Annotated in this window: 104 protein-coding genes, 3 tRNA genes, 7 pseudogenes and 1 riboswitch; of the genes and pseudogenes, 52 read left to right on the forward strand and 62 right to left on the reverse strand. The window is 72.2% G+C overall.

Annotated elements, in window-relative coordinates:
• Nucleotides 1-1,338 (reverse strand): condensation domain-containing protein (locus tag IE142_RS28640; protein ID WP_229830942.1); only part of this gene is annotated, 1,338 nt, incomplete at its 3' end.
• 615 nt (nt 1,339-1,953) lie between these two features.
• Between IE142_RS28640 and IE142_RS28645 the strand changes: the two genes are divergently transcribed.
• From IE142_RS28645 to IE142_RS28665, 5 genes are read left to right on the forward strand one after another with little or no spacing between them, the layout of a single operon-like run.
• Nucleotides 1,954-3,357: a class I adenylate-forming enzyme family protein gene (locus IE142_RS28645; protein WP_191888428.1), complete on the forward strand. Its 1,404-nt coding sequence runs from the start codon at nt 1,954-1,956 to the stop codon at nt 3,355-3,357.
• The gene (locus tag IE142_RS28650; protein WP_191888429.1) at nt 3,354-3,590 is read left to right on the forward strand and encodes an acyl carrier protein; all 237 of its coding nucleotides are present in this window, start codon (nt 3,354-3,356) and stop codon (nt 3,588-3,590) included. Before IE142_RS28645 ends, IE142_RS28650 begins: the two co-directional genes overlap by 4 nt.
• A gap of 45 nt (nt 3,591-3,635) precedes the next feature.
• A complete protein-coding gene (locus IE142_RS28655) occupies nt 3,636-3,836 on the forward strand; it encodes an MbtH family protein (RefSeq protein WP_043382691.1) in 201 nt (66 codons plus the stop codon).
• A 9-nt stretch (nt 3,837-3,845) separates the two neighbouring features.
• Nucleotides 3,846-4,409 (forward strand): hypothetical protein, encoded by a 564-nt coding sequence (locus tag IE142_RS28660; RefSeq protein WP_191888430.1) that lies wholly within the window; start codon nt 3,846-3,848, stop codon nt 4,407-4,409.
• Entirely contained in the window at nt 4,406-5,038 is a 633-nt protein-coding gene (locus tag IE142_RS28665) for a DUF6875 domain-containing protein (RefSeq protein ID WP_191888431.1), read from the forward strand. Before IE142_RS28660 ends, IE142_RS28665 begins: the two co-directional genes overlap by 4 nt.
• Nucleotides 5,039-5,183: 145 nt before the next feature.
• On the opposite strand, the gene IE142_RS28670 is transcribed toward IE142_RS28665, so the two are convergent.
• The 3 genes from IE142_RS28670 to IE142_RS28680 form a co-directional block, all read right to left on the reverse strand.
• Nucleotides 5,184-5,426, reverse strand: coding sequence for a DUF5302 domain-containing protein (locus IE142_RS28670; protein WP_043377480.1), 243 nt, complete (start codon nt 5,424-5,426; stop codon nt 5,184-5,186).
• 98 nt (nt 5,427-5,524) lie between these two features.
• On the reverse strand, nt 5,525-6,946 hold the full coding sequence (locus IE142_RS28675; protein ID WP_191888432.1) for a DEAD/DEAH box helicase: 1,422 nt from the start codon (nt 6,944-6,946) through the stop codon (nt 5,525-5,527).
• Between the two features lie 181 nt (nt 6,947-7,127).
• Entirely contained in the window at nt 7,128-7,706 is a 579-nt protein-coding gene (locus tag IE142_RS28680; RefSeq protein ID WP_191888433.1) for a dihydrofolate reductase family protein, read from the reverse strand.
• Between the two features lie 192 nt (nt 7,707-7,898).
• Between IE142_RS28680 and IE142_RS28685 the strand changes: the two genes are divergently transcribed.
• The gene (locus tag IE142_RS28685; protein ID WP_191888434.1) at nt 7,899-8,594 is read left to right on the forward strand and encodes a GntR family transcriptional regulator; all 696 of its coding nucleotides are present in this window, start codon (nt 7,899-7,901) and stop codon (nt 8,592-8,594) included.
• Nucleotides 8,595-8,603: 9 nt separating this feature from the next.
• Here IE142_RS28685 and IE142_RS28690 read toward each other — a convergent pair whose 3' ends face one another.
• The 5 genes from IE142_RS28690 to IE142_RS28710 are packed head-to-tail and all read right to left on the reverse strand — an operon-like array spanning nt 8,604 to nt 13,352.
• Nucleotides 8,604-9,605: a proline racemase family protein gene (locus IE142_RS28690; RefSeq protein WP_191888435.1), complete on the reverse strand. Its 1,002-nt coding sequence runs from the start codon at nt 9,603-9,605 to the stop codon at nt 8,604-8,606.
• A gap of 2 nt (nt 9,606-9,607) precedes the next feature.
• The gene (locus IE142_RS28695; protein ID WP_191888436.1) at nt 9,608-10,504 is read right to left on the reverse strand and encodes a dihydrodipicolinate synthase family protein; all 897 of its coding nucleotides are present in this window, start codon (nt 10,502-10,504) and stop codon (nt 9,608-9,610) included.
• Complete coding sequence (locus IE142_RS28700) at nt 10,497-11,948, reverse strand: FAD/NAD(P)-dependent oxidoreductase (protein WP_191888437.1); 1,452 nt, start codon at nt 11,946-11,948, stop codon at nt 10,497-10,499. The genes IE142_RS28695 and IE142_RS28700 overlap by 8 nt, the downstream gene beginning before the upstream one ends.
• Entirely contained in the window at nt 11,941-12,195 is a 255-nt protein-coding gene (locus IE142_RS28705) for a (2Fe-2S)-binding protein (protein WP_191888438.1), read from the reverse strand. The genes IE142_RS28700 and IE142_RS28705 overlap by 8 nt, the downstream gene beginning before the upstream one ends.
• Nucleotides 12,192-13,352, reverse strand: coding sequence for an NAD(P)/FAD-dependent oxidoreductase (locus tag IE142_RS28710; RefSeq protein WP_191888517.1), 1,161 nt, complete (start codon nt 13,350-13,352; stop codon nt 12,192-12,194). Before IE142_RS28710 ends, IE142_RS28705 begins: the two co-directional genes overlap by 4 nt.
• Nucleotides 13,353-13,554: 202 nt before the next feature.
• On the opposite strand from IE142_RS28710, the gene dgoD reads away from it, so the two are divergent.
• The 11 genes from dgoD to IE142_RS28765 all read left to right on the forward strand — a co-directional run bounded on the left by dgoD (nt 13,555) and on the right by IE142_RS28765 (nt 26,438).
• A complete protein-coding gene (dgoD, locus tag IE142_RS28715) occupies nt 13,555-14,700 on the forward strand; it encodes a galactonate dehydratase (protein WP_191888439.1) in 1,146 nt (381 codons plus the stop codon).
• A 54-nt stretch (nt 14,701-14,754) separates the two neighbouring features.
• Nucleotides 14,755-15,399, forward strand: a complete 645-nt coding sequence (locus IE142_RS28720) for a bifunctional 4-hydroxy-2-oxoglutarate aldolase/2-dehydro-3-deoxy-phosphogluconate aldolase (RefSeq protein ID WP_191888440.1) — start codon at nt 14,755-14,757, stop codon at nt 15,397-15,399.
• Nucleotides 15,396-16,349 (forward strand): sugar kinase, encoded by a 954-nt coding sequence (locus IE142_RS28725; RefSeq protein WP_191888441.1) that lies wholly within the window; start codon nt 15,396-15,398, stop codon nt 16,347-16,349. Before IE142_RS28720 ends, IE142_RS28725 begins: the two co-directional genes overlap by 4 nt.
• A 58-nt stretch (nt 16,350-16,407) precedes the next feature.
• Nucleotides 16,408-17,121 carry a FadR/GntR family transcriptional regulator gene (locus tag IE142_RS28730; protein ID WP_191888442.1) on the forward strand — a complete coding sequence of 238 codons (714 nt, stop codon included), beginning with the start codon at nt 16,408-16,410 and terminating at the stop codon, nt 17,119-17,121.
• Between the two features lie 184 nt (nt 17,122-17,305).
• A complete protein-coding gene (locus IE142_RS28735) occupies nt 17,306-18,211 on the forward strand; it encodes an endonuclease/exonuclease/phosphatase family protein (RefSeq protein ID WP_229830956.1) in 906 nt (301 codons plus the stop codon).
• Nucleotides 18,212-18,308: 97 nt separating this feature from the next.
• The gene (locus tag IE142_RS28740) at nt 18,309-19,331 is read left to right on the forward strand and encodes a LacI family DNA-binding transcriptional regulator (RefSeq protein WP_191888444.1); all 1,023 of its coding nucleotides are present in this window, start codon (nt 18,309-18,311) and stop codon (nt 19,329-19,331) included.
• A gap of 150 nt (nt 19,332-19,481) precedes the next feature.
• Nucleotides 19,482-20,897, forward strand: coding sequence for an ABC transporter substrate-binding protein (locus tag IE142_RS28745; protein ID WP_191888445.1), 1,416 nt, complete (start codon nt 19,482-19,484; stop codon nt 20,895-20,897).
• Nucleotides 20,898-20,961: 64 nt separating this feature from the next.
• Entirely contained in the window at nt 20,962-21,921 is a 960-nt protein-coding gene (locus IE142_RS28750; protein WP_191888446.1) for a carbohydrate ABC transporter permease, read from the forward strand.
• A gap of 17 nt (nt 21,922-21,938) precedes the next feature.
• Nucleotides 21,939-22,814, forward strand: coding sequence for a carbohydrate ABC transporter permease (locus tag IE142_RS28755; protein ID WP_191888447.1), 876 nt, complete (start codon nt 21,939-21,941; stop codon nt 22,812-22,814).
• Between the two features lie 119 nt (nt 22,815-22,933).
• Nucleotides 22,934-24,538, forward strand: a complete 1,605-nt coding sequence (locus tag IE142_RS28760; RefSeq protein WP_191888448.1) for a glycoside hydrolase family 13 protein — start codon at nt 22,934-22,936, stop codon at nt 24,536-24,538.
• Between the two features lie 112 nt (nt 24,539-24,650).
• On the forward strand, nt 24,651-26,438 hold the full coding sequence (locus IE142_RS28765) for an ATP-binding SpoIIE family protein phosphatase (RefSeq protein ID WP_191888449.1): 1,788 nt from the start codon (nt 24,651-24,653) through the stop codon (nt 26,436-26,438).
• 20 nt (nt 26,439-26,458) lie between these two features.
• On the opposite strand, the gene IE142_RS28770 is transcribed toward IE142_RS28765, so the two are convergent.
• The gene (locus IE142_RS28770; RefSeq protein ID WP_191888518.1) at nt 26,459-28,333 is read right to left on the reverse strand and encodes an ABC transporter ATP-binding protein; all 1,875 of its coding nucleotides are present in this window, start codon (nt 28,331-28,333) and stop codon (nt 26,459-26,461) included.
• 294 nt (nt 28,334-28,627) lie between these two features.
• On the opposite strand from IE142_RS28770, the gene IE142_RS28775 reads away from it, so the two are divergent.
• From IE142_RS28775 to IE142_RS37030, 6 genes and pseudogenes are all read left to right on the forward strand, one after another.
• Nucleotides 28,628-29,527, forward strand: coding sequence for a lysylphosphatidylglycerol synthase transmembrane domain-containing protein (locus tag IE142_RS28775; RefSeq protein WP_191888450.1), 900 nt, complete (start codon nt 28,628-28,630; stop codon nt 29,525-29,527).
• Nucleotides 29,528-29,636: 109 nt separating this feature from the next.
• Entirely contained in the window at nt 29,637-30,122 is a 486-nt protein-coding gene (locus IE142_RS28780; protein WP_229830946.1) for a GNAT family N-acetyltransferase, read from the forward strand.
• 131 nt (nt 30,123-30,253) lie between these two features.
• Nucleotides 30,254-31,315, forward strand: coding sequence for a mechanosensitive ion channel family protein (locus tag IE142_RS28785; RefSeq protein ID WP_370466431.1), 1,062 nt, complete (start codon nt 30,254-30,256; stop codon nt 31,313-31,315).
• A 143-nt stretch (nt 31,316-31,458) separates the two neighbouring features.
• Nucleotides 31,459-33,678 (forward strand): NADP-dependent isocitrate dehydrogenase, encoded by a 2,220-nt coding sequence (locus IE142_RS28790; RefSeq protein WP_191888452.1) that lies wholly within the window; start codon nt 31,459-31,461, stop codon nt 33,676-33,678.
• Between the two features lie 111 nt (nt 33,679-33,789).
• Nucleotides 33,790-34,575 carry an N-formylglutamate amidohydrolase gene (locus IE142_RS28795; RefSeq protein ID WP_191888453.1) on the forward strand — a complete coding sequence of 262 codons (786 nt, stop codon included), beginning with the start codon at nt 33,790-33,792 and terminating at the stop codon, nt 34,573-34,575.
• Nucleotides 34,576-34,738: 163 nt separating this feature from the next.
• Nucleotides 34,739-35,390: pseudogene (locus IE142_RS37030) on the forward strand (cytochrome P450 family protein); the annotation flags it as partial.
• Between the two features lie 13 nt (nt 35,391-35,403).
• Here the strand turns inward: IE142_RS37030 and IE142_RS28800 are convergent.
• Genes IE142_RS28800 through IE142_RS28810 form a run of 3 tightly spaced genes read right to left on the reverse strand, consistent with a single transcriptional unit; the run spans nt 35,404 to nt 37,990 of the window.
• Complete coding sequence (locus tag IE142_RS28800; RefSeq protein ID WP_229830959.1) at nt 35,404-35,901, reverse strand: hypothetical protein; 498 nt, start codon at nt 35,899-35,901, stop codon at nt 35,404-35,406.
• Between the two features lie 5 nt (nt 35,902-35,906).
• Nucleotides 35,907-36,548 (reverse strand): RNA polymerase sigma factor, encoded by a 642-nt coding sequence (locus tag IE142_RS28805; RefSeq protein WP_191888455.1) that lies wholly within the window; start codon nt 36,546-36,548, stop codon nt 35,907-35,909.
• Nucleotides 36,549-36,556: 8 nt separating this feature from the next.
• Nucleotides 36,557-37,990, reverse strand: coding sequence for a S8/S53 family peptidase (locus IE142_RS28810; protein WP_191888456.1), 1,434 nt, complete (start codon nt 37,988-37,990; stop codon nt 36,557-36,559).
• A 180-nt stretch (nt 37,991-38,170) separates the two neighbouring features.
• On the opposite strand from IE142_RS28810, the gene IE142_RS28815 reads away from it, so the two are divergent.
• Nucleotides 38,171-40,864 (forward strand): CHAT domain-containing protein, encoded by a 2,694-nt coding sequence (locus tag IE142_RS28815; protein ID WP_229830962.1) that lies wholly within the window; start codon nt 38,171-38,173, stop codon nt 40,862-40,864.
• 438 nt (nt 40,865-41,302) lie between these two features.
• Here the strand turns inward: IE142_RS28815 and IE142_RS28820 are convergent, their stop codons facing one another.
• Nucleotides 41,303-43,138 carry a LuxR family transcriptional regulator AbsR2 gene (locus tag IE142_RS28820; RefSeq protein ID WP_191888458.1) on the reverse strand — a complete coding sequence of 612 codons (1,836 nt, stop codon included), beginning with the start codon at nt 43,136-43,138 and terminating at the stop codon, nt 41,303-41,305.
• 72 nt (nt 43,139-43,210) lie between these two features.
• On the opposite strand from IE142_RS28820, the gene absR1 reads away from it, so the two are divergent.
• Nucleotides 43,211-44,290 carry a beta-glucuronidase AbsR1 gene (absR1, locus tag IE142_RS28825; protein ID WP_191888459.1) on the forward strand — a complete coding sequence of 360 codons (1,080 nt, stop codon included), beginning with the start codon at nt 43,211-43,213 and terminating at the stop codon, nt 44,288-44,290.
• Between the two features lie 288 nt (nt 44,291-44,578).
• Here the strand turns inward: absR1 and IE142_RS28830 are convergent, their stop codons facing one another.
• Both IE142_RS28830 and IE142_RS28835 read right to left on the reverse strand, forming a co-directional pair.
• The gene (locus IE142_RS28830) at nt 44,579-45,322 is read right to left on the reverse strand and encodes an Hsp70 family protein (RefSeq protein ID WP_268252984.1); all 744 of its coding nucleotides are present in this window, start codon (nt 45,320-45,322) and stop codon (nt 44,579-44,581) included.
• A gap of 221 nt (nt 45,323-45,543) precedes the next feature.
• Nucleotides 45,544-45,617: transfer RNA gene (locus IE142_RS28835), tRNA-Pro, on the reverse strand.
• 215 nt (nt 45,618-45,832) lie between these two features.
• Here IE142_RS28835 and IE142_RS28840 point away from each other — a divergent pair.
• The gene (locus IE142_RS28840; protein WP_191888460.1) at nt 45,833-46,786 is read left to right on the forward strand and encodes a bile acid:sodium symporter family protein; all 954 of its coding nucleotides are present in this window, start codon (nt 45,833-45,835) and stop codon (nt 46,784-46,786) included.
• Between the two features lie 193 nt (nt 46,787-46,979).
• On the opposite strand, the pseudogene IE142_RS28845 reads toward IE142_RS28840, so the two are convergent.
• Nucleotides 46,980-47,235, reverse strand: a pseudogene (locus IE142_RS28845) (RraA family protein); the annotation flags it as partial.
• Nucleotides 47,232-47,597 (reverse strand): annotated as a pseudogene (locus IE142_RS37035) (PIG-L family deacetylase); the annotation flags it as partial. The pseudogenes IE142_RS37035 and IE142_RS28845, both read right to left, overlap by 4 nt.
• Before the next feature lie 138 nt (nt 47,598-47,735).
• Between IE142_RS37035 and IE142_RS28850 the strand changes: the two are divergent.
• The 4 genes from IE142_RS28850 (at nt 47,736) to IE142_RS28865 (ending at nt 52,104) form a co-directional block, all read left to right on the forward strand.
• Nucleotides 47,736-48,899, forward strand: a complete 1,164-nt coding sequence (locus tag IE142_RS28850) for a Gfo/Idh/MocA family protein (RefSeq protein ID WP_191888461.1) — start codon at nt 47,736-47,738, stop codon at nt 48,897-48,899.
• A gap of 107 nt (nt 48,900-49,006) precedes the next feature.
• Nucleotides 49,007-50,170, forward strand: a complete 1,164-nt coding sequence (locus tag IE142_RS28855) for a phytanoyl-CoA dioxygenase family protein (protein WP_191888462.1) — start codon at nt 49,007-49,009, stop codon at nt 50,168-50,170.
• On the forward strand, nt 50,167-50,943 hold the full coding sequence (locus IE142_RS28860) for an SDR family oxidoreductase (RefSeq protein WP_191888463.1): 777 nt from the start codon (nt 50,167-50,169) through the stop codon (nt 50,941-50,943). The genes IE142_RS28855 and IE142_RS28860 overlap by 4 nt, the downstream gene beginning before the upstream one ends.
• A 156-nt stretch (nt 50,944-51,099) precedes the next feature.
• Nucleotides 51,100-52,104 (forward strand): Gfo/Idh/MocA family protein, encoded by a 1,005-nt coding sequence (locus IE142_RS28865; RefSeq protein WP_191888464.1) that lies wholly within the window; start codon nt 51,100-51,102, stop codon nt 52,102-52,104.
• 39 nt (nt 52,105-52,143) lie between these two features.
• Here the strand turns inward: IE142_RS28865 and IE142_RS28870 are convergent, their stop codons facing one another.
• From IE142_RS28870 to IE142_RS28890, 5 genes are all read right to left on the reverse strand, one after another.
• Nucleotides 52,144-52,557 (reverse strand): VOC family protein, encoded by a 414-nt coding sequence (locus tag IE142_RS28870; RefSeq protein WP_191888465.1) that lies wholly within the window; start codon nt 52,555-52,557, stop codon nt 52,144-52,146.
• A 146-nt stretch (nt 52,558-52,703) separates the two neighbouring features.
• A complete protein-coding gene (locus tag IE142_RS28875; protein ID WP_191888466.1) occupies nt 52,704-53,606 on the reverse strand; it encodes a sugar phosphate isomerase/epimerase family protein in 903 nt (300 codons plus the stop codon).
• Between the two features lies 1 nt (nt 53,607).
• A complete protein-coding gene (locus tag IE142_RS28880) occupies nt 53,608-54,576 on the reverse strand; it encodes an ATP-binding cassette domain-containing protein (RefSeq protein WP_191888467.1) in 969 nt (322 codons plus the stop codon).
• A gap of 5 nt (nt 54,577-54,581) precedes the next feature.
• Complete coding sequence (locus IE142_RS28885; protein ID WP_191888468.1) at nt 54,582-55,658, reverse strand: ABC transporter permease; 1,077 nt, start codon at nt 55,656-55,658, stop codon at nt 54,582-54,584.
• Entirely contained in the window at nt 55,658-56,680 is a 1,023-nt protein-coding gene (locus IE142_RS28890) for a sugar ABC transporter substrate-binding protein (RefSeq protein ID WP_191888469.1), read from the reverse strand. The genes IE142_RS28885 and IE142_RS28890 overlap by 1 nt, the downstream gene beginning before the upstream one ends.
• Nucleotides 56,681-56,917: 237 nt before the next feature.
• On the opposite strand from IE142_RS28890, the gene iolC reads away from it, so the two are divergent.
• The 5 genes from iolC to IE142_RS28915 are packed head-to-tail and all read left to right on the forward strand — an operon-like array spanning nt 56,918 to nt 62,424.
• A complete protein-coding gene (gene iolC / locus IE142_RS28895) occupies nt 56,918-57,880 on the forward strand; it encodes a 5-dehydro-2-deoxygluconokinase (protein ID WP_191888470.1) in 963 nt (320 codons plus the stop codon).
• A gap of 13 nt (nt 57,881-57,893) precedes the next feature.
• Nucleotides 57,894-58,781, forward strand: coding sequence for a Cgl0159 family (beta/alpha)8-fold protein (locus IE142_RS28900; protein WP_191888471.1), 888 nt, complete (start codon nt 57,894-57,896; stop codon nt 58,779-58,781).
• 60 nt (nt 58,782-58,841) lie between these two features.
• Nucleotides 58,842-59,735: a 5-deoxy-glucuronate isomerase gene (gene iolB / locus IE142_RS28905; RefSeq protein WP_191888472.1), complete on the forward strand. Its 894-nt coding sequence runs from the start codon at nt 58,842-58,844 to the stop codon at nt 59,733-59,735.
• A complete protein-coding gene (iolD, locus tag IE142_RS28910; RefSeq protein WP_191888473.1) occupies nt 59,732-61,606 on the forward strand; it encodes a 3D-(3,5/4)-trihydroxycyclohexane-1,2-dione acylhydrolase (decyclizing) in 1,875 nt (624 codons plus the stop codon). Before iolB ends, iolD begins: the two co-directional genes overlap by 4 nt.
• Before the next feature lie 32 nt (nt 61,607-61,638).
• Nucleotides 61,639-62,424, forward strand: coding sequence for a GntR family transcriptional regulator (locus tag IE142_RS28915; protein ID WP_191888474.1), 786 nt, complete (start codon nt 61,639-61,641; stop codon nt 62,422-62,424).
• Here IE142_RS28915 and IE142_RS28920 read toward each other — a convergent pair.
• The 4 genes and pseudogenes from IE142_RS28920 to IE142_RS28935 all read right to left on the reverse strand — a co-directional run.
• A complete protein-coding gene (locus IE142_RS28920) occupies nt 62,414-63,043 on the reverse strand; it encodes a class I SAM-dependent methyltransferase (RefSeq protein ID WP_191888475.1) in 630 nt (209 codons plus the stop codon). The genes IE142_RS28915 and IE142_RS28920 overlap by 11 nt on opposite strands.
• Nucleotides 63,044-63,058: 15 nt before the next feature.
• Entirely contained in the window at nt 63,059-63,781 is a 723-nt protein-coding gene (locus IE142_RS28925) for an NUDIX domain-containing protein (RefSeq protein ID WP_191888476.1), read from the reverse strand.
• A 146-nt stretch (nt 63,782-63,927) separates the two neighbouring features.
• Nucleotides 63,928-64,520, reverse strand: a pseudogene (locus tag IE142_RS28930) (sugar phosphate isomerase/epimerase family protein).
• Nucleotides 64,517-64,957: pseudogene (locus IE142_RS28935) on the reverse strand (Gfo/Idh/MocA family oxidoreductase); the annotation flags it as partial. The pseudogenes IE142_RS28930 and IE142_RS28935, both read right to left, overlap by 4 nt.
• A 257-nt stretch (nt 64,958-65,214) precedes the next feature.
• Here IE142_RS28935 and IE142_RS28940 point away from each other — a divergent pair.
• Nucleotides 65,215-67,155: an ATP-binding cassette domain-containing protein gene (locus IE142_RS28940; protein WP_191888478.1), complete on the forward strand. Its 1,941-nt coding sequence runs from the start codon at nt 65,215-65,217 to the stop codon at nt 67,153-67,155.
• A gap of 109 nt (nt 67,156-67,264) precedes the next feature.
• Complete coding sequence (locus tag IE142_RS28945) at nt 67,265-67,504, forward strand: NUDIX hydrolase (RefSeq protein ID WP_229830948.1); 240 nt, start codon at nt 67,265-67,267, stop codon at nt 67,502-67,504.
• Nucleotides 67,505-67,650: 146 nt separating this feature from the next.
• On the opposite strand, the gene IE142_RS28950 is transcribed toward IE142_RS28945, so the two are convergent.
• On the reverse strand, nt 67,651-68,562 hold the full coding sequence (locus IE142_RS28950; protein WP_191888520.1) for an AraC family transcriptional regulator: 912 nt from the start codon (nt 68,560-68,562) through the stop codon (nt 67,651-67,653).
• Between the two features lie 102 nt (nt 68,563-68,664).
• Here IE142_RS28950 and IE142_RS28955 point away from each other — a divergent pair, with 102 nt between their 5' ends.
• The gene (locus IE142_RS28955) at nt 68,665-69,312 is read left to right on the forward strand and encodes a ScbR family autoregulator-binding transcription factor (RefSeq protein ID WP_191888479.1); all 648 of its coding nucleotides are present in this window, start codon (nt 68,665-68,667) and stop codon (nt 69,310-69,312) included.
• Nucleotides 69,313-69,405: 93 nt separating this feature from the next.
• On the opposite strand, the gene IE142_RS28960 is transcribed toward IE142_RS28955, so the two are convergent.
• On the reverse strand, nt 69,406-70,656 hold the full coding sequence (locus IE142_RS28960; RefSeq protein ID WP_191888480.1) for an MFS transporter: 1,251 nt from the start codon (nt 70,654-70,656) through the stop codon (nt 69,406-69,408).
• Nucleotides 70,657-70,768: 112 nt separating this feature from the next.
• Between IE142_RS28960 and IE142_RS28965 the strand changes: the two genes are divergently transcribed.
• A complete protein-coding gene (locus tag IE142_RS28965) occupies nt 70,769-71,146 on the forward strand; it encodes an ArsR/SmtB family transcription factor (protein ID WP_191888481.1) in 378 nt (125 codons plus the stop codon).
• 114 nt (nt 71,147-71,260) lie between these two features.
• On the opposite strand, the gene IE142_RS28970 is transcribed toward IE142_RS28965, so the two are convergent.
• Complete coding sequence (locus IE142_RS28970) at nt 71,261-72,442, reverse strand: ISAs1 family transposase (protein ID WP_440862274.1); 1,182 nt, start codon at nt 72,440-72,442, stop codon at nt 71,261-71,263.
• Nucleotides 72,443-72,551: 109 nt separating this feature from the next.
• Between IE142_RS28970 and IE142_RS28975 the strand changes: the two genes are divergently transcribed.
• Entirely contained in the window at nt 72,552-73,331 is a 780-nt protein-coding gene (locus IE142_RS28975; protein WP_229830952.1) for a nucleotide triphosphate diphosphatase NUDT15, read from the forward strand.
• Between the two features lie 126 nt (nt 73,332-73,457).
• On the opposite strand, the gene IE142_RS28980 is transcribed toward IE142_RS28975, so the two are convergent.
• Nucleotides 73,458-73,531: transfer RNA gene (locus IE142_RS28980), tRNA-Pro, on the reverse strand.
• A 99-nt stretch (nt 73,532-73,630) separates the two neighbouring features.
• On the opposite strand from IE142_RS28980, the gene IE142_RS28985 reads away from it, so the two are divergent.
• The 3 genes from IE142_RS28985 to IE142_RS28995 all read left to right on the forward strand — a co-directional run bounded on the left by IE142_RS28985 (nt 73,631) and on the right by IE142_RS28995 (nt 75,399).
• Nucleotides 73,631-74,185: a DUF309 domain-containing protein gene (locus tag IE142_RS28985; protein WP_191888483.1), complete on the forward strand. Its 555-nt coding sequence runs from the start codon at nt 73,631-73,633 to the stop codon at nt 74,183-74,185.
• Between the two features lie 86 nt (nt 74,186-74,271).
• The gene (gene cobF / locus IE142_RS28990; protein ID WP_191888484.1) at nt 74,272-75,045 is read left to right on the forward strand and encodes a precorrin-6A synthase (deacetylating); all 774 of its coding nucleotides are present in this window, start codon (nt 74,272-74,274) and stop codon (nt 75,043-75,045) included.
• A gap of 111 nt (nt 75,046-75,156) precedes the next feature.
• Nucleotides 75,157-75,399, forward strand: coding sequence for a hypothetical protein (locus IE142_RS28995; protein ID WP_191888522.1), 243 nt, complete (start codon nt 75,157-75,159; stop codon nt 75,397-75,399).
• A 98-nt stretch (nt 75,400-75,497) separates the two neighbouring features.
• Here the strand turns inward: IE142_RS28995 and IE142_RS29000 are convergent, their stop codons facing one another.
• From IE142_RS29000 to IE142_RS29015, 4 genes are all read right to left on the reverse strand, one after another.
• A complete protein-coding gene (locus IE142_RS29000) occupies nt 75,498-76,268 on the reverse strand; it encodes a cobalt-precorrin-6A reductase (RefSeq protein ID WP_191888485.1) in 771 nt (256 codons plus the stop codon).
• 85 nt (nt 76,269-76,353) lie between these two features.
• Nucleotides 76,354-77,145 (reverse strand): sulfite exporter TauE/SafE family protein, encoded by a 792-nt coding sequence (locus IE142_RS29005; RefSeq protein ID WP_191888486.1) that lies wholly within the window; start codon nt 77,143-77,145, stop codon nt 76,354-76,356.
• Nucleotides 77,146-77,206: 61 nt separating this feature from the next.
• Complete coding sequence (locus IE142_RS29010) at nt 77,207-78,718, reverse strand: long-chain-fatty-acid--CoA ligase (protein ID WP_191888487.1); 1,512 nt, start codon at nt 78,716-78,718, stop codon at nt 77,207-77,209.
• Nucleotides 78,719-78,779: 61 nt separating this feature from the next.
• Nucleotides 78,780-79,967, reverse strand: coding sequence for a thiolase family protein (locus IE142_RS29015; RefSeq protein WP_043377529.1), 1,188 nt, complete (start codon nt 79,965-79,967; stop codon nt 78,780-78,782).
• Nucleotides 79,968-80,115: 148 nt separating this feature from the next.
• Here IE142_RS29015 and IE142_RS29020 point away from each other — a divergent pair, with 148 nt between their 5' ends.
• From IE142_RS29020 to IE142_RS29040, 5 genes and pseudogenes are all read left to right on the forward strand, one after another.
• Nucleotides 80,116-80,925 (forward strand): alpha/beta hydrolase, encoded by an 810-nt coding sequence (locus IE142_RS29020; protein WP_191888488.1) that lies wholly within the window; start codon nt 80,116-80,118, stop codon nt 80,923-80,925.
• A 250-nt stretch (nt 80,926-81,175) separates the two neighbouring features.
• On the forward strand, nt 81,176-81,508 hold the full coding sequence (locus IE142_RS29025) for a DUF3140 domain-containing protein (protein ID WP_043377532.1): 333 nt from the start codon (nt 81,176-81,178) through the stop codon (nt 81,506-81,508).
• A gap of 2 nt (nt 81,509-81,510) precedes the next feature.
• Nucleotides 81,511-81,742: pseudogene (locus IE142_RS29030) on the forward strand (endonuclease); the annotation flags it as partial.
• A 573-nt stretch (nt 81,743-82,315) separates the two neighbouring features.
• Nucleotides 82,316-82,534: a hypothetical protein gene (locus IE142_RS29035; protein ID WP_191888489.1), complete on the forward strand. Its 219-nt coding sequence runs from the start codon at nt 82,316-82,318 to the stop codon at nt 82,532-82,534.
• 80 nt (nt 82,535-82,614) lie between these two features.
• On the forward strand, nt 82,615-83,142 hold the full coding sequence (locus IE142_RS29040; RefSeq protein ID WP_179342632.1) for an NUDIX hydrolase family protein: 528 nt from the start codon (nt 82,615-82,617) through the stop codon (nt 83,140-83,142).
• A gap of 32 nt (nt 83,143-83,174) precedes the next feature.
• Here the strand turns inward: IE142_RS29040 and mnhG are convergent, their stop codons facing one another.
• The 20 genes and pseudogenes from mnhG to IE142_RS29140 form a co-directional block, all read right to left on the reverse strand.
• Complete coding sequence (gene mnhG / locus IE142_RS29045) at nt 83,175-83,540, reverse strand: monovalent cation/H(+) antiporter subunit G (RefSeq protein ID WP_191888490.1); 366 nt, start codon at nt 83,538-83,540, stop codon at nt 83,175-83,177.
• Nucleotides 83,537-83,824: an MrpF/PhaF family protein gene (locus tag IE142_RS29050; RefSeq protein ID WP_370466432.1), complete on the reverse strand. Its 288-nt coding sequence runs from the start codon at nt 83,822-83,824 to the stop codon at nt 83,537-83,539. Before IE142_RS29050 ends, mnhG begins: the two co-directional genes overlap by 4 nt.
• A gap of 26 nt (nt 83,825-83,850) precedes the next feature.
• A complete protein-coding gene (locus tag IE142_RS29055; RefSeq protein ID WP_191888492.1) occupies nt 83,851-84,450 on the reverse strand; it encodes a Na+/H+ antiporter subunit E in 600 nt (199 codons plus the stop codon).
• Nucleotides 84,447-86,105 (reverse strand): Na+/H+ antiporter subunit D, encoded by a 1,659-nt coding sequence (locus IE142_RS29060; RefSeq protein ID WP_191888493.1) that lies wholly within the window; start codon nt 86,103-86,105, stop codon nt 84,447-84,449. The genes IE142_RS29055 and IE142_RS29060 overlap by 4 nt, the downstream gene beginning before the upstream one ends.
• A complete protein-coding gene (locus IE142_RS29065; RefSeq protein WP_191888494.1) occupies nt 86,102-86,863 on the reverse strand; it encodes a Na(+)/H(+) antiporter subunit C in 762 nt (253 codons plus the stop codon). Before IE142_RS29065 ends, IE142_RS29060 begins: the two co-directional genes overlap by 4 nt.
• Nucleotides 86,860-89,775, reverse strand: a complete 2,916-nt coding sequence (locus IE142_RS29070) for a Na+/H+ antiporter subunit A (protein ID WP_191888495.1) — start codon at nt 89,773-89,775, stop codon at nt 86,860-86,862. The genes IE142_RS29065 and IE142_RS29070 overlap by 4 nt, the downstream gene beginning before the upstream one ends.
• Before the next feature lie 116 nt (nt 89,776-89,891).
• Nucleotides 89,892-89,965: transfer RNA gene (locus IE142_RS29075), tRNA-Pro, on the reverse strand.
• 131 nt (nt 89,966-90,096) lie between these two features.
• A complete protein-coding gene (locus IE142_RS29080; protein ID WP_191888496.1) occupies nt 90,097-91,422 on the reverse strand; it encodes an MFS transporter in 1,326 nt (441 codons plus the stop codon).
• Nucleotides 91,423-91,584: 162 nt separating this feature from the next.
• Complete coding sequence (locus IE142_RS29085; protein ID WP_191888497.1) at nt 91,585-91,953, reverse strand: MmcQ/YjbR family DNA-binding protein; 369 nt, start codon at nt 91,951-91,953, stop codon at nt 91,585-91,587.
• A gap of 30 nt (nt 91,954-91,983) precedes the next feature.
• Nucleotides 91,984-92,517, reverse strand: a complete 534-nt coding sequence (locus tag IE142_RS29090; RefSeq protein WP_191888498.1) for a GNAT family N-acetyltransferase — start codon at nt 92,515-92,517, stop codon at nt 91,984-91,986.
• Nucleotides 92,514-93,083 (reverse strand): helix-turn-helix domain-containing protein, encoded by a 570-nt coding sequence (locus IE142_RS29095; RefSeq protein ID WP_191888499.1) that lies wholly within the window; start codon nt 93,081-93,083, stop codon nt 92,514-92,516. Before IE142_RS29095 ends, IE142_RS29090 begins: the two co-directional genes overlap by 4 nt.
• A 46-nt stretch (nt 93,084-93,129) precedes the next feature.
• Nucleotides 93,130-94,032, reverse strand: coding sequence for a LysR family transcriptional regulator (locus tag IE142_RS29100; RefSeq protein WP_191888500.1), 903 nt, complete (start codon nt 94,030-94,032; stop codon nt 93,130-93,132).
• 41 nt (nt 94,033-94,073) lie between these two features.
• On the reverse strand, nt 94,074-95,267 hold the full coding sequence (locus IE142_RS29105; protein WP_191888501.1) for a glycine C-acetyltransferase: 1,194 nt from the start codon (nt 95,265-95,267) through the stop codon (nt 94,074-94,076).
• Between the two features lie 53 nt (nt 95,268-95,320).
• Nucleotides 95,321-96,349, reverse strand: a complete 1,029-nt coding sequence (gene tdh / locus IE142_RS29110; RefSeq protein ID WP_191888502.1) for an L-threonine 3-dehydrogenase — start codon at nt 96,347-96,349, stop codon at nt 95,321-95,323.
• Nucleotides 96,350-96,537: 188 nt separating this feature from the next.
• Nucleotides 96,538-97,113 carry a GAF domain-containing protein gene (locus IE142_RS29115; protein WP_191888503.1) on the reverse strand — a complete coding sequence of 192 codons (576 nt, stop codon included), beginning with the start codon at nt 97,111-97,113 and terminating at the stop codon, nt 96,538-96,540.
• Nucleotides 97,110-97,760 (reverse strand): GTP-binding protein, encoded by a 651-nt coding sequence (locus IE142_RS29120; protein ID WP_191888504.1) that lies wholly within the window; start codon nt 97,758-97,760, stop codon nt 97,110-97,112. Before IE142_RS29120 ends, IE142_RS29115 begins: the two co-directional genes overlap by 4 nt.
• A complete protein-coding gene (locus tag IE142_RS29125; protein ID WP_019330485.1) occupies nt 97,738-98,112 on the reverse strand; it encodes a DUF742 domain-containing protein in 375 nt (124 codons plus the stop codon). The genes IE142_RS29120 and IE142_RS29125 overlap by 23 nt, the downstream gene beginning before the upstream one ends.
• A gap of 2 nt (nt 98,113-98,114) precedes the next feature.
• Nucleotides 98,115-98,549, reverse strand: a complete 435-nt coding sequence (locus tag IE142_RS29130; protein ID WP_191888505.1) for a roadblock/LC7 domain-containing protein — start codon at nt 98,547-98,549, stop codon at nt 98,115-98,117.
• 128 nt (nt 98,550-98,677) lie between these two features.
• Nucleotides 98,678-100,636 (reverse strand): sensor histidine kinase, encoded by a 1,959-nt coding sequence (locus IE142_RS29135; RefSeq protein ID WP_191888506.1) that lies wholly within the window; start codon nt 100,634-100,636, stop codon nt 98,678-98,680.
• 406 nt (nt 100,637-101,042) lie between these two features.
• A pseudogene (locus IE142_RS29140) lies at nt 101,043-101,435 on the reverse strand (alpha-galactosidase); the annotation flags it as partial.
• A 15-nt stretch (nt 101,436-101,450) separates the two neighbouring features.
• On the opposite strand from IE142_RS29140, the gene IE142_RS29145 reads away from it, so the two are divergent.
• On the forward strand, nt 101,451-102,269 hold the full coding sequence (locus IE142_RS29145; protein WP_191888507.1) for a hypothetical protein: 819 nt from the start codon (nt 101,451-101,453) through the stop codon (nt 102,267-102,269).
• A 69-nt stretch (nt 102,270-102,338) separates the two neighbouring features.
• Here the strand turns inward: IE142_RS29145 and IE142_RS29150 are convergent, their stop codons facing one another.
• Nucleotides 102,339-103,532, reverse strand: a complete 1,194-nt coding sequence (locus tag IE142_RS29150) for an MBL fold metallo-hydrolase (RefSeq protein WP_191888508.1) — start codon at nt 103,530-103,532, stop codon at nt 102,339-102,341.
• A gap of 176 nt (nt 103,533-103,708) precedes the next feature.
• On the opposite strand from IE142_RS29150, the gene IE142_RS29155 reads away from it, so the two are divergent.
• Together IE142_RS29155 and IE142_RS29160 are read left to right on the forward strand one after the other, a co-directional pair.
• Nucleotides 103,709-104,296, forward strand: a complete 588-nt coding sequence (locus IE142_RS29155; protein WP_191888509.1) for a carboxymuconolactone decarboxylase family protein — start codon at nt 103,709-103,711, stop codon at nt 104,294-104,296.
• Between the two features lie 52 nt (nt 104,297-104,348).
• A complete protein-coding gene (locus IE142_RS29160; protein ID WP_191888510.1) occupies nt 104,349-104,969 on the forward strand; it encodes a TetR/AcrR family transcriptional regulator in 621 nt (206 codons plus the stop codon).
• A gap of 23 nt (nt 104,970-104,992) precedes the next feature.
• Here the strand turns inward: IE142_RS29160 and IE142_RS29165 are convergent, their stop codons facing one another.
• Both IE142_RS29165 and IE142_RS29170 read right to left on the reverse strand, forming a co-directional pair.
• Complete coding sequence (locus IE142_RS29165) at nt 104,993-105,778, reverse strand: SGNH/GDSL hydrolase family protein (protein WP_191888511.1); 786 nt, start codon at nt 105,776-105,778, stop codon at nt 104,993-104,995.
• Between the two features lie 207 nt (nt 105,779-105,985).
• The gene (locus tag IE142_RS29170) at nt 105,986-106,927 is read right to left on the reverse strand and encodes a M23 family metallopeptidase (protein WP_191888512.1); all 942 of its coding nucleotides are present in this window, start codon (nt 106,925-106,927) and stop codon (nt 105,986-105,988) included.
• A 4-nt stretch (nt 106,928-106,931) separates the two neighbouring features.
• Nucleotides 106,932-107,089: riboswitch (cyclic di-AMP (ydaO/yuaA leader) on the reverse strand.
• Nucleotides 107,090-107,512: 423 nt separating this feature from the next.
• On the opposite strand from IE142_RS29170, the gene IE142_RS29175 reads away from it, so the two are divergent.
• The gene (locus IE142_RS29175; protein ID WP_191888513.1) at nt 107,513-108,310 is read left to right on the forward strand and encodes a tyrosine-protein phosphatase; all 798 of its coding nucleotides are present in this window, start codon (nt 107,513-107,515) and stop codon (nt 108,308-108,310) included.
• Nucleotides 108,311-108,319: 9 nt separating this feature from the next.
• Here the strand turns inward: IE142_RS29175 and IE142_RS29180 are convergent, their stop codons facing one another.
• The 4 genes from IE142_RS29180 to dxs form a co-directional block, all read right to left on the reverse strand.
• The gene (locus IE142_RS29180; RefSeq protein ID WP_043377559.1) at nt 108,320-108,442 is read right to left on the reverse strand and encodes a DUF6126 family protein; all 123 of its coding nucleotides are present in this window, start codon (nt 108,440-108,442) and stop codon (nt 108,320-108,322) included.
• Nucleotides 108,439-109,089 (reverse strand): helix-turn-helix domain-containing protein, encoded by a 651-nt coding sequence (locus tag IE142_RS29185; protein WP_191888514.1) that lies wholly within the window; start codon nt 109,087-109,089, stop codon nt 108,439-108,441. Before IE142_RS29185 ends, IE142_RS29180 begins: the two co-directional genes overlap by 4 nt.
• A 93-nt stretch (nt 109,090-109,182) precedes the next feature.
• Entirely contained in the window at nt 109,183-110,568 is a 1,386-nt protein-coding gene (locus IE142_RS29190; protein ID WP_191888515.1) for an aspartate aminotransferase family protein, read from the reverse strand.
• Nucleotides 110,565-112,484 (reverse strand): 1-deoxy-D-xylulose-5-phosphate synthase, encoded by a 1,920-nt coding sequence (dxs, locus tag IE142_RS29195; protein WP_191888516.1) that lies wholly within the window; start codon nt 112,482-112,484, stop codon nt 110,565-110,567. The genes IE142_RS29190 and dxs overlap by 4 nt, the downstream gene beginning before the upstream one ends.
• Nucleotides 112,485-112,616 lie beyond the last annotated feature (132 nt).

Here is a 112,616-nt window from a genome sequence, read left to right on the forward strand (position 1 = left end):
CACAGCCGCCCGCTCCTGCGCGGAGAGCAGATCGATCCGCCCGATCCGCCGGGACGGATCCGTTGCCGTGACGGCTCGCAGGGCCGTGCGCAGGCGCCGGTGGTGAACGGCCAGTTCGTCGTGCGTGCACAGTTCGGGGTGGGCGTTCACGTCGACGACCGGCCCGGCGCCGTCGCGTCGGTCCCACACGGCGAAGGTGAGGTCTCCCACCAGGCCGGAGGAGAGGTTGTGCGCGGTGGTCGGCGATCCGTCGAAGGTGATCGCGTAGTCGAAGGACATGACGTTGACGACCGGCGCGTACCACGTCCCCAGACGGCCGGGCAGTGCGAGGTCGCGCTGGATGTCCTCGGCCCGGTACCGCTGGTGACCACCCAGTTCGCGCACGCGCTTGCCGATCTGGGCGAGGAGTTCGCCGAGTGTCAGCTCCGGTCGTAGCGTGAGTCGGAGCGGTAGGACGTTGGCGGCCGTACCGGGGGTGCGGCGCTCCACCTGGGTGAGGCGGGCCGCCACCGGCAGGCCGAGGACGACGGTGGCCGTGCCGGTCGTCCGGTGGACGTGGAGGGCCGCGGCGGCGATGACCAGGTGCGACCAGGGGGCGCGGGCTCGGCGGGCCGCGTCGCGCAGTGCCGTGTGTTGCGCCGCATCCAATGTCGTGGTGTGGCGGAGATAGCGCTCCGGCGTGGTCGAAGGCGTGCCGACGATTCCGGTCGGCTGCGGGCGGTCGGTGAAGCGTTCCGTCCAGTACGTCTTGTCCTGGGCGAATTGCTCCGACACCCGGTAAGCCTGTTCGGCCGTGATCAGGTCGGACAGCGTGCCGAATGGGCTCTCACCCACCGCGCCGCCTCCGGCCAGCGCGGTGTAGACGTCGGCGACCCGGCGCGTGATCAGCAAGGACCCGAAGGCGTCCATCACGGCATGGTGGTAGCCCTGGTACCACCAGAAGCGGTCGGTGCTCAGCTTCAGGAGCGCGTACTCGAACAGCGGGCCCTCGGTCAGGTTCATGGGCCGGGCGACCGCGGTGTCCATCCAGTCGCGGGCGGCCCGTTCGGGGTCCGGCTCCGCGCTCAGGTCGGTGACCGCGAGTGGCCGGTCGGCAGGCTCCTGGAGGGCTTGCCGGACCTCGCCGGACTCCTCGACGAAGCGCACGTGCACCGCCTCCGCCTCGGCGACGACGACTCTCAGGGCGTGCGCGAACAGCTCCGGGTCCACACCTCCGTGGATCTCCAGGTACTCCCCCACCCGGAAAACGCGATTACCTCTCCCCAGTCGCTGCTCGGCGATCCATATTTCACGTTGCGCAGCCGTGAGGGGCAGCGTGGTGCCGGCACTGACGGACAAGTCTCCACCTCCGAGAATTCCCCCGCACGGACGGCCGGAGAGACAGGAATGAAAAGCTCACAATGTCCTGGAAACGCGTCGTCAATTCGATCGCGCCGAAGCGAAACGGCAGCCTCCGCTCTGTCGAGCGATGTGGATCGCCGTGCGTGTACAGGAGCCGGACGTAACCGCCCGGAAACGCGACAGAGGGAACCTAACCCCGGAGGATTCGAAGGGTCAAGGAGATCAATCGGCTATGCCACGCGCATGTCCGGGCCGTGTCCCGCCGGCGGGACACGCGGGGCAACCCGGCGGGACCCGCGCGCACGCCCAGCGTCGGCCGCGAGGCCCGCCGAAGCGCCCTGGCGACCAACTTCCCCTGTAACTACCGGTGCAGGCCCGCCGCCGGCGCTTGCGGCGAGGCGTGGCCGATGCCGGCCACACGCCGGACACAGCCCTTTCCCGCGCAGGCCGCGCCCTGGCGGTGCGGCGACCGGCGCCGGGACCTGCGCGTCGAGCGAGGGGCGGTCCGCCTTGATCGACGGGCTCTTGCCCGCCGTTTATCCACAGTGTTAGGTTCACGTCCATAAATGCCGATCACACGTTTCCCGAGGCTGTTTCACAAAGGAAACCCGTATGGCAAAAACGCAGTGGGTACGTCATCTGCTGGACCGTGGCGCGGACGACGACCCGTGGGCCGTTTCGAGCGCTTCGGTCACCCGGGGACAGTTGCGCGGTGCGGTAGCCGAGTTTGAGGAGCGTTTCCAGAAACAGGGAATTGACGAAGGCAGCTCGGTTCTCCTGAGGATGACGCCGAGTTTCACTTATATTCAGGTCCTGCTGGCCCTGTGGAGCCGTGGGGCCCAGGTGGTCCTGGTCGACTTCCGGCTGAAACCGGCCGAGTACGAACCGCTGGCCCGGCTGGTGCGTCCGCAGTACCTCGTCGCCGCGTCCGGCGCCGGAGGGCCGGTGGCCGGATTCCGTCAGGAGTCCGACTTCACGGTCCGGCGGCTGCCGGACGGCCGGCCTGCCGTCGACGGCATACGACTGGTGCAGTTCAGCTCGGGCTCGTCCGGCCGGCCCAAGGTGATCGGGCGGCCCGCCGAGTCCGTGCTGGGCGAAATCGACCGGCACGCCGCACTTCCCGGAATCCCCGGCGCGGGCGACCGGATGATGCTGCTGAACTCGGTCATGCACAACATGGGCCTGGTCAGCGGCGTGCTGCACGCCCTCGCGTCCGGGGCGACGCTGATCATCCCGCCGACGCTGCGCCCGGCCGAGGTCGTACGGCTCATGGCGGCCAGCGGGACGACCGCCGTCTACGGAACTCCCGTCCACTACGACCTGCTTTCCCGCGTCGCCGACCGGCCCCGGCTGCCCGCACTGCGCCTCGCGGTGTCCGGCGGCGAGCGGGTGCCGCAGGAGACCCACGAGAACTTCCGTGCACGCTTCGGCCTGTCGATCAGCCCGGTCTACGGACTGACCGAGATGGGACTGATCGCGGGTGACCTGTCCGGCACGTCCGTCCCTCCGCAACTGGGGTTCCCAGTGCCGGGCGCCGAGGTCAAGGTCGTCGACGAGGAGCTGTATGTGCGGATGGACCACTCGCCGTATCTGTACGGCGAGCACGCGGACCGCTACACGGACGGCTGGCTGCGGACCTACGACCGGGTCCGGCAGGATCCTGCGACCGGGGTGCTCAGCATGCTCGGCCGGGCCGACTCGCTGGCCGTGATCGGTGGACTGAAGGTCGACCTCACGGAAGTGGAGAACGTCCTTCTGGCCCACGACCGGGTGACGGAGGCCGTCGTGACGCACGGAGAGGTCATCGAGGCGTTCGTGGGCGCCGACCCCGCCGTCACCGCGGACGAGTTGACGGTCTGGTGCCGGGAGCGGCTGAGCCCCGTCAAGGTCCCCAAAAGGCTCCACGTCACGCGACTGTTGCCGCGGAACTCGATGGGGAAGCTGATCCGCGACCGTGCGCTGATGCACGGACGCGTTCTGTCCGAGTCGCCCTCAGGGGCACAGGGGGACCGGTGATCACGAAGGACGAGCTCAAGGCGATATTGACCGAGAACGCGGGACTGGGGCCGCCCGAGGAGCTGACCGACGACGCCGAGTTGGTAGTCGACTCCTTCACCCTGGTGATCCTTCAGCACGTCCTGGAGGAGCGGCACGGCCTGGTCATCGACCCGCAGTTCGACGACATGGCGCAGTTCACATCGATCGACGGCATCCATGCCTATGTGACCCGGGTCGCGCAGGAGCACTGACCGGCACACCCGGCCCCCATCCGACCGCATGCGCAGGGAGCGATGATGAGCAACCCCTTCGAGAACCCCGACGGCACCTTCCTGGTGCTCGTCAACGACGAGGGCCAGCACTCGCTGTGGCCCTCGTTCGCCGAGGTGCCCGCGGGCTGGACGGTCGCGCTCGGCCAGAGCGACCGCCAGACCTGCCTCGCCTACGTCGAGGAGCACTGGACCGACATGCGCCCGCTGAGCCTCGTGCGCCGATAGGAGACCTCGATGGACGACGCCGCATTCCAGCAGCTGCTGTTACGGGAGGAGGACCTCGAGGAGTCGTTCTACGGCGAGGAGCCGAGCGCCGCCTACGATCCCGCCTTCGTCTCCGGCGACGAGTCGGGGCGGGCCATCGTCGACCTGACCAACATGCTCACGCACGGCACCCATCCCGGGACGGTGCACCACGCCTCCGCGCTGTTCACGAACGTCGTGGGGTCGGTGGTGTTCCACCATGTCGCCCAGTTCGACCCCGGGACCTGCCGCCAGATCTACCGGGCGCTCTTCGACGCGGTGCACGCCTGCGCGCAGTACCGGATGGAACTCAACGACGGCGTGCAGCTCGACATCTCGCGGGTGCACCTGGCGCCCGTCGAGCTGGGAGACGGCGGCTTTCTGGTGCGGTGGCTGTCCACCGTCGACCACTTCCGTATAGAGACCGCCTGGGTGATCGTCGCGAAGGGTGACGTTCTCACCTTCGTCAACGCCCGTGTCCCGGACGAGTCGGAGATCCAGCGGCTCGCACGCATCGCCGTCGACCGCGTCGCCGAACTGACCGGTGCGTCATGACGTCAACGGCATCCCTGGTCGACTTCACGTCCGCGGTGGAAGCGGTCGAGGAATGGCTGACCGAGTACATCTCAGCGAGCCACCCGGCGATCGGCCGCACCGGGCCCATCTGTCCCTTCGTGGCGCCCTCGCGCAAGAACCGGACGATGGAGATCCGCCTGCGGCTGGCCGGCCACGCGCCGACCCTCGAGCTGATCGAGGAGATCGCCCGCAGCAGTCTGCGCGAGTACGAGCTGACGACCTGGCAGGGCCGCAATCCCATGCTGAGGGCCATGGTGGTCGCACTCCCCGACCTGCGCAGCGAGGACACCGGACTGCTCGACCAGGCCCATGCCCGGGTGAAGGACGACTTCGTGGCACAGGGGCTCATGATCGGCCAGTTCCACGAGAACTGCGACGTGACGGCCGCACGCAACCCCGGATTCGCGGTGAGCAAGGCTCCCTTGCCCCTGTTCGCCATCCGCGCCATCGCCCTGCACGACGTCTTCTTCCTGTCCGAGCGACCGCACTGGTTCCAGCAGTACCGGTCGCGGTTCGGCAAGTTCTTCGGACCGGGGTCCACCGTGGCGGACCCGCTGTTGGTGGAGCACTACCAGGAGGCCGAGCAGGCTTACGGAGGTCCGTCGTAATTCCGCCATGACCTCCTGGCCGCCGGCGGGGATCCCACGATGTTGGATTCCCCGCCCGCGAACTCTCCCGAAACCGGTACCCGCCAGTCACCACATCGACCGGGCCGGGCTCCGGCACAGCGGCCGGAGCCCGGGACGAGTCGACTCAGCCGCCGCTCTTGCGCCGGAACGAACGCTGGCTCGCGGCCGGGCCGTGCGTCGCGCGCACCTTCGGCGCATTGGCGTTGGCGGCGCCGTCGGCCGTGTCCGCCTGCGCGCCGCGCTTGCGGGCCAGGGCTTCGCGGAACTTGCGCTTGAGGTCGTAATTGCCCTCGTCGTCCGGCGTCAGCGGGGACGTCTCGGCGGCGGTGGGTGCCGAATCCTCCGTAGGTACGGGCTCAGCGCTCATGGTGACCTCCTGGGTTTCGGTGGCTGGTCAGGCACAGCTTGTCATGCCGGTCGCGGTACGGGGCGCCGACGGCGACTCCACTGCCGCGGCGACGGCTCTCAGCCGCCACGACGCACGCGGGCCGCCTTGCGGGCCTCGGCGAGCTTGCGGGCCTCACCGGCCTTTCGGGACTTGCCGCCGGCGCCGCCGCCGCGAGCGGCGTCCTTGCTGGTGCCGAGGCCGCGGAAGGGAGCGTTGGTGTTCTTGGGCCGGGGGGCGGAGGGCCCGCCGTCGAGCGGGATCCCGGAGGGTCCCCTGGCGCCGGTGATCCGGCTCAGCTCCGCCTCGCCGGAGCGCACCTTGGTGACGGTCGGCTCGATACCGGCCTCGGCCAGCATGCGGCTCGTCTCGCGGCGCCCGCCCGACAGTACGAGCGTGACCACGCTGCCGGACTCGCCGGCGCGGGCGGTGCGGCCGGCCCGGTGCACATAATCCTTCGGGTCGGTGGGCGGGTCGACGTTGACCACGAGATCGAGGTCGTCGACGTGCAGGCCCCGGGCCGCGACGTCGGTCGCCACCAGGGCGGTGATCCGGCCGTTCTTGAACTGCTCCAGGGTCCGTGTGCGCTGTGGCTGGGACTTGCCACTGTGCAGGGCCCCGGCGTGCACCCCGCTCGCCCGCAGGTGCCGGGTGAGCTGGTCGACGGCGTGCTTGGTGTCGAGGAACAGCAGTACGCGGCCTTCGCGGGCGGCGATCTCCGTGGTGACGGCGTAGCGGTCGGGGCCGTGGACGACCAGGACGTGGTGCTCCATCGTCGCGACCGTGCCCTCGGCCGGGTCGACCGAGTGGACGACGGGGTCGTGGAGGTAACGGCGGACCAGCTGATCGACGTCGCCGTCGAGAGTGGCCGAGAACAGCATCCGCTGGCCGTCGGGGTGCACCTGGTCGAGCAGGTCGACGACCTGCGGCAGGAATCCCAGGTCGCACATCTGGTCGGCCTCGTCCAGCACGGTGATCCTCACCCGTCCCAGGCGGCACGCCCGGCGCTCGATCAGGTCGTGCAGGCGTCCGGGGGTGGCGACGACCACCTCGGCTCCCTCGCGCAGCGCGGCGATCTGCCGGCCGATCGACGTGCCGCCGACGACCGTGGTCATCCGCAGCCGCAGCGCCTCGGCGTACGGCTCCAGCGCCTCGGTGACCTGTTGGGCCAGCTCCCGGGTGGGAACGAGGATCAGGGCGAGGGGCTGCTTCGGTTCGGCGCGCCGCCCGGCCGTGCGCGTCAGCAGCGGCAGGCCGAAGGCGAGCGTCTTGCCGGATCCGGTGCGCCCGCGCCCCAGGACGTCGCTCCCTCGCAGGGCGTCGGGCAGTGTGGCGGCCTGGATCGGAAAGGGCTCGCGCACCCCGAGTCCGCTCAGGGTGCGCACCACTTCCACCGGCAGTTCCAGGTCGGCGAAGGAGAGGGCCGGGGGCAGCGACGGGGTCGCGTTCCCCTGCCGGGCGGGACCGCGATGAGCGATGCCGGAGTCGTCGAGGTGCTTCATGGACAGCCTTCCGCAGGGACACGTACCGAGGAAGGCCCGGCAGGGCTGAACGGCCCGCGTACGAGCAGGACCGATCAGGCAGACTTCGCCCACCGCGACGACCACGCAAACGCATAAGCCTAACATGCGGTGGACACGGTCCGGGGCGGTTCTTCGTGGAGCTGTCGGCCCGGCACGGTCGTCAGGTGACGGGGCGGCGCGGCACGCGGTAGTGAAGGTGGATGACTCTCGAGTCGAAGGTGCGGGTCCCGACGAGTTCGAGGTCCACCCGGCGCTGCTGCTGAGGGAAGAGCGGGGTGCCACCGCCGACCAGGACCGGGTAGACCATGACCCGGTACTCGTCGATCAGCCCCGCCGCGGCCACCTCGGCGGCCAGCATCGCGCCGCCGATCGCGATCTCGCCCCCGCCCGGCTCGGCCCGCAGCCGCTCGATCTCCTCCGCCGGGCTGCCGGAGGCCAGGCGGGTGTTGCTGCCCAGCACTGCCGTCAGCGTGTTGGAGAACACCACCTTCGGAAGCGCCTTCCAGATCGCGGCCCACTCGCGCATCGGGGCATCGAGGGACGGATCCTGGTCGGCGGTCTCCCAGTACAGCATCGTCTCGTACAGCCGTCGTCCCAGCAGGTGGACGCCGACCTGTTGGATCTCGTCGGTCCAGAAGGCGAAGACCTCCTCGCCGGGCTCCGTCCAGTCGAAGCGGCCGTCCGGCCCGACGATGTAGCCGTCGAGTGAGGCACTCATCGAATAGGTCACGCTGCGCATCAGCCGTCCTCCTCGCCAGGGAGGTTCGACAGTACGGCCGCCGTTCGCCGGGGGCACCGCACCGCGCCGGGCCGGGGAGGGGGCGGCGGCCGGCCCGGGAGACCGGTCACCCGCCTCTGGCCGGCCAAGCCCGGTGGAGCAACGTGACATTGTAGGGTGAGGCTGATCGGACCGAGGCTCCAAGGAGCACACATGCCTCATCTCACTTCGCGGGCGATTCCGGTCCAGGCCCCGCTGCGTGACCAGGTGGCCGACGCGCTCCGGGCCGCGCTCATCGCCGGCGAGCTCCGTCCCGGCGTCGTCTACTCCGCGCCCGCCCTGGCGGCGGAACTCGGCGTCTCCGCGACCCCGGTGCGCGAGGCCATGCTCGATCTGACCCGGGAGGGCCTGGTCGAAGCGGTCCGCAACAAGGGTTTCCGCATCACCGAGATGACCGACCGGGACCTCGACGAGTTCACGGACATCCGTACCCTGGTCGAGGTGCCCACCGTGGGCCGGGTCGCCAGGACGGTGCCGGCCGAGCAGCTGGAGCGGCTGCGTCCTCTCGCGCAGGAGATCGTGACGTCGGCCCAGAAGCACGACGTCCTCAAGTACCTGGAGGCCGACCACCGCTTCCATCTCGAACTGCTGTCGCTGGCCGGGAACCGGCGCCTGGTCGAGGTGGTGGCCGACCTGCGCAAGCGCTCACGCCTGTACGGTCTGGGCGACCTCGACGAGTCCGGGCGCCTGGTGGCTTCCGCTCGGGAGCACATCGAGCTCCTCGACCTGATCGTGGCCGGCCGGGCCGAGGAGGCGGAGGAGTGCATGCGCCGCCACCTCTCCCACATCCGCACGCTGTGGGCCCACGGCTCCGCGGGCGCGGAGGACGGCGGGCCGACGCTGCGGTGACCGGGCCGCTCAGAGGGTGAAGCCCGCCGGGTAGGGATCCGACGGATCGAGCAGGTACTGGGCGGTTCCGGTGATCCAGGCCCGGCCGGTGACCGACGGGAGGACGGCCGGGCGGTCGCCGACGGACGTCTCGCCGAGGACGCGGCCGACGAACCGGGAACCGATGAAGGACTCGTTGACGAAGTCCCGGCCGACCGGCAGCAGCCCGCGGGCGTGCAGTTGTGCCATCCGGGCGCTGGTGCCCGTGCCGCACGGTGAACGGTCGAACCATCCGGGGTGGATCGCCATGGCGTGCCGGGAGTGTTCCGCGGTCGACCCGGGTGCTTCGAGATAGACGTGGTGGCACACGTCGATCGCGGGATTCTCCGGGTGGGCCACCGGGTTCTGTGTGTTGATCGCGTCCATGACGGCCAGGCCGGCGTCGAGCATCCGCTGCTTCTCCGAGCGTTGGAACGGGATCTTGAGGTCTTCGAGCCGGACGAAGGCGTAGAAGTTGCCGCCGTAGGCGATGTCGTAGCGCACCGGCCCGTACCCGTCGACCTCGACGACCTGATCGAGGGCGTGGCTGTACGAAGCGACGTTCTCCAGGGTCACCGACTCGGCGTGGCCGTCGCGCACGCGCACCCGGGCCGTGACCAGTCCCGCGGGTGTGTCGAGACGTACCGGTGTCTCCGGTTCGACGGCCTCGATCATTCCCGTCTCCACGAGGACCGTGGCGACGCCGATGGTCCCGTGCCCGCACATCGGCAGGCAGCCGGACACCTCGATGAAGAGCACGCCGAAGTCGGCGTCCGGCCGGGTCGGGGGCTGGAGGATCGCCCCGGACATCGAGGCGTGCCCGCGCGGCTCGCACATGAGCAGGGTGCGCAGGTCGTCGCGTTCGTCGACGAAGCGCTGCCGTCGTTCGAACATCGTTGCCCCGGGGAGGACGCCGACGCCGCCCGTGATCACGCGGGTCGGCATCCCCTCGGTGTGGGAGTCGACGGCGTGGTAGCAGACCTTCGAGCGCATCGTCAGTTGACCCCCGCGTCGATGAGGGCCTGGGTGGCGGCGCGCACGACGGCCTCCGTCTCAGGGGTGAGCGGCTGCCGCGGCGGACGGCAGACTCCGCCGCGCCGGCCCGTCATCTCCTGGCCGAGTTTGATGGCCTGGACGAACTCCGTCCTGCTGTCCCAGCGCAGGACCGGATGGAGTCGGCGGTAGAGCGGCCGGGCCGTCTCCAGGTCGCCGGCGAGCGACGCCTCGTAGAGCGCGAGGCAGGCGCGGGGGAAGACCTGCGGGTACCCGGCGACCCAGCCCTTGGCGCCGGCGATGCCTACCTCCAGGACCGTGTCGTCCGTGCCGATCATGAGGTCGAGGCCGGGGGCGAGTTCGGAGATTTCGTAGCAGCGCCGGACGTCTCCGGAGAATTCCTTGACGCCGACGATGAACCCCTCGGCGTGCAGTTTGGCGAGCAGGTCGGGGCGCAGGTCGACCTTGGTGTCGATGGGGTTGTTGTACGCGGTGACGGGGAGGCCGGCCGAGGCCACCAGCTCGAAGTGCTCGAGGACCGCGCGGTCGTCGGCCCGGTAGGCATTGGGCGGCAGGCACATGACCGCCCGGCAGCCCGCGTCCCTGGCGAACCGGGCGTGCCGCCTGGCCTCGAGGCCGCCGTAGGCGCCGACACCCGGCATGACGGTGAACCCTTCGGGGGCGGCGGCGAGGGCCGTCTCGACGACCCGGTCGCGCTCCTCGTACGTCAGCGTCTGGTACTCGCCGAGCGACCCGTTCGGCGCGACACCGTGCATGCCCTGCTCGGCGAGGAAGGCGACGTTCTTCGCGTAGGCGCCGTAGTCGATGGTGAGATCGGCGTTGAAGGGCAGGCTGGTCGCGACGATGACGCCGTGCCAGGGCTTGCGGTGCTCACTCATGTGCTGCTCCTTCGGTGTTCTCGCCGGCGTCGTCCAGGTCCGCGAGGACGCCGAGAGTGACGGGGGTCGCGATCAGCCGTTCGGTGGGTGCGTAGGGCCGGTGCGGTGCCACGAGGCAGTGCACGGCGGGACCGCAGATCCGCCCCTGGCACCACCCCATGCCGGCCCGGGTCAGTTGTTTGACCTGCCGGTGGTCGCTCGCCCCGCAGTCGGCTCGGGCGGCCCGGACCGCGCCCGCGGTCACCTCCTCGCACCGGCACAGGACGGTGTCGTCGGTCAGCCACTTCGCCCAGCCCGGTGGGATCGGGTGGGCACGGGCCATGGCGCGGGCGAAGGCGCGTTGCCCGGCCACCGTGGCGCGCGCCGCGGCCAGGCGCCTCCTCCCGGGCACGGGGGCGGCTCCGTGGTCGGCGAGGACCGACCCGGCGGCGAGGCGGCCCTCGGCGAGCGACAAGCGTGCTCCGCCGACCCCGCACACCTCGCCCGCCGCGTAGAGCCCGGGTACGGTGGTGCGCTGCCCGGTGTCGACGGCGACGACCGCGCTGCCGTCGCCGGAGTCGGTGAGGTGGCAGCCGAGCGGGACGAGCAGGTCGAGTTGGGGTGTGAAGCCCCATCCGACCCCCACGGCGTCGACCTCCACGCGTCGCTCCGTGCCCGGGCGGGGGCTGCCGTCGGGCGCCAGGGAGGCGATCCGGACCGAGGAGACGCGGTCGGTGCCGCCGGCCGCGACGATCGCCGTGCGGGGGTGAAGCCGCACGCCGTGGCGGGCCAGGGTGAGGCCGTACCGCGCTCCTTCGGCCCACTTGGCGGGGTTGCGCAGCAGCGGGCCGGGCTGCCGCAGCCAGGCCGAGGGGCCGGCTGCCTCGCAGACCGCGACCACCTCGACTCCGCGGGATGCCAGTCCGGCTGCGACCGGCAGCAGGAACGGGCCGGTTCCCCCCAGTGCTACGCGGCGGCCCGCCGCCACTCCCCCGCCCTTGAGCAGTGCCTGCAGGCCGCCGACGGTGAGCACGCCGGGCAGGTCCCAGCCGGGGAAGGGCAGTTGGCGGTCGTAGGCCCCGGTCGCCACCAGCAGGCGTGGCGCGCGCAGGGCCACGGCGGTCTCCTCGGGCGCCCGGCGCCGGTCGACGGAGTGCACCGTGAAGCCGTCGTCGTCGCGGGTCACGGACCAGACGTGGTGGGCCAGGCGCAGGTCGAGCCGCCCTCGCGCGCGGGCCGTCGACAACGCCCGGCGCAGGGCCCGGTATTCGCGCAGTCCGTGGTGGAGGTCGGCGGTCGGGATCGCCGGTCGCGCGTGGTCGGGCGGATGCCGCCAGTACTGGCCGCCCACGGCGGTACCCGAGTCGACGAGCGCGACGCTCAGCCCTCCGGCCAGGGCCGTGACCGCCGCGGCCAGGCCGGCCGGTCCCGCGCCCACGACGACGAGGTCCGCCGTCTCACCCATCGTCGTCCTCCTGCGTCGTGACGGTCATTCCCGCACGGGCCGGGATCAGGCAGGCCCGCTGCCCGACCGCTCCGTCGATGGTCACCAGGCAGTCGAAGCAGACGCCGATGCCGCAGAAGACGCCGCGCGGACGGCGCCCGACGCGGGTGGTCCGCCAGGCGACCCGGCCGGCGGCCACGAGGGCCGCGGCGACCGTCTGTCCCTCGGTGAACCCCAGCGGTTCGCCGTCGACGCTGAACCGGCTCACTGGGCGGCACCTTTCGGAGTGAGGAAGCGGTCGGGCAGCAGTGCGGTGTGCGCCGCCGGATCGGCTCCCCGCCAGGGACGGCCGAGCAGGTGCGCCGTCACCAGGGCGCCGGTCGCGGGGGCGAGCCCGATGCCGGCGCCTTCGTGACCGCAGGCGTGTACGACGCCCGGGGCTCGCGGGTCCGGGCCGACGACCGGCAGGTGGTCCGGGCAGTAGGGCCTGAATCCGCGGTAGGTCCGGATCAGGTGGGTGTTCCGCAGGAAGGGGAACAACCGGCACGCCTGGGCGGCGAGCCGGGTGACCACGGCCGGGTTCATCGTCGTGTCGAAGCCGACGCGTTCCCGGCTGGCGCCGATGAGGATCGTGCCGCCTCGGGTTCCCTCGACGACGCACGAGGTCTCCAAACCCGCGTCGGACGACGCGACGCCCGCGACGTAGTCCGCGGAGTAGACCTTGTGCCGGACCATCGGGGGCAGCGGTTCGGTCACGAGGACGAAGCCCCGGCGCGGAAGCACTTCCACGGGTGCGCCGAGCCGGCGGCCGAGCTCGCCGCCCCAGGTGCCGGCGGCGTTGACGACGGCGTCGGCGGGCAGCGTCTCACCGGCCGCGGTCCGGACACCGGTGACCTCGCCGTTCCGGCCGGCCACCGCGGCGGCGACCTCGGCGGTGCGCGTGCGCGCTCCGCGTTCCACTGCCGCGCGCAGCAGGGCTGCCGCCGCCAGCACGGGCTGCACCTGGGCGTCCTGCGGGTAGTGCACGCCGCCGGGGACGCCCGGGGCGATGTGGGGTTCGAGCTTGCGGACGTCGTCGACCCGCTCGACGCGGACACCCGCCCGTGCCTGCCGTGCGGCGAACTCGCCGAGTGCCGCGAGTCCTTCGCCCGTGCTCGCGACGACCAGGCCTCCCTTGGGCTCCAGTTCGAAGGAGGCCGCGCCGAGCTCGTCCCCGGCCTCGTCCCACAGCGCACGGCTCAGGCGGGCCAGGTCCAGCTCGGGGCCGGGTTCCTTGTCGGACAGCAGCACGTTGCCCTCGCCGCGGCTGGTGGTCCCGGCGCCGACGGGTCCGCGGTCGACGACCGTGACGTCCAGGCCCGCCGAGGCGGCGTGGAAGGCGCACGCGGCACCGACCGCACCCGCGCCCACGACGACGACCTTCAGGGCCGACACCCCCCTGTGCAATGTCACATGCCACCGCTCACGCTATTACCCGGCCCGCTGGAGCACAACGCCTCGACACCGGCCGAAAACCCCTGGGCGGCACCACGGGACGGCACCACAGGGACCACAGGGCATCTCTTGGCAGAATTCATAAATGCACATTTAATGCGGGCAGGTCCATGTCCCGAGCCAGGAGGACCCTTTGAAGATCACCCGCATCGAGACATTCGCCGTACCGCCCCGTTGGCTGCTGTGCCGGGTCGAGACCGACGAGGGCGTCGTCGGCTGGGGCGAGCCCGTCGTCGAGGGCCGGGCGGCCACCGTCCGCACGGCGGTGCACGAACTGGCCGAACTCCTCCTCGGCCAGGACCCGTCACGCATCGAGGATCACTGGCAGGTCATGACGAAGGGCTCCTTCTACCGGGGCGGCCCGGTCCTCTCCAGCGCCGTCGCGGGACTCGACCAGGCCCTGTGGGACATCGCGGGCAAGCGGTTCGGCGTCCCCGTCCACGTACTGCTCGGCGGGCCGGTGCGCGACCGGGTACGGGCCTACAGCTGGGTGGGCGGCGACGAGCCCGGCGAAGTGTCGGACGCCGTCGCGGCCCAGATGGAGGCCGGCTTCACGGCGGTCAAGATGAACGCGTGCGGCAGGATGAACCGCCTGGCCACGACCCGCGACATCGACGACTTGGTGGGGCGGGCGACCGCGGCCCGCGAAGTGCTGGGGCCGGACCGGGACTTCGCCGTCGACTTCCACGGCCGGTTCACGCCGGGCAACGCACGCAAGGTGCTGCCGCACCTGGCCCCGCTCAATCCGCTGTTCGCCGAGGAGACGGTGCTGCCGGAGTACACCCACCTGCTGGGGGACCTCGTGGCCTGCTCGCCGGTACCCCTCGCCACCGGCGAGCGGCTGTATTCGCGTACCGACGTGCTGCCCGCCCTCCAGGCCGGGATCGCCGTCCTCCAGCCCGATCTCTCCCACGCGGGCGGGATCTCCGAGGTGCGCCGCATCGCCGCGCTCGCGGAGACCTTCGACGTCCCCGTCGCACCGCACTGCCCCCTCGGCCCGGTCTCCCTGGCGTCCAGCCTGCAGATCGCCTTCAGTACCCCCAACTTCCTCATCCAGGAACAGAGCATCGGCATCCACTACAACCAAGGTGCCGAAGTCCTCGACTACGTCGTCGACCCCGAGGTGTTCCGCTTCCACGACGGATGCTTCCTGCGCCCCACCGCTCCGGGCCTCGGCATCGAGGTCGACGAGCGGGCCGTGCGGGCTGCCGACAACAGCGCACCCGACTGGCGGGGCCCCGTCTGGCGGCACCCGGACGGCTCGTTCGCCGAGTGGTGAGGGCCCGTCGGCCGTCGCACCCGCACCCGCCGTACCCCTCACGGGAGAGGTTCCATGGAACTCACCGACTTCACCGCCAGGCTGAGCCGTGACAGGCTCGCCGCCATCGTGCGCGGACGCTCGGCGGATGCCGCCCTGCGCACCGTGCTCACGCTCGTCGAGGAAGGTGTCGGCCTCGTCGAGGTCTCCCTGAACACCGAGGACGCCTGCGGCGTGATCGCCAGGGCCGTCCGCGAGGTCGGCAGGGACGCCTTCGTCGGCGCGGGGACGGTCGTCACGCCCGAAGATCTGCGGCGTGCCCGGGACACCGGCGCCGCCTGGGTGGTCACCCCGTCCGGCGGTGAGGCGGTCGCCGACGCGGCACGGCAGGGTGTGCCCGTGGTGGCGGGTGCCCTGACTCCCACGGAGGCGGTCGCCGTCATGGCCGCGGGCGCCACCGCGGTCAAGCTCTTCCCCGCCTCGCTGGGCGGACCCGCCTACCTCCGGGCCCTCAAGGACCCCTTCCCCGACATGCCGCTGGTGCCGGTCGGCGGGGTGGACGCGGACCTCGTACCGGAGTACTTCGCGGCGGGTGCCGTCGCGGTCGGGGTCGGGTCGCCCCTCGTGGGCGACGCCGCGCACGGGGGTGACCTGGGCCGGCTCCGCGACCGGGCTCGCCGGTTCCGTTCGGTGTGCCGGGCGGAGGCACGCGGCGTATGACGGCCGACGTCCTGACCTTCGGTGAGACGATGCTGTCCCTGCAGACCGATGGCCCGCTGAGCACCGGAGTCCCGGCCCGTACCGCGGTGGCCGGTGCCGAGTCGAACGTCGCCGTCGGCCTGGCCCGGCTGGGCCACCGCGTCTCCTGGGCCGGCCGCCTCGGCGCGGACGAACCGGCCCGCCTGGTCCTGCGGACCCTGCGCGGCGAAGGCGTCGACGTACGGCACGCCACCACCGACCCCGAGGCACCGACGGGTGCCCTGCTGCGGGAACGCCTCGTGGGCGACGTGGCGCGCGTGCACTACTGGCGCGCCGGGTCGGCCGCCTCCCGTCAGCGGCCCGAGCACCTCACCGCCGCGCTGGCCGAAGGCGCCCGCGTCCTGCACGTCACCGGAATCACCTGTGCGCTGGGGCCCGGTCCGCTCTCCGCGGTGACCGGGGCGGTCGAGTACGCGCGCGCACACGGCTGGACGGTGGCGCTGGACGTCAACCACCGGGCCCGCCTGTGGAGCGGGAGGGAGGCGGCGGCCGTCCTGCGCCGGCTGCGCGGCAGCGTCGACCTCGTGATCGCGTCCGACGACGAACTCCCCCTGATCGCCGGGGACGACGACACCGACGAAGCCGCGCGGGTGGCGGAGTTGCTGGCGGCCGGCGTCCGTGAAGTGGTCGTCAAGCGGGGTGCGGACGGCGCGGGCCGTTACGGCGCCGACGGGCACCGCCTCCACCAGCCCGCCCCGCGGGTACCGGTGGTCGACACGGTCGGTGCCGGGGACGCCTTCTGCGCCGGCTACCTCTCGGGGCTCCTGGACGCCCTCGCGCCGGCCGACCGTCTGGGCCGCGCGGTCACCACCGGCGCCTTCGCGGTCGCCACTCGGGGCGACTGGGAGGGCCTGCCGCACCGCGACGAACTGGCCGTGCTGAACGCCCCGCCGGGCAGCGCCATACGCTGAGCCCCGGCGAGCGCACCCGCGAGCCGCTTCCCCGACGAGTCATCACCAGGAGAACCGCATGGCGTCCTACTCCGGCCGCGGCCTGCACGGGCAGGTCGTGCAACGGCTGGGCGCGCGCATCGTGGGCGGAGAGATCGCCGAGGGCGAGATCCTTGACATCGGCGCGCTCGGGGCCGAGCTGGACGTGAGCCTGACCGTCATGCGGGAGGCGCTGAAGGTACTCGCCGGCAAGGGGCTGACCGACGCGCGGCAGAAGCGCGGTACGTACGTCCGGGAGCGCGCGCACTGGAACCTCCTCGACGCCGATGTGATCCGCTGGCGGATGGAGACCAAAGACGCGGTGCCGCTGCTGCGCGACCTCGCCGACGTGCGTTCCATCGTCGAGCCCGCCGCGGCGCGCCGGGCCGCCCTGCACCGTACGGATGTCGACCTGATGGCCCTGGAAACCGCCCTCGACGCCATGGGGCGGTCCCGGCAGGTCCCCTCCGCGGCGGCCGAGGCGGACGCGGCCTTCCACCGGGCCCTGCTCGCCGCCACCGGCAACGAGCTGCTGCGCAGGATGGACATGCTGTTGGAGCCGGGGCTCAGGGAGCGCGACCGTCTGGTCCACGCGCGGGAGGACGCCGACGACCCCGTCCCCAGCCACCGCGCGGTCCTGGACGCCGTTCGCGACCGGGACCCGGCAGGAGCGGAGTCCGCGATGCTCGCCCTGCTCGCCAAGGCAGCGGCGGACCACGATCAGCTCACGCTCGGCCCGCGGGATCTCGCCTGACGGGAACCTGAACCACTCGGTGACTCGTCCTGACGGGCGAGGACGAATGGGCGGACGACGCATGGCGGAGCAGGCGGAGGCCCGGCGGCGACTGGGGCCGGCAACATGGGTGCGGGGCCGGACGGCCCGGGTGCGGAGCCTTGCGGCCCGGTTGCTCAGTCGTCCGTCCTGGGTGCGGGGCCGCGTGGTCGCGGCGGCCGCGGTGCTGACGGCCGGCCTGCTGGTGTTCCACGGAGCGGTTCCCGACGCGGCGATCGGGCTGGGCAGTCTGCTGGAGACGTTCCTGCCGTGGCTCGGTGCGGTGGTCCCGGTGCTGTTCGTCCTGGCGCTGGTGCGCCGGTCACCGGTCGCGCTGGTGGCCCTCCTGCTCCCGGTCGCGGCCTGGACGTACCTCTTCGGCGGACTGCTGCTGCCCGCGCCGGAACCCGGCCCCGACGACGTGGTCGTGGTCCAGCACAACGTCAGCGACGTAAACGACGACCCCGCGGGCACGGCCCGTGCGCTGGCCGACGCGGAACCCGATCTCATCGCCCTTCAGGAACTGGTGTCCCCGGCACTCGACGTGTACGCGCGAACCTTCGCCGCCGACTACCCGTACCGGACGGTCCACGGCACGGTCGGGCTCTGGTCGAAGCACCCGCTCACCGAGGCCGGGCCGCTCGACATCAAGCCGCGGGGCGTCACGGAGGAGTGGAACCGTGGCCTGCGCACGGTGGCCCGCACCCCGCACGGTGAGATCGCGGTGTACGTCGCGCACCTGCCCTCGGTCCGCGTCGGGGCGAGCGGCCTGGCGTCGGCCCGGCGGGACGAGAGTGCCGGGCTGCTGGGCGATGCCGTCGCGGCCGAGGAACTGGGCCGGGTGGTGCTGCTGGGCGACCTCAACGGCACGGTCGACGACCGTGCCCTCGATCCCCTGACCACCCGGCTGAACGGGGCCGAACGGGGCCTCGCCCTCAGTTTCCCCGCCGCCTTCCCGGTGGCCCGGATCGACCAGGTGATGGCCCGCTCCGCGACCGTCGGCCACATCCGCACCCTGCCCGCCACCGGCAGCGACCACCTCCCGGTCGCCGCGCGCATCACCCTGGACTGAGGGCGGGGCATGCGCCCATACGTTTCGGCGCCGGACGCGATCGCCGCGATCCGGCGCGAGAGCAAGCCGCTTGCGGGGCTTGCGTTAGCCTTTCGCTGTGACGCGACGACTTGCTCAGGTGGCGAAGAAGGTTGGGGTCAGCGAGGCCACGGTCAGCCGGGTCCTCAACGGCAAGCCCGGGGTGTCCGAGGCGACCCGGCAGTCCGTGCTGAGCGCGTTGGACGTGCTGGGGTACGAGCGGCCGACCCAGCTGCGGGGCGAGCGGGCGCGTCTGGTGGGGCTGGTGCTGCCGGAGCTACAGAATCCGATCTTCCCGGCGTTCGCCGAGGTCATCGGCGGCGCGCTGGCCCAGCAGGGGCTGACGCCGGTGCTGTGCACCCAGACCAAGGGCGGCGTCTCCGAGGCGGACTACGTCGAACTGCTCCTCCAGCAGCAGGTATCCGGGGTCGTCTTCGCCGGCGGGCTGTTCGCCCAGGCCGACGCACCCCACGACCACTACCGACTGCTCGCCGAGCGCAACATCCCCGTCGTGCTGATCAACGCCTCCATCCCGGATCTCGACTTCCCCTGTATCGCCTGCGACGACGCGGTGGCCGTCGAGCAGTCCTGGCGACACCTGGTCTCCCTCGGGCACCAGCGCATCGGCCTGGTCCTCGGCCCCTCGGACCACATCCCCTCGCGCCGGAAGCTGGCCGCCGCTCAGGAAGCGGCCGACGCGTTGAACGCCCAGCTGCCCGAGGAGTTCGCGGAGCGGTCGATGTTCTCGCTGGAGGGCGGCCAGGCAGCCGCCTCCCGCCTGCTGGAACGCGGCGTCACCGGCATCATCTGCGCCAGCGACCCCCTCGCCCTCGGCGCCGTGCGCGCCGCCCGCCGCCGCGGACTGGCCGTACCCCACGACGTCTCGATCGTCGGCTACGACGACTCCGCCTTCATGACCTGCACCGAACCCCCGCTCACCACCGTCCGCCAGCCCATCGAGGCAATGGGACGCGCCGCCGTCGACCTCCTCTGCACCCAGATCCAAGGCACCGAAGTCCCCCACCGGGAACTGCTCTTCGAACCGGAACTCGTCGTCCGCGGCTCCACCGCACAAGTCACCGCCAAGTCGCCCGCCGGGTAACCGGCTCCCTACACCTTCGGAGGCTGTCAAACAATTACTAAATCAACGCGAGATATTGCGTGCACTTGTTCACGGTGATTGAGTGAGCGGCGCCCCACAACGCATCGGCGGTGGGGCGCCTTCCACGTTCATGCCCGAAGGGGACCACCCATGAGAAGTGCTCGGTTCCGCCGCACCCGTCGTGCCGGCGCCATCACGCTCGTCTCCGCTCTCACGCTGACTGCTCTGGCCGCCTGCGGCACGAGCAGCAGCGACGACGGCGGCGGTTCCGAAGGCGGGAGCGGTTCCGCCGACCCGGCCGCTCCGCTGGACCCGAAGACCGAGGTGACCATCACCATCGACTGCATGCCCCCGTCGGCGAAGGCGGCCGAACTGAGGGAGTGGAAGGAGGACGTCAAGGAATTCAACAAGAAGTACCCCAAAGTCACCGTCGACGGCCGCTCCACCCCCGGCCAGTGCCTCGAACCGCCGCGCTTCACCGCGATGCTGAAGGCCAAGTCGCAGCCCGACGTCTTCTACACCTACTTCACCGACTTGCCCCAGGTGCTGGACAACGACGGCGCCGAGGACATCACCGCGTACGTCAACGACAAGACCGTCCCGGCGCTGAAGGACATCGACCCGAACGTCCTCGCCCAGCTCAAGCACGAGAACAAGCTGTACGGCCTGCCCACCAGCAACTACACCATGGGGCTGCTGATCAACCGCAAGCTCTTCGAGAAGGCCGGACTCGACCCGGACAACCCGCCGCGCACCTGGGGGGAGGTGCGCACCGCCGCCAAGAAGATCTCCGACCTGGGCGACGGCATCGCCGGATTCGGCGAGTACAGCGCCGGCAACACCGGCGGCTGGCACTTCACCGCCCAGATGTACAGCCTCGGCGGCGACGTCGTGGACCCGAGCGGCAAGAAGGCCGCGTTCGACGACGAGCTGGGCAAGCAGGTCGCCGAGAACCTCCACGCGATGCGCTGGGAGGACGAGAGCATGGGCAGGACTCAGCTGCTCAAGTGGGGCGACCTGCAGAAGCAGATCGCCACCGACAAGCTCGGGATGTTCCTCGCCGCGCCCGACGACATCACGTACATGGTCCAGCAACTCGGCGCCGACTACGAGAACTTCGGTATGGGGCTGATTCCGGGCGAGAAGAACACCCTCGCCGGCGGCAACAGCTACATGATCAAGAAGGGCATCTCCCCCGACAAGGTCAAGGCCGCGATCGCCTGGCTCAACTTCCAGAACCTCACCGTCGGCGAAGGTCAGTTCAACTGGGAGCGAAAGAAGAAGGACGAGCTGCCGGTCGGCCTCCCCCAGCCCAACTTCTGGCTGAACGAGTCGAAGACGAAGGACGACGCGGCCCGGATCGAGCACGCCACCATGCCGGTCGAGAACTTCAAGGCGTTCATGGACGCCCCGGTCCCGGGCAAGGCCGAGCCGCCGAAGGCGCAGGAGGTCTACAAGGTCCTGGACAACGTGATGTCCGGCATCCTCACCAACGAGGACGCCGACATCGACCTGCTGCTCGACACGGCCGAGCAGCAGGTCGACCAGGTTCTGGCCACGCAGTGACCGGCTCCCTCGCGGGCGGGCCGCACCGCCCCCCGGCCCATGAGATCAGTACCGAGGAGCGACGATGTCGGCCCCCAGCCTCACCCCGACCAAGGCGGCGAGAGCCCGCCACGCCCAGCCGCCGCCGGACGGCCCGCCGCCGCCCGGCGGGTCCTTCGCCCGAAGCCTGAAGCGCAACCTCACCGCGCACGGCTTCCTGATCGGCGCGGTCCTCTGCTTCGCGTTCTTCTCCTGGTACCCGATGGTCCGGGAGTTCCTCCTGGCCTTCCAGAAGACGGACCAGGGCGAGGTCTCCTGGGTCGGCCTGGACAACCTTCGCACGGTCTTCAACGACCCGGCCTTCTGGCAGGCCTGGCGCAACACCCTGCTGTTCACCGTGCTGGCGCTGGTTTTCGGCTTCGCGGTGCCGTTCGTCGTCGCGCTCGTCATCAACGAACTGAGGCACGGCAAGGGCTACCTGAGGCTGCTGGTCTATCTGCCGGTGATGCTGCCGCCGGTCGCCGCCGTCCTGCTCTTCAAGTACCTGTACGACCCCGGCTACGGCCTGCTCAACGAACTGCTCGGCTCCGTCGGACTGCCCGAGCAGCAGTGGCTGCAGGATCCCGACCTCTCCATGCTGTCCGTGGTGATCGCGTCGACCTGGATGAACATGGGCGGTGCGGCCCTCATCTACCTGGCCGCGCTCCAGGGCATACCCGGCGAGCTGTACGAGGCGGCGGAACTGGACGGCGCCGGACTGTTCCGCAAGATCTGGCACGTGACGATCCCGCAGACCCGGCTGATCCTGTCGCTGCTGCTGCTGATGCAGATCATCGCCACCATGCAGGTCTTCGTGGAGCCCTTCCTGCTCACCGGCGGCGCCGGCCCCGAGGGCTCGACCACCACGGTCGTCTACCTGATCTACCAGTACGCCTTCAACTTCAACAACTACGGCGCCGCGGCGGCCCTCGGTCTGCTGCTCCTCGTACTCCTCGCCGGTTTCTCGACGGCGTACGTGAAGCTCAACCGCGCCGAGGACGAGTAGGCCGGGGGAATCCACCGATGTCCACACGCACGCTCATCTCGCCGGCCCAGCTGGCCCGGCCGCGCGGCAAGCGCCTGTACTGGGCGACGTTCGCCCTGGTCGTCATGGTGTTCACCGTGGTCTTCCTCGGCCCGATGTACTGGATGGTCTCCAGCGGCTTCAAGGACACCCAAGAAGCGGTCGCGACCCCGCCGACGCTGATCCCCGAGTCCTTCCAGCCGGACAACTACTCGCAGGCCTGGAACGTCATGGACCTGGCCGGCCTGCTGGGGAACACGCTGTACTACGCGTTCGGCGCGCTCGCGTTCCAGCTGGTGCTGGACGTGGCGGCGGCCTACTCGCTGTCCAAGCTCCGGCCGGTTCTCGGCAAGGCCATCCTCGGCATGATGCTGGCGACGCTGATGATCCCGGCGACCGTACTGGTCGTGCCGCAGTACCTGACGGTGCTCGACGTGCCGATCTTCGAACGCAACCTGCTCAACACGCCGTGGGCGATCTGGCTGCCCTCGGTGACCAACGCCTTCAACATCTTCCTGCTGAAGCGGTTCTTCGACTCGATCCCCAGGGAGCTGCTGGACGCCGCGTCCATGGACGGCGCCTCGCCGATGCGCGCCCTGTGGTCGATCGTCCTGCCCATCTCCCGGCCGATCCTCGGCGTGGTGTCCATCTTCGCGATCGTGGGCGTCTGGAAGGACTTCCTCTGGCCGATGCTGACGCTGCCCGACCCGGCCGAACAGACCCTGAACGTCGGCATCTACTCGCTGTCCAACGGTGTGCCAGTCAACGTGCTGATCGCCGCGCTCGCCATGGCCTCGCTGCCGACCCTGATCATCTTCCTGATCTTCCAGCGCAACATCATGAGCGGACTCACCGCCGGCGGACTCAAGGGCTGAGGCGCCCCGCGCCGCCCCTCCCCGGCCCGTCCCCGTCAACCTTCGCCGTCGGCCCGTCCGACCGCCCCGCCCTGTCCGGGCCGGCGGCGAAGATCCGACCTGCCCGAAAGGACCGTCACGTGGCAGCCCCCGACTCGCACCGCACCGCAGGCTGGTGGCGCGACGCCATCATCTACCAGGTGTACCCCCGCAGTTTCGCCGACGGCGACGGCGACGGCACCGGCGACCTCGCGGGGGTCCGGGCGAGACTGCCCTACCTCGCCGAACTCGGTGTCGACGCCGTCTGGTTCACCCCCTGGTACGTCTCGCCGCTCGTCGACGGCGGCTACGACGTGGCCGACTACCGGACCATCGACCCGGCCTTCGGCACCCTCGGCGAGGCCGAGAAGCTGATCACCGAAGCGCGGGAGCTCGGTATCCGCACCATCGTCGACATCGTCCCCAACCACGTTTCCGACCAACACGCCTGGTTCCGCGCGGCGCTCGCGGCCGGCCCCGGCAGCGAGGAGCGCAAGCGCTTCCACTTCCGCCCTGGGCGCGGGGAGAACGGCGAACTGCCGCCCAACGACTGGCCCTCCCAGTTCTCCGGCCCCACCTGGACCCGGGTCCCGGACGGCGAGTGGTACCTGCACCTGTTCACTCCGGAGCAGCCCGACCTCAACTGGGCCCACCCCGAGGTGCGCCGAGAGCACGAGGACGTGTTGCGCTTCTGGTTCGAGCGCGGCGTCGCGGGCGTACGCATCGACTCCGCCGCCCTGCTCGCCAAGGACCCCGCGCTCGCGGACTTCGAGGAGGGCGTCGACCCGCACCCCTACATCGATCAGGACGAACTGCACGACATCTACCGCTCCTGGCGGGCCGTCGCCGACGAGTACGGGGGCGTCTTCGTGGGCGAGGTGTGGCTGCCCGACGCCGAGCGCTTCGCCCGCTACCTGCGCCCCGACGAACTGCACACCGCGTTCAACTTCAACTTCCTGTCCTGCCCCTGGGACGCGGACCGGCTGCGCCGCACCATCGACGACACGCTCGCCGAGCACGCCCCCGTCGGGGCCCCCGCCACCTGGGTGCTCTGCAACCACGACGTGACCCGTACCGTCACCCGGTACGGCCGCGAGGACACCGGCTTCGACTTCGCCACGAAGGCCTTCGGCACCCCCACCGACCCGGCACTCGGCACGCGGCGTGCCCGGGCCGCGGCGCTGCTGACGCTGTCCCTGCCCGGGTCCGTCTACCTCTACCAGGGGGAGGAACTGGGCCTGCCCGAGGCCGACGTCCCGCTGGACCGCATCCAGGACCCGATGCACTCCCGCTCCGGGGGTGTCGATCCGGGCCGGGACGGCTGCCGTGTGCCGCTGCCGTGGTCGGCCGACGCCCCGTACTGCGGTTTCGGCTCCGAGACGGAGCCCTGGCTGCCGCAGCCCGCGGGCTGGTCGGCGTACGCGGCGGACCGCCAGGGCGCGGACCCGGAGTCGATGCTCAGCCTCTACCGCGAGGCACTGCTCCTGCGACGCACCACCGACGGATTCGGTGACGGCCCGCTCGACTGGCTGCCCGCGCCGGACGGCGTGCTCGCGTACCGTCGGCCGGGCGGCCTGATGTGCGTCGTCAACCTGTCCCCCGGGCCGGTCGCCCTGCCGGCGCACAGCACATTGCTGCTCGGCAGCGGGCCGCTCGACGGGGACGGCCGGCTGCCGCGGGACACGGCGGTGTGGCTGCGCGCCTAGCGCGCGCCGGTCGGCGCCTCGGTCGGCGGGCCCGCCGACCGAGGCGCTGCCGTCGCCGCACGCCCGCCGGCGAGGCAGAATCGGGGCAGGAGGGCGTGGGAGGAGGCGACGCGTGCGGGAGCGACCGTGGCGGCGCGGGGTGCGCCCCCGTCCGAGTCCCCTCGTCGGCGGGCGCCGGGCGCTGCGGGGAGCTCTGCGCCCGATGACGGAGGCACTTGGCGCGCGGCGCCGGCTGGCCTGGCTGAACGAGGCCGGTACGCGGATCGGCACCACGCTGGACCTGCGCCGTACGGCCGAGGAGCTGGCCGAGTTCACCGTCCCGGAGCTGGCGGACGGCACGGCGGTGGACCTCCTGGACCCCGTGCTGCGGTTCCAGGAGGGGGACCGCGTCCGAGGGAGCGAGCCGCCTCGGCTCAGGGCCATGGCGGTGTCGGAGATCGACGGCCTGGATCTCGCGCCGGACCCGGTCGGCGAGCTGTCCGTGCACAGTGCCGACCGCCTGGGCCTGCGGTGCCTGACCACCCGCGAGCCGGTCCTGATAGCCCGGATGACGCGGTCGGACTTCGCCGTCGTCGCCCCCACCCCCGAGTCGGCCGACATCATGCGTCGCGCGGGGGTGCACTCCTATCTGGTGGTCCCGCTGATCGCCCGCGGGGTGCTGCTGGGGCTGGCCGACTTCGTCCGGGCCGGCAGCCGGGCGCCGTTCACCGAGAGCGACGTGGCGCTGGCCGTGGAACTGGCGTCCAAGGCGGCCGTGTACATCGACAACGCCCGGCTCTACGGGAGGGAGCGCGAGCACGTGGTCACCCTGCAGCGGGCGCTGCTCCCCCGGTCCAGCCCGAGCACACCGGGGCTCGACGTGTCCTCGTGCTACGACCCGGCCGCCGATCCGGCCGCGGTGGGCGGCGACTGGTTCGACGTCGTCGCGCTGCCCAGCGGGCGCACGGCGCTGATGGTGGGCGACGTGATGGGGCGCGGGCTGGCCGCCGCCGCGACCATGGGGCGGCTGCGCACGGTGGCCCGCACGCTGATGGCGCTGGACATCGCCCCGGAGCGGCTGCTGGCCCGGCTGGACCTGGCCGCCCGCGACCTGGAGGAGGACCAGTGCGCCACCTGTCTCTGCGCGGTCTACGACCCCTGCGGCTCCACCTTCCGCATCGCCAGCGCCGGTCATCCGCCGCCGCTGCTCACCTCGGTCGACGGCACCGCCGCGTACCTGGACGTGCCCGCCGGTGCGCCGCTGGGCACCGGGGTGATCCCGTACGACCCGGTGGACTGCTCCGCGCCCGAGGGGAGCCGGCTGACGCTGTACACGGACGGTCTGATCAGGTCGCGCACCGTCGGCCTCACCGCGCGGATGGACCGGCTGCGGGAGGCGGCCGGCGGCGCGGTGCCCGCGGGTGGCACGGTGTGCCGGGCGGTCACCGAGCGGGTGGGAGGCGACCGGTCCGACGACGCGATCGTCCTGGTCGCCGGGGCCCGGCCGCTGGGTCCGGACGGTGACGTGTTCGTGCGGACGCTGCCGCCGGACGGCAAGGCCGCCGGGCAGGCGCGGACGACGGTGCGCGAGCAGTTGGTGAAGTGGGGGCTCCAGGAACTGGTCGACACGACGGAGCTGGTCGTCAGCGAGCTGGTGGGCAACGCCCTGAGGTACGGCAACGCCCCCGGTGAGCTGCGGCTGCTGCGGAACGAGCGGCTGTCGGTGGAGGTCTCCGACACCGGGCCGGACCTGCCGCAGATCCAGCACGCGGACGTGAGCGACGAGAGCGGGCGCGGTCTCCAGCTGATCAACATGCTGTGCCGGCGCTGGGGGTCGTGCCGTACGCCTTCGGGGAAGGTCGTCTGGGCCGAACAGGATCTGCCCGTGCGGGCCGGTCCGGCCGGCCCGCACGGGCAGTAGCCCTTCCCCGTCCCCGGCCGTTACGCCGCCTTCTCCATCGTCCGCCTGCCGAACTGGGTGCGGTGCAGTTGGGCGTAGCGTCCGCCGGCCGCGAGGAGTTCGTCGTGGGTGCCGCGTTCCACGATGCGGCCGGCCTCGACCACCAGGATCTGGTCGGCCGCCCGGACGGTGGACAGCCGGTGTGCGATGACCACGGCGGTCCTGCCCTCCAGGGCCTCGGTCAGGGCCTCCTGTACGGCCGCCTCGGAGGTGTTGTCGAGGTGGGCGGTGGCCTCGTCGAGGATGACGACGCGCTGGCGGGCCAGCAACAGCCGGGCGATGGTCATGCGCTGGCGCTCCCCGCCGGAGAGCCGGTAGCCGCGCTCGCCGACCACGGTGTCCAGACCGTCCGGCAGGGACCGTACGAGGTCGGTCAGGCGGGCGCGGCGAAGCGCGTCCCACAGTTCGGAGTCGGAGGCCTCGGGCCGGGCCAGCAGCAGGTTGGCGCGGACGGTGTCGTGGAAGAGGTGGCCGTCCTGGGTGACCATGCCGACGGTGTCGCGCAGGGACCGGGCGCTCAGGTCGCGGACGTCGACGCCGCCGATCCGCACGGTGCCGCCGTCGGTGTCGTACAGGCGCGGCAGGAGCTGGGCGATGGTGGACTTGCCGGCGCCGGAGGAGCCGACGAGGGCGACGGTCTGGCCGGGTTCGGCGCGGAAGGAGAGGCCGTGCAGGACCTCCTCGCCGCCCCGGGTGTCGAGGGAGGCGACCTCTTCCAGGGAGGCCAGGGAGACCTTGTCGGCGGACGGGTAGCCGAAGCGGACGTCTTCGAACTCGACGGCGACCGGGCCGTCGGGGACCGGGCGGGCGTCGGGCTTCTCGTCGATGAGCGGGGTCAGGTCCAGCACCTCGAAGACCCGCTCGAAGCTGACGAGGGCGCTCATGACCTCGACGCGGGCGCCGGCGAGCGCGGTGAGCGGCGCGTACAGGCGGGTGAGCAGCAGCGCCAGCGCCACGACGGCGCCCGGGTCGAGGGTGCCGCGCAGGGCGAAGAAGCCGCCGAGGCCGTAGACGAGGGCCAGGGCGAGGGCGGAGACCAGGGTGAGGGCGGTGATGAAGGCCGCCTGGGCGGTGGCGGTGCGCACGCCGATGTCGGCGACGCGGCGGGCGCGGTCGGCGAACTCGGCCGACTCCTCCTCGGGACGGCCGAACAGCTTGATCAGCGTGGCGCCGGGTGCGGAGAAGCGCTCGGTCATGCGGGTGCCCATGGCGGCGTTCAGGGTGGCCGCCTCGCGCTGCATGCGGGCCATGCGGCGGCCCATGCGCCGGGCCGGGAGCACGAAGACGGGCAGCAGGACGAGGGCGAGCAGGGTGATCTGCCAGGACAGGGTGAGCATGACGGCGAGGGTGAGCAGCAGCGTGACCAGGTTGGTCACCACGCCGGAGAGGGTGTTGCTGAAGGCGCGCTGGGCCCCGATGACGTCGTTGTTGAGACGGGACACCAGCGCGCCCGTACGAGTGCGTGTGAAGAACGCGACCGGCATGCGCTGCACATGATCGAACACAGCCGTGCGCAGATCGAGGATGAGTCCCTCCCCGAGCATGGCCGACAGTCTCCGGGAGAGGATGCCGAGTCCCGCCTCCGCGACCGCGATCAGTGCGATCAGCAGGGCGAGCCGGACCACCGTGCTGTCGTCGCCGCCCGACACGATCGTGGACACGACGCGTCCGGCCAGCACGGGCGTGGCGACGGCGAGCAGCGCGGTCACCACCCCGAGCTGGACGAACCGGGCGATGCGGCGGCGGTGCGGGCGGGCGAAGGCGCCGATGCGGCGCAGTGTCGCGCGGGCGAGGGGGCGGCGGTCCTGTTCGGCGTTCATGACGCTGCGCAGCTGGCCCCAGGCTGTGGTCTCCATGCTCATGCGAGTGACGGTAGAACCTCGATCTTCCTTGAGGTCAAGGGTGAGGGAGTGGACCGGCCGCCCGCGGTCCGTAAGCCGTCGTCCGCGCGTCGGCCATCCGTCGTTGGCGCGGCTCGGGGAATCTCTCGTGGTGTGACAGCGGTAGAGCTCCCACAGGAGTCCGTCCCCGACAGGCCCCGCGCCGAGGGGCCTGCCTCCGAGGCGTCCGTCTCCGGCCCCGCCCCCTCCCCCGCCTCGGCCTTCGCTCGCCGGAACGGCCGTGTCCGACTGGTCCGGCTGGTTAGCTGCGTGCTTCTGCTGCTGCTGGTCGCCGTGGTCGCGGTGCGGCACCGGTCGGTGCTGGCCGAGGGTTTCGGGCATCTCGCCACGGCACGGTGGCCCTGGCTGCTGGCCGCGGCCTGTGCCACCTGTCTGACCTGGGTCGCGGCTGCCTGCACCCGGCAGGGCGCGGTGGTCCAGCGGCTGCCCCTGCGGCGGCTGCTGGCCACGCAGTTCGCGGCGGGCGCGGCCAACCACCTGCTGCCGACGGGGCTGGGCGCGAGCGCGGTCAACCTGCGGTTCATGGCGGTGTGCGGGCTGCCGCTCGCTCGTTCCTCGGCCGCCCTCGCCCTGTACCTGCTGGCGGAGAGCGTCGGCCGCGTCGCGCTGCTGGGCGCCCTGCTGCTCGCGTTCCCCGGGGCGCTGCGGCTCGGTACGCTGCTGCCCGAGGGCGCCGTGGGGCCGTTGCTGATCACCGTCGGCGCGGTGCCGGTCGTCGCGGCGGGCGTACTGGCTGTGGTGCCACGGCTGCGAGGGGCGGTGGAGTCCTTCCTGCGGACGGCGCTCGGCGAGGCCCGCTCGGTGCACGCCCGCCCGGCGCGGGCGCTGGCGCTGTGGAGCGGCGCGCTGGCCTTCCCCGCGCTCCAGGCGGCGGCGCTGGTGCTGGTGGGCAAGTCGCTGGCGCTAGGCGTGCCCGTCGGGCACATGGCGGTGGCGTACCTGGCGGCGACGGTCGCGGTCGCGCTGGTGCCCACGCCGGGCGGCGTCGGTTCGGTCGAGGCGGCGCTGGTCGTGGCGCTGGTGGCGGCGGGCGGACCGGCGGCCGTGGCCACGGCGGTGGTGTTGGCCTTCCGGCTCCTGACCGTCTGGCTGCCGCTGCTGCCGGGGACGTTGACGCTGGTGGCTCTGGTGCGGATGCGGGTGATCTGACGGCGACGGCGATCCGGCCGGGGCGACTCCTCACGACGACGATCCGACCGGGACGCCCTTTTCCGGTGCGGCCGCGGGTGCGAAAATCGGGAGTCCGAGTGGCCGGCACATGACCGGGGGACGGATGGACGTGCTGATCAGGCCCGCGAGGGCCACGGAAGCCGGGGTGCTGAGCGACCTGGCGCTGCGCTCCAAGGCACACTGGGGTTACGACGCGGAGTTCCTGGATGCGTGCCGGGACGAGCTCACCGTTCACGCGGACGAGGTCGCACGCCGACGGACTGTGGTGGCCGACGGGGACGGACGTGTCCTCGGGTTCACGACCCTCGAGGGCGAGCCGCCCGTGGGCGTTGTGGGCATGATGTTCGTCGAGCCGCGGGCCATCGGCCTGGGGGTCGGCCGTCGGCTCTTCGAGCACACCGTGGCGGTCGGGCGGGAGCTGGGCTTCACCCGGCTCACCGTCGACGCGGACCCGCACGCGGAGCCCTTCTACCGCGCGATGGGCGCGGTACGTGTGGGACACGTCCCCTCGGGTTCCATCGCCGGCCGAGCGCTGCCACAACTGGCCCTCACCGTCGAGCGCCGAGACGTGTGACCCCTCGGCGCGGTACGGAGCACCTCTCGGCATACGGCAGGATGAACGCTCGCGCCGGTCGAACTTCCTTGCGGAACGGCGCAGTCGTGCATCCCGACATCCCGAGGTGACCGGTGACGGAAGACCTGACCATGGACCATCTGGTGCCGGCCGGCATCGCGCTGGCGGCCGGCCTGGTGGCGGCGTTCCTGCTGCGCGTGCTGCTGCGCTGGCTGGCGGGGCACGCCGGGCGCACCCGCTGGAGCGGCGACGACGTGATCGTGGCCGCGCTGCGCACGGTGGCGCCCTGGGCTGCGGTCGCGGGCGGCGTGGCGGGAGCCGCGGCGGCGCTGCCGCTGACGCGGACCGTGCAGCACAACGTCAACCAGGTCCTGACCGTCCTGCTGATCTTCGTGACGACCGTCTCGGCGGCCCGGGTGATCGCCGGTCTGGTGCGGACGCTGACCACGTCCCGTTCCGGTGTCGCCGGGTCGGCCACGATCTTCGTCAACATCACCCGCGTCCTGGTGCTGGCCATCGGCTTCCTGGTGATGCTCCAGACACTGGGCGTCTCCATAGCGCCGATGCTCACCGCCCTCGGCGTCGGCGGTCTGGCGGTCGCGCTGGCCCTGCAGGACACGCTCGCCAACCTCTTCGCGGGCATCCACATCCTGGCTTCCAAGACCGTGCAGCCCGGTGACTACATCCAGCTCGACAGCGGTGAGGAGGGTTACGTCGAGGACATCAACTGGCGGCAGACCACCGTCCGTGAGCTGTCCAACAACCTGGTCGTCATCCCGAACGGGCAGCTGGCGAAGTCGAACATGACCAACTTCATGCGGCCCGAGCAGAAGCTCACCATCCTGGTGCAGGCCGGCGTCGCCTACGACAGCGACCTGGACCACGTGGAGCGGGTCACCATGGAGGTGGTCGCCGAGGTGATGACGGAGATCGCCGGTGCCGTGCCGGACCACGAGCCCGCCGTCCGCTTCCACACCTTCGGCGACTCCCGGATCGGCTTCACCGTCATCCTGGGCGTCGGCGAGTTCAGCGACCAGTACCGGATCAAGCACGAGTTCATCAAGCGCCTGCACAAGCGGTACCGCGCGGAGGGCATCCGCATCCCGGCGCCCGCCCGAACGGTCGCACTCCAGCAGGGCGGCGCGGCGTTCCCCCAGCAGCGCACGGGCGAAGGCGCTCCTTCGCACCTGTGACCGCTCACCCGTGAGCGCTCGCCCGTTCCACCGGGGTCGCGCGGCCGGTTGTCCGGAATCTCCGCACGACCCCTGTCGAGCCGAGGTCGATCACGAGATATCTTGATGTCGAGCAATGTTGCAGACGTGGAGCGGAGCACCCGGTGACTGACTCGACCATCATCTACACACACACTGACGAGGCCCCGGCCCTGGCGACGTACTCGTTCCTGCCGGTGATCCGGGCGTACGCCTCGCAGGCGGGTGTCCCCGTCGAGACCCGCAACATCTCGCTGGCCGGCCGGATCATCGCCGTGTTCCCGGAGTACCTCACCGAGGACCAGCGCATCCCGGACGCCCTCGCGGAGCTCGGCGAACTGGCCAAGACCCCCGCCGCCAACATCATCAAGCTGCCGAACATCTCGGCCTCCATCCCGCAGCTCAAGGCCGCCGTCGCCGAGCTGCAGGCCCAGGGCTACGCCCTGCCGGACTACCCGGACGACCCGAAGACCGACGAGCAGCGCGACATCCGCGCCCGCTACGACAAGGTCAAGGGCTCCGCGGTCAACCCGGTCCTGCGCGAGGGCAACTCCGACCGCCGCGCCCCGGCCTCGGTGAAGAACTACGCCAAGAACCACCCGCACCGCATGGGCGCCTGGACCCCCGAGTCCAAGACCAACGTGGCGACCATGGGCGAGAACGACTTCCGCTCCACCGAGAAGTCCGTGGTGATCGCCGAGGACGGCGCGCTGCGGATCGAGCTGGTCGGCGACGACGGCACCACCACGGTGCTGCGCGAGTCCGTGCCGGTGAAGAAGGACGAGGTCGTCGACGCCTCCGTGCTGCGCGTCGCCGCGCTGCGCGAGTTCCTGACGGCGCAGGTCGCCCGTGCCAAGGCAGAGGGCATCCTGTACTCGGTGCACCTGAAGGCCACGATGATGAAGGTCTCCGACCCGATCATCTTCGGCCACGTGGTGCGCGCCTTCTTCCCGAAGACCTTCGCGAAGTACGGCGAGACCCTCGCCGCGGCCGGCCTCACCCCGAACGACGGTCTGGGCGGCATCTACAAGGGCCTGGAGTCCCTGCCCGAGGGCGCCGAGATCAAGGCCTCCTTCGACGCCGAGCTCGCCGAGGGCCCGGAGCTGGCGATGGTCGACTCCGACAAGGGCATCACCAACCTGCACGTGCCCTCGGACGTCATCATCGACGCCTCCATGCCGGCCATGATCCGCACCTCCGGCCACATGTGGGGCCCGGACGGTCAGGAGCACGACGCCCTCGCCGTCATCCCGGACTCCTCCTACGCCGGCGTGTACCAGGCCGTCATCGACGACTGCCGCGCCAACGGCGCCTACGACCCCTCCACCATGGGCTCGGTGCCGAACGTCGGCCTCATGGCGCAGAAGGCCGAGGAGTACGGCAGCCACGACAAGACCTTCGAGATCCCCACCACGGGCACGGTCCGCCTGGTCGACCGGAACGGCACCGCCCTCATCGAGCAGGCCGTGTCCGCCGGTGACGTCTTCCGCGCCTGCCAGACCAAGGACGACCCGATCCGCGACTGGGTGAAGCTGGCCGTCACCCGCGCCCGCGCCACCGGCGACCCGGCCGTCTTCTGGCTGGACGAGACCCGCGCCCACGACGCCAACCTCATCGCCAAGGTCAAGACGTACCTGCCGGAGCACGACACCGAGGGCCTGGACATCCGGATCCTCAACCCGGTCGAGGCGACCAAGCTGTCCGTCGAGCGCATCCGCCGCGGCGAGAACACCATCTCCGTCACCGGCAACGTGCTGCGCGACTACCTGACCGACCTCTTCCCGATCCTGGAGCTGGGCACCAGCGCCAAGATGCTGTCGGTCGTCCCGCTGATGGCGGGCGGCGGCCTGTTCGAGACCGGCGCCGGCGGCTCCGCGCCCAAGCACGTGCAGCAGCTGGTCAAGGAGAACTACCTGCGCTGGGACTCCCTCGGCGAGTTCTTCGCGCTGGTCCCGTCCCTGGAGCAGTACGCGACGGCCACCGGCAACACCAAGGCCAAGGTCCTCGCCGACACCCTCGACCGAGCCACGGCGACCTTCCTCAACGAGGACAAGTCCCCGACCCGTCGCGTCGGCGGCATCGACAACCGCGGCAGCCACTTCTACCTGTCCCTTTACTGGGCGCAGGAGCTGGCCAAGCAGACCGACGACGCGGACCTGGCCAAGGCCTTCGCCCCGCTCGCCGAGAAGCTGACCGCCGACGAGCAGAAGATCGTCGACGAGCTGAACGCCGTCCAGGGCAAGCCCGCCGAGATCGGCGGCTACTACCAGCCCGACCCGGCCAAGGCCGCCGAGGTCATGCGCCCGTCGGCCACCTGGAACGAGGCGCTGGCGTCCCTCGCCTAGTCCTCCGGCCCCGAGGCAAGCGGCACCCCGTCTCCGCTGCGGAGGCGGGGTGCCCGTCTGTCTCGTCCCGTCTCCACGTCCTCACGTCTCACGTCCTCACGGAGCAGCCTCATGGCGTCCTTCGAACTCGTTTCCGGCGCCCCCGCGTCCCCCGTGATCCTCCACGTGCCGCACTCCTCACGGCACATCCCCGCCGACGTCCGCGCGGGCATCGTCCTGGACGACGCCGCGCTGGAACGTGAACTGGACCACATCACCGACTCGCACACCGCGGAGATCGCCGAGGCGGCGGCCGACCTGGCCGGCCTCACCCCCTGGCGGTTCGTCAACCGGGCGTCCCGGCTGGTCGTCGACCCCGAGCGGTTCACGGACGACCGGGAGGAGATGACGGCCGTCGGGATGGGCGCCGTGTACACGCGGACCACCCACCGCGAGATCCTGCGGCCCGACGGCACCGACCCGGAGCCGCTGATCGAGCGGTACTTCCGCCCGTACGCGCGGGCCATGACCGAGGCGGTCGCGGGCCGGCTCGCCGTAACCGGCCGGGCGGTGATCGTCGACGTGCACTCGTACCCCACCGAGCCGCTGCCCTACGAGCTGCACGGCGAGGGTCCGCGCCCGCCGGTCTGCCTGGGCACGGACGGCTTCCACACGTCGCCCGAACTGCTCGCCGCGGCCCGGGAGGCGTTCGCGCCGTGCGGGGAGACGGGGCTGGACAGCCCGTTCAGCGGGACGTACGTGCCGCTGGACCTCTACGGCAAGCGGGCCGACGTCGGCGCACTGATGGTGGAGATCCGCCGGGACACCTACATGACCGAGCCGGGCGGACCGGCCGGCCCCGGGCTCCCCCGCCTCGCGGAGTCGCTGGCATCGCTCGTCGACGCCGTGTCGGGCTGACCGGACGCCACCGCCCCGCAGGCCCACCGCGCACCGCCCACCGCCTGCAGCACTCCCGCGCGACAGCCGCCGGGCGCGCGGCGAGGATTGCTGAATGACGCAGGGGACCACCACGCCGGCCGGTCAGTCCCCGCCCCCGGTATGGGACTGACCCGCCCTCGACCTGGACGGGCCCCGGTTCGACCCGGTCCTGGCCGACCTCATGCGCGAGGGGCCGCTGACCCGCGTACGGCCGCCGCACGGCGAGGGCTGGGCGTGGCCGGCCACCCGCTACGAGGACGTGCAAGGCCATCCCGGCGATCCGTGCTTCGGGCGGTCGGCCTCGCCGGGCCACTGCAGATCGGCGGCCAGGCAGTCACGCACCACGTCGGGCCAGTGCTGTCCGTGCTGCTGACCCGCCGGAGCTGCTGGTCCGGATGCGCGACGACCGCCCCGAGGTGCGGGGCGCCTCCCTGGACGAGCTGCTGCGCTGGATCCGCACCGCACCTCGGTGGGGCTCGCCCGCATCGCCCTGGACGTCGACGTGCACGGGGTGCGCATCAGCGCCGGTGACCCCGTGTACGTCTCCTACCTGGAGCCGACCGGGATCCGGACGTCTACCCCGGCCCGGACCGGATCGCCCCCGACCGGGACCGTCCTTCGGCAATGTGCACTACCACTGCACGGGCGCCGTCCTCGCCCGGATGCAGACCGAGCTGCTCGTCGACACGCTGCTGGAGCGGCTGCCGGGGCTGCGCCTCGCGGTTCGGGCGGAGCAGGTCGAGCGGCGCCGCAAGACCATGATCCGCGGGCCGCGCACCCTGCCCTGCACCTGTGAGACCGGCGGATTCAGGCGCGCAGCCACTCCGTCACGACCACGCCCTCACCGGTCCGCAGCCGCAGCGCGAACGGGCCGGAGGGCGGTGCCTCGCCCGTGAACCGGCCCAGTTCGTCCGCCGTCAGCCGGGCGGGGGCCCGCGGACCGCTCAGGACCTCGATGCGGGTCGGCCCCGGCGGCAGCACCTGGCCGATCAGGCCGTCCGCCGTCACCTCGACGTCGACGGTCATCTCGTCCGCCTGGAAGGTCAGCATCCGCGGCGGGTCCGTCGCTCCCCTGACGGGGATGGCGTCGACCAGCGAGTCGAAGGTGAGCTCGGCGACGCGGGCGTCCAGGTCGTGCAGCGCGAAGGCGTCGACGGCGATCCGCCGCAGCTCGGCCGGGACCGGGTCCAGGATCGCGGCGGCCTGCCGCAGCTCCTCCTCCAGGAGGTCGGTGCCGAGTTCGTCGTCCGTGAAGGCCCCGCCACCCCCGTCGTCCCTGTCGTCCTCGAAGCCGTCGTGGTGCATGCCGCTCATGTCGTCGTCCCCCGTGCCTCTAGCCGGGCCCGCAGCCGGCGCAGGCAGCGCTGACGCATCGGCCCGATGCTGCCCACCGCGATTCCCAGCGCGGCGGACACCTCCTGATAGCTGGGCGGTGGCGAGGAGATCAGTATCCGCAGCAACTGGCGGCACCGCTCGCCCAGTTCCTCGAACTCCTGCCACAGCCGCCGCACGCGCTCGGTCTGCGCGGCGGCCTCCTCGGAGTCGAGCACCGACTCCTCGGGCGTACGGTCCTCGCTCGGCCGGTCGAGCAGCTGCGGGTCGTCGGTCGGTGTCCACCTCTTCGACGCCCTCAGCAGTTTCAGGCACTCGTGCCGTGCCGTGCTCGCCAGCCAGGAACCGGTCTTCTCCGGTTCGCGGATCCGCCCCAGGTGCTGGGCGAACCGGAACCAGGCGATCTGGTACACCTCGTGCGCGTCGGCGTCGGACAGCCCGTGCGACCGCGCGACGGACCACACCAGCGGGCCCAGCCCGTCCACCAACGACTTCCAGGCCGCCGCGTCCCCGTCGGCGGCCAACTGGACGAGCACCCCGACATCTGCACGGTCCACGGTCCCACCCCTCGTGTACGACACGCCATCGTACGCCGTGGAGTGGGTGGTTCCGGCGGTCATCGGGCCGCTCACGCCCCGCCGGCCGGCACCTCGACGGGGACGGGTCGCCAGGTGGGCGGCAGCAGCGCCGGCACGTGCGCCCCGCGCACCTCCGCGTACTCGGTGTTGGCGGCGAGCAGCTGCTTGCGGGCCGCGCGGGGGTTTCGTTCCTTGGTCTCCGTCATGTGCGAGGCGACCAGTCCCGCGACGACGGGGGTGGCGAAGGAGGTGCCGCTCCACTGCGCGTGTCCCTCGAACATCACCTGGTCCGGCTTGGCGGGGGCCTCGCCGGGCTCGCTGAGCACCCCGCTGTGCCGGGGGTACTGGCAGGTGCACGCGTAGCCGAATCCGTAGCGGCAGGTGTCGTAGGTGGAGTGCTGGTAGACGTACGGCACGGGTGTGCCGAAGCCGGTGAGGACGCTGGTGAGGCGCTCGCCGGGGGCGTAGGCCTTGACCCAGCCGCCGTGGTTGCTGAAGCAGGCGCCGAACTCGCCGTCGGCCCGCAGCGCGCCGACGGACAGCACGGACGTCTCCCAGCCGGGGAGTTCGGCGTAGGCGGCGGGCCAGAAGGGTGTGGCGCTGCCGTTGTTGCCGGCGGCGGCGACCAGCAGGGTGCGCTGGTCGCGCAGCTCCTCCATGAAGGCGTGCACGCCGAGCAGTCCGTCGGTGCGGCCGTTGGAGGTGCCGGCGGAGAGGCTGAGGATCTCGGGCCAGCCGTCGCGGTCGACGGCCTCGAAGAGCTTCTCACCCAGCTCGGACTCCAGGATGGCGCCCGCGTCGTTGAGGGTGTTGCGGACGGTGACGTGGGTGTTGGGGGCGACGGCGGCGACGAGCCCGGCGATGAAGGTGCCGTGGCCGACGTACTGCTGGAGGATGCCGTCCTCGTCGCACTCCCTGAGCTGGGCGTCGCCGTCGGTGTGGGCCAGCAGCGGGCAGGAGCGGTAGTCGTGCATGAGCCCGGTGTCGATGACGAGGACGCCGACGGCGGTCCCCTCGTCGTACGACGTGTCGGCGGCGGCCGGGTTCGGCGGCTCGCTCAGCGGGACGGGCACGGGCTCGTCGCCGGGGCAGGCGTTCACGGCGATGGAGACGACGTGGTTGCGGCTGATCAGCCGGCGGCCCGCGCGGCCCTCCATGGTCCGCAGGGAGCGCAGGGCGTGCGCGACGTTCGGGTCGCCGCCGCCGTCGCCCTCGCCGGGGTCTCCGACCTGGATGCGGGTGATGCCGGTGCGATTGGTCTCGGGGCTCGCCCGGCGTACGTGGTCCGGGGTCAGGCCGGCCATCGTGGTGAAGTGGTCGCGCACGGTGTCCTCGACGAGGCGGGCCTCGTCGCCGTCGCGGGCGAGGACGACGCCCTTCTCGTAGAAGAACTCGGCGGAGTCGTCCGGCCCCATCACCAGCGGGACGTCCGGCATCGAGCGCTGGATCTGGTCGAACTGCTCGCGGAATCTCTGTGGTGCCATGGCGTGTCCTCACTGAGGCGGCGGTGTGACGGCGGTCGTGGCCACGGTGGTGGCGGCAGTCGTCAATCAGAGTCCGAGGACGGCTGATTGATACAGACCCGAACCTGTGGGGCGTGGTTCCGGACCACTACCATCCGTGGGGTGACAGTGGGAAGCGACTCGGTTCTCCAACTGCTGCCGATGGTGTTCGCCGCCCCCAATGAAGCGCTGGCCCGGGCGGAGGAGCTGCTCGGGGCCGATCCCTCACCGCTGCACGCCTCGGTCGCCCATCAGGTGATCGGCATCTGGCAGCGGGACTTCGGCGACACCCGGCGGGCGCTGGCGCATCTGCGGCGCGCCCGCGAGCTCGCGGCCCGCGCGGACTCGGCCGAGCGGGAGGCGGACGTCCTCGCCACCCTCGGGGTGGCGCTGGTGCACGCCGGGCGCACCCGGGAGGGTCTGGCCGCGTTCGAGCGGGGGGTGGCGCGCGGCACCGGGCACACCAGGGCGCGGGTGCTGTACCGGCGGGCGTACGTCTGGTGGGTGCTGGGGCGGCACGGCGAGGCGCTGGAGGACGTACGGCGGGCGGTCCCTGTGCTGCGGCAGGCCGACGACGTGATCTGGACGGCGCGGGCGCTGACCCTGCGGGCGACCGTGCATCTGGCGCTCGGCGCGGTGGAGCGGGCGGACGCCGACTTCACGGCGGCGGAGGCGCTGTGGGACACCACCGGCCAGGAGCACGACAAGGCCGACGCGGTGGAGAGCCGGGGGCTGGCGGCGTTCCGGTCGGGTGACGTGCCGGCGGCGCTCAGGCTGCTGGACGAGGCGGAGGAGCGGTACGGGAAGCTGGGTACGCCGACGTTCATGCTGTCCATCCGGCGCTGCGAGGTGTTGATGGCGGCGGGGCTGGCCACGGAGGCGCTGGCCGAGGCGGACGGGGCGATCTCGGCGCTGGACGGGATCGGCGGGCAGTCCACCCGCAAGGCGGAACTGCTGCTGGTGGCGGCGCGGGCGGCCCGGCTGGCGGGTGACCCGCAGACCTCGCTGGCCCGCGCGGCCCTCGCGGTGCGGCTGTTCGCCGGGCAGCGGCGCTCCTGGTACGAGACGCATGCTCGGCTGGTGCTGCTGGAGGCGCGGACGGCGACGGGGCGCGCCTCGGGCCGGCTGGTCGCGGACGCGGCGGCGGTGGCGGAACGGCTGGCCGCCTTCGGGGCACCGGCCGCGCCGGAGGCCTCGCTGCTGGCGGGCCGGATCGCGCTGGACCTCGGCTGGACGGCGGACGCGGAACGGCATCTGGCCGTCGCCGCGCGCAGCCGGCACGGAGGGCCGCCGCTCGCGCGGATGACGGGCTGGGCGGCGCAGGCGTTGCGGGCTCGGGCGGCGGGTTCGGCGCGGGGCGTGCTGGAAGCGTGCCGGCGGGGCCTGGACGTCCTCGACGACCACCGGATGACGCTGGGCGCCTCGGAACTGCGGGCCCGGGCCACCGCGCAGGGCGCGGAGCTGGCCGCGCTGGCGCAGCGGGCGAGCCTGGTGTCGGGCGGGCCGCGGCGGCTGTTGGTGTGGAGCGAGCGCTGGCGGGCGACGGTGCTGTCGGCGCCGCCGACCCGTCCCCCGGCCGATCCGGTGCTGCTGAGCACCATGACGGCGTTCCGGGAACTGGCCGCCCGCGCGGACGAGGCCCGCACGGACGGCGGCCGTCCCGCCCCCGCGCTGGAACGCGAACAGCGGCGCCTGGAACGGGAGATCCGTTCCCGCACCCTGCACATGCGGGGCGAGGGTTCCGGCGACGGCGACAGGTTCGACGTCGGCCGTCTGCTGGAGCGGCTCGGTGACGACCTGCGTCTGGTGGAACTGGCCGTGCTCGACGGGCGCGTGCACGTACTGCTGTGCGGGCAGGGACGGGTGCGGCGGTTCGAGGCCGGGCTGCTGGCCGAGGCGGAGCGGGAGGCCGAGCACGTGCAGGCCGGTCTGCGGCGGCTGGCCCACCCCGGCGGCGAGGCCCGGCTTCCTCTGGTGGAGGCGGCGGGTGCCCGTCTCCAGGAACTCCTCCTCGGTCCCGCCGCGGCCCACCTCGGCAACGGACCGGTCGTCGTCGTACCCCCCGGCCGGCTGCACCGCGTGCCGTGGGCCCTGCTGCCCGCGTTGCGCGAGCGGGTCCTGAGCGTCTCCCCGTCGGCGAGCAGCTGGCTCCGGGCCAAGGAGACCGCCCCGCCGCCCGGCGGACGCCAGGTCCTGGTACGCGGTCCGGGGCTGGCCAGCGGTGGCGCCGAGGTAACGGAGCTCGCGGACCGGTACCCAGCGCGGGGCGGTGCGGTGTCGGCGTCCTCACCCACCCAGCGGGGTTGGGAAGCGGCCTGCGCGGACGGCGACGGCGGGCGGGGGCCCGAGCCGGACGACGTGTACGAGTCGCGGGCCGCCGGCCGGCCCACCGTGCTGGAGGGGGACGAGGCGCGGGTGCCCCGGGTGCTGCGGGAGCTGGACGGGGCGGCGTTGGCGCACATCGCCGCGCACGGCACGTTCCGGGCGGACAGTCCCTTGTTCTCTTCGCTGCGGATGGCGGACGGGCCGCTCATCGTGCACGACTTCGAGCGGCTGGACCGCAGCCCGTACCGGATCATCCTGTCCTGCTGCGACACCGCCCGCCTCGCCTCGGTGGGCGCGGACGAGCTGCTCGGGCTGGTCACCGCGCTGCTGCCGCTGGGCACGGCCGGGGTGGTGGCGTGCAGCGCGCCGGTCAACGACGCGGCGGTGGTGCCGTTGATGCTCGCCCTGCACAAGGGCCTGGACGCGGGGCTGTCCCTCGCGGAGGCGCTGCGCGACGCGCGGGCGGCCCTGCCGGGCGACGCGGTGCACCAGGCGACGGGGTGGGCGTTCTCCGCGTTCGGGGCGGCTTGACGCCTCGTGGTGCTCTCGTGCCGGGGACGGCCGGACGCTCCGCGATGACCGCCGTTTTCGAGGTGTCCGGGCCCCACCGGGACCGCCGCACACGGATCGGTCGGACTTCCGGCAGTCGGCCGCCCCCCGCTGGGGCCGGCCGATCTCCCCGCGACGACCCGCGCCCTCGGGGCCGTCCGGCCGGGCACCCGTGGTCACCGCCGTCCACAAGGCGGCCGGGCTCCCCGTGATGACCGCCGCCCTGGCCCCGCCTGCCACCTTGTTGATGACCGTCCCCCTCCCGGCCCGCCTGCCGTCCCGTGATGACGGCCCCCTCCCGGCCCCCACCCGCCCCCCGTAGTGTGCCGCCGCGCCGGACGCCCCGTCGCGAGCCCGTGGTCACGGCCGCCGGGCGCCCCGGGCACCGTGACGCAGGGCGCGGCCACGCACACCCGTTCCTCACGCGGGCTGGGGTTCGGGCAGCTCCATGAGCCAGGTCAAGGCGCCGCGGTCGCCGGCGCCGAGGCGGGTGTAGGCGCCGTAGAGGTGGTTGCCGACGGTGCGGACGGACAGGGTGAGTCTCTCCGCGATCTGCCGGTTGCTCAGGCCGGCGGCGGCGAGCGTGACGATCTGCCGCTGGCGGGCGGTGAGTTCGCCGAGCACCAGCCCGGACAGTGCGGGGGTGCGGGCCCCCTCGCAGCGCCGGGCGAGGGCCGCGGCACGGGTGCGGGCGGTGCGGGCGGCACTCGGGTCGCGGTGGGCGCGGACCGCCTGGGCGTGCGCCTCGGCCGCGAAGAGCAGGAAGCCACGCCGCTCCAGTCGCCCGGCCACCTCGTCCAGCGCGGGTCCGTCGCCCCGCGCGAGGGCGTCGGCGTGCGCGGCGAAGACGCCGGTCAGCCGGCCGGCCGCCCGCTCGGGTACGCCGAGCCGGACGGCGTCGTACGGGTCGCCCGCGGCGGCCGAGCGGACCGCCTCGTCCAGGTCGCCGCGCGCGGCGGCGGCCCAGGTGGCGACCGCCGCGGGGTGTACGGCCCGCTCCTCGCCCCCTGCCGTCGCGTCGCCCGACTGGGCCGCGGCCAGGGCGAGTTCGTCGCGGCAGGACGGGTCCCGCGGGCTGGTCCGCAGGCCCTCGCCGGCCCAGACCGCCGCCTCGGCCAACCGTCCGCCGAGCCGGGCGAACCGGGCGCGCAGTGCCGCGTACCCGGCGGGCAGCGGCACCCCTTCGGCCACCAGCCACTCCCCCACGGGCGTCACCGGGTCCCGTACGTCCGCCTGCTCGATGCGGCGGGCCAGGGCCGCCGCCTCCGCCGCGAGGGCGGGCTCGCACCGGTCGGGCGTCCGGGCCAGGCGCCGTGCCCGCAGCCGGCCCGCGGCGGCCCGCAGCACCGGGCCGTGCAGGGGATGGGTGAGACGTGTGGCGCCGTGGTCGTCCACGGCGACCAGGCCCTCGGCCTCCAGGCACTCCAGGACGCGTACGTCGAAGTCCTCCAGGTCGAGGGGCAGCGGTTCCGCGAAAGCGAGGCGTTCGAGCGTCTCACGCTCCTCGGGGCGGGCGCGGTCCAGGACGTGGGCGGTGCGCTCCCGCACGGCCTCGGTGACCGGCACCGGCCCCCGCCAGGCCGACCGGTCCGTGCCCGGTACCGGCGTGAGCGAACCCCGTTCGCGCACGGCGGTCAGCAGTTCGCGCAGCAGCCGCAGGTCGCCGCCGCCGAGGCGGTGCAACCGGCCGGCCGTGAGCGGCTCCAGGGCGACGTCCGCACCGGCCGTGAGCAGTTCGGCGGTGTCCTCGCGGGGCAGCGGCCGGAGGGCGAAGCGCGGCAGCAGTTCCCCGGACCACAGCCGGGACACCGCGCCCGGTACGGGCACGCCCTCCGTGGCGACGACCAGGAGCCGGGTGCGGCCGTGTACGGCGAGCTGGTGCACGAGGGCGGCGGAGGCGGCGTCGAGCAGGTGGGCGTCGTCGACCATCAGCAGCCGTGCGCCGGACAGGAGTTGAACCGCCCGGTGCAGGGTGACCGTCTCGGGCAGCAGGTGGGCGAAGGCTGCGAAGGGGATGTCCCGGGTCTCGGGCGTCCCGGCCGCCCTGGCGCAGTCCGTGCCGCGCACCGCCTCGGTCACCAGCCTGGTCTTGCCGCAGCCGGCCGGCCCGGTCACCACGATGCCGCCGCGTCCGGCGGTCACCGACCGGCGTACCAGCTCCAGTTCGTCCGCCCGCCCGGTGAACGGCCACGGCGCCCCGAGTGTCCTCACGTCCCGCTCAGAAGTCGTCACGACAACATGAGTCGGCATACTCATCCCTGATACAGGGCGACTTGAGTACCCCTCGACTCAGGCGCCCGCAGCCTCGCGGACGGCATTCTGGTGGCCATGACCGCACGCTACTGCTCGCTGGCGCGGCAGCCGGATCCCGTGTTCGCACCGGGACTGGCCGCCGCGCGCCTCGCCGCGCTCGTCGGCGGGCAGCGGATGTGGGTCAACGGCACCGTGCTGCACTACTGCTTCCTCGGCGGGGACACGGACTCCTCCGTCGTTCCGATGCCGGGCACCGGACGTCCGCGGCGGGGGTCGTGGGTGGGGACCGAGGAGCAGCGGGACGTGGTGCGCGACTGCTTCCGGGAGTGGCGGGACCTCGGCATCGGGCTCGTCCTCACCGAGGTCGGCGACCGCTCGGAGGCCGAGCTGCGCATCGGTTTCCAGCCCGGCGACGGGTCGTGGTCGGCGGTGGGCAAGGACGCGCTCGGGGTCGGTCTCAACGACCGCACGATGAACTTCGGCTGGGACCTGACCGCGCCCGGGGAGCGTGCGACGGCCCTGCACCAGATCGGGCACGCGCTCGGCATGCTGCACGAGCACCAGAGCCCGTACGCCGGCATCCTCTGGGACGACGAGGCGGTCTACGCCGAGCTGGCGGGCCCGCCGAACCACTGGAGCCGGGAGCGGACCTTCCACAACATCCTGCGCAAGCTGGACGGCGACGAGGCCAACGGCCCCGTCTGGGACCCGCAGTCGATCATGGAGTACCCCTTCCCGTCGGGACTGATACTGGAGCCCGAGCACTACCGCTCGGGCCTGCACCCGCCCGGCACCCTCTCCGCCGCCGACAAGGAGTTCGCCCTGCGCTGGTACCCGCCCACCGGCCGTCCGGGCCCCCTGGTGCCGTTCCGTTCGGTGCCGCTCGGGCTGGGGCCGGGCGAGCAGGCCGACTTCCGCCTGGACCCGCCGGAGACCCGCGAGTACACCGTGGGCACCTTCGGCGACAGCGACGTCGTCGTCGTGGTATTCGAGGTGCGGGACGGGAAGCCCCGCTACCTCGCCGGACACGACGACGGGGGCACACCCCGCAACGCCACGATCAAGGCCCGTTTCGTCAAGGGCCGCCGCTATGTCGTCCGGGTGCGCCTGTACTCCTCCTGGGGTGCGGGCGAGACGGCGGTCATGTGCTGGTGACCGCGCGGCTCACAGGCACCCGGGCGCCGCGGCCACAGTCCGGCGCCGGGGGCGGCTGAGGACGTCACCGTCGGGGGACGGTGTCGCTCGGACACCCGGGTGACGTCCCAGCCCGCCGGGCCCGCTTCTTCGGGGGAGGAAGCGGGCCCGGCCTTTCCGGAGCCGTCGGCCGGGTGGGCGTGATGACCACGGTGACCGTCCGGTTCTTCACGGGCTCGGCGTACGGCGCGTCACGCTGGTCCGCGCTGACCGTGGTGAAGGCGGTGAGGGGCATGCCGGTGGCGTCGCTCAGCTCGCGGGCCGCGATGAGGGCGCGCCACAGGGAGACGACGGACCCGCCGCCGGTCGGGGCACCGGGAACGGTGGCCGCGTGGCCGTGGATCTCGACGTGCGGCCTTCGTCCGGCCAGGCGTTCGCCGAGGACCGCGAGCCGGCCGGCGCCGGACGGAGTGCACCCTCGGAGAACAGTCCGTCGGCGAAGGCGGTTTCCACGGAAGCGCCGTGGGCCTGTGGCCTTATGCCCGGTGCCCGCAGCGCGCGGGCCAGTGCCTCGGCCGCTTCCGCCCGGCGGGTCGCCGCACGGCCTCGGTCACGTGCCTCGAGCAGCTCGCGCCGGCCGGGGCTGAGGGTGGCGCCGCCGACCAGGAGCAGGCGGTCGATGTGGTCGGGGCGCAGGGAGCTGTCGGCCAGCGCCTCGCGGCGCAGGCGGACCGCGCGGGTGTAGAAGGGCAGCGCCAGGTCGTCGGGGACGCCGCGGGTCAGGGTGTATCCGAAGGGTTCGGTGCCGCCGCTGCCGTCGTCGAGGTCGACGGCGAGCTCGACCGAACCCGCGCGGGACAGCGCGAACTTGGCGTTCTCCGCCTCCGGCTTGAGCTTGGCGAAGTTCTTGCGCCAGCGGCCGCGGTTGTTGCGGTTGAAGTCGGCGAGGCCGAGGTCCCGCCGGACCGCGGGGGCCAGCAGGTCGCCGACGAGGACCCCAGTCGGTGAGCTTTCCGCCCAGATAGGGTCGCCGGCGTGCTGGCTGAAGTTCACCGTCGGGCTTGCTCATCAGGGCCGCGTCGAAGGTGCCGCCGCCCAGGTCGAACACCATCCAGTGTGCCGGTTCGGACGCGTCCTGCACGCCGTAGGCGATGGCGGCGGGCGTACCGACCAGTGTCCGCGCCCGCCCCGGGACCCCTCCCGGGGCGGGTGCGGACACAGCCGAGAGGCCGTACCGGTATGTTCCGGTACGGCCTCTGCCCAGTTGCTTCACGTCGGGACGACAGGATTTGAACCTGCGACCCCTTGACCCCCAGTCAAGTGCGCTACCAAGCTGCGCCACGTCCCGTTGCGCGTCCACGCTTCCGTGTGATCGCGCTGGTCAAGCCTACCTCATCCCTCGGGACGGGCACGCCGCCCTACGCGGTCCCGGGTGGATCGGCGAAGGCAGGCCCTTCAGGGGACCGAGATGTCGTCCACCGGGTCCACCTGCGCGAACCGTGCCGATGATCACATCGCGAGACGGCGTTGCGTCGGGCCGTCCACCGGGCGTTACCTCGCACGGTGCGAACCGAACGACCCGAACACCTCAGCGACGACGGCGACCGCTCCGCGCGGCGCGCGGTGACCGTCTTCCCCGTCCTCGTCCTCCTGGCCGGCGCCCTCGGTCTGCTGTTCCCCGGCGGTTTCACCGGGTGGAGCGAGTCGGTGCCGTACCTGCTGGGTGTCGTGATGTTCTGCATGGGCATCACCATGACCCCGGAGGACTTCCGCGGGGTCGCCAAGCGGCCCTGGGCGGTGGCCCTCGGCCTCGTCGCGCACTACGTCATCATGCCGGGGCTCGGCTGGGCCGTCGCCCACGTGCTGGACCTCCCGCCGCAGCTCGCGGCCGGTGTCATCCTCGTCGGCTGCGCCCCCAGCGGCACGGCCTCCAACGTGGTGACGTACCTGGCGCGGGGCGACGTCGCCCTGTCGGTCTCCGTCGCCACCGTCTCGACGCTGGTCGCTCCTCTGGTCACTCCGCCGCTGACGCTGCTGCTGGCGGGTGAGTACCTGCCGGTGGACGCCGGTTCCATGGTCACCGACATCCTCAAGACGGTACTGCTGCCGGTTCTCGCGGGGCTGGCCGTGCGGCTGCTGGCGGGGCGTTACGTGGAGCGGGTGCTGCCGGTGTTGCCCTGGCTGTCCGCTATGACGATCTCGGTGATCGTGGCGGTGGTGGTGGCGGGCAGCGCCGACGCCATCAAGTCGGCCGCGGCGATGGTGTTCCTCGCGGTGGTGCTGCACAACGGCCTCGGGCTGGCGCTGGGTTACGGCGCGGGACGCCTCGGCCGTCTGGGCGAACCCGCGAGCCGCGCGATGGCCTTCGAGGTCGGCATGCAGAACTCCGGCCTCGCGGCTTCTTTGGCCACTGCCCATTTCAGCCCCCTGGCGGCCCTGCCGGCCGCGGTCTTCTCCGTCTGGCACAACGTCTCCGGCGCGGTGACGGCGGCGTGGCTGTCGCGCCGGGGGCGGTGAGGCGACCTGCGGTCGGCTGGGTGGGGCGGCTCGCCCGCCCGGCCCGGCTCGGCAGGCCGTCAGGTGGCTTCGCCCTCCCCGGAGCCGCGCCCGGTTGCCGCGTGGGGACTCCGGCGGGGCCGCCCCGGGCCACGACTCCGGCCGGCGCCGTCCGCGCGTGCGCCGCGAGGGTTCGCGGTGCCGGTCGGCCCAGGACGAAGCCGCCGGTGGCCTTCACGGTGCCTTGCACGCAGACGGCCCGGGACCAGGCGGCGAAGCCCTCTCGCGCGCAGCTCCTGGGTGTCGCGGATGCCCGCGAGGCGTACGCCCTGCTGGACGGGCCGGATCTCCGGACCGAGCAGGCCGGTGCGTCCCATGGCCTCGCCGACGGTGCCCACACCGTACCCGGCGAGCGCCTCTGCGTGCTCGGCGTCGGCCTCCGGCGGGTCGGTGACGATGACGCCGCTCATGCCAGCTCCTTCGCGATCTGCGGGTACGGGCACATGAACGCCTCGGCCATGGTCCTGTGGGCCAGGCCCGGGTCGGGCCCGCGTTGCGCTTGAGCCGGACGCCCCGGCGGACGGCCAGGTCGATGGAGTAGTCCCACAGGTGCTGCTGGGTGGCGAGGTACTCCATGGCCTTGCGCTTGGTCTCCCACACCTCGGTGGTGTCGAGCAGGTCTCGGGCCTGCAGCCGCCATCTCGGGCTGGTGCGGCTCGAAGCAGAAGACGGGCGGGGCGCCGATGATCTCGCCCTCCGCCGGGCAGCCGATGGCCTGGGCGAGGACACGGGCTTCCAGGGCCAAGCGGTCGGCGGCCGGATGGTCGCCGTTGCCGTTCGAGCTTGCGAGCCTCGACCCGGACGACGTGGGCCGGTCCCGGGCTTTGTCCTGTCAAAAGGTTGACATGATGCCGACGCTCCGCAGAGGGTGGGCGGGACAGAGCAGGGACCGGTCCGAAGAGGGGCTCTCATGGTGGACGCACTCGGTGTCGCCGTCGTCGGTTTCGGCTGGATGGGCCGGGTGCACACCCAGGCGTACGCCCGGGTCCGCCACCACTATCCGCAGCTCGCCCTCCGTCCCGAGCTGGTGACGGTCGCCGAGGAGGTGCCCGGGCGGGCCGAGGAGGCCGCCGCTCGGTTCGGCTTCGCCTCGACGACCCGCGACTGGCGGGACGTGGCCGCGGATCCCCGGGTCCGCGCGGTCAGCATCACCGCCCCGAACTTCCTGCACCGTGAGATCGCTGTCGCGATGGCCGAGGCGGGCAAGCACATCTGGATCGAGAAGCCGGTCGGCCTGTCCCTCGACGACGCCCGGGCCGTGGCCGACGCCGTCGCCAAGGCCGGCGTGCAGGGCTCGGTCGGTTTCAACTACCGCAACGCGCCCGCCGTCGAGGCCGCCCGCGAACTGATCGCCGCCGGGGAGATCGGCACCGTCACCCATGTCCGCATCCGCCTCTTCAGCGACTACGCCGCCCACCCCGAATCCGCACTGACGTGGCGCTACGAGCGCGAGCGCGGCGGCAGCGGGGTCCTCGGCGACCTGGCCTCGCACGGCGCGGACCTGGCCCGGTTCCTGCTCGGCGACATCGCGTCCCTGACCGCCGACACGGCGATCTTCCTGCCGGAGCGGGCCCGCCCGACCGCGGCCACCGCCGGTCATGCGCGGGCCTCGGGCGGTGAGTCGGGCCCGGTCGAGAACGAGGACTACGTCAGCTGCCTGCTGCGCTTCGCCTCCGGCGCCCGAGGCGTCCTGGAGGCGTGCCGGGTCTCGGTCGGCGAGCAGAACAACTACGGCTTCGAGGTGCACGGCACCACCGGCGCGGTGTTCTGGGACTTCCGCCGCATGAACGAGCTGGGCGTCAGCCGCGGCTCGGCCTACCAGGACCAGCCCGTCAGCACGGTCTACGTCGGCCCCGCGCACGGCGAGTTCGGCGCCTTCCAGCCGGGGGCCGCCAACGCCATGGGCTACGACGACCTCAAGGTGGTGGAGGCCCACCGATTCCTGCGCTCGATCGCCGAGGCGACCCCGTACGGCGCCACCCTCCCGGACGCCGTGCACAGCGCGGCCGTGCTGGACGCGGTGGCGCGGTCGGCGGCGCGCGGCGCCTGGGCGGAGGTACGCCCCGAGGAGTGACCGTGGCAGGCCCGGCGGGACGCTGTCGGACCGCCCTCCCCTGCTCTCACTGCCCCGCCGGTCGGCACCGCCCCGCTCCTCCCCGCCCCGTCACCGAAGGGACGACGATGTCCTCCGCTCCCCGCGATTCCTCCAGTGCCCACCTCTCCGAACGGGTCTGCGACCTCGACGCCTTCCGCGCGCTCGTCGAGCGGCCGACCGACCCCGACTGCCATCCACGGGCCGCCTCCGTGGGACAGAACGTCCCCGTGTACGACGCAGGCGGGCTGCGCGACGATCCGGGGACGGCGGCCGAACTCGTCCACGCCCTCGCCGACGGCCCCGGCATCGTCGTCCTCAAGGGCGCCTTCCCCGACCCGGCGGTCGTCGACCGGGCCACCGCCGTGTTCGACGCGCTGATCGCCGAGCAGCGCGCCTCGGGCGCCACCGCCGGTGACCACTTCGCCGCACCCGGAGCCAACGACCGGGTGTGGAACGCGCTGGAGAAGACCGCCCGGCACGACCCCGAGGCGTTCGCCGACTACTACGCCAACGGCGCCCTCGCCCTGGTCGCCCGGGCCTGGCTCGGCCCCGGCTACCAGGTCACCTCCCAGATCAACGTGGTCAACCCGGGCGGCGCGGCCCAGGCCGCGCACCGCGACTACCATCTCGGCTTCCTCTCGAACGAGGCCGCGGCGGCCTACCCGGCGCACGTGCACCGCCTCTCCCCCGTGCTCACACTCCAGGGCGCGGTCGCGCACTGCGACATGCCCGTGGAGTCGGGCCCCACGATGTACCTGCCGTACTCCCAGAAGTACGAACCGGGCTACCTGGCCTGGCGGCTCCCGGAGTTCCGGGCCTACTTCGACACCCACCACGTGCAGCTTCCCCTGACCAAGGGCGACGCGGTCTTCTTCAACCCGGCCCTGTTCCACGCGGCGGGCACCAACCGCTCGTCCGGCATCCGCCGCATGGCCAACCTGCTGCAGATCTCCTCCGCTTTCGGCCGCGCGATGGAGACCGTGGACCGGGAGGCGGTGGCGAACGCCGTCTTCCCCGTGCTGCTGAAGCGCAAGGCCGAGGGCGTGGAAGGGCGGTGGGTGGAGAACGTGATCGCCGCGAGCGCCGAGGGCTACCCCTTCCCCACCAACCTCGATCGCGATCCGCCCGTGGACGGTCTGGCCCCGCCGTCCCAGGCGGACGTCGTGCGGCGGGCGCTGCGCGAGGAGTGGACGCCGGACGTGCTCCAGGCCCAGTTGCGGGCCGGCGTCGGACGCCGGGAGACACGATGACACTGCTCGACGACAAGGTCGTCCTCGTCAACGGCGGCAGCCAGGGGGTCGGCGCGGCGATCGCACGGGCCGCCGTGCGGGAGGGCGCGACGGTGGCCGTCACGGGACGGCGCCCGGAACCCGGCGAGGCACTGGTGGCCCAGTTGACGGCGGCGGACGGCAAGGCGATGTTCGTACGGGCCGACCTGGCGGACGCGGGGCAGGCCAAGGCCTCCGTGGGCCGGGTGGTGGAGGCGTACGGCCGCGTCGACTGCCTCGTCAACTCGGCGGGGCTGACCTCTCGGGGGACGCTGCTGGACACCACACCCGAGCTGTTCGACCAGCACATCGCGATCAACCTCAGAGCGCCGTTCTTCGCCATGCAGGCGGCGGTCGCGGACATGGTGGGCCGGGGCGCGCCCGGCACCGTCGTCAACGTCATCACGTCGTCGGCGCACGGCGGTCAGCCGTTCCTGGCGCCGTACGTCGCCGCCAAGGCCGGTCTGGTGGGCCTGACCAGGAACGCCGCGCACGCCCACCGCTTCGACCGGGTGCGGATCAACGGCCTGAACATCGGCTGGACGGCGACCGAGGGCGAGGACGCGACCCAGCGGGCCTTCCACGGCGCCGGGGACGACTGGCGCGAGCGGGCCGCCGCCCGACTGCCGATGGGGAAGCTGGGGCAGCCGGACGAGATCGCCGACTTCGTGGTCCTGCTGCTGTCGGACCGGTCCGGGGTGGTCACGGGCTCGGTGATCGACTGGGACCAGAACGTCCTGGGCGGCCTGGACTGAGGACGGACGACCGGCAACGGCACCGCGGGCCGGGCGCGCACGGCAGCCACTCACCACCTGCCCGGCACGCACGGCAGGCACGCACCGCATACCCGGCACGTCCACCACGCACGGCGGGCCTGACACGGCAACCACGCACAAGGAGCAACGAGAACCATGCGCATCGGAATCCTGGGCCTCGGCCGCATCGGCGTCTTCCACGCCGAGACCCTCGCCTCACTGGACGCCGTCGACTCGCTCGTCGTCGCCGACCCGTTCGCCAACGCCGCGAGGTCGGCCGCCGAGCGGTTCGGCGCCGAGATCGCGGACTCCCCCGAGGCGGTGCTGGCCGCCGGGGTGGACGGTGTGGTGGTCGCGGCGGCGACCGACGCCCACCCGAGCCTGATCCTGGCCGCCGTCGAGGCCGGCGTGCCCGTCTTCTGCGAGAAGCCCGTCGCCCGCACCATGGCGGAGGGCGTCGAGGTGCTCAAGGCGATCGCAGGTAGTGACGTGCCGGTGCAGATCGGCTTCAACCGCCGCTTCGACGCCGCCTTCGTCGCGGCGCGGGCGGCCGTGCGGCGGGGCGAGCTGGGCAAGCTGCACACCGTGCGGTCGACCACCCTCGACCCGGCGCCGCCGCCGGCCGCGTACATCGCCGCCTCCGGCGGCATCTTCCGCGACTGCTCGGTGCACGACTTCGACGTGATCCGCTGGGTGACGGGCCGCGAGGTGAGCGAGGTGTACGCCGTCGGCGGCAACCGGGGGGCCGACTTCATCCGGGAGGCGGGCGACGCGGACACCACCGGCGCGATCCTCACCCTGGACGACGGCACGATCGCCGTGGTCTCCAACAGCCGTCACAACGCGCGCGGTTACGACGTCCGCATGGAGATCCACGGCTTCGCGGACTCCATCGCCGTCGGCCTGGAGGACAAGCTGCCGCTGCGCTCGGTCGAGCCCGGCGCCACCTTCCCGGCCGGCACCCCGCACGACTTCTTCATGGACCGCTTCACCACCGCCTACCGCACCGAACTGACCGCGTTCACCGAGGTCGTAGCGGGTGCCCGCCCCTCCCCCTGCACGATCGAGGACGCGCTGGAGGCAGGCTGGATCGCCGAGGCGTGCACGCTGTCGCTGCGAGAGCACCGTCCCGTGACGGTCGCGGAGGTGCGGCGGGGCTGAAGCGGACCGGGATGCCCGGCGGGCCGGTGGACCGAGCGGTCAGCCCGCCGGCTCGCTGATGTCCACCATCCAGGGGACGCCGAACCGGTCCGTGCACATGCCGAAGACGTCTCCCCACATCTGCTTCTCCAGCGGAACGGCGACGGAGCCGCCCGCGGACAGCTTCTCCCAGTAGCCTCGCAGCTCCGCCTCGTCGTCGCCGCTGAGGCTCACCGCGAAGTTGGTGCCCGGGGTGTACTCCATGCCGGGCGGGGTGTCGGCGCCCATGAGGGTGAAGCCGCTCGGCGTCTCCAGCATGCCGTGCATGATCTTGTCGGCCTCCGGGGCATCGGCGTCGCCGAAGGCTCCGAAGGTGTTGAGCGCGAGCGTTCCGCCGAATACCCGCTCGTAGAACTCCATCGCCTGGCGGGCGTCGCCGTCGAAACTGAGATACGGGTTGAGGCGCGAGACCATGTCAACCTCCCCGGACGGGATGAACGGTGTGCCTTGCACGCTAGCGCGCGGCACTGGGAACGGCTCGCCGAGCGGGGACGCACGCGAACGACCCGGCCCCGCGGCTCGTGGCGGGAGGGCCGGGCCGGGTGGCCGCGTATGCGCCCTCAGGCCCCGCAGGAGCGCAGGAACCTGCGCGTGCGGACGGCGATGGGCAACGGCTTGTCGGGCTCGCAGGGGTACATGTCCTGCTCGACGATGGCGAAGAGGTCGACGTCGAGCCTCTGGGCCGCGGTGAGCACCGGGCCCAGCTCGGGCACTCCGGCGGGCGGCTCGCACATCACCCCGCGCTGCACGGCCGACCCGAACGGGACGCCGTTCGCGCGCACGTCCGCGAGGATCTCCGGGTCGACCTGCTTGAGGTGGAGGTAGCCGATGCGCTCGCCGTAGGTCTCGATCAGCTTGACGCTGTCGCCGCCGCAGTAGGCGTAGTGGCCGGTGTCCAGGCAGAGGCTCACCAGGTCGGAGTCGGTGGCGTCGAGGAAGCGCTCGACGTGCTCCTCGGTGTCGATGTGGGTGTCGGCGTGCGGGTGGACGACGATGTCCAGGCCGTAGGTCTCCTTCACCTCGTGGCCGAGGCGTTCCATGCCCTTGGTCAGGTGCGCCCACTGCTCGCCGGTCAGCTCCGGCGGCTCCAGGATCTCGGCGGTCTTGTCGTCGCGCCAGAAGGACGGGATGACCACGAGGTGCTTCGCGTCCATCGCCTGCGTCAGGGCGGCGACGCGGCTGACCTGCTCCCAGGTGCCGTCCCATTCGGAGGGGCCGCGGTGCAGCCCGCAGAAGATGGTGCCCGCCGAGACCTTGAGTCCGCGCCGGATCACCTCGTCGGTGAGGCGGGCCGGGTCGGTGGGGAGGTAGCCGTAGGGGCCGAGTTCGATCCACTCGTAGCCGGCCTCGGTGACCTCGTCCAGGAACCGTCCCCAGGGGACCTGTTTCGGGTCGTCGGGGAACCAGACGCCCCAGGAGTCGGGAGCCGAGCCGACGCGGATGCGGTCCAGGGCAGCGGGCATGTCAGGCCTTCCCTTCGGCGGGTGCGGCGGTGTCGGACGCGGGGGCGTCTGACGCGGGGGTGTCGCCGGCCGGGTCGGGGACGCCGGCCGCGGGGGCCTCCGGCTCCTTCGGGAGGGCCGCCACGTCCACCCCGCCGACCTGCGCCAGTTCGTGCTTGAGGGCGGCGAGTTCGGCACCGCCCGCCATGTGGTTGGTGAGTTCCTCGAGGGTGATGTCGGCGCGGGCGGCGCTCAGTTCGAGGGTGCCCAGGCGCAGCACGCTGAAGTGGTCGCCGACCAGGTAGGCGTGGTGGGGGTTGTGGGTGATGAAGATGACGCCGAGTCCGCGCTCCCGGGCGGCGGCGATGTACTTGAGGACGACGCCGGACTGCTTGACGCCGAGGGCGGCGGTGGGCTCGTCGAGGATGAGGACGCGGGCGCCGAAGTAGACGGCGCGGGCGATGGCGACGCACTGGCGCTGGCCGCCGGAGAGGGTGCCGATGGGCTGTTCCAGGTCGTCCAGGACGATGCCCATGTTGCGCAGTTCCTCGTCGGCGGTCCGCTTCATGCGGGCGATGTCGAGACGGCGCACGGGCCAGGGGCCCTTGGTCATCTCGGAGCCGAGGAAGAAGTTCCGCCACACCGGCATCAGCGGGATGGTGGCGAGGTCCTGGTAGACGGTGGCGATGCCGCGGGCGAGGGCGTCGCGCGGGGTGCCGAAGCGCACCGGTTCGCCGTCCACGAGGAAATCGCCCTCGGTGTGCTGGTGCAGCCCGGAGATGATTTTGATGAGGGTGGACTTGCCGGCACCGTTGTCACCGAGGACGCAGGTCACCCGCCCGGGACGGACGGCGAGGTCGACGCCGTGCAGGGCGCGGACGTTGCCGTAGGCCTTGCCGGCGCCGCGCAGTTCGACGATCGGCCGGCCTTCCCGCTCGGGTGCGGGGTCCGCGAGGACGGCGCCGTGGGTGCCGGTGGTCTTGCTGGTCATCGCTGTCACCTCCGGGTCGCCGCGCGGCGGACATACAGGTTGATGAGGACGGCTCCGAGCAGCATCACGCCGAGGAAGGCTTTGAACCAGTCGGGGTTCCAGCCGGCGTAGACGATGCCCTGGTTCACCATGCCGAACATGAAGGCGCCGAAGACGGGGCCGATGGCGGAGCCGTAGCCGCCGGTGAGCAGGCAGCCGCCGATGACGGCCGCGGCGATGTAGATCAGCTCCTGGCCGACGCCCTCGCCGGACTGCACGGTGTTGAAGGAGAACAGCTGGTGCATGCCGACGAACCAGGCGCCGAAACCGACCAGCATGAAGAGCGTGATCTTGGTGAAGGTGACGGGGACGCCGACCGCGCGGGCGGACTCCTTGCTCCCGCCGACCGCGAAGATCCAGTTGCCGTACTTGGTGCGCAGCAGCACCCAGGTGGCCAGGGCCGCGAAGGCCAGCCACCACACGACCGTGATCTTCACCTGGACGCCGCCGACGTCGAAGGAGGAGGCGAAGAGGGCCTTGGCCTGGTCGAAGCCGTCCATGTCGCTGATGTCGTCGGTGGCGACGTTGCCGGTGACCAGCTTGGTGACCGCGAGGTTCACGCCCTGGAGGATCAGGAAGGTGCCGAGCGTCACCAGGAAGCTCGGCAGGCCGGTCTTCACCAGCACCCAGCCGTTGAACGCGCCGACCGCCAGGGAGACCACGAGGGCGACTATCACGCCCATCCAGACGTTCATGGTCAGCTGGTAGCTGAGCATGCTCGCGGTGAGCGCCGAGGTGACCACGGCGACACCGGCCGACAGGTCGAACTCGCCGCCGATCATCAGCAGGGCGACCGGCAGCGCCATGATGCCGATGGTGGACGACTGGTACAGCACCGTCGCCATGGAGCTGCCGTCGCGCACCGAGGGCGCGGCGATCAGGAAGAAGACGAACACGGCGACGGCGCCGAGGAAGACCCCGACCTCGGGCCGGGCGAGCAGGCGCAGCGTCATGGAACGCTGCCTGGTCCGCCCGTCGGTCTCCTTCGGGCCGGGGGCCGGCGGTGTGCCCACCGCCGGCTCAGCCTGTTGGGTCATGCTCATCACCGGGTGCCCTTCGCGGCGAACTGGGCGACGGCCTTCACGTTGGACTCGTCGACGAAGGCCGGGCCGGTCAGCACCGGCTGCTCACCGCCGCCGCTGTAGTTGCCGTTGTTCTTGTACAGCCACAGGCCGTCGACGGCGAGGTAGCCCTGGAGGTAGGGCTGCTGGTCGACGGCGAACTCGATGTCGCCCTTCTCGATGGCGCCGGTCAGTTCCTTGTTGAGGTCGAAGGTGGCGATCTTCGCCTTGCTGCCGGTCTCGTCCACCGACTGCACGGCGGTCATGGCGAACGGGGCGCCGAGGGTGACCAGGTGGTCGATGTCGCCGTCCTGCTTGAGCTTGGCGGTGATCGTCGACTTCACCGAGGGCATGTCGGTGCCGTTGACGTAGAGGTTCTCGATGGAGCCCTCGAAGGTCTTCTTCACGCCGTCGCAGCGCTGGGTGAGGCCGACGTTGCCCTGCTCGTGGATCACGCACACGGCCTTCTCGGCACCGTCGTCGTTCAGCCGCTTGCCCAGCGCCTCACCCGCCACCGTCTCGTCCTGGCCGAAGAACTCCAGCAGGCCGAGCTCCTTCCAGTCCGCCAGACCGGAGTTGAGCCCGACCACGGGTATCCCGGCCTTCTCGGCCTTGCCGATGACGCTGCGCAGGGCGTCCGGCTTGGCGAGGGTGACGGCGATGCCGTCGACCTTCTGGTCGATCGCGTTCTGCACCAGGTTGGCCTGGTTGCCGGCGTTCGGGTCAGCTGAGTAGACGAGCTTGATGTTGTCCTTGGCGGCGGCGGCCTCGGCGCCCTTGCGGACGATGTCCCAGAACGTGTCGCCGGGCGCCTGGTGGGTCACCAGGGCGACGGTCATGCGCGGGGTGTTCGCCTTGCCCGCGGAGGCACCCGAGCCCCCTTCCTCGTCGGCCTTCTTGCCCCCGGAGCTGCTGGAGCAGCCGGCGAGGGTGAGCGCCGCGGCGGCGGCGAGGGCCACGGCGGGGGCGATTCTGCGGGAGCGGGCGTGCGAAGAGCGGTCCATCTTTCCTGCACCTCACTGTGCGACTGTGCGACGGGAAGCCGTGTGCCAGACCAGAGAAGAACGGCTGTTGCTGCGCTGGGACCGGATACAAGTCCTTGAGGCGCCCGCTGTCAATACTTTGTCAAGACATCATTTCACAAGCAGGTCCGAATGTAAGTACAAAGTATTGACATGGTCGCCCAGGAGTCATACACCTGGGAGGCGGCAGGCCCCCGCCCAGCCAGAGGAGCGTCGCACATGGCCGAGTCAGTCCCGCGTTTCGATCTGATCACGATGGGCCGCATCGGGGTCGATCTCTATCCCTTGCAGACCGGTGTACCCCTGGCGGAGGTTGAGACCTTCGGCAAGTTTCTCGGCGGGTCGGCCGCCAACGTCGCGGTCGCGGCCGCCCGGCTCGGCCTTGCCACGGCCGTCATCACCCGCACGGGCGACGACCCGTTCGGCGGTTATCTGCACGGGGCGCTGAAGGAGTTCGGCGTCGACGACCGCTGGGTCACCCCGGTCGCCGCGTACCCGACTCCCGTCACGTTCTGCGAGATCTTCCCGCCGGACGACTTCCCGCTGTACTTCTACCGCCGCCCCAAGGCCCCCGACCTGGAGATCCACTCCCAGGAACTGGACCTCGACGCGATCCGTGCCGCCGCCGTCTTCTGGATCACCGGCACCGGACTGAGCGAGGAGCCGAGCCGCACGGCGACCCTCGCCGCCCTCGCCCACCGCGCCAAGTCCGGCACCACGGTCTTCGACCTGGACTGGCGCCCCATGTTCTGGACCGACCCCGACCAGGCCCGCCCCCACTACGCCGAGGCCCTGCGGCACGCGACCGTCGCGGTCGGCAACCTCGACGAGTGCGAGATCGCCACGGGCGTGCGCGAACCGCGTGCCTGCGCGGAGGCGCTGCTGGCGGCCGGGGTCGAGCTGGCCGTCGTCAAACAGGGCCCCAAGGGCGTCCTGGCCGTGCACCGCGACGGGCGCAGCACCGAGGTGCCGCCGGTGCCAATCGAGGTGGTCAACGGCCTCGGCGCGGGCGACGCGTTCGGCGGCTCGCTCTGCCATGGTCTGCTCTCCGGCTGGGACCTGGAGCGGACCATGCGGTACGCCAACGCGGCCGGCGCCCTCGTCGCCTCCCGCCTCGCCTGCTCCTCCGCGATGCCCACCGGGGCGGAGGTCGACGACCTCCTCGCGCGAGCCACTCCCTGAACGGAGCAACGCCTTGTCCCTCAGCATCCCCGACCTCACCTCGGTCAGAGCCCGGCACCCGGAGGCGATCGCCGAGGCGGCGGCCCGCCGGGTGCGCCGCCCACTGGTCGGCGACTCCGGCCGCCTGATGATCGTGGCCGCCGACCACCCGGCACGCGGCGCGCTCGGCGTAGGCGACCGTCGGCTCGCCATGGCCAACCGCGCCGACCTGCTGGAACGCTTGTGCACCGCGTTGTCCCGGCCCGGCGTGGACGGCGTGCTCGCCACCGCCGACGTGCTGGAGGACCTGCTGCTGCTCGGGGTGCTGGAGAACAAGGTCGTCATGGGCTCGATGAACCGCGGCGGCCTCGCGGGCGCCGCCTTCGAGATGGACGACCGCTTCACCGGCCACCGCGCCGAGGACATCGCCCGGCTGCGCTTCGACGCGGGCAAGCTGCTGCTGCGCATCGACTACGACGACCCCGGCTCGCTGACCACCATGGAGGCCACCGCCCGCGCGGTGGACGCGATGGCCGCGCGGGAACTGCCCGTCTTCGTCGAACCGTTCATCGCCCGCCGCGTCGACGGCCGGGTCCGCAACGACCTGTCCGCCGAGGCCGTGACCCGCTCCATCGCCATCGCCTCGGGCCTGGGCGGCACCTCCGCCTACACCTGGCTGAAACTGCCCGTCACCCACGACCCGGACGACATGGGCGAGGTGCTGGAGACCTCGACGCTTCCCGCCGTCCTGCTCGGCGGTGACATAGGCGGCTCCCCCGCGGACCAGGCCGCCGCCTACGAACGCTGGCGCAAGGCGCTCCGGCTGCCCACCGTGCAGGGCATGGTCGTCGGCCGCTCACTGCTCTACCCGGCCGACGGCAGCGTGGAACAGGCGGTGGACACGGCCGTCGGACTGCTGTGATCCACGAGTGTGACCCACGAGGACGCTCACGAAGGCACTGACGAGAAGAAGGACGAGGAGATGACGTATCACCTTCCGGCGGGCAAGGCGGTGGACGGCGCACTGGCCGTCGACGTGACACCCGAGAAGGCCGGCTGGGATCACTCCAGCCTGCGCGTGCTCCACCTGCCGCCCGGCGGCAGCCACACCTTCGACAGCGACGACAGCGAGTGGATCGTCCTCCCGCTCAGCGGCGGCTGCACGGTCGCCACGGCCGACGACTTCGGCCAGGAGACCTTCGAACTCACCGGCCGCGAGAGCGTGTTCAGCGGCGTCAGCGACTTCGCGTACGTACCGCGCGACGCCCGCACGACCGTGACCTCGCACGGCGGGGGCCGGTTCGCCCTCACCGGCGCCCGCTGCACCCGCCGCCTGCCCGCCCGCTACGGCCCGGCTTCCTCGGTGCCGGTGGAGCTGCGGGGCACCGGGAACTGTTCGCGGCAGGTCAACAACTTCGGCGCGGCGGGGACGTTCCAGTGCGACAAGCTGATCGCGGTCGAGGTCATCACCCCAGGCGGCAACTGGTCGTCCTTCCCGCCGCACAAGCACGACGAGCACCGCCCCGGCCGGGAGTCGGTGCTGGAGGAGATCTACTACTTCGAGTTCGCGGACCACGACGGCACCCCCGGCCTCGGCTACCAGCGGGTCTCCCCGTCCGGGCAGGGACAGGGCACCGACGTGCTCGCCGAGGTGCGCGACGGGGACGTCGTACTGATTCCCGACGGCTGGCACGGTCCGTCGATGGCCGTCCCCGGCCACCACATGTACTACCTCAACGTCATGGCCGGCCCGGGGGACGAACGCGCCTGGCTGATCTGTGACCACCCCGACCACGCCTGGATCCGCGACACATGGCCGGACCGGCCCGTCGATGACCGGCTCCCCCTCTACACCGCACCGGAGAGGTCCGCATGAGCGCCGCCGCCACCCGCCGACTGACCACCGCCCAGGCCCTGGTGCGCTTCCTGGCCGCCCAGTACACCGAACGCGACGGCGTACGGCGCCGGTTGATCGCGGGCACCTGGGGCATCTTCGGCCACGGCAACGTGGCCGGGATCGGCCAGGCCCTGGTCGAGTACGCGGACGTCATGCCGTACCACCAGGGCCGCAACGAACAGGCCATGGTGCACGCGGCCGTGGGCCACGCCCGACACCTCAACCGTCTGTCCGCGCAGGCGGTGACGACGTCCATCGGTCCCGGCGCCACCAACCTGGTCACCGGCGCCGCGCTCGCCACGATCAACCGCCTCCCGGTGCTGCTCCTGCCCGGCGACTACTTCGCCTCGCACGCCGCCGACCCGCTGCTGCAGCAGCTGGAGCACCCGACCGAGGCCGACGTGTCCGTCAACGACACCCTGCGCCCCGTCTCCCGCTACTTCGACCGCGTCACCCGCCCGGAGGCCCTCATCGCCTCCGCCCTCCAGGCGATGCGCGTGCTCACCGACCCGGCCGAGACCGGCGCCGTCACCCTCGCGCTGCCCCAGGACGTGCAGGCGGAGGCGTACGACTGGCCCGAGGAGTTCTTCGCCGACCGCGTCTGGCGGGTGAGGCGCCCGGCACCCGATCCGGTGGAGCTGGCCGAGGCGGTCCGGGCGGTGCGGACCGCCGGACGGCCGCTGATCGTCGCGGGCGGCGGCGTCCACCACAGCGAGGCCGAGGAGGCGCTGAGGGCACTGGTGGACGGCACCGGCATCCCCGTCGCCTCCACCCAGGCCGGCAAGGGCGCGCTGCGCCACGACCACCCGGCCGACCTCGGCGGCATCGGCCACACCGGCACCACCGTGGCCGACGACCTCGCCCGCACCGCCGACCTGGTGATCGGCGTCGGCACCCGCTACACGGACTTCACCACGGCCTCCGGCACCCTCTTCCAGCACCCGGACGTCCGCTTCCTGAACGTCAACATCACCGCCTTCGACGCCCACAAGCTCGCCGCCCGCACCCTGGTCTGCGATGCGCGGACCGGGCTCGCGGCACTGGCGGAGGGACTGTCCGGCCACCGGGTGGACGCGGCGTACGAGTCCGAGTACCGCACCGGCAAGTCCCGCTGGGACGAGGTCGTGCAGGCCGCCTACCGCGCCGACGACGACAACGCCGTGCCCACCCAGACGCAGGTGCTGGGCGCGCTGGACGCGGTTGTCGGCGACGAGGACGTGGTGATCAACGCGGCCGGTTCGCTTCCCGGAGACCTGCACAAGCTGTGGCGGGCCCGCTCCCCGCGCCAGTACCACCTGGAGTACGGCTACTCCTGCATGGGCTACGAGATCCCGGCCGCGCTCGGCGTCCAGCAGGCCGCGCCCGGCACGCCGGTGTGGGCCCTGGTCGGCGACGGCACGTACCTGATGAACCCGACGGAGATCGTCACCGCCGTGCAGGAGAACCTGCCGGTGAAACTGCTCCTGGTCCAGAACCACGGTTACGCCTCGATCGGCGGCCTGTCCGAGTCGGTGGGCGCGGAGCGCTTCGGCACCGCCTACCGGCACCGGGTGGCCGACGGCACCTTCACGGGCGCTCCCCTCCCCGTCGACCTCGCCGCCAATGCGGCCAGCCTCGGCATGGAGGTGCTGCGCGCGAAGACCGTACGCGAGCTGCGGGAGGCCTTGCGGACGGCCCGCGCGTCGGACCGTCCGACCTGCGTCCACGTCGAGACCGACCCCACGCCGACCGCGCCGGCCGCCGAGGCCTGGTGGGACGTGCCGGTCGCCGAGGTGTCCGCCAGGGCGGCCGTCCCCGACGCCCGTGCGCGGTACGAACGCGCCGTCGCCGACCGGCGCCGCCACCTCTGACAGCTCGACACCCACGCAAGGGAGGTACGTCCATGGCGAGAACCGGCGACCCCGCACGTGCCGTGACCGCCCCCGCGCTCAGCACCCTGGACTTCGCCCTGGACCGGAGCAGTCCTGTGCCGCTGTACTACCAGCTCGCCCAGCAGCTGGAGTCGGCGATAGAGCACGGCGTCCTCGCCCCGGGCAACCTCCTGGGCAACGAGGTCGACCTGTCCGTCCGCCTCGGCCTGTCCCGGCCCACCGTCCGCCAGGCCATCCAGTCCCTGGTCGACAAGGGACTCCTGGTCCGGCGGCGCGGGGTGGGCACGCAGGTGGTGCACAGCCAGGTCAAGCGCCCGCTCGAGCTGAGCAGTCTCTACGACGACCTGGAGGCGGCCGGGCAGGGGCCCACCACCCGGGTGGTGCGCAACGAGGGCGTCCCGGCCCCGGCGGACGTGGCGGCGGCCCTCGGTGCCGCGGAGGGCGGCGAGGTCACCGTCCTGGAGCGGCTGCGCCTCACCCACGGCCAGCCGGTGGCGCTGCTGTGCAACTACCTGCCGGCGGGGCTGCTGGACCTGGACGGCGCCCGGCTGGAGTCGACGGGCCTGTACCGGATGATGCGCGCGTCCGGCATCACCCTGCACAGCGCGCGCCAGACCGTCGGTGCCCGCGCCGCCACCGGTGAGGAGGCCGCGCGCCTCGACGAGAAGGAGGGCGCCGCCCTGCTGACCATGCAGCGCACGGCGTACGACGACACCGGCCGGCCGGTCGAGTACGGGACGCACGTCTACCGGGCGTCCCGGTACGCGTTCGACTTCCAGTTGCTGGTCAGGGGCTGACGGGCTTGCGCGCCCAGAAGAGGGCGTGCCCGGTGTCGCCCTCCGGTACGTACTCCTCGCGTGCGACGGTCAGGCCGGCCCCGGTGATCCACTCCCGGTAGCCGGCGGCGTCCGTGTGGCTCCACCACATCGGGACGCCGCCGCCGAGCCAGTCCTCCTCGACGCCGGTCCAGGCATGGTGCCCGGTGGTGGCGACGAACCGGCCGCCCGGTCGCAGCCATCGGGCGACCCGGCCCAGCAGCGGCGGCTGTTCGGCCGACGGGAGGTGGATGAGGGCGTAGAGGCAGACCACGGCGTCGAAGGAACCGGCCTCGAAGGCGACGTCCGTGACGTCGGCGCGGTGGAACTCGGCGCCCGGAACCCGCTCGCGCGCCCTGCGGATCTGCACCTCGCTGATGTCGACGCCGGTGACCGGATGCCCGGCCTCGGTCAGGGTGCGGGCGACCGGCACACCACTGCCGCAGCCGAGGTCGAGGACGGTACCGCCGGGCGGAAGCAGTCGGCGGAGTTCGCCGAGCCACGCCCGGTACTTGGTGTCACCGCCGTACGCCTCGTCGTAGCGCGCCGCCACGGCGTCGTAACCGCGCCGTACGATGTCCTTCGGGTCGGTGGTGTCCACGCCGGGTGACGGTAGTCACCGGGGGCCGGGTGGGCCATTCCTTTTCTCGGCCCCGCCGTCCTCGGTTTCGCGGACGAGGACGGCGAACGGCCCCTCCAGCGCCGCCCACTGGAGCAGCATGATGGTCTTCGCGTCGGCGATCTCGCCGGTTCGGATCATCTCCAGGGCCTGGCGGAAGGGCAGCTCGAGGGTCTCGATGTCCTCGCCCTCCTCGTCCAGTCCGCCGCCCTCGTGGGTGCGGGTGGCGGGACCGTAGGCGGCGGCGTAGAAGCTCACGCGCTCGGTGACCGAACCGGGGCTCATGTAGACGTCGAAGACGTGCCGGACCTCGCCGACGGTGTGCCCGGTCTCCTCCACGACCTCGCGCCGCACCGCGACCTCGGGGTGCTCGTCCTCGTCGTCGAGCAGACCGCCAGGGGTCTCGATCAGCATGCCGTCGGGGTGACCGTTGACGTAGACGGGGAGGCGGAACTGCCGGGTGAGGAGGACGGTTTCGCGTGCGGTGTCGTAGAGCAGCACGGTGGCGCCGTTGCCGCGATCGTGGGTCTCGCGTTCCTGGGTGCTCCAGGTGCCGTCGGCGCGCTGGAAGGCGAAGGTCGTGGTGCGTTCGACGTACCAGTGGCTGGAGAGGAGCCGTACGTCCGTGATCTTTACCCGGGGGTTGCCGGTCAGGTCCTGGCCTGCCCGGTCGAGTCCGGTGCGGCCCCGCCGGTCCGGGGTGTCGATACCGGCGGTCATCGGCGGCCGTCCGGGCGTACGGGCTGGGGCGAAATGGTCATGTCCGCTTCTATCACGTCACACGGTGGGCGCGTGCGCGCGGGAGCGGCCGCCGGCGCCTCGCGCGGCGGGCGGTCGTGCGGGACCGCCGCGCGAGGCGCCCGTTCTCATCCGGACAGCTCCTTGGTGATGCGGTCCAGCATGAACGCCGAGGATTCGCGGGCGCGTTCCTCCCAGGCGAAGACGCAGGCCGTGGCGACCCCGTCGAAAGTCCAGCTCGCGCAGGGTGCCGAAGAAGGCGTCCCAGTCGACCTCGCGTCGTCCGGGTGTGCCTTCAGGTTGAGGGCGATCCCCTCCCGCTCGAACACGGGCAGCAGCTCCTCCATGGACTGCCAGGAAGCGGCCTCGCTCTCGGCGGCGCGTTCCGGTCGTCCGTTGAACTCCGAGCTCATGGCATTCCAGACCGGCGGTGATCTCGATCATCCGCTTCCAGTAGCGGACGGCGGCCTGCCGCTCGGTCTCGTCGGGTGAGGACCACTTGTAGAGCGGGAGTACGGACGACAGCCGCACGCCGTGGGTGCGCAGCGCCCGCTTCAGTTCGGCTACGCGCCCGTCGTCCGCCCTGGGGTGCAGGAAGAAGGGCATGAAGTCGTCGCGCGGCGGCCAACTCTATGTACTCGTAACCGATTTCGGCGACGGTGCGCACCATCTCGTCGATGGGCAGCGCGCGGAACATGTACGGGTCGATGGCGATCTTCACGTGGCGCTCCGGGGGGCGTAGAAGGCGGGGCGGGGCTTCATGCCGACGTTCTCGGGCCTGCCCGGACTCCAGGCGGACGGCGGCGCCGGTGATGGCGGTCGCGGCGTAGCCGTCCCAGGCGGACGGCCCGGTGGGCTCCTCGCCGGCCGCGAGTCCCGCGATCCACTCGCGGAACTCGGTGTCAAGGCGTCCGTGAACCGGTCCTTCCAGTCCTGGAGGACCGCCGTGCCGTGCCGCCCGGCGCCGCGCACGGCCACGGTGGCCGGGTCCGGCAGCCGCACCAGCCCGGTCTCCCCCACGGTCTCGCACCGGATGCCGTAGCCGTTCTGGCAGTTTACGAAGACCTCGAGGTCGATGCGGAGCCCGTCGGCGGTCTCGAAGAGCATGACCTGGGGGTCGGTGAGGTGGGGGAAGCGGCTGGTGGCGCGGGGTTTGATACCTGCGTGGTGATCCCCGCTGGGGAGCGGGACTACTCGGATGCCCCGCCGTACCGTCCACGCCGTTCGGCGGTGTCGGCGTTTCGGCCATTGCCTGCCCACAGCCGCTCCGTGCCGGACCAGGGATCCCGCGCCCGCGGGTCCGCTGACGCAGGAAACGGCGGGCTCTCCAGCACGGCCGAATGACGTGTGTTCGATATCGCAGCCGTGTCGTTAGATCCAGCGACGCTGCCGCAGCGACCGTCCTAGGGGGAACGATGACCTCGGCCATTACGCAGGACCAGCCGCCACAACCGCCCGAGGGGACCGCGCCGGAGGAGGAACCGGAGGCTGCCGGTGTTCGAGAGGAGGAATACCTCTACCGCGACAAGTCGAGGCTTCAGGCCGGCTCCCTGCTGACCTCCCGCACCATGGCGCGGCGCCTGCCCGCGCTCGTGCGGCGCTCGGTGCAGATGGCCTGGCGCGTGGACCGCGGCGCGACCGTCGGCCTGCTGGTCTGCCAGACGGGGACCGGCGTCCTCGCGGCCCTGGGCCTCCTGGCCGTCACGGGCACGATCACCGCGCTGATCTCCTCGGGCGACATCACCGAGCGGCTGTGGGACGCCGCCCCGCAGTTGGCCGTCATCGCCGCCGCCACCGGCCTGCGGGCGCTGCTGGGCATCGCCGTCGTCTGGCTGACCGGCCGTCTGCGCCCGGTGCTCGGACGGGCGGCGGAGCTGACGATGATCGAGGCCGCGCTCGGCGCGGAACTGGCCGCCAACAACAAGCCCGGCTACAACGACGCCTACGACATCGCCGACCGCGGCGCCCAGGTCACACCCGACCTCGTCGAAGAAGCGCAGGACGTCCTCGCGGCGACCGCCGTGCTCGCCGCCGGCGCCACCGTCCTGACCGTCCTGCACCCCCTGCTCCTTCCCCTGCTCTTCCTCGCCTGCCTGCCGCAGGCCGCCGCCTACGTCCGCTCCGCCCGCGTGATCTACCTCGCCGGCCTGGAGACGTCCGGGCGACGCCGGATGCTGGGCAAGCTGCGCTGGCACATGGCCTATCAGGAGTCCAGTGAGGAGATGCGCGCCTGCCTGGCCGGCCCCTTCCTGATCGGCCGGTACCGGCGGCTGGCCGCCTCGGTCAACGCCGCCGAACGCCGAGCCGCGAACACCGGTGCCCGGATGGGGCTGGCCGGAGCAGTGGCCGGCGGCATCGCCTCGATGGCGGTGTGGGCGGCGCTGCTGTGGCTCCTGGCCTCCGGTCGGATGAGCCTGGCGGCCGGCGGCGGCGCCGTCTTCGCTCTCCAGACCGCTACCGGCTCGGTGCGCGGCATCATCAACGGCGGGGCACGCCTGGTGCGCACCGGCTGGTATGTGCAGGACTGGCAGAATTTCCTCGACAACGCCCATGGCCAGGCCATGGCCGACTCCCGCGGCACCGCGCCCGTGACCGCGGCTCCTGAGCGGTTCGAGGTCCGTGACGTCACGTACCGCTACGACGGCGCACCGGCGGACAGCTTGAGCAACGTCTCCCTGCACCTGCGGCGCGGGGAGATCGTGGCGCTGGTCGGGGAGAACGGCTCCGGAAAGACGACCCTCTCGCGCCTGCTGTGCGGGCTGCTGCTGCCCACCGCGGGCGTCGTGGCCTGGGACCACGCCTCCACCGCGGACCTGGACCCGTGGGGGTCGTGGGAGCACGTCGCGCTGGTGCCGCAGAAGTTCACGTACCTGCCGCTGACGATGCGCGACAACATCACGTTCGGGCAGGGCGACACCAGCGACGCGGCCCTGCTGGCCGCATGCGAGGCGTCCGGCGCCGCGGAGATGCTGCCGGGCCTGCGCTCCGGTCTGAACACCCTGCTGACCAGCGAGTGGTTCGGCGGGCAGCAGCTCTCCGGCGGGCAGTGGCAGCGCTTGGTCCTCACCCGCGCGTTCCACCGGCAGGCGGCGCTGCTGGTGATGGATGAACCCACGGCCGCCCTCGACGCCCGCGCCGAGCACCGGATCTTCGCCGGCCTGCGCGAACTCGCCAAGGATCGCGCCGTTCTGCTGATCACGCATCGGCTCACCAACGTGGCAGTCGCCGACCGGATCGTGGTTCTGGATGAAGGGCGGATCGTCCAAGAGGGCACGTACGCACAGCTCACCCAGCAACCCGGTCTCTTCCGGACCTTGTGGGAACTGCAGCGCCGGATGAGCGGCGACACTCCCTGATCACCCCTGGCCGTTCCTCGTCGCCCGCTGTCCCGGCGGAGGGGACACGGCAGGCCCGAACGCCACCCCGCCTCGACGTCCCGTTCCACGTCCCTCTGGAAGCAGCCCCATGCCGTTTTCGCACGATCACATCCGCACCACCGTCGAGACCTACCTCGCTCGCCATCCTCACGAGCGCGCGCAGCTCGGTGGACTCCTGGCCGCCCTCGACCGTCCCACCGACATCGCCAGCCGCTCCACCTTCACCGGACACGTCACCTGCGGCGCGATCGTCGTCGACTCGCTCGGCCGTGTCCTGCACGTGCTGCACCTGGCGAGCGGGAAGGTCCTCGCTCCCGGTGTTCATTAGGCAAGTGCGTTGTCGGGCAACGAGGTGTCGGCTGCTTTTGGCCGTGGGACTGGTGGGCTCGCATGTTGAGGTGTCGCGTATTCCTCGTGCCGATGTGGGCAGTGGGGGACGGCACCTGACTGGTGCTGACCTCTCCCGAGCCCGGATCACTTGCGAAGCCGAGAACGGTACTCGCCCGGGGCCGTGCCTCGGGCACGTCTGAAGGCACGGCTGAAAGCGTGCGGAGAGCCGTATCCGACCGCGCCGGAGATCGACTCGACCGGCTCATCGGTATCGCGGAGCCGGACGGACGCCAGGTCGATGCGCCACTGCGTCACGTACGCGCCCGGCGTCTGTCCGAGGGCGGACCGGAAACGCCTGGACAGCGTCGCCCGGGAGACGCTCGTCGCGGCGGCCAGGGTCTCCGTGGTCCAGGGGTGTTCCGGTTGGGCGTGGACACATGCCAGAGCGTCGCGCACGACCGGATCACGCATCGCTCCCAGCCATGAGCCGGACTGCTCTTGCGGGCGGCGGGCCAGCCAGGCGCGTACGAACTGGACGAGCAGAAGGTCGACGATGCTGTTGATGGCGGCGGTGGTGCCGATCTGCGGCTGTGCGAGCTCAGCAGCGAGAAGTTCGACGGTCCTTCTGAGCTGCGCGTTCTCCCGGGCTGTGACGTGCATCGGCCGAGCGAGGGAGGTGAGCACCGGTGTGCGCACCTCCGGGTCCTGCTCGTAGTGCAGGACGATCACTTCCGTCTGCACCGGCGCCGAGCCCAGCCGCAGGGCCCGGCCATCGCCGAAAGCCCGGGCCGCCTCTTCCCGGTCGCAGGAGCCCATCGTCACGTCGGCGCCGCCGGCTATCCCGTGTGCGGTGCCCGGCGACACCAGGACGGCGTCTCCGGCCTGCACCTGAAGAGGATTCTCGCCTGGGACGTGGAGCCACATAGTGCCCCGGGACACCACGTGCAGTGCCGCTCCTGGAGAGGAATCCAGCCACAGGCCCCAGGTTCCTCCGGCCTTCAGCATCACCCCGAGCGCCCCACGCGCACCCGAAACACGCAAGACCTCCGCCAGCACCGGCCCAAAAATATACCTTCGGGAAGGTATATTTGAGAGATCGTTTTCCGCCACCGCACCGGAACAGCAGACGAAGACCAACTGAAGACAGGACCACCCCTCATGCAAGAGCCGCAGGTCAACGCGTTCACGCCCAGGAGAATCCCGGCCAGGAGAGGCTCCGACCCCAAGCAGGAGCGCTCGGCCAGGACCCGGCTGCGGGTCCTCAACGGAGCCGCAGAACTCTTCACCCAGTACGGCTTCCGCCAGACCTCGGTCAAGGACGTGGCCGACCGGGTGGAGATGACCAAGGGTGCCGTGTACTTCCACTACCCGACCAAGGAAGCCCTGGCCGTGGCCATCGTGGAGGAGCACTACGCACGTTGGCCGAAAATTCTCGAGGAGGTCACGGCGGAGCAGCTCGGCCCGCTCCGGACGGCCGCACGCATGCTGGAGCGGGCCGCCCTCGCGTTCCAGAACGACGTGCTGGTGCAGGCCGGGGCTCGACTGCAGATCGAACGCCCGTACATCGACGCCGAGTTGCCGACTCCGTACGTCGACTGGATCTCCCTTCTGGAGTCCCTGCTGACCTCCGCCCAGGAGGCCGGTGAGCTGCGGCCGGGCGTCGTCCCGGCCAAGGCGGCGCACTCCCTGGTCGCGGCCTTCTTCGGGTCGCAGCACGTCTCTGACGTGCTCAGCGGCCGGGCGGACGTGGCGGCGCGCTGGCAGGACCTGAGCGAACTGCTCTTCCAGGCGCTGCGGTCGCACTGAGCGGGCACGGCGTGTGCCCGGGGAGCGGTGCACCACCGCCGTCCAGTGGTGCACCGCTCCCCGAGCGCGCGCCGGGTCGCTCGGCGCGGGTCCTCAGGCCGGGTCCGTCACCTGACGCCGGGTGGCCCGTACGACGAGGCCCCCGATGACCGCGAGGCCCATTAGGACGGTGCCGAAGACGGTGGCGCCGTCGGTCAGGCCGACCGCGTCGCTGAGGTAGCCGGCCGAGACGGGCAGGATGCCCGCCGGGATGTAACCGCCCACGTTGAACGCGGCGTTGGCCTCGGCGAGGCGCTGCGGCGGGATGCTCGAGTTGAGCAGCGACAGACCGCCGAGCTGGCCCATGCCCTGGCCCGCGCCGGCCAGCAGCGCGGAGGCGATCAGGACCGGCACCGAGGAGGTGTGCACGGCGGTGATCAGCGCGATCATGCTCAGCGTGGTGCTGACCGCGCCGGCGGTGAGGATGGTACGCCGCTTCAGCCGCTGCACGGCGAACTGCACACCGGTCGCGGCGAGGAACATCACGAACGCCATGGCCCCGGCGACGATCCGGCTGGTGGTGCCGAGCAGCCCGGCCAGGAGGGAGGGGCCGAGTGAGAGCACGAAGGACGTGGCGGTGATGCCGGGCGCGAACACCGCGATGCCCAGGGTGAGCTGGCGGCCGTTGCCGCGCGGGACGCCGGGCACCCGGATCCAGGCGCCCTTGGCGTGCGCCTCGGGACGGCGCAGGGGCATGCGCAGCACGGTGAGCACCGCGGTGGCCAGAAGCACGGTCTCGACGACGAAGACGGTGACGGTCGGCGCGGGCGCCTTCTCGGAGAGCACCCCGGCAAGCAGCGGGCCGAGCCCCGCCCCGAAGACCATCGCGCAGGAGGCGAGCAGAGCGGCAATCCGCTTGCGCTCGGGACCGGCAACATCGGTCACCGCAGCCATCCCGGCCGAGACGACGGCGCCGACCGCGATGCCGGTGAACAGCCGGGCCACGATGAGCGCGGCCACGCTGGTGGCGGTCGCGAAGATCAGGCAGGCCGCGAGCGCGAGCCCGAGGGCAGGCAGCAGGACGGGCTTCCGCCCGAACCGGTCGGAGACCACGCCGGAGACGAGCAGCGACCCGATGAGACCGACGATGTAGAAGGCGAACACCACGGTCAGGGTGCCCTTGGAGAACCCGATGTCTCGCTGCCACAGCACGTACAGCGGGGTCGCCGCGTTCGAGAGCACGAACACGGCCGTCACCGGCCAGGCGGCGAGCCACACCCACCACAGCGGCGCCACGGCCTGCGCCGTTTCTGGCCGGCGCCGCCCCTCGACGGCGGATACGGATGCGGTCCGGGGCTCGGACATGACGGTTCCTCCCGATCTGGCCTGCCGACACTGCAGCAGTACGACTAGAGTCGAACTTAGCATGCAGTACGATCGAAGTCGTACATAGGAATGGCGTTATGAGGAGTTGCCTATGCCCGCCAGCCCGGCCGCCGCACCCCCCTTCAAGGCGCTCCCCGAGCCGTCCGACCTGCCCCAACCCTTGCCGGAACCGGCCGTCGACGAACTGCGCCTGGAGACCGTGCTCGGCGCGCTCAGCGACCCGCTGCGCCTGACGATCGTCCGCAAGCTCCTCCTGGAATCGGAGAACTTCGACCACACCTGCGGCTGGTTCGGCTTCGACCGCCCCAAGTCCTCGCTCACGCACCACTTCAAGGCGCTGCGCGAGGCGGGTGTCACGCGCCAGCGCCAGTACGGGCTCGAGCGCCGCAGCCATGTGCGCGTCGACGATCTGAACGCGCGGTTCCCGGGGCTGCTGGAGCTGGTGGCGGCTTGGACGCCGGAGGACTGAGGTCCGGGTGATGGTCGGGTTCCGGTTTTCAGTGGTTGGTGTTTTGTTTTGAGTGCTGGGTTGTGTCTGGTGGTGGGGCAGGGTCTTTGAGAAGTGATCTTGTGTCCGGGTTCGTCATGCCAGCCCGAGGGCGGTGAGGGGCCGCAGGTGGTCTCGGGCGGTGTGGCGAAGGGCGGCTGCGATATTGATGTGGCCGTCCTGGCGGTGGACGCCGACGGCGAGGTTGCGCAGGCCGGCCATGACGCGGGGCAGGTGGCGGGTACGGATCTTCGAGGCGTCCTCGTGGAAGGTGCGGTCGCGGACGTGGTGGAGCTGGTTCTCGATGCGCCAGTGGCCGCGGATCCAAGCAGCGAGTTCGCTGCCGTCGGCCGCGCCGGGCGGCAGGCTCGTGACCAGGTAGACGCGCTCGATCGAGAGCTTGCCCGTGCCCAGGTCCCTTCTCCAGCGCACGACTTGGAGGGCCTGGCGGGCGTGCGGGTAGTCGAGGTGAGCGAACGCGGCCGTCTTCAGACGGCGGACCTCGTCGCGGTGGTGGCCCCGGCCGCGTTCGTAGTGATCCAGGCGGACGTCACGCCAGGGCAGGCGGCGGACCTTCTCGTGCAGCCCGGGGTGATTCCTCTTGATCACGGCCAGGTAGTGCGCCCCGCGTTTATGCAGGTAGGTGGCGTGGTCGTGCTGGGTGTGCAGGGCGTCCGCGGTGATCACCGCGCCAGTCAGGTCGACGCCGTCGAGAAGTGGGGCGAAGGCCGGGATCTCGTTGCTCTTCCCGTCGACCTGCCGTTGGGCGAGGACATGGCCGCTATGGGTCATCGCGGCGATCAGAGCGATGGCCGGCCGCCTGGCGGTGCGAGAGCCGCGGAGTGTCTTGCCGTCGACAGCGATGACCTTGCGTCCGGAGGCCGGGGCCTTGCGTTCCTGGAGAAAGTCACCGATGGCGCGGTCGAGTGCGTCACCGTCCACGGCGGCCAGGACGAGACGGATGGTCGTGGCGTGGGGCGGCCGGATCAGACCGGTCAGCGGGTCGGGGCGGAACCCGAGCAGGGACAGGACGCGCTGCGGGGCGTCGGCGACCCACTCTCCAATCGCCGTGATCGAGGCGGCGCCAGCCAGAACGGCGGCGGCCGCAGCGGTCAGCAGGGCCGCCCACGGGTGACGGATGCCGCGACGGGCCCGCGGGTCAGACACCGCGGCCAGATAACTCCGCAGGTCAGCGGCCGTTTCCAGCGGGACAGGGTCGGAGGCGTCCCCCAGTTTCCGGAGGTATGACGGCATGCGGGAAGATGGGCGCGCAGGCATGGACTCGCTCGGTGCTCATACGGACTCGACACCCACATGATCACCAGCGGCCATGCCTGTTCTGCGTCCAGGGTCGCTGCCGACAGAAGTCGACAAGCCGTCACATCCAGTGCCCAGCAGGCGAACCACCCACCTCGAGACTTTTCAAAGACCCTGGCACGGCCGCGGCCCGTCCACGCAGGTGGCGCCGCGCGAGCAGATGATCCTGCTGCGCGACGACCCACCCTTGCCGACGCAGATGTGGGTTCTGGCGCCACAGCTGTGGGAGGACCTGCTCACCTCCTACGGCTTTCGCGTCGGGGCCATCGACCTGCTGCCACACCCCGACGACAGCGCCAGGGTCATCCAGCAACTCATCCGCGCCCGGCGCCTGCCCGACCGACGGGCGCGCGTCTCCAGCCGCCCCCGCGGCGCCCGGTCGCCGGCCGCACACGCGGCCGTCGGCGTCGGAGCGATCCTGATCAGTGAACAGGCCATCCTGCTGGGCCGGCACCGCCGCGGCACCCTCGAACTGCCCGGCGGAAGCGTGGAGGCCGGGGAATCCTTCGCGGACGCAGTGATCCGCGAACTCGCCGAGGAGACCGGCTTGATCGCCCGAGCCGAGGACGTGGGACTCTCGGGCACGCTCGTCGACCGCGTCGAAGGTGTCCTGCGGGTCACCGTCGGTGCGCTCGTCCGCGCCTGGCAAGGGCATCCGGCCACGCGGCCGGACGAAAACGTCGGCGACTGGGCGTGGTACCCGCTCGATCAGCTCCCCGACGGCCTGTTCGTGTGCAGCGCCCAGATCCTCACCGCATGGCGGCCCGACCTGCCCATCGACCACCCGCCCGCCCACTTCACGCGCTTCGCGTCCGGACCGGCGGCCGCGCCGGGCAACGGCCTGTTCTGACGGCCGGCACCGAAATCCTCGCACCGCCAGCTCGCGGCGAGTTCCCGCAATCACCGGCCCTCGAGAATGATCAAGGGCCGGTCTCGGATGCCTCCGAATCCGGCCCTGACCTGCGACTGTCTCCAGTCGGGACGACAGGATTTGAACCTGCGACCCCTTGACCCCCAGTCAAGTGCGCTACCAAGCTGCGCCACGTCCCGGTGTGCTAACACGCGGTGAACCGCGCGATCACGCGGACAGCACTTTACCTCACATCCCGGGCCACGCCTAAGCGGGCACGGGCGAGGCACAATCGGCTTATGGACAGCCAGGCCGACAGCCCCATGGACAGCGCGACGGCGGACCGCACGGACTCCGGCCGGCCCGAGGACGCGCGGGACCGCGACGGCGAGGGGCGGGCGCGCAACGCCAGGCCGCGCGACGGACTCGGACGCCCGCTGCCGTACAGCGCGGCCGGTGTCCCCCGCCAGCCCGAGGGTGTGGTGCGCGCCCCCGGGGAGACGGTCGCCGAGGCACAGCGGCTGCTCGACGAGGGAAAGCCGTTCCACGCGCACGAGGTCTTCGAGGACGCCTGGAAGTCGGGGCCCGAGCAGGAGCGGGAGCTGTGGCGGGGGATGGCCCAGCTGGCCGTGGGCCTCACGCACGCGGCCCGTGGCAACGTCACCGGCGGGGCCAGGCTGCTGCGGCGCGGGGCCGCGGCCGTGACGGACTGGGCGGCCGCGGGGAGCGGGCAGGAGCGGCCGTACGGGATGGACCTGGGCGCGATCGCCGAGTGGGCCCGCACGCTGGCGGGTGAGGTGGAGGGCGGCGCGTCTGTGGACGCGGAGGCTCGGGCGCCGCGGCTGCGCGGCTGAGGGCGACCCGGCCGGGGCTGGGCGACCCGGCCGGGGCTGGGCGGCCCGGCCGGGGCGTTGTCAGTGGCGTACGGCAGACTCGTGGCGTGCGGACTATTCATGTGATCGGTATCGGCGCGGGCGACCCCGACCAGTTGACCCTGCAGGCGGTCAGAGCGCTGCGGAGCACGGACGTGTTCTTCGTCCTGGACAAGGGCGAGGTGAAGGCCGACCTGGTGCGGCTGCGCCGGGAGATGCTGGAGACGCACGTACCGGAAGGGACGTACCGGATCGTCGAGGTGCGGGACCCTGAGCGGGACCGGAGCGCGGGCGGTGCGGAGTACTCCCCCGCCGTCGGTGACTGGCGCAGCGCCCGCGCCGGCATTTACGAGCAGCTGATCGCCGAGGAGCTGGGCGAGGACGAGAGCGGCGCCTTCCTGGTTTGGGGCGACCCTGCGTTGTACGACAGCACGCTGGGCATCCTGGAGGAGATCCTGGAGCGCGGGACGGTGTCGTTCGAGTACGACGTCGTGCCGGGCGTCAGCAGCGTCTCCTCGCTCGTCGCCCGGCACCGGACGGGGCTGAACCGGGTGGCGCGGCCCGTCCAGATCACCACCGGGCGGCGGCTCGCGGAGGGCTTCCCGGAGGGCGTGGACGACGTCGTGGTGATGCTCGACGCCCACCAGACCTTCCGGCAGTACGCGGACCAGGACATCCACATCTACTGGGGCGCCTACATAGGCACCCCGGACGAGATCCTCGCCTCCGGCCCGATCGCCGAGGCCGCGCCCCGCATCGAGCGGCTGCGCGCCGAGGCCCGGGAGCGCAAGGGCTGGATCATGGACACGTACCTGCTGCGGCGCAACGCCGGCGGCGGCTGACCGAACCGGCGGCCGTACGCGCGGATCGACGGTCGTCCGGGCCCGTTCGGGCCGTACCCGGGCGGACCGCCCCCGCATGCGTGGTCCGTGCACCGGTGTGACCGTGACCGTGTGACAGTCGCCGACGAAACGCCCCGGACCGCCCCCGCCCAACCGCCCCTGCTGGACAAGCGCCGCCGCAACGTCGTCTTCGTCACGGTCATGCTGAGCCTGCTGCTCGCCGCCCTGGACCAGACCACCGTCGGCACCGCGCTGCCGACAATCGCACGGGGTTCGGCAGGCCGCCGCTCAGATCCTCGACGAGCAGACGCTTGGCGATGGGGTCGACCGCCACAGCCGGTCACAGCGGGCTGAGGCCCCCGCGCGCGCACGCCTGTCTGTGAGTCACGGCGCGCCGGGCCCGGCGCGCGGCGCATCCGTCACGCATGCCGAGGCCCGACGCGCGGGGACGGTCACGAATCGGGGCCCGGCCACTCCAGTCGGCCCAGTCGCTCCAGCACCGCCCGCACGTCGGACACCACGGGCACGCCTTCCGGCAGCGAGGGCCTGCGGACCACGACCACCGGCAGGGCCAGCTCCCGGGCCGCCGTGAGCTTGGCGGCGGTGGCCGCTCCCCCACTGTCCTTGGTCACCAGTACGTCGATGCGGTGCTCGCGCAGGAGGGCCGTCTCGTCGGCCACCGTGAACGGGCCTCGGGCCGACAGGACGCGGGTGTCCGGCGGGAGGGATGGCTCGGGGGGCTCCACCGAGCGGACGAGGAAGTGGACGTCTGCCACGTGCGCGAAGGCGGCGAGACCCAGGCGGCCGGTGGTGAGGAAGACCCGGCGGCCGAGGCCCGGCAGCAGGTCGGCGGCCTCGGTGAGGGAGGTGACCGGGTGCCAGTGGTCGCCGGGCCCGGCCTGCCAGCCCGGGCGGCGCAGGAAGACGGCGGGGATGCCGGTGGCCGCCGCGGCCCGTGCGGCGTTCGCCGTGATCCGCTCGGCGAAGGGATGGGTGGCGTCGACGAGGGCGTCCACCCGCCGCTCCCGCAGCCACGCGGCCAGCCCTTCCGGTCCGCCGAACCCCCCGATCCGGACCTCCCCGGCGAGGGTGCCCGGGCGGGCCACTCGTCCGGCGAGGGAGGTGGTGACGCGGACGCCTGGCCGGGCCGCCAGGTCGGCGGCCAGCCGGCGTGCCTCGGTTGTGCCGCCGAGGATCAGCACGTGCGGGGACGGGCGGGACATGGGTCGAGACTACGGACCGCCGGGGCGGTCGGTGCAGTTGGGGCAGCCGGATCCAGCTCGGATCAGTCAGGCGGCCCACCGTCCGTCACGCCACCAGGAGCTGGAGGCCGCCCACGACCGTCGCCGCGATGACCAGGCGCTCGAACAACCGCTGGTCGATGCGGCTCACGGCCCATTTGCCGATGAACGCCCCGGGCACCACGAACACCAGGAGCGCGGCGTCGAGGAGCAGCGAGCGGCCGTCGATCAGACCGAGGCCGGCGCTGAAGGGCAGCTTGGAGACGTTGACGATCAGGAAGAAGAAGGCCGACGTGCCGAGGAAGCCGAGCTTGCGGAAGCCCGCCGAGAGGAGATACATCGACATCACCGGGCCGCCCGCGTTGGCGACCATGGTGGTGAAACCGCCCAGGACGCCGTACGAGCGAGCCTTCACACGTCCGGCCCGCGAGGCGCTCGCCTCCGCTCGCCCGTCCGCGTCGGACCGCCCGTCCGCGTCGTCCTGCCGTCGGCGCCACACCGTCACCCCGGCCATCAGCAGCAGGATCGCGCCGATCGACGTCCGGACGATCGCGTCGTCGGCCCACACCAGGAAGAGGGTGCCCACGATCACGCCGGCCCCCACCGCCGGGAACAGCCGCCACAGCGTGGGCCAGTGCGCGTGGCGCCGGTAGGTGAGCACCGCCAGGATGTCACCGGCGATCAGCACCGGCAGCAGGACGCCGGTGGAGGCGCGGGCCGGCAGGACCGCCGCGAAGATCGCGAGACTGACCGTATTGGCGCCGCTCACGGCGGTCTTGGAGAAGCCGACGAGGAAGGCGGCGAAGGCGAGAGCGGCGAATTCCCAGCCCGTGAGGTGCCACAGCGTCATGGTGTCCATTGCGGGCACCGATGCTATGCGCACGCCTCCCCCGTCGTAAGCACCGTCTCGCCAGTCGGTCCTAACGGTCGGCGTACCGCGCCCGCAGTTCCCGCTTCAGCACCTTCATGCTCGGTCCCAGCGGCAGGTCCCGCGCGAACTCCACGCGGCGCGGGTACTTGTACTTGCCGAGGTGCTGCTTGGACCACTCGACGACCTCGGCGGCGTCCGGCGCCGCGTCCGGGGCGGGCACGACGACGGCGCACACCTCCTCGCCGTGCAGCTCGTCCGGGAGGCCGATGACGGCGACCTGCGCGATGCCGGGGTGGCGCATCAGTACTTCCTCGACCTCGCGCGGATAGACGTTGTAGCCGCCGCGGATGACGACGTCCTTCTTCCGGTCGACGATCCGCAGGAACCCCTCCTCGTCCCTGGTTCCGAGATCCCCCGTGCGGAACCAGCCGTCGACCAGCGCCTCGGCGGTGGCCTCGGGACGGCCGAGGTAGCCGGAGAAGACGTTGTGGCCGCGTACGACGACCTCACCCAGCTCGCCGGGCGGCAGCAGCTCGACGCTGCCCTCGACCTCCGCGCGGGCGATCTCCACGTCCACGCCCCACAGCGGGTGTCCGATCGTGCCGGGCTTGGCGCCGAACACCGGTTGGTTCACGGCCGCCGCCGGGGAGGTCTCCGACAGCCCGTACCCCTCGTAGATCTTGGCGCCGAACGCCTCCTCGAACCGTTCCAGCACGGCGACGGGCAGCGAGGCACCACCGGAGACGCACACGCGCAGGTCGGGCAGGGCGTCCGCGTCCCTCGCCCCGGCGGCGAGGGCGACGAACATGGTCGGCACCCCGTGGAAGGTGTTGACCTTCTCCTTCACCATCAGCTCGATCGCGCGTGCCGCGTCGAAGCGGGGCAGCAGGACGAGGGTGGCGCCCGCCCGCCAGGTGGAGTTCAGGGAGACGGTCTGGCCGAAGGCGTGGAACAGCGGCAGCGCGCCGAGGGCGACGTCGTCGGGCCGGATGTCGTTGGCGTCGAAGGCGTTGACGGTCGCGTTCATCACCAGGTTGAAGTGGCTGAGCACGGCGCCCTTGGGGACGCCCGTGGTGCCGCTGGTGTAGAAGACGACGGCGGGGTCGTCGGCGTCGCGGGTGACGTAGGAGGGCAGCGGCTCGGCGTCGGCGGCGAGTTTGGCCAGCTCGTCGCCGAGGGTGATCATCCGGACGTCCGTCTCCCGCGCGGCGGCGGCTCCGGTCTCCGCCTGGGCCGGGTGGCACAGCAGCAGGGTCGCGCCGCTGTCGCGCAGTACGTGCTCGACCTCGGCCGACGACAGCAGCAGGTGGACGGGCACGACCACGCCACCGGCGGCGGCGATCGCGTAGTACGCCTGCGGGAAGTCGGCGGTGTTCGGCGCCATCAGGGCGACCCGGTCCCCCGGCCGCACGCCCAGGCCGGTGAGGGCGCCGGCCTGGGCCCGGGCCCGCTGCCACACCTCGGCGAAGGTCAGCCGCAGGTCGCCCTCGACCAGCGCTTCCTTGTCGGGACGGCGCCGGGCGTTCTCGGCGAGGACGGCGGCGACGGACAGGGTTGCCATGGGGTGTTGCTCCGTTCCTTGCTGCGGCTCTGCGAAGGGGGTGGTGGTGGCGTGCGTTCGGCTAGTGCCGCTCGACCAGCACCGCGCTGCCCTGTCCCACGCCGACGCACATCGTGGCGAGCCCGCGGGCCGCGCCCGTGCGGCGCATGCGGTGGAGCAGGGTGGTGAGGATGCGGGCGCCGGAGCAGCCGAGCGGGTGGCCCAGCGCGATGGCGCCGCCGGTGGGGTTGACCAGGTCGGGGTCAATGCCGAGCTGGTCGACGCAGGCGAGGGCCTGGGCGGCGAACGCCTCGTTGAACTCGGCCGCCGTGAGGTCGTCGACGCTCCAGCCGGCGCGGGCCAGGACCTTGCGGGTGGCGGGGACCGGGCCGATGCCCATGACGTCCGGATGGACACCGGCCGACCCTCCCGCCACGTACCGGCCCAGCGACTCCAGCCCCAGCTCGTTCAGGGCCTCCTCGCTGACGAGGAGGAGGCCTGCGGCGCCGTCGTTCATCGGGGAGGCGTTGCCCGCGGTGACCGTGCCGCCGGGGCGGAAGACGGGCTTCAGACGGCCCAGCTTCTCCACAGAGGTGTCCTCACGGACGCACTCGTCGGTCTCGACCACCACACCGTCGGGGCGCTCGACGGGGAGGAGTTCGTCGTCGAAGTGGCCGTACTTCCGGGCCTCGGCGGCCAGTTGGTGGCTGCGCAGGGCGAACTCGTCCTGGCGTTCGCGCGTGACGCCGTAGCGCTCGGCGACCTCCTCGGCGGTTTCGCCCATGGCGAGCAGGCCGTGCAGTTCCTTCATCGCCGGGTTGACCAGGCGCCAGCCCAATCGGGTGTCGGCGGTCTCGATGCGGTGCGGCAGTGCCTCGTCGGGACGGGGCAGTACGAAGGGGGCTCGGCTCATCGACTCCGAGCCCCCCGCGAGCACGATGTCGGCCTCGCCTGCCGCGATGGTGCGGGCGGCGGCGGTGACCGCCTCCAGGCCGGAGGCGCACAGCCGGTTCACCGTGGCGCCGGGGACGGAGTCGGGCAGCCCGGCGAGCAGGGCCGCCATGCGGGCGACGTTGCGGTTGTCCTCGCCGGCCTGGTTGGCGGCGCCCCAGTAGACGTCGTCGACGCGGGCGGGGTCGAGCGCGGGGACGTCGGCCACCAGGCCCCGGATCACGGCGGCGGCGAGGTCGTCGGGCCGCACGGTGGAAAGGGCGCCGCGGAGCTTGCCGATCGGGGTGCGGCGGGCGGCCGCGAAGTGGACGGGGCGCACGGGGTGACTCCTGACCGTCGCTCGGCCGCCGGGTGGCGACCGACACGTTACGACACATTAATTAGCACTGCTAGTTTTGGACTATAGACCGCCGGACACCTCCCTGGGAAGATCCCCGGGTGACCTTCACCGAGCAGCCGGAGGAGACATGACCGAGGCCCTCGAACACGACGTGGCCGGAACGCGGGGACGGCTCACCGCCCGCGAGTGGCCCGCCGAGCGACCCGCGTACGTGGCACTGCTGGTACACGGCTACGGGGAGCACATCGGCCGCTACGAGGAGGTGGCCGGCGTGCTGACGCGGCACGGGGCGGCGGTGTACGGCGTCGACCACGTCGGCCACGGACGCTCGGACGGAGAGCGGGTGCTGATCGAGGACTTCGAGGACGTGGTCACCGACGTGCACACCGTGGCGGAACGGGCCCGGGCCGGCCACCCGGACCTGCCGGTGGTCATGGTCGGGCACTCGATGGGCGGCCTGATCGCCTCCCGCTACGCCCAGCGCCACCCCGGCGAGCTGACCGCCCTGGTGCTGTCCGGGCCGGTCATCGGGGACTGGGAGCTGCCGCGCACGCTGCTCGCCCTGCAGGAGATCCCCGACACCCCGGTCAGCCCGTCCGCGCTCTCCCGGGACCCGGCGGTCGGCGCGGCGTACGCGGCGGACCCGCTGGTGTGGCACGGCCCGATGAAGCGGCCGACGGCTCAGGCGTTCGTGCGGACCCTGGACACCGTGGCCAAGGGCGGCGACGTGGGCCCGCTCCCCCTGCTGTGGGTGCACGGCGACGACGACCGGCTGGTGCCGTTGCCCGGCAGCCGCACCGGCGTCGAGGCACTCAGCGGCGGCGACCTCACCGAGCGGACCTACCCGGGTGCCCGGCACGAGCTCTTCAACGAGACGAACCGGGCGGAGGTGTTCGCGGACGTCACGCGCTTCCTGGACGGCGTGCTCGCCCGCTGATCGTCCGGAACTCCGGCCCAGGCCCGGCCGGGCCCGTCGTGGTGTCCCTCGGCGACGCTCCCTCGGCCGGGTCCGGCGGGGCACCCGCCACGCTGCCCACCGGGGCGTTTGCCCCGGTGCCCCATGGGCACCCGCGCCCGCACGGAGAGGGGGAGGTTGCGCCCTGCTCCGTACGACCGCGCGGTGCGTCAGGCGCGAGCGAGACGATGCGCGCGTACCGCATGCACGACCGACCGAAGAGGGGCACCTCATGGCCGACGCCCTCGAACTCGACGCGCTGTGGGAGGACTTCCACCGCGTGGTGAACATGACCTCCGCGGAGCTCGCGGACTGGCTCCGGGTGCGCGACTCCGGCGAGCTGACTGAACCGTTGCCGGACGACGCCGGTCCGCCGCTCGGTCAGCACGTCCTGGCGATCCTGCAGAAGCGGCGCACGGACCTGACCGAGGACGACCTGCGCGCGATGCGCAAGGTGGTGGACACCGTGACGTCGCAGGCCGACCTGGAGAACGAACCGCGGGCAGAGGACAGCCGGCTCAGGCACCGGCTCATGACGGTCGGGCACGACCCCCTGAAGCCGTAACCGTGGGCCGGGACCAGGAGCGCGTCGTACGGGAACTCGTCGACGCGCACGGGGAGACGTACGCCGCGGAGGCGGGCATCGGGCTGAAGGACACCCCGCAGCCGCTGTACCGGCTGCTGGTCCTCGCCCACCTGCTCAGCGCCCCGTGTCCGCGGCTCCGTCGCCGTGGCCACCGCCCGCGCCCTGCGGGAGGCGGGACTGAGCGACCCCCGGCGCATGGCCGCCGCGGCGTACGGCCGGTGCGCTGGTACGGGCCGGGCACGGTGATGCGTTGAGGACACCGTCACGTCCCGGGAGGCACCCGCGATGCCGTCGTCCCGTCCCCCCCTTCCGTCTCGTGGCCTCCGCCCTCGCGGTGGGCGCGCTGCTCACGACCGCGGCCTCTGGGACGGCGGCGACGGTTCGGCGTCCGCGGACACCGCCGCACAGGTTCGGGCCGCCGCACAGGACGCCGCGAGAAAGGCCCCCACCGGCTCGCCCCGCGGCTCCCCCTCCACCCTCAAATCCGGTGCCAGGGCCCGCCCTGCTCACCGAGGCCGATTCGGAGGACGACTGGCACCGGGTCGACGACGCCGGAAATGGCGGGACAGCCTGCTCGTCGGGGGGGGGGTCGACGTCTCCGACTTGGACGGCCGTGCGATCACCTCCGTGGAACAGGGAGCGCACCAGGGCACCGAGTGTCGCAGCCCGTCAACCTGGACCGAAGTACCCGCCCGACCTCTCGACGTCTGCGGCGAATGCCGGACAGCGTGATCACCGGACGGCACAATGTTGTGCGGCGGACGGCGCACGGGAAGGAGCCGAGACGTGAGCGACAGCGGCCCCGTTCCCGGCGGACGTCCGGGTGAGGTCGAGCCGACCCCCGCGCTGATCGGAGAGCAGTCCGGGCGGGACCTGCACGGTGTCGTGCCGGCGTACGCGACGAGCATGCTCGGCCATCCGGCGGCGGACCCTGCCGGTGCCGGTCAACCTGTCTGCCGGCGGCTGCCGGGCGGTCCGTGGGACGAGGCGCCGGACGACGGCTGAGCGGCGTGGCGCCCATCACAGTCCCGGAGCGCCGCCCGGGAGGCAGGAACGGCTGAAAGTATGATCACGCGATGTCTGACATGACCGAGACCACGCCGGGCTGGCTGACGACCGACGAACTGGAGATGACACGCGCCCGCATGCCGATCCTGTACGTCGAGGCCGTGCCCGTGCGCGTCGACGACAGCGGCGAAGTCACCAGCGTGGGCCTGCTCCTGCGCATCGGGCCCGACGGGACGGTCAGCCGGACGCTGGTCTCCGGGCGGGTGCTGCACCACGAGCGGGTCCGGGACGCGCTGCTGCGTCACCTGGAGAAGGACCTCGGCCCGGTGGCGCTGCCCCGGGTGCCGGCCTCGCTCCAGCCGTTCACGGTGGCCGAGTACTTCCCCACGCACGGCGTCACGCCGTACCACGATCCGCGGCAGCACGCAGTCTCCCTGGCCTACGTGGTGCCGGTGACCGGCGACTGCCGACCGCGGCAGGACGCGCTGGACCTGGTCTGGTTCGATCCGCGTGAGGCCCTGTCCGAGGCGGTGCAGAGCGAGATGCCGGGCGGACACGGGGTGCTGCTCAAGCAGGCGCTGGCGCACGTGGGCTGCGTGATCTGAAACCCCCGGTGAGCGGCGGGGGTCCCGTGGGGCTACTCCCCTTGCCGTTCCCCGTCGCTCAACTGCGGGTCCAGATCGTCCCGGAGCAGGCCCCGGGAGCCCGTCTGGCCGGTGCGGTAGGCCGAGCGGGCCACCAGGTGGGAGGCGACCGGGCTGGTGAGGAACTGGAAGAAGACGATAAGCGCGAGGGTGCCCAGATCGATGCCGTGGCGCAGCCGCAGCGCCACCCCGACGAGGACGAGGAGCATCCCCAGGGTCTGCGGTTTGGTGGCGGCGTGGCTGCGGGAGAGCACGTCGGGGAAGCGGAGCATCCCGATCACACCCAGCAGGCACTGAAGGCAGCCGAGCAGCAGGAGGACGGCCCCCACCAGGTCGGCGGCCTCACCCCAGGCGTTCACCGGTGGTCCTGCGTGCCGTCCGCCCGCGCCGAGGGCCGGTCGCGTACGGCGATGAACCGGGCGATGCCCACCGAGCCCGTGAAGCCGAGGAAGGCGAGCACCAGCAGCACGGGGAAGTAGAAGGAGTCGCCGTCGTGAGCGGCCTTGACGGCGATGCCGGCGATGATGAGCGCCGCCGCCACGTCCAGGGCGACCGCGCGGTCCAGCATCGAGGGCCCGTACCAGATGCGGTACAGCAGCAGGGCGCCGGCGACGAGGATCATCGCCAGCGACGCGACGAGCATGGCCCCTTCGACGTTGTGCAGGGTGGTCACGGGGAGGGGTTCCCTTCCGGTACGGGACGGGTGACGTGGGCGATGTCCTCGGCGGTGCCGAAGGCGCGGGCGACGAGTTCCTCCATGCGCCACACCGACCGCTGGGCGCTCTCGATCTCGCCGGGGTCGTCGGCGTCGAGGACGTGCAGGAACACGGTCGCCGTCGACCGGCGCACCTCGATCACCGAGCCGCCGGGGACGTTGGAGACGGCGACGGCGGTGGCCGTGAGCATGAGGTCGCTGCGCACCCGCAGCGGAACGGCGACGACCGCGGCGTGGTAGAGGCCCCGGGCGAAGATCTGCCGGGTGACCTCGACGCTGGAGGAGAACATGTCGTACAGCAGGTAGGCCGCCAGCCGCAGGATGCCCAGCGGGCGCAGTCGCAGGCCGAGGTCGACGGCGGGCAGCGGGAAGGCGAGGCACAGGCTCACCGCGACGACGACGCCGTTGACGAGGTTGGCCCAGGAGAGGGTGCCCCACAGCAGGATCCAGATGACCGTGAGCCAGGCGATGAGCGGCAGGTCGAGGACGCGTCTGCCGCCGCCGATACGGAACGACCAGCTGTAGGGGGAACGGTCGCGGTAGAGGTTGCTCATCGGCCGAGCACCGCCTCGATGTAGGGGGTACGGGCGAGGAGTTCGGCGGCGGCCGCGTCGGTGAAGCTGGTGAGGGGGCCGCTGAGCACGGTGTAGAGCAGGCCGAGGGCGACGGCGGCGCCGGTCGCCGCCAGCATCGGCCAGGGCAGCCGCTTGGTGGTGGTGATGGACTGTCCCAGGAAGCCGGCGGAGACCACGGCGCCCGCCGGTACCGGCAGGCCGCTCCCGGAGCCGGTCGCCCCGCCGTCCTCGTCGTCGCCGGACTCGTCGCCCGGCTCATCGCCCGGCTCGTCGCCGGCGGACTCCAGCACGACGCCCTCGCCCTCGGTCCCCGGCGGCGCGTCGCGCCAGAACGCGAGGTTCCAGACCTTCGCCATCACGTAGAGGGTGAGCAGGCTGGTGGCGGCGGACCCGGCGACCAGCGCCCAGGCCCAGCCACCGCCGTTGTCGACGCCCGCCCGCATCAGGCCGAGCTTGCCGATGAACCCGGACAGCGGCGGGATGCCCGCCAGGTTCATGGCGGGCACGAAGAACAGCGCGGAGAGCACTGGCGCGGTCTTCGCCAGGCCGCCGAGGCGGGTGAGTTCCGTGGTGCCGTCGCGCCGTTCGATGAGCCCTGCGACGAGGAAGAGCGTGGTCTGCACGGTGATGTGGTGGGCAACGTACACGATCGCCCCGCCGATCGAGCCGCGCCCCGCGAGCGCGATGCCGAAGACCATGTAGCCGATGTGGCTGATGAGGGTGAAGGACAGCACCCGCTTCAGGTCGGTCTGGGCGACCGCGCCGAGGATGCCGACGACCATGGAGGCGAGCGCGGCGAGCATCAGCACGTCGCCGAGGCGGTGGCCGGGGAAGAGCAGGGTCTGGGTGCGCAGCATCGAGTACACGCCGACCTTGGTCAGCAGGCCGGCGAAGACCGCGGTGACCGGCGCGGGCGCGGTCGGGTAGGAGTCGGGCAGCCAGGCGGCGAGGGGGAACACCGCCGCCTTGATCGCGAAGACCGTCAGCAGCATGGCCTCCAACAGGGTGCGCACCCCGAGCGGGACTTCCTGCAGCCGCCCCGCGAGCTGGGCGAAGTTCACGGTCCCCGCCACCGAATACGTCATGGCGATCGCGACGAGGAACAGCACCGAGGAGAACAGCGAGATGATCACGTACGTCGATCCGGCCCGGATACGGGTCACGGTGCCGCCGATGGTGAGCAGGACGAAGCTCGCGACGAGCATGATCTCGAAGCCGACGTAGAGGTTGACGAGGTCTCCGGCCAGGAAGGTGCAGGAGACGCCGGCCACGAGGATGAGGTAGGCGGGGTGGAAGACGCCGACCGGCGTCTGGTCGTCCCGGTCGGCCATGCCCTGGCCCAGCGAGTACAGGTTGACGAGCAGGGTGACGGCGCTGGACACGGTGAGCATCAGACCCGCGAGCCGGTCGGCGACGAGGGTGATGCCGATCGGCGGTGCGAAGTCGCCGAGGTGCACGCTTAGCGGGCCGTGCCGGTCGGCGGCCACCATGAGGAGCACGGACAGCACGAGGACCGCGCCGAGCACGGCGAGCGTGATGAAGCGCTGGAACCGCTGGATCCTGGGGCCGATGGCGAGCTTCAGGCCCGTGACGCACAGGGGCAGCAGGACGGGGAGGGGGACGAGCGCGTTCACCTGGTTCCTTCCGTGCCGGCGCCCTCGGGGTCGTCGGGCTGGTCGGGCGACGGGTGGCAGGAGTCCTCGCCGGGGTGGGAGTCGGGCTCGCGGCCGGACTCCTCGGGGTCGTTGGAGGGCCCCGCGACGCGCGCCGGAGCCGGTCCCGGGCGACCCGCCGCGTCGGTCGAGCCCAGTTCCAGTCCCTCGCGGTAGTCCTGGGGATCGGCGCCGAGGACGTCGTTCCAGAGGCTCCCGGAGACGTCGTTGGCGCGGGCCTGGTAGGCGCGTTCCTCGCGGACCCGCCGGCGCAGCCGTCTGCGTGCGGCGCGGTAGCGGGCGCTCAGTTCGGGGTCGGTGCCGTGCTCGGCGCGCGCCTCGCGGTAGCGGTCCCGCAGTTCGCCACGCCGGTCGAGGAACTCCGCGCGCAGGGCCACCAGCCGGTCCTCGGTGTCGTCGCTGATCTCGTCGGTCCCGGTGACCTGGTGGCTGCGGTAGGCCATGGCGAGCAGGAACGCGGTGGTGGCGAGGGTGATGACGATCGCGGTGAGGGCGATGGCCTGGGGCAGCGGGTCGGTGACGCGGTTGCGGATGACCTTCGCGTAGAGCAGCGGCGCGTCGCCCGCGCTGCCCGTCGAGGCGAGGACCAGCAGGTTGACGCCGTTGCCGAGGACGACCGCGCCGAGCAGGATCCGCGTCAGGGACCGGGTCAGCAGCAGGCTGGCACCGACGGCGCTGAGGACGGCGGCGGCCACCAGGAGGGCGAGGCTCACGGTCATGCGGGACCCGCCTCACCGTGCCGGCCGCGCCGGTCGGCGGCCCGTTCGATCTGCCGGTCGATGCGTGCGCCGAGCGCCCGCAGGATGTCGAGGACCACGCCGAGCACGAGGAGGTAGACGCCGCAGTCGAAGAGGACGGCGGTGGACATGTGGGCGTCGCCCCACACGGGCAGGTGGCCGTGCCAGGTCCAGCCGTGCAGCACGGTGCCCTCGGCGAGGCCGCCCAGCGCGACCCCCGTGGACAGGAACAGGCCGAGCCCGGTGAACACGCCCGATTTGAAGGGCACGGCGTCGGCGAGTTCGTGCCGCCCGCCCGCGAGGTAGCGGGCGATGAAGGCGACGCCGGCGGTCAGGCCGGCGACGAAGCCGCCGCCCGGCAGGTTCTCCGCGCACATCAGCAGGTAGACGGAGAGGACGAGGATGGGGTGGAAGATGAGGTTCGCGACCACTTCCAGGACGACGGACCGGCGTTCGGGCGCGAGTGTAGAACTGGCCGCGAGCCAGGTCCGCTCCGGCGCGCCCTCGTCGCCGCTGGGCAGGCCCGCGAGTTCGTACGGGTTCGCCCGCCAGGCGGTGCGCAGGCCGGCGTGCGGGGGGTCCCCGGGCAGCGGTAGCACCGGCTGCTCGGCGGTGTCGGTACGGCGGTGCAGGTAGATGAGACTGGTGACGCCGATCGCGGCGGCGGCGAGCACCGCGGACTCCCCCATCGTGTCCCAGGCCCGCAGGTCGACGAGGATCGTCGCGACGACGTCCTTCAGGCCGTGGTGGGCGGTCTCCTCGACCATTGCCGCCCCGGCGCTGTCGGCCCGGCGGTGCCCCGCCATGATCCAGACGACGAAGGCGACGGCGGCGCCGCCGGCGAGCGCCACCGGCATCCGCAGCGCGCGCCGCCGCCGGCTGTAGTTCTCCTCGAAGTGCACCGGCATCCGGCGCAGCACGAGTACGAAGACGATCATCGAAACGGTCTCCACGCAGAACTGCGTCAACGCGAGGTCGGGCGCGCCCTGCGCCACGAAGAGCAGCGCGGTGCCGTACCCGGTGAGACCGGCGAACACGACGGCCTTCATCCGGCGTCGCACGCTCAGGCACAGCAGGGCGGCCGCGCAGGTCAGCAGCGCGATGCCGGCCTGGGCCGGGTGGTCCCACAGCCGGGGGGCGGGTACCGAGGTCCACGGTTCGTCCGCGATCAGGACGGCGACCTGCCCGGCGAGGACCACGCTCATGGTCGTCACCAGGTACACCGAAAGGGAGCCGCGCTGCACGAAACCGGTGCACTGCAGGGCGGTGCGCTCCAGTGCGAGCAGCAGCTGCCCGAAGTTCCGGTCGGCGGAGCGCCAGGCGAGGAGCCGGCCTACCCGCTGGACGGGGCACGCGGCGAGGAAGAGCAGCACTCCGCCCGTCCAGGCCGCGCAGGACAGGCCGAGGGCGAGGCCCGCCCCGTGCCACAGCGCCAGGCGGTAGGGGTGTGCGGGTACGGGGAACTGCGCGGCGTAGGTGCCGAGGAGCCCTTGGAGCCAGGGCGTGCCGGGGCCGAGGACGAGGCAGGCCAGGGCGAGCACGGCGGGCGGCGCGAGGAAGGCCGGCGGGACGGCGTGGGCCTCCGTGTCGGGGGTGCCGGGCTTGCGGGCGAAGGCGCCCCACAGGTAGCGCAGGGTGTAGGCGGTGGTCAGGGCCGAGCCGACGACGATCATGGCGAGCGCGCAGCGGTCGGCGGTGTTCCCGTCCAGGAGGGACTGGAAGGCGGCTTCCTTGGCGGTGAAGCCGAGCAGTGGTGGCACCGCGGCCATGGACAGTCCGGCGACCGAGGCCACGGCGCACACGGCGGGCAGCCGGCGCCCGAGCCCGGAGAGTCTGCGCAGGTCGCGGGTACCGGTGGCGTGGTCGATGATCCCGGTGACCAGGAAGAGCGGGGCCTTGAACAGGGCATGCCCGAGGATCATGGCGGTGGCGGCGAGGCCCGTGTCGTGGCGGCCCGCGCCGGCGAGGACGGTGAGGAAGCCGAGCTGGCTGACGGTGCCGTACGCGAGGACGAGTTTCAGGTCGTTGAGGCGCAGCGCCCGCCAGCCGCCCATCAGCATCGTCGCGGAGCCCAGGACGAGCAGCAGCGGCCGCCAGGGCGTGACCTCCGCGAAGGCGGGGGCGAGCCGGGCGATGAGGTAGACGCCGGCCTTGACCATGGCGGCGGCGTGCAGGTAGGCGCTGACCGGGGTGGGGGCGGCCATGGCGTTGGGCAGCCACAGGCTGAACGGCCAGATCGCGGACTTGGAGAGGGCGCCGACGAGGATCAGCACGACCGCCGTGGACAGCGCCGTGGACGCGGGCGGGGGGTCGGCGAGGATCGCCGAGATCCGGTAGGTGCCGGCCTCGTGCCCCAGGACCAGGAAGCCGACGAGCATGGTCAGTCCGCCGAGGGTGGTGACCGTCAGGGCCTGCAGGGCGCTGCGCCGGTTCCGTTTGTGGTCGCTGGTCTGGCCGATCAGCAGGTAGGAGAAGACGGTCGTCAGTTCCCAGAAGATGTACAGCAGGATGAGATCGTCGGCGAGGACCAGGCCCAGCATCGCCCCGGCGAAGGCGAGGAGGTTCCCGGCGAACCTGCCCAGTTGCCGCGACCGGTCGTCGAAGTACGAGGCGCAGTAGACCAGGACGAGGGTGCCCACGCCCGCGGCGAGCAGCACCATGAGTTCGGCCAGGGCGTCCAGCCGCAGCGCCCAGTCCACGCGGTAGGCGGGCAGCCAGATCCACTCGACGGTGTCGGCGCCGCCCGCCGCCGTCGTGCTCCACCGGGTGGCCGCCCAGACGGCGGCCCCCGCGGGCGGCAGGGCCAGCGCGAGGAACGCACGGGTTCCGCACCGCCTCACCAGCGGCGCGGCGAACAGCGCGAGCGCGAAGTGGCAGAGGACGAGCGCGGACACCCGACAGTGATATATCGGGCATCTCGCCTGACCGCCCAGGCACGCCGCAGGGAGAACAATCGAGGGGCGGTTTCGGATCTCTCCGAAACCGCCCCTCGATCAAGGACTGTCTCCAGTCGGGACGACAGGATTTGAACCTGCGACCCCTTGACCCCCAGTCAAGTGCGCTACCAAGCTGCGCCACGTCCCGTTACCCGCCTGACCTGGGGTTTCCCCCGGCCGAACGTGCAGGAAAACCATACCGCACTCGGGCCGGTGGTCGCGCATCGCTTTCCGGGGCCCGCCCGGGGCCCTCTACGACCCACCAATGTGAACGTCCGGTCAGCGCTTCTCCGCGCGGGACGGCTCCGGCGCCGCCGCCGTCCGCCCCGAGGCCGACGCGGCGACGTCGACCCGCACCAGTCTGCGTACCGCCGGTATCAGGAGCAGGGCGGCGCACACGCCGAAGCTCGTCACGCCGGCGACGAGGAGCACGTGGTCGGCGCCGAGGGCCGAGGCGGCGGGACCGGCGAGGGCCTGGCCGACGGGCATCATCGCCAGCGACCCCGCCACGTCGTAGGCGTGGATGCGGTTCAGTACGCCCGGTGGGACCTGGGTCTGCACGCTGGTCGCCCACATCACGCCCCAGAAGGACATCCCGGCCCCGGCAACGGCGGCGCCGGTCGCCACGGCCGGTACGCCGAGCCCGGCACCGACGCTCATGGGGAACGCGGCGAAGCCGACCAGGGCGATCGCCCCGGCGCGGAGCATGCGGCGAGGGCGCAGCCGCAGCGCGAAGAGCCCGCCGACGACGGTGCCGGCGCCCAGGGCGGAGTTGACCAGGCCGTAGGCGCGCGGGCCGTGTTCCCCCACCACCTCGGTCGCCACCAAGGGGACGGTCGGGCCCCAGACGGCGATCATGTAGAGGCACCAGACGGCGATGACGCCCCACAGCCACTGACGGGAGCGGAACTCCCGCCAACCCTCGACCAGGTCGGCACGGAACGCCTTGGGGCCACGGCCGGCCACGGTGCGGCTGCCCGGCGCGAGCGGGGGCAGCCGGAGCAGCAGCAGGCACAGGGCGCTGACCGCGTACGTGGTGGCGTGGGCGGCGAATACACCGCCCGGCGAGGCGAAGCCGACCAGGAGGCCGGCGACGGCGGGGCCGGCCAATTGGGCGGCGGACTCGGCGACGCGTATCGCGCCGTTGGCGCCCTGGATGTCGGAGGCGAGCCGGGGCACGGTGCTGGCGACGCCCGGCTGGAAGACGGCGCCCGCGACCCCGTTGACGAACCCGATGGCGCAGATCTGCCACAGCACGACGTGCCCGGAGAAGAAGAGCACGGCGGCCAGGGCCTGGGTGCCGAGCCGCACCAGGTCGGCACCGATCATCAGCTTGCGGGTGCTGAAGCGGTCGGCGAGGACTCCACCGAAGACGACCAGGCCGGCGAAGGCGGCGGCGGTCGCGGCCATGGCGAGGCCGACCGCGCCCGCCCCGTACCCGTGCTGGAGCAGGCCCGCGGCGAGCGCGACCGGCAGCATGGTGTCCCCGAGCCGGGCGATCGCCCGGGCGGTGAAGAACAGCGCGAAGTCCCGCGACCAGACGGCCCGCGCCTTCTCGGCACGTGCCGTCCCCTCCTGCCCGGTCCGCGACGACGCCCCGGCCATCCCGCACCCTCCTCCCCCGGCCGCTCCCGCCGCCCCCCGTCCCGTGCGCCCCCTGCTCACCCCGCGCGTCGTACTCCTGGCAGCCGGAGCCCCCCTCCGGCCCCGGCTGCCACGCACGTCCCCGGATCATGCCACGGGGCACTGACAACGCCCGAGGGATTTTCAGCCCCCGGACCCCCCGGACGGCAGCCCCAGCCGAGGATGGGCCTCCAGCAGCCGGGGCGGGGCCGCCTGGCGCCAGGAGTCGGCGAGGATGTCGCGCAGCTCGTCCTCGCCCTCCAGTGCCGCGAGGCGGACCCGCACCCAGGCGAACTGCGCCTCGTGGCCCGCGATCCAGAACTTCTCCGGCTCGGCCAGCACGAGTTCGTCGCGCTCCTCCTTGGGGCAGCGCACCGCGATGGAGGTCTCGTCCTCGGGCAGCGTGGCGAACATCTTCCCCGCCACCCGGAACGTGGGCATGCTCCAGGCGATCTTTTCCGTCGTGTCCGGCAGGGACAGGGCGATACTGCGTACGTCTTCTGCGTCCGGCATGTCAGGCACCGTAGCCGCCGCCACTGACAATCACCCGGCGTCGGCGAGGGCTCCGACCCGCTTGAAGTAGAGCGTCGTGGGCCGCAGTTCGCCGCCCGGGTCGGCGGCGTAGTCGGGGATCGTCCCGGCCCGGGTCCACCCGGCGGAGCGGTAGAGGTGTTCGGCGGGGCTGCCCGTCTCCGTGTCGAGGTGGAGGAGGGTGATGCCGGCCGCCGCGGCGGCCTCCTCGGCGGTGGCCAGGAGCCCCCGGCCCAGTCCTCGGCCACGTGTCTCCCGGGCGACCATCAGCTTGACCAGCTCGGCACGATGGCGGCTGTTGGGTTTGTCCGGCAGGGCCAGGCTCACGGTCCCGGTCACCCGCTCCCCCTCCCGCGCGACCCACACGGCGAGCCGGCCTGCGGCCACTTCGGCGACCCGGCCGCGCCACCAGGCGACGGCCTGCGCGTGACCCAGCGGTGCGAGGAAGCCGACGGACGCCCCGCTCTCGACGGTGTCGGACAGCAGGCCGGCCAACCGGTCCAGCCGTGCCGTCAGTCCCTGCTCGTCGACGCGGTCCACGATCACGGCAGCACCACCGCCAGCGCGTAGCGCACGCCCCCTGGTCCGGTGCACCGGAAGCGCGTCGGACCCCACACCCGCATCCGCAGGCAGTCCCCGGTGCCGAGGCGGTGCTCGACACCCTGCGTGGTGATCTCCAGGGCTCCCTCCAGGACCCAGACGTGCTGTTCGAGGCCCGGCACGGGCGGTCGGTCGTAGGCGATGTCGGCGCCGGCGGCGAGCCGGCCCTCGACCAGTTCGCCCCGCATCCCCGGGTGCGGCGGGGACACCGAGCGGCGAACGAACCCGGCGGCCCCGTCCTCCCACACGGGCTGCTCGGCGACCCGTACCAGCAGCGCGGGTTCCGCCTCGACCTCACCGAGCAGCCGGGACATGGTGCGCCCGTAGACCGCGCACAAACGGTTCAGCACGGCAGCGGTGGGGCTGGTCTGAGCCCGTTCAGCCCTCGACAGGGTGGACCTGCTCACCCCGCTGCGCTCGGCCAGCTCTTCCAGGGACCAGCCGTGTTCGGCACGCAGTTCGGCCAGCCTGGCGGCGAGGCGGGCGTCCACGGAGTCTCCGTCGTCTCTCACATCCGGGAAGCTATCCCGGATGTGAGACGTCCGTGTTACGGAAGCCTCACGTCCGCGCCGCCTCGTCGAGCGCGTCCAGCACCGGGCGGATCAGCGGGTGCTCCTCGGCGCCCCGGCGTACGGCCGCGAATACGCGGCGGGTCGGCGCGACGCCGTCGACCGGGCGGACGACCACGCCGGTCAGGTCGGTGCCGTGCAGCGCCGAGCGCGGGACGAGGGCCACGCCGACGTCGGCGGCGGCGAGGGACACCACCGCGCGGAAGTCGTCCGAGGAGTGCTCCATGCGGGGCTGGAAACCGGCGTTCTCGCAGGCCAGGACTACGACGTCATGGCACGGATTGCCCGGGTAGGGGCCGATCCAAGAGTCCTTGGCCAACTCGGCGAGCGGGACCTCGGCGGCATCGGCGAGCCGGTGGGCGAGCGGGACGACCGCGTCGAAGGGCTCGGCGTACAGGGGGACGTGGGTCAGGCGGGGGTCGTCGGCGGGCGGCGCCCCGCGGTACTCGACGGCGACCGCCACGTCGACCTGCCGGTCCAGGACCATCGGCAGACTGGCGTCGCCCTCCGCGTCCTGCACGCGGATGCGGATGCCGGGCGCCGACTCGCCTAGGCGGGCCAGCGCGGGCGCGACGACCAGGGCGATGCCGGTCGCGAAGGAGGCGACCGTGACCGTGCCGGCCTCCCCCGAGCTGTACGCGGCGAGCTCGGCCTCGGCCCGCTCCAGCTGGGCGAGGACGGCGTTGGTGTGGCTGAGCAGGATCTCGCCGGCCGGGGTCAGCCGTACGCCCTTGGCGCCACGCTCGACCAGGCGGTGCCCGGTCTCCTGCTCCAGGGCGGCGAGCTGCTGGGAGACCGCCGACGGGGTGAGGTAGAGCGCGGCGGCAGCGGCCGTCACGGTGCGGTGGTCCGCCACCGCCCGGAGGATGTGCAGCCGCCGCGCTTCGATCACGGCGTCGATTCTCTCACCCGTGTGCGCAGGTCACGCACGCGTCAGGCGTCCAGCTCCGCCCGCGCCGCCACGAAGGCGTCCACCGCGCGGTGCACGTCCTGCGTGGAGTGGGCGGCGGACAGCTGCACGCGGATGCGGGCCTGGCCCTGCGGCACGACCGGGTAGGAGAAGCCGATCACGTAGACGCCGCGCTCCAGCAGCAGCTCCGCCATACGGCCGGCCTGCGACGCGTCGCCGATCATGACGGGGGCGATGGCGTGGTCGCCAGGGAGGATGTCGAAGTACTCCTCGGTCATCCGGCGGCGGAACAGGGCGGTGTTCTCGGCGAGCCGCACCCGCAGGTCGTCGGCCGACTCCAGCAGGTCGAGCACCTTGAGGGAGGCGGCGGCGATCACCGGGGCGAGGGTGTTGGAGAAGAGGTAGGGCCGCGAGCGCTGGCGCAGCAGGGCGACGATCTCGGCGCGGGCGGCGACGTAGCCGCCGGAGGCGCCGCCGAGGGCCTTGCCGAGGGTGCCGGTGATGATGTCGACGCGGTCCATGACGCCGTGCAGTTCGGGGGTGCCGCGTCCGCCGGGGCCGACGAAGCCGACGGCGTGCGAGTCGTCGACCATCACCATGGCGTCGTAGCGGTCGGCCAGGTCACAGATGTCGGCGAGCGGGGCGACGTAGCCGTCCATGGAGAAGACGCCGTCGGTGACGATCAGCTTGCGGCGGGCGTCGCCGGCGGCCTTGAGCTGGGTCTCCAGGTCGGCCAGGTCGCGGTTGGCGTAGCGGAAGCGCCTGGCCTTGCTGAGGCGGATGCCGTCGATGATCGAGGCGTGGTTGAGGGCGTCGGAAATCACCGCGTCCTCGGGGCCGAGGAGGGTCTCGAAGACGCCGCCGTTGGCGTCGAAGCAGGAGGAGTAGAGGATCGTGTCCTCCTGGCCGAGGAACGCGGAGAGCCGGGCCTCCAGTTCCTTGTGCACCTCCTGGGTGCCGCAGATGAAGCGCACGGAGGCCATGCCGTAGCCCCAGCGGTCCAGCGCCTCGTGGGCGGCGGCGACGACCTCGGGGTGGTCGGCGAGGCCGAGGTAGTTGTTGGCGCAGAAGTTGAGGACCTCGCCGGGGCGCCCGCCGGCGGTGACGTTGACGGTCGCGGACTGCGGGGTGCCGATGACGCGCTCGGGCTTGTGCAGGCCGGCGGCGCGGATCTCGTCGAGGGTGGCGCGCAGGTCGTCGCGCACGGAGTCGAACATCGAAAAGCTCCTAGGAGTACGTACGTCTTGGGCGGTCGTCTCGCGCGGACGTCCTACGCGGTCCAGTCGAGGATGACCTTGCCGCCCTTGCCGCTGGCGGCGTCGGCGAAGGCGGCCTCGTGGTCGCGGTGGCTGTAGCGGCCGGTGATGACGGGGGCGAGGTCGAGGCCGCCTTCGAGCAGCACCGACATGGCGTACCAGGTCTCGAACATCTCGCGGCCGTAGATGCCCTTGACGGTGATCATCGAGGTGACGACGCGGGCCCAGTCGACCGGGAACTCCTCGGCGGGCAGGCCGAGCATCGCGATCCGGCCGCCGTGCGTCATGTTGGCGATCATGTCTCGCATCGCCTCCGGGCGGCCGGACATCTCCAGGCCGATGTCGAAGCCCTCGCGCAGGCCCAGTTCGCGCTGCCCGTCGGCGATGGACGCCTTGGAGACGTCGAGGGCGAGGCTCACGCCGACCTTGAGGGCGAGGTCGAGGCGCTCCTGGCTCACGTCGGTGATCATGACGTTGCGGGCGCCGGCATGCCGGGCGACGGCGGCGGCCATCAGGCCGATCGGTCCGGCGCCGGTGATCAGGACGTCCTCGCCGACCAGCGGGAAGGACAGGGCGGTGTGCACGGCGTTGCCGAAGGGGTCGAAGATCGCGGCGACGTCGAGGTCGACGGGGACGCGGTGCACCCACACGTTGGACGCGGGCAGGGCGACGTACTCGGCGAACGCCCCGTCCCGGCCGACGCCGAGGCCGACGGTGGCGCGGCACAGGTGGCGCCGTCCGGCCAGGCAGTTGCGGCACTTCCCGCAGACGAGGTGGCCCTCGCCGCTGACCCGGTCGCCGGTTCTGACGTCGGTGACGTCGCGGCCGGTCTCGACGACCTCGCCGACGAACTCGTGGCCGAGGACGAGCGGGGTGTGCACGGCCTGCTGCGCCCAGCCGTCCCAGGCCCGGATGTGCAGGTCGGTGCCGCAGATTCCGGTGCGCAGCACCTTGATGAGTACGTCACCGGGTCCGACGGCGGGCTCGGGCACGTCCGCGAGCCACAGTCCGGGCTCCGCCTTCTCCTTGACCAGCGCCTTCAACGCTACGGCTCCTGACGGGGGTGAGGTCCCGGCGCCGGGCATGCCGAAGCTGCCCGCGCGCGGGATGGGGAGGGGAATCGCACAGCAATCTGCCGTACGACACCGCCCCCGGTCCATCGAGCCTTTCTTAAGCCCGGCCGCAGCTTTCCTTCACGCCACCCGCCCCGGGCGCCCGGTTGCCCTGCGATTCACAGCGGCAGCCCGTCCTCCGCGCTGCGTTCGATGCGCCGCACCAGGTCGGCCGCCGTCGACTTGATCGTGGCCAGGCCCGCCGTCCCCCAGGTGCGGGGCCGCACGTCGGACGTGGAGACCGTGCCCAGTACCGTGCCCGTGCTGTCGATGAGCGGGGCGCCGAGGTAGGAGCGGATGCCGAAGGCGTCGACCACCGGGTTTCCCGCGAAGCGCGGGTAGTCGCGCACGTCCTCCAGGACCAGCGCCTTGCGCCGGACCACCACATGGGGGCAGAAGCCGTGGTCGCGGGGCTGGACCCGGCCGAACTCGGGGCTGGTGCCGTCCCCGCGCGTCACCGGCGGTATCTCGGGCACCCGCAGGCCCGCGAAGTACTGCCCTCCCTCGACCAGGAAGTTGACCATCGCGTACGGCGCCTCGGCCAGGTGGGCGAGGTGGGCGGCGAACGTGTCGAGGGCCGGGTCGGGGCGTTCCACCAGGCCGAGCCGGCGCAGCCGTCGCACCCGGGCGGGGGCCTCCCGGTCCTCGGGGGTGAGCAGCAGACGTCCGACCGGGCGCGGCGGGTCATAGCTCATGGGCGGGCTCCGGCTCCGTACCCCGTGATGGAGGCCGGGGTGTGGTCGATGAGGTGACGTACGAGGGCCAGCAGGGTCTCTACGCCGGAACTCGAGATCCGGGCGTCGCAGCGCACGATGGGGATTCCGGGATGGAGGTCCATCGCGGCGCGCACCTCCTCGGGGTCGTAGCGGTGGGCGCCGTCGAACTCGTTGATCGCGAGGATGAAACCGAGCCCGCGCTCCTCGAAGAAGTCGACGGCGGCGAAGGACTCGTCGAGTCGCCGGGTGTCGGCGATGATCACCGCGCCGAGCGCGCCCTCGCACAGTTCGTCCCACATGAACCAGAAGCGTTCCTGGCCGGGCGTACCGAAGAGGTACAGCACGTGTTCGGGGTCGAGGGTGATGCGGCCGAAGTCCATGGCCACGGTCGTCTCGAGCTTGTTCTCGATCCCGTCCAGGTCGTCGGTTCTGGCGCTGACCGTGGTGAGCAGTTCCTCCGTGCTCAGCGGGGCGATCTCGCTGACCGCGCCGACGAAGGTGGTCTTGCCCACTCCGAAACCGCCCGCCACCAGGATCTTCAGCGCGGTGGGAAAGGGATCGGTGGTGTCGTGGCCGGATCCCGGGACGGATCCGCGGCCGTAGTCAGAGCTGTCGTCGTAGTCCATCGAGCACTGCCTCCAGAAGGGCCCGGTCCGTGGGGTCGTGGTGGAACGCGGCGGGGGGTTTGGTGGTCAGCGCGCCGCAGTCGACGAGGTCCGACAGCAGCACCTTGGTGACTGCCACCGGAAGCCTCAGATGTGCGGCGAGCTCGGCGACCGGGAGGGGCGCCCGGCACAGATCGAGTGCCTGCGCGTGCTCGGGACCGAGATAGCCGAGGGGGGTCGCTCCCGTGGCCATCACCTGGGACATCAGGTCGAGCGCGACGGTGGGCCGGGTACGGCCGTTGCTCACGGTGAAGGGACGCACCAGCCGTCCGGCCGCGTCGTCGAGCCAGGGCCCGTCGCCGGCCGCGGCCACCCTCAAGGCCTCATCGCCGGTGGTTCGACGGCGTGCTGCCGGGGAGCGGTGACCAGGTAGGGGCGGACGCTCTTGACCAGCATCGCCATCTCGTAGCCGAGCACGGCCGCGTCGGCCTCGCGGCCGGCCAGTACGGCGAGGCAGGTGCCGGAACCGGCGGTGGTGACGAAGAGCAGGGTCGAGTCGAGTTCGACGACGACCTGCCGTACGTCGCCGCCGCCGCCGAAGCGGACGCCGGCGCTGCGGCCGAGGGAGTACAGGCCGGAGGCCAGGGCCGCCATGTGGTCGGCGCTGTCCGCGTCGAGTCCGTGCACCGACTTCACCAGGCCGTCGGCGGACAGGAGGACGGCGCTGGTCGTGTGCGGTACGCGCTGGACGAGGCCGCTCATCAGCCAGTCGAGGTCGGACACTTGGCCGGTCGGCGCATCGCTCGCCATGGTGGATCGACTCCTTGAGGTACGAAGGTCTGCGGGAGCGCTGGTGGTGGGAGTGGTGGTGCGGGGGTTGGAGGTGCGGGTGGGTCTGGTCGTGGGGAGGGAGCTGGGAGTGGTCGTGGGGGAGGTCGTCATCCGGCCGGGTCCCTGGGGGCGGGCTCCATGGGGGACGGTTCCTCGGGGAGCGGCTCCGTGAGGCACGGCTCCGTGCGGACCGGTTCCACGCGGGCCGGCTCCACGGAGAGCGGCCTCGGGGGAGCAGGCTCGGTGAGGGTCGGTTCCCTGCGCTGCTGTGCCTCCGCGAGGCCGATGCCACGTTGGAAGGCCGCCATCAGGCCGGGGTCGTGACCGGCGTACTGCTCGGGTTCCTGGCGCGGTGCGGGGCCGCCGCGCAGCTGCGGCGCGATGTGCTCCTGGGCGCGGCGGCGGGGCAGTTGGGGCTTGCCCATGGTGCCGCGCACCGCGCTGTGGCGCGGGACCGGCGGGGTGGCCGCGTGCTCGGTGATGACGCCCCGGTCGGCGGGCCGGACCCCGGGCTCGGCGGCGGCCGGGGTGGGCCGGTCACCGCGGACGCCGCGCACGGGCAGTGGCACGGGCTCGCCCCTGGCCGCCTCGTGGGCACCGGGCGGCGCGTCGGGGGCGGGCACGGCGTGGGCGGAACCGGGAGCGGGTGCAGCCGAGTCGGGTACCACGTGGCCGGGCGCGGCTGACCCGGGTACGGCGGGAACCGGTCCGGTCGAGCCGGGCACGACGGAGCCCGGGCCGACGGGCGCCTGCTGCACCGGGGCCACGGACCGTGGCTGCTGCCGGGACGGCGGCACGGGTACCGGCTCCGTCCCGGTGTCCTCCGTCGGCCGGGCCGCACCCCCGGGCAGCACGCCCGGCTCCGCGCCCAACAGGGCTTGCGGCACGACCAGTACGGCCTGGACACCGCCGTAGATGTTGGTCTGCAGGCGGACGGTGATGCCGTGCCGCTTGGCGAGCTGGGAGACGACGTACAGCCCGATGCGGCCGTCCGCGAGCAGGCGGGCGACGTTGACCTGGTCGGGGTCGGCGAGCAGGGCGTTCATCCGGCTCTGCTCGCCGACGGGCATGCCGAGCCCGCGGTCCTCGACTTCCACGGCGAGGCCCGAGGTGACGAGGTTGACCCGCATCAGCACCTGGGTCTGCGGGGCGGAGAACAGGGTGGCGTTCTCGACGAGTTCGGCCAGCAGGTGGATGACGTCGGCGACGGCGTGGCCGCGCAGGGTGCCGTCGATCGGGGGGACCAGCCGGACCCGGGAGTACTGCTCGACCTCGGCGATGGCGGAGCGCAGCACCTCGGTCATGTCCACCGGGTTGCTCCACTGCCGGCGGGAGACGGCGCCGCCGAGCACGGCGAGGTTCTCGGCGTGGCGGCGGATGCGGGTGGCGAGGTGGTCGACGTGGAAGAGGCCCTTGAGGAGGTCGGGGTCCTCGATCTCGTTCTCCAGCTCGTCCAGGATGGAGATCTCCCGGTGCACCAGGGACTGCAGGCGCCGGGCGAGGTTGACGAAGACCTCCAGTTTCTGCTCGCTGCCCGCCTGGCTGGAGAGCTGCGCCGCGCGGACGACGGCGGTGACGGCGCCGTCGTGGGCGCGGGAGAGGTCGGCGGCGAGCAGCTCGAATGCGTCGGCGTCGTCCGGCGGTCCGCCGCGCGGCTTGCGCTGGGGCGGGGTCTCCCCGCGGCGCAACGCCTCGACCACGGCACGCAGATCGCCCTCCTGGCGTGCGGTGCTGCGGCGCAGGGCGCCGACGCGGTCCTGCACGGAGCGGGCGGCCCGGACGGCGGCGACGGCGGCGATGACGACGGCGGCGACGGTCACCGAGACCGCCCCGGCGAGCAGGGTCCACAGGACGAGGCCGGGCCGGACGCCGGTGGACCGGACGGTGAACAGGACGACCGCGCAGGCGCTGAGGGCGACCGCGACGGGCGGCAGTACGGCGAGACGCAGAAGCCCGGACCGTATGTGGGCCGCGGGAAGCGCGGGGGCGGTGCGGGAGGCCGGCCGGCCGTGCCGCCCGCCCTCGCGGCGGTCTGCTCGCGCGGCCGGGGCGCGGAGGTGAGACATCGGGGTCCTTGTAATGGTCCGTTGGTCGGGCCTGGGGTGCGCATGGTGGCGGACGCCACACGGACACACGACGGCAGCGGGCACGCGCCATCGCGGTGCCGACCGAGCCGACCGGTGATCCGGCCCTGCGTCGCCCGACGGACACTGACAGTAGTCGCCTCCACGACATGTGCGGTGGGCAGTTGACGAAGTCCCTCGGACAACGTCCCGCTGTGGTATGAGGCCTCGTACGACAGACCGATAAGCCGTGGAGGCTTTCGCTCCGAAAGCACCAGAGACCGGTCCGACTCGATCAGATTCAGTCACTGCGAGTGACGACCTCCACCGCCCCGGGCCACTCGCGGTCCAGAGGACGACCCGCGGCTCGGGCGGGGTGCTGCTGCCGATCCGCTGGGGCAGCAGTCGGTCACCCGGTACGCGTGCGTCGGAGCCTGAGAACCGTCGCGTCCAGGTCCCCGCCCAGTCCGGTGCGCAGTCCGTGGTGGAGGAGGACCGCTCCCCGGTACCCGCGCCCCGTGTCCCGGCACACGCAGGCGGCCCCGCAGTCGGAAACGGTGGGGGCTCCTCGGGTCCCAGCGCCGTGCAGTACGTACTCGGCGACGAGACGGTGGTCCTCGCCATCCTGCGGAGCCAGCGATTCGGTGACCCAGGCGGCCATCACCCGCGCGGGGTGGAGCTGGCTGAAACCGTGCTTAATGGCGAGCCGGTCGGCGGGGTCGGTGTTGTCCGAGGTCCACACCTGGTCCGTGCGCGACAGGATGCCCAGGTCGACCCGGCCGCCCCCGCCCGAGCGGGCTTCCCGTCATTGGCGTCCGTGCAGTTCCTGGCCTCCGCCAAGGCCACGTCCGACCTCACGGTGGAGTTGTGGGGCACGGGCCTGCCGGAGAACGCCGTCCCCGTCGAGCGGCTGCTCACCACCACCGTGCGGGTGCCCGCCGGGGGGCCGCACTGGGTCACAGCGCGACTCGGCCACCGGCCGGCCGCCCCGGAGAACGTGATCGTCGTCGTACGTGCCGCGACCGGCGTCGCGCTCCGGCTCACCGACGAGCGCGTACCCGGCGTCCTGGCCCTACGGCGCAAGGCGGACGGGGATGCCGCGGTCGAACACGACATCTCCGAGGAGGAGGGCCAGCGCGTGCTGGAGTGGCAGGCGCGCGGGCTGCGCCGCCGGACCTTCTGCTTCCGGGCGGTCCCGGACAGCGCGGCGCTCGCTCCCGAGAAGGCGGTGGGCGGTTTCCAACGCCCCTACGGGGGGCCGCAGACGTGGTCCTCGACCGCGCTCGACGACCCGGGCCGCGCCGAGCAGTGGCTGCGTCTTGACTGGGAGACTCCGCAAAACCTACGGACGGTGCACCTCGTCTTCGACGACGACGTGGACGAGTACCTCAACAACCTCCATCGTCATCGCACGCCGTACGAGGTAATGCCGGAACTGGTGCGCCACTACCGTCTGCAGACGTTGGAGACCCGGGGTGTCTGGCGGACCGTCGTCACCGAGCGCGACAACCGCCGCCGTCACCGCGTCCATCACCTCGACGAGGACGGGCTCCGCGGTGTCCGTTCCCTGCGGGGCAGGGTTGACGCCACCCACGGTGCACGGCACTCCCTGGTGGTCGCCGTGCGCGTGTACTGAGCGACCGGATCCTCGGTCGGGGACGCTCGCGCGCCCTGACCGTCTCCCCGGGCTCGTCCCCGACCGATGTCACCGCTCACCCGCGAGGTCGAGATCCTCCCGGTTCGTCCCGGCCGCACCCTCGGCGATCCGCGGTCGACGCCACGGGTGGGCGAGCGGACCCGACACCGCCCGCCACCACGCCTCCACCGGCAGCTTCCCGGCAGGCTCGAACGGCTCGCCCGGCCGCGGGAACGCCACCGCCTGACCGGCCTCCTGTGCCGCGTCCTTCGTCCACTCCCCCGGCTCCGCCCACGGATGCGGAGCCAGGTTGAACGTCCCCCAGTGGATCGGCAGCAGCACGCCGCCCGCAGCGCCTCCCTGCAGGTCGAGGTGGGCGCGCAGGCCCTCCTCGGGGGTCATGTGGATGTCCGGCCAGAACTCGGCGTAGGCCCCGAGCTGAATCATCGTCGCGTCGAAGGGCCCGTGCGCGGCGCCGATGTCCTTGAAGCCGTCGAAGTAGCCCGTGTCCCCGCTGTGGTAGACGCGGTGTTCGTCGCCCGCCACGACCCAGGACGCCCACAGGGAGTGCTGGGTGTTGCGCAGGCCGCGCCCGCAGAAGTGCCGGGCCGGGGTGGCGGTGAGCGTGAGGCCGCCGACGCGCGTCGACTCGTGCCAGTCCAGCTCGCGCAGCCGGTCCGCGGACACGCCCCAGTGTTCGAGGTGGGCGCCCACCCCGAGCGGCACCGCGAACACGGTGTCCGTGCCGGCCAGCGCCTTGATGGTGGGCAGGTCCAGGTGGTCGTAGTGGTCGTGGGAGATGACGACGACGTCGACCGGGCCCAGGGCGTCCAGCGGCACCGGGACCGGGTGCAGCCGCCTGGGGCCGGCGAAGGGGACCGGGGAGCAGCGCTCGCCCCACACGGGGTCGAAGAGCACCCGCCGTCCGTCGATCTCGGCGAGCACACCGGAGTGGCCCAACCAGGTCAGACGCAGACCGGTGGCGGGCGGCCGGGCGAGGTCGGCGAGCGTGGTGGCGTGCACGGGGACGGTGCCCCGGGGCGCGCGGCTCAGCCGCGATTCCTTGTCGAAGTAGATCTTGGCGAACTCACGAGCCGAGCCGGAGGGCCGGGTCCTGGCGGTGCCCCCGGGGTTCTGGAAGACGCCGTCCCGGAAGTTCGGCGATCGGCGAATGCGCGCCAGGCGAGCGCCGCTCGGGTCCGCGCCGAAGGCCGCGGGCAGCGGCAGGCGGAGCCCCTGGTTCGGGGAACGGAAACCGGCCACGGTGCCTCCAGGTGAAGTAGGTCAGGCACTCATTGTCGCCCGGTCCGACTCTCGTCCGACGTCACTCGAACGACCGATGTCACATCCGTGTTCCCACCGTCCGTCGTACCGGCGAGGGCGCCCGACAGGAGCGCCCGGAACAGGACGGCACGACCGACGGACAGGAAGGTGGCCCCATGGCCCGCGTATCGCTCGACCCGCCCCGCACGATCTTCTTCCGCGCGATGGAGTGGTACTCCCGGCGCACCTACGGCAAGGTCCTCGACCCCGGCAAGGCGCTCGCCCACAACCCGCGGGTGCTCTGGGGCGACCTGCGCCTCGAGCAGTCCGTCGCCAAGTGGCACAGGCTGGACTCCGACCTGAAGGCGCTCGCCGTGATGGCCTCGGCCGCCTCGATCGGCTGCTCGTGGTGCATGGACTTCGGATACTGGGAGAACGCCGAGCGCGGCATGGACCGGCGCAAGCTCCACGACGTTCCGGTGTGGCGGGAGAGCGACGCCTACACGCCGCTGGAGCGGGACGTCATGGAGTACGCCGAGGCGATGACGGCGACGCCGCCGGTGGTCGGTGATGATCTCGCCGGGCGGCTGCGGACGACGCTGGGCGAGCCGGCGTTCGTGGAGCTGACGGCCATGGTCGCCGTCGAGAACCTGCGGTCCCGCATCAACGCGGCGCTCGATCTGACCAGCCAGGGCTTCAAGGACTCGTGCGACGTGCCCGGTGCGGGGCCCACGGACGCGGCCGCCACCGCGACGGCGGACTGAGCCTCCCGGCGGCTGTCGATGCAGGTTCGGGCACCTGTATAGGGTGACGCGCGTGGCGAGAGTCCGGTTGAGTGTGGCGCAGCGGCGCGAGGAGCTGCTGCGTGCGGCCGTGGAGCAGATATCGGCGCGGGGCGTGGCGGCGTTGCGGATCGCCGACGTGGCCGCCGCGCTCGGGGTCAGCAACGCGCTGGTGCTCTACCACTTCTCCACGAAGGAGAAGCTCGTCGCCGCCGCGTTCACGCACGCCGCGCAGGACGATCTCGCGCGCCTGCGCAAGCTCCTCGGCCGGCGCACGTCGGCGCTGCGCCGGCTGCGGTCGGCCGTGCGGTGGTACGCCCCGACCGGGCAGGCCAAGGGCTGGCGGCTGTGGATCGAGGGCTGGGCGGCGGCGCTGCGCGAGCCTACGCTGCGGGAGGTCACACGGGACCTGGACCGGCAATGGAAGGCGGAGATCGCCGGGGTGATCGCCGAGGGCGTGGCCGCCGGGGAGTTCCGGTGCGCCGACCCCGAGGGCGCCGCCCTGCGCCTGACGGCCTTCCTCGACGGGCTGGCCGTGCAGCTGACGTCGTACGCGGGCGCGGTGCCCCGGGCCCGGGCCCAGGAGTGGACGGACGAGGCGCTCGCCCAAGAACTGGGCCTGGCCCGGGCGGCGCTGACGGGCTCCTGCGACTAGCTCGCTGCGGCTGAACGGGTCCGTCAGGCCACCGGCGCGATCCGCAGCCTGATGTCGTCCGGCGACAGCGTCCCCTTGGCGATCACGTGGTCACCGGAGGACTCGCCGCGCAGCCGGCGTCCGATCCACGGCACCAGGAACTCGCGGGCCCAGTGCACGTCGTCCCGCCGGACGTCCAGGGTGCCGCGGGGAGGCAACGGCGGCCAGGGCTGGTCCGGGTCGGCGGGGACGGGCAGGCCGAGGACCTGACCCGCGCGCAGTGCCACGCGCGTGTGGCCCTCCGGCGACAGGTGCAGCCGGTCCGCGTCCCACGCCCTGCGGTCCTGGACCGTGCGCAGCGACCACAGGTCGAGCACGGGGCAGCCGTAGCGGTCGGCGACGGCACGGACGTGTCCGTTGTACGTGGCGATCTTGCCGCGCAGGTGCCTGAGGACGGGCACCCCACGGGTGTCGAACCCGGTCGTCACCAGCACGGTGCCCGCGACGGCGGTCAGCGCGGCCACCGCGCGCTCGAACCGCTCGGCCACCTCGTCGGGGTCGGTGCCGGGCCGGATGATGTCATTGCCGCCGGCGCAGAACGAGACCAGGTCCGGCGCGAGTTCGACGGCCCGCGGCACCTGCTCGGCCACGATCTGGTCGAGCAGCCTGCCGCGTACGGCGAGGTTCGTGTACGTGAAGTCGCCCTCGGGGCGCCGGTCCGCGAGCAGTACGGCGAACCGATCGGCCCAGCCGACGAACGCCCCGTCGGGCCCGGGGTCACCGACGCCCTCGGTGAAGCTGTCCCCCACCGCCACGTACGACCCGATCACTGCTCTGCTGTCATTCTTCGAATCGTCTGCCACATCGGCCCATCATTCACCTTGGAATGTGACCTACGCGACCGTAGGAAAGGGTTGACGGGCGGTGAGAAACACCACTCCTAAAGTGTTCGCCAGTTCAGGAATACAGCGAAGGCCGATACACCGAAGGCCGGACCCGGGGATCGGGGTCCGGCCTTCGGCGGCGCGAGGGAAGCGTCAGAGAGAGACGCCGTGCGAGCGCAGGTATGCGATCGGGTCCACGTCGGAGCCGTAGTCCGCGGTGGTGCGGATCTCGAAGTGCAGGTGCGGGCCGGTGACGTTACCGGTGGCACCCGACAGGCCGACCTGCTGACCCGCCGTCACGGACTGGCCGGCCGAGACGGAGAGGGAGGACAGGTGGGCGTACTGGGCGTAGTGGCCGTCGGCGAGCTGGATGACGACCTGGTTGCCGTAGGCGCCGCCCCAGCCGGCGGAGACGACGGTGCCCGCGCCGACGGCCTTGAGCGAGGTGCCGGTCGGGACGACGAAGTCGGTGCCGGTGTGGTACCCGCTGGACCACATGCTGCCGGTCTGGTGGTACGGGGTACCGACGGTGCCGCCCGGGACGGGGGAGGTGAAGCCGCTGGTGGTGCCGGCGGACTGGGTGTTCGTGTTCGACGACTCCGAGGAGGAGGTGTTCTCGGCCGACTCGGACTTCGCGGGCTTCTCGGCCGACTTCTGCGGTGCGGCGGGCTTCTCGGCGGCCGGCCTCTCCGACTCGGCGGAGGAGGACGGGGCCGACTCGGCGGCCTTCGCGCCGATCGAGAGCTTCAGGCCGGGGTGGATCAGCGACGGGTCGGAACCGACGGCCTCGCGGTTGTCCGCGTAGAGCTTCTTCCAGCCGCCGTCGACGTCCTGCTCGTCGGCGATCTTCGAGAGGTAGTCACCGCTCTTCACGGTGTACGTGCTCGAGTCGGCGTTCTTCTCGGCGGCGGTCTTCTGGGCCGACGCCGGGACGGACTGCACGGCCTGCTCGGAAGCGGACTGGGCGGGAGCGGCCTGGGCGCCGGCGGCACCCATCAGAGGGAGCGCGATCGCGGCGCCACCGGTTCCGGCGACGGCGATGGCACGGGTCAGGCGCATGACCTTGGTACGGCGGTGCTTACCCTTCGCGGGCATGTCGAATTCCTCTCCGGCGCCTGCGAGGTGAGCTGTCGGGTTCGGACTGGAGATGCCCGGCCGCGCCGAGGCGCGGCTTGACCCCTAGCCGTTCCGGGAACCGGAACAGGCGGTTGTACCTGTGGGTCCCCCGCTCCTGCCGTGTACGGGTGGTGGGTGAGTGCGGGCTCCGGTCGGCGGCAGGATTAGGCGTCCGTCCGGATCGGTGGTGAACGTAAGCGACCAAGACGCGGAGCGACAAGCGACGGGTTCCGTCGACGGGTGTTCCGGTTGATCCATCACCGGAATCGTCCGTCACCCTCCGTCGATTCCTGAGGCACCTTCTCTCGCAAAAGGCCATGGAAACCGGCTTAATTACGTGAACATGACGGGCAACGCACCGTCACGGATATGACCCTGCTCACCCACTCCCCCGCCAGCCCCTCACATTCCAGGACCAATTTGAATTAAGGCGCTAATCCGGACAGAAGACCCAGAAGTGGCGTAGTTGGATGACTTCGCCCCCGAGACCTCGACGCCGTGCCGTATCGTCGAGTCGTGCCCGTCGGCGAGCGGCGTCGGCGGGGCGGAGTGGGAGGAGTCCCCGTGACGCAGCAGGTGCCGTCGACCGAACCCGAGCTGGCCGGGGTGCGCAACTTCCGGGACGTGGGCGGGCTGCCGACCGTGGACGGACGCCGGGTGCGCCACGGGGTGCTGTTCCGCAGCGGCCACCTCGCGCACGCCACCGGGGAGGACGCCGCGTTCCTGGCCTCACTGGGCCTGCACACCGTCTTCGACTTCCGCAACGCGGCCGACCAGAAGCTCGAGGGCCCGGACGTCGAGCTGCCGGGCGTCAGGAACGTGAACCTGCCGCTGAGCGACCCCGCCGACGGCGCCGAGTTCTGGAAGATGGTCCGCGACGGCGACCTCGACCAGCTGCGCGAGATCCTCGCGGACGGCAAGGGCGCCCAGCGGATGATCGACTCGTACCGCATGATCATCAAGGAGCGTACGGCGGAGCACTCCCGGGTGCTGCACGCGCTCGCCGAGGACAGCGTCCCCGCCCTGATGCACTGCGCGGCCGGCAAGGACCGCGCGGGCCTGTCGATCGCGATCACGCTGCTCGCCCTCGGCGTCGAGCGCGAGGCCCTCGTCGAGGACTACCTGAAGTCCAATGCCACGCACCGCCGCTACAAGGTGCGCCGCAGCGGTACCGCAGCCTCCGCCTACTCCCCCGAGGTCATGGAGCTGCTCAGCCCTCTCTTCGACGCGCGTGCCGAGTACCTGGCGGCGGCCTTCGAGACCATCGAGCAGACCTGGGGCGGGGTCGACGCCTACCTGGAGAAGGGCCTGCGGATCACTCCGGGCACCCGGGAGCGGCTGCGCGAGCGGATGCTGGACTGAGCCGCCGGGTCAGCGGCTGTTGGCGCCCACCTCGAAGAGCAGGTAGATGAAGGCCGCGAAGACGTGGCCCACGATGAGGTAGATGAAGAGCCGCACCCACAGGGCGCGCGGAAATTTGTCCTGCAGGTTCATGGCATCTCTCCCAGGTCGTGGTGGGTCGTTGCGGTGGCCGGTCCCAGACACAGCGCCGCCGTCGGGCTCTGGAGCAGTGTGTGGACGAACAGGAGCTCGACCCCGTCGACGTCCTGAGCGGCGATCCGGTGCGGGGTCAGCGAGTCGAAGTGCGCGCTGTCGCCCGGACCGAGCCGGTGCACCGCGTCCCCGAGCCGGAGCCGCAGCCGGCCCCGCAGTACGTGGATCCACTCCTCACCGGGGTGCACCCGCACGATGTCGCCCTGGGAGCCGTGCGGCACGTGCACGCGCAGGGCCTGCATGCCGCGGCCGGCCCCACCGGCCTGCCAGTACGTCCAGCCGCCGGCGAAGGTCGGCTCCATGGCGTCGGCCCGCACGACAGCGTCGCGGTCCGCGGTCGTCTCGCCGAGCAGTTCCGAGACGGTCGTACCGTAGACACGGGCGAGGGAGAGGAGCATCGGCAGCGAGGGCTGGCGCTGCCCGGTCTCCAGGCGGGAGAGGTGGGCGGGCGACAGTCCGGCGGCCCGGGCCGCCGCCTCCAGGGTGAGGGCGGCCCTGCGTCGCAGGGCACGCAACTGTGGTGCCACGGCGGACACCGCGTCCGCCGGCGTCTCCGATGCCGACGGTCCGGTCTCGTGGGAGGTCATGCCTCCCATTCAGCCCGATGTTTACCCCACAGGCAATTTTCTTGCCCGACAGGCAAAGAGCGGACCGGAGCGGACCCACCGCAATGGGCACCCTCAGCGGTTGGCCACCGCCTGCTTGACCAGCGTCTTCCCGAAATCCCACATCAGGCCGCCGCCGTTGTGCGCGTCGTCCATCACCTCGGTGAAAGCGTCGACGAACCGGTCCGCGTCCGCCGTGTCGATGATCAGGGGCGGAATCAGCTTGATCACCTCGAGATGGTCGCCGGAGACCTGGGTCAGGATGCGGTGGCGCTGCAGCAACGGCACCACCACCATCTGCGCGAACAGTCCCTTCCGTGCCGCCTGGAGCATCGCCCAGCGGCTGCGCAGTCTCAGAGACCGGGGCCGGCCGAACTCGATGCCGATCATCAGCCCCCGGCCCCGGACATCGGCCAGCAGCTCGTAGCGGTCCACCAGCTCCTCGAGCCGGGACTTCAGCCGCTCCCCCACCGCGTCGGCGTTCGCCACGATCTCCTGGTTCTCCATCACCGACAGCACCGCGAGCCCCGCCGCCATGGCCTGCGCGTTGGATCCGAAACTCGCCGAGTGGACCTGCACCCGGTCCATCGAGGAGTACACCTTCTGGAAGATCCAGTCCTTTCCCAGCGTGGCCCCCACGGGTACGTATCCGCCGGACAGCGCCTTGGCCACGCACACCAGATCCGGCTCGACGCCGTCCTCGTGCTGGAAGGCGTAGAACTTCCCGGTCCGGCCCAGTCCCGTCTGCACCTCGTCGGCGATCAGCAGGGCCTTGTGCCGGTGCAGCAGTTCCTGCGCGGCGCGCAGATAGCCGGGCGGGGCCTCGTGCACGCCCTTGCCCTGGATGGGTTCCACGATCAGCGCCGCCACGTCGCCCTTCTTCAGCTCCCGCGCCAGGGCGTCCACGTCGCCGAGCGGGACGGCGGTGTCGGGCAGCAGCGGTGCGAAGCCGTCGCGGAAGCCGTTCTCGCCGTTGACCGAGAGCGAGCCGGTGGTCAGCCCGTGGAAGGCGTGCGGGCAGTACAGGACCCTCGGCCTGCCGGTCGCGTACCGGGCGAACTTCAGCGCGGTCTCCACCGCCTCCGTTCCGCTGTTGCCGAAGAACACCCGGTCCAGGTGCGGACTGAACGAGAGCAGCTTCTCGGCCAGCAGCCCGGGCAGTGGCGGGCAGTCGAAGCGGGTCAGGTCCGCGAGCGAGGCGTCGAGGACGTCGTGCAGTGCCTTGCGGACGACGGGGTGGTGCCGGCCGAGGCCCATCACGGCGAACCCGGCGAGCATGTCCAGGTAGTCGTTGCCGTCCGCGTCCCAGAAGTGCGCACCCTCGGCCCGCACGTAGACCTTGTCGAAGCCGATGGTGCGGAGCATGCGCGGCAGCTGGTGGTTGAGGTGCTTCGCGTGCAGCTCGTACCGCTCGGCTCCGCGCTCGGCCAGGAGCGCGGTGAGGTCGAACTCCTCGGTCATCGGTTCTCTCCTTGCACTGGCATGGCGATCCGGCCGTCCCCGGTCTGTTCGGCGACGGTCAGGCTGGCGCTGATCCGGCCCGCGATCTCGACCGGGGTGAGACCGATGTCGGCGAGCACCTCGGCGCGCTTGGCGTGCGCGAGGAACTGCTCGGGGATGCCGAACCGGCGGACCGGCACGTCGACCTCGGCGTCACCCAACGCCAGCGCAACCGCCGAACCGACCCCGGCGGCGCGGCTGTTGTCCTCGACGACGGCCACCAGGCGGTGCCGGGCGGCCAAGGGCGCGAGCGCGGGATCGACGGGTTTGACCCACCGTGGGTCGACGACGGTGCAGCCGATGCCGCGGGCCTCCAGCAGTTCTGCGGCGCGAAGGCAGACGGGCGCCATCACCCCGACGGCGACGAGCAGCACCTCGGGCCGGTCGGCGGCGTGCAGGACGTCCGTGCCACCGATCCGGTCGACGGCGGGTACGGCCGGCCCGACGGACTCCTTCGGGAAGCGCACCAGCGTCGGCGCGTCGTCGACGGCGACCGCCTCGCGCAGTTGGACGCGCAGTTGGTCGGCGTCGCGCGGCGCGGCGATGCGCAGTCCCGGGACGACCTGGAGGACGGACATGTCCCACATGCCGTTGTGCGATGGCCCGTCGGCACCGGTGACACCTGCCCGGTCCAGCACGAAGGTGACGCCGCACTTGTGCAGGGCCACGTCCATCAGGAGCTGGTCGAAGGCGCGGTTGAGAAAGGTGGCGTAGACGGCGACGACCGGGTGGAGGCCGCCGGTGGCGAGACCGGCCGCGGACACGGCGGCGTGCTGCTCGGCGATGCCGACGTCCCAGACCCGGTCGGGGAACCGCTCGGCGAAGCGGCCGAGGCCGACCGGGTGCAGCATGGCCGCGGTGATCGCCACCACGTCGTCGCGCTCCTCGCCGATCCGCACGATCTCCTCACCGAACACCGAGGTCCAGGAAGGCCCGCTGGAGGGGGTCAGGGGCGCGCAGGTGAGCGGGTCCATCGCGCCGACGGTGTGGAAGTGGTCCGCCTCGTCGCGCAGGGCGGGCTCGTAGCCGCGGCCCTTCTCCGTGAGGCAGTGGACGAGGACGGGGCCGTGGAAGCGTTCAGCGCGCCGCAACGCCGACTCGACCGCCCCGATGTCGTGTCCGTCGATGGGGCCCACGTACTTCAGCCCCAGGTCCTCGAAGAGTCCCTGCGGGGCGAAAGTGGCCTTGAAGCCCTTCTTGGCACCGTGCAGGGCGTCATAGACGCGATGGCCGACCACGGGTGTGCGCTGGAGCACGTCCTTGCCCCAGGCCAGCGTCCGCTCGTAGCCGTCGGTCGTCCGGAGCGTCGCGAGGTGGTCGGCGAGGCCGCCGATGGTCGGCGCGTACGAGCGTTCGTTGTCGTTGACGACGATGATCAGCGGCCGGTCCCGGGCCGCCGCGATGTTGTTCAGCGCCTCCCAGGCCATGCCGCCGGTGAGCGCGCCGTCACCGATGACGGCGACGACGTGCCCGCGCTCCCCCCGCACCTGGCGGGCCTTGGCGAGGCCGTCGGCCCAGCCGAGCACGGTGGAGGCGTGGCTGTTCTCGACGACGTCGTGCTCGGACTCCTCGCGCGACGGGTAACCGGACAGTCCGCCTTTCCCGCGCAGCTTGGAGAAGTCCTGACGGCCGGTCAGGATCTTGTGCACGTAGCTCTGGTGGCCGGTGTCCCACAGGATGCGGTCGGCCGGTGACTCGAAGACCCGGTGCAGGGCGACGGTGAGTTCGACCACCCCCAGGTTCGGGCCGAGGTGGCCGCCGGTACGGGCGACCGCGTGCACCAGGAAGTCACGTATCTCGTCGCACAGTTCACCGAGTTCCGCCTCGGACAGCGCCTTCAGGTCGCGTGGTCCCCGGATGTTCTCCAGAATCGTCACGCTCGGGCCCCCTTCGGTCCGTGCTGTTCAGCTCACGGTGACGGCCGGCTCCCCCGACGCGCCGTCCTTCTCCATCTGCTCGGCGATCTTCATGGCCTCCTCGATGAGGGTCTCCACGATCTTGGACTCGGG

The organism is Streptomyces mutabilis (assembly GCF_014649815.1).
Classification (GTDB): domain Bacteria; phylum Actinomycetota; class Actinomycetes; order Streptomycetales; family Streptomycetaceae; genus Streptomyces; species Streptomyces mutabilis.

What these genes read in the sequence shown, in the direction of transcription:
- IE142_RS28645 (WP_191888428.1), top strand. Translation starts at nt 1,954, where the DNA reads ATGGCAAAAACGCAGTGGGTACGTCATCTGCTGGACCGTGGCGCGGAC.
- IE142_RS28655 (WP_043382691.1), top strand. Translation starts at nt 3,636, where the DNA reads ATGAGCAACCCCTTCGAGAACCCCGACGGCACCTTCCTGGTGCTCGTC.
- IE142_RS28660 (WP_191888430.1), top strand. Translation starts at nt 3,846, where the DNA reads ATGGACGACGCCGCATTCCAGCAGCTGCTGTTACGGGAGGAGGACCTC.
- IE142_RS28665 (WP_191888431.1), top strand. Translation starts at nt 4,406, where the DNA reads ATGACGTCAACGGCATCCCTGGTCGACTTCACGTCCGCGGTGGAAGCG.
- IE142_RS28670 (WP_043377480.1), bottom strand. Translation starts at nt 5,426, where the DNA reads ATGAGCGCTGAGCCCGTACCTACGGAGGATTCGGCACCCACCGCCGCC.
- IE142_RS28675 (WP_191888432.1), bottom strand. Translation starts at nt 6,946, where the DNA reads ATGAAGCACCTCGACGACTCCGGCATCGCTCATCGCGGTCCCGCCCGG.
- IE142_RS28680 (WP_191888433.1), bottom strand. Translation starts at nt 7,706, where the DNA reads ATGCGCAGCGTGACCTATTCGATGAGTGCCTCACTCGACGGCTACATC.
- IE142_RS28685 (WP_191888434.1), top strand. Translation starts at nt 7,899, where the DNA reads ATGCCTCATCTCACTTCGCGGGCGATTCCGGTCCAGGCCCCGCTGCGT.
- IE142_RS28690 (WP_191888435.1), bottom strand. Translation starts at nt 9,605, where the DNA reads ATGCGCTCGAAGGTCTGCTACCACGCCGTCGACTCCCACACCGAGGGG.
- IE142_RS28695 (WP_191888436.1), bottom strand. Translation starts at nt 10,504, where the DNA reads ATGAGTGAGCACCGCAAGCCCTGGCACGGCGTCATCGTCGCGACCAGC.
- IE142_RS28700 (WP_191888437.1), bottom strand. Translation starts at nt 11,948, where the DNA reads ATGGGTGAGACGGCGGACCTCGTCGTCGTGGGCGCGGGACCGGCCGGC.
- IE142_RS28720 (WP_191888440.1), top strand. Translation starts at nt 14,755, where the DNA reads ATGGAACTCACCGACTTCACCGCCAGGCTGAGCCGTGACAGGCTCGCC.
- IE142_RS28725 (WP_191888441.1), top strand. Translation starts at nt 15,396, where the DNA reads ATGACGGCCGACGTCCTGACCTTCGGTGAGACGATGCTGTCCCTGCAG.
- IE142_RS28730 (WP_191888442.1), top strand. Translation starts at nt 16,408, where the DNA reads ATGGCGTCCTACTCCGGCCGCGGCCTGCACGGGCAGGTCGTGCAACGG.
- IE142_RS28745 (WP_191888445.1), top strand. Translation starts at nt 19,482, where the DNA reads ATGAGAAGTGCTCGGTTCCGCCGCACCCGTCGTGCCGGCGCCATCACG.
- IE142_RS28750 (WP_191888446.1), top strand. Translation starts at nt 20,962, where the DNA reads ATGTCGGCCCCCAGCCTCACCCCGACCAAGGCGGCGAGAGCCCGCCAC.
- IE142_RS28755 (WP_191888447.1), top strand. Translation starts at nt 21,939, where the DNA reads ATGTCCACACGCACGCTCATCTCGCCGGCCCAGCTGGCCCGGCCGCGC.
- IE142_RS28770 (WP_191888518.1), bottom strand. Translation starts at nt 28,333, where the DNA reads ATGGAGACCACAGCCTGGGGCCAGCTGCGCAGCGTCATGAACGCCGAA.
- IE142_RS28780 (WP_229830946.1), top strand. Translation starts at nt 29,637, where the DNA reads ATGACCGGGGGACGGATGGACGTGCTGATCAGGCCCGCGAGGGCCACG.
- IE142_RS28785 (WP_370466431.1), top strand. Translation starts at nt 30,254, where the DNA reads ATGGACCATCTGGTGCCGGCCGGCATCGCGCTGGCGGCCGGCCTGGTG.
- IE142_RS28795 (WP_191888453.1), top strand. Translation starts at nt 33,790, where the DNA reads ATGGCGTCCTTCGAACTCGTTTCCGGCGCCCCCGCGTCCCCCGTGATC.
- IE142_RS28800 (WP_229830959.1), bottom strand. Translation starts at nt 35,901, where the DNA reads ATGCACCACGACGGCTTCGAGGACGACAGGGACGACGGGGGTGGCGGG.
- IE142_RS28805 (WP_191888455.1), bottom strand. Translation starts at nt 36,548, where the DNA reads ATGACCGCCGGAACCACCCACTCCACGGCGTACGATGGCGTGTCGTAC.
- IE142_RS28810 (WP_191888456.1), bottom strand. Translation starts at nt 37,990, where the DNA reads ATGGCACCACAGAGATTCCGCGAGCAGTTCGACCAGATCCAGCGCTCG.
- IE142_RS28815 (WP_229830962.1), top strand. Translation starts at nt 38,171, where the DNA reads ATGGTGTTCGCCGCCCCCAATGAAGCGCTGGCCCGGGCGGAGGAGCTG.
- IE142_RS28820 (WP_191888458.1), bottom strand. Translation starts at nt 43,138, where the DNA reads ATGAGTATGCCGACTCATGTTGTCGTGACGACTTCTGAGCGGGACGTG.
- absR1 (WP_191888459.1), top strand. Translation starts at nt 43,211, where the DNA reads ATGACCGCACGCTACTGCTCGCTGGCGCGGCAGCCGGATCCCGTGTTC.
- IE142_RS28850 (WP_191888461.1), top strand. Translation starts at nt 47,736, where the DNA reads ATGGTGGACGCACTCGGTGTCGCCGTCGTCGGTTTCGGCTGGATGGGC.
- IE142_RS28855 (WP_191888462.1), top strand. Translation starts at nt 49,007, where the DNA reads ATGTCCTCCGCTCCCCGCGATTCCTCCAGTGCCCACCTCTCCGAACGG.
- IE142_RS28860 (WP_191888463.1), top strand. Translation starts at nt 50,167, where the DNA reads ATGACACTGCTCGACGACAAGGTCGTCCTCGTCAACGGCGGCAGCCAG.
- IE142_RS28865 (WP_191888464.1), top strand. Translation starts at nt 51,100, where the DNA reads ATGCGCATCGGAATCCTGGGCCTCGGCCGCATCGGCGTCTTCCACGCC.
- IE142_RS28870 (WP_191888465.1), bottom strand. Translation starts at nt 52,557, where the DNA reads ATGGTCTCGCGCCTCAACCCGTATCTCAGTTTCGACGGCGACGCCCGC.
- IE142_RS28875 (WP_191888466.1), bottom strand. Translation starts at nt 53,606, where the DNA reads ATGCCCGCTGCCCTGGACCGCATCCGCGTCGGCTCGGCTCCCGACTCC.
- IE142_RS28880 (WP_191888467.1), bottom strand. Translation starts at nt 54,576, where the DNA reads ATGACCAGCAAGACCACCGGCACCCACGGCGCCGTCCTCGCGGACCCC.
- IE142_RS28885 (WP_191888468.1), bottom strand. Translation starts at nt 55,658, where the DNA reads ATGAGCATGACCCAACAGGCTGAGCCGGCGGTGGGCACACCGCCGGCC.
- IE142_RS28890 (WP_191888469.1), bottom strand. Translation starts at nt 56,680, where the DNA reads ATGGACCGCTCTTCGCACGCCCGCTCCCGCAGAATCGCCCCCGCCGTG.
- iolC (WP_191888470.1), top strand. Translation starts at nt 56,918, where the DNA reads ATGGCCGAGTCAGTCCCGCGTTTCGATCTGATCACGATGGGCCGCATC.
- iolB (WP_191888472.1), top strand. Translation starts at nt 58,842, where the DNA reads ATGACGTATCACCTTCCGGCGGGCAAGGCGGTGGACGGCGCACTGGCC.
- iolD (WP_191888473.1), top strand. Translation starts at nt 59,732, where the DNA reads ATGAGCGCCGCCGCCACCCGCCGACTGACCACCGCCCAGGCCCTGGTG.
- IE142_RS28915 (WP_191888474.1), top strand. Translation starts at nt 61,639, where the DNA reads ATGGCGAGAACCGGCGACCCCGCACGTGCCGTGACCGCCCCCGCGCTC.
- IE142_RS28925 (WP_191888476.1), bottom strand. Translation starts at nt 63,781, where the DNA reads ATGACCGCCGGTATCGACACCCCGGACCGGCGGGGCCGCACCGGACTC.
- IE142_RS28940 (WP_191888478.1), top strand. Translation starts at nt 65,215, where the DNA reads ATGACCTCGGCCATTACGCAGGACCAGCCGCCACAACCGCCCGAGGGG.
- IE142_RS28945 (WP_229830948.1), top strand. Translation starts at nt 67,265, where the DNA reads ATGCCGTTTTCGCACGATCACATCCGCACCACCGTCGAGACCTACCTC.
- IE142_RS28955 (WP_191888479.1), top strand. Translation starts at nt 68,665, where the DNA reads ATGCAAGAGCCGCAGGTCAACGCGTTCACGCCCAGGAGAATCCCGGCC.
- IE142_RS28960 (WP_191888480.1), bottom strand. Translation starts at nt 70,656, where the DNA reads ATGTCCGAGCCCCGGACCGCATCCGTATCCGCCGTCGAGGGGCGGCGC.
- IE142_RS28965 (WP_191888481.1), top strand. Translation starts at nt 70,769, where the DNA reads ATGCCCGCCAGCCCGGCCGCCGCACCCCCCTTCAAGGCGCTCCCCGAG.
- IE142_RS28970 (WP_440862274.1), bottom strand. Translation starts at nt 72,442, where the DNA reads ATGCCTGCGCGCCCATCTTCCCGCATGCCGTCATACCTCCGGAAACTG.
- IE142_RS28985 (WP_191888483.1), top strand. Translation starts at nt 73,631, where the DNA reads ATGGACAGCCAGGCCGACAGCCCCATGGACAGCGCGACGGCGGACCGC.
- IE142_RS29000 (WP_191888485.1), bottom strand. Translation starts at nt 76,268, where the DNA reads ATGTCCCGCCCGTCCCCGCACGTGCTGATCCTCGGCGGCACAACCGAG.
- IE142_RS29005 (WP_191888486.1), bottom strand. Translation starts at nt 77,145, where the DNA reads ATGGACACCATGACGCTGTGGCACCTCACGGGCTGGGAATTCGCCGCT.
- IE142_RS29010 (WP_191888487.1), bottom strand. Translation starts at nt 78,718, where the DNA reads ATGGCAACCCTGTCCGTCGCCGCCGTCCTCGCCGAGAACGCCCGGCGC.
- IE142_RS29020 (WP_191888488.1), top strand. Translation starts at nt 80,116, where the DNA reads ATGACCGAGGCCCTCGAACACGACGTGGCCGGAACGCGGGGACGGCTC.
- IE142_RS29025 (WP_043377532.1), top strand. Translation starts at nt 81,176, where the DNA reads ATGGCCGACGCCCTCGAACTCGACGCGCTGTGGGAGGACTTCCACCGC.
- IE142_RS29040 (WP_179342632.1), top strand. Translation starts at nt 82,615, where the DNA reads ATGACCGAGACCACGCCGGGCTGGCTGACGACCGACGAACTGGAGATG.
- IE142_RS29050 (WP_370466432.1), bottom strand. Translation starts at nt 83,824, where the DNA reads ATGCTCGTCGCGTCGCTGGCGATGATCCTCGTCGCCGGCGCCCTGCTG.
- IE142_RS29055 (WP_191888492.1), bottom strand. Translation starts at nt 84,450, where the DNA reads ATGAGCAACCTCTACCGCGACCGTTCCCCCTACAGCTGGTCGTTCCGT.
- IE142_RS29065 (WP_191888494.1), bottom strand. Translation starts at nt 86,863, where the DNA reads ATGACCGTGAGCCTCGCCCTCCTGGTGGCCGCCGCCGTCCTCAGCGCC.
- IE142_RS29080 (WP_191888496.1), bottom strand. Translation starts at nt 91,422, where the DNA reads ATGGCCGGGGCGTCGTCGCGGACCGGGCAGGAGGGGACGGCACGTGCC.
- IE142_RS29085 (WP_191888497.1), bottom strand. Translation starts at nt 91,953, where the DNA reads ATGCCGGACGCAGAAGACGTACGCAGTATCGCCCTGTCCCTGCCGGAC.
- IE142_RS29105 (WP_191888501.1), bottom strand. Translation starts at nt 95,267, where the DNA reads ATGTTCGACTCCGTGCGCGACGACCTGCGCGCCACCCTCGACGAGATC.
- IE142_RS29115 (WP_191888503.1), bottom strand. Translation starts at nt 97,113, where the DNA reads ATGAGCTATGACCCGCCGCGCCCGGTCGGACGTCTGCTGCTCACCCCC.
- IE142_RS29120 (WP_191888504.1), bottom strand. Translation starts at nt 97,760, where the DNA reads ATGGACTACGACGACAGCTCTGACTACGGCCGCGGATCCGTCCCGGGA.
- IE142_RS29130 (WP_191888505.1), bottom strand. Translation starts at nt 98,549, where the DNA reads ATGGCGAGCGATGCGCCGACCGGCCAAGTGTCCGACCTCGACTGGCTG.
- IE142_RS29135 (WP_191888506.1), bottom strand. Translation starts at nt 100,636, where the DNA reads ATGTCTCACCTCCGCGCCCCGGCCGCGCGAGCAGACCGCCGCGAGGGC.
- IE142_RS29155 (WP_191888509.1), top strand. Translation starts at nt 103,709, where the DNA reads ATGGCCCGCGTATCGCTCGACCCGCCCCGCACGATCTTCTTCCGCGCG.
- IE142_RS29170 (WP_191888512.1), bottom strand. Translation starts at nt 106,927, where the DNA reads ATGCCCGCGAAGGGTAAGCACCGCCGTACCAAGGTCATGCGCCTGACC.
- IE142_RS29180 (WP_043377559.1), bottom strand. Translation starts at nt 108,442, where the DNA reads ATGAACCTGCAGGACAAATTTCCGCGCGCCCTGTGGGTGCGGCTCTTC.
- IE142_RS29185 (WP_191888514.1), bottom strand. Translation starts at nt 109,089, where the DNA reads ATGACCTCCCACGAGACCGGACCGTCGGCATCGGAGACGCCGGCGGAC.
- IE142_RS29190 (WP_191888515.1), bottom strand. Translation starts at nt 110,568, where the DNA reads ATGACCGAGGAGTTCGACCTCACCGCGCTCCTGGCCGAGCGCGGAGCC.